Origin of the sequence: Rhizobium sp. RAF56, assembly GCF_052113965.1 — a bacterium.
Taxonomy (GTDB): Bacteria; Pseudomonadota; Alphaproteobacteria; order Rhizobiales; family Rhizobiaceae; genus Rhizobium.
The window spans coordinates 1-110,376 of sequence record NZ_JBFRDU010000012.1 but is presented as its reverse complement, the minus strand read 5'-3'; the positions used below and the strand labels follow the sequence as shown (position 1 = coordinate 110,376).

General features: G+C 61.0%; 116 protein-coding genes (1 of these 116 only partly in view). 65 read left to right on the top strand and 51 right to left on the bottom strand.

Features of this window, described 5'->3' with window-relative positions:
- Both AB4048_RS12455 and AB4048_RS12450 read left to right on the top strand, forming a co-directional pair.
- Window positions 1–438: the 3' portion of an MFS transporter gene (locus AB4048_RS12455; protein WP_442202340.1), read on the top strand. 1,146 nt of this gene lie to the left of the window's left edge; 438 of the gene's 1,584 nt are visible here — the last part of the coding sequence; its start codon lies off the left edge, out of view; it ends in the stop codon at window positions 436–438.
- 9 nt (window positions 439–447) lie between these two features.
- Complete coding sequence (locus AB4048_RS12450; protein WP_442202274.1) at window positions 448–1,515, top strand: HlyD family secretion protein; 1,068 nt, start codon at window positions 448–450, stop codon at window positions 1,513–1,515.
- 68 nt (window positions 1,516–1,583) lie between these two features.
- Here the strand turns inward: AB4048_RS12450 and rplI are convergent, their stop codons facing one another.
- The 4 genes from rplI to rpsF all read right to left on the bottom strand — a co-directional run bounded on the left by rplI (window position 1,584) and on the right by rpsF (window position 4,023).
- Complete coding sequence (gene rplI / locus AB4048_RS12445) at window positions 1,584–2,162, bottom strand: 50S ribosomal protein L9 (RefSeq protein ID WP_442202273.1); 579 nt, start codon at window positions 2,160–2,162, stop codon at window positions 1,584–1,586.
- A gap of 20 nt (window positions 2,163–2,182) precedes the next feature.
- The gene (locus AB4048_RS12440; RefSeq protein ID WP_442202272.1) at window positions 2,183–3,163 is read right to left on the bottom strand and encodes a DUF2232 domain-containing protein; all 981 of its coding nucleotides are present in this window, start codon (window positions 3,161–3,163) and stop codon (window positions 2,183–2,185) included.
- A 145-nt stretch (window positions 3,164–3,308) separates the two neighbouring features.
- Complete coding sequence (gene rpsR, locus AB4048_RS12435; RefSeq protein ID WP_442202271.1) at window positions 3,309–3,557, bottom strand: 30S ribosomal protein S18; 249 nt, start codon at window positions 3,555–3,557, stop codon at window positions 3,309–3,311.
- A 13-nt stretch (window positions 3,558–3,570) separates the two neighbouring features.
- On the bottom strand, window positions 3,571–4,023 hold the full coding sequence (rpsF, locus tag AB4048_RS12430) for a 30S ribosomal protein S6 (protein WP_442202270.1): 453 nt from the start codon (window positions 4,021–4,023) through the stop codon (window positions 3,571–3,573).
- 351 nt (window positions 4,024–4,374) lie between these two features.
- Here rpsF and AB4048_RS12425 point away from each other — a divergent pair, with 351 nt between their 5' ends.
- Genes AB4048_RS12425 through AB4048_RS12415 form a run of 3 tightly spaced genes read left to right on the top strand, consistent with a single transcriptional unit; the run spans window position 4,375 to window position 5,570 of the window.
- The gene (locus AB4048_RS12425) at window positions 4,375–4,626 is read left to right on the top strand and encodes a plasmid stabilization protein (RefSeq protein WP_442202269.1); all 252 of its coding nucleotides are present in this window, start codon (window positions 4,375–4,377) and stop codon (window positions 4,624–4,626) included.
- Window positions 4,623–5,036, top strand: coding sequence for a type II toxin-antitoxin system VapC family toxin (locus tag AB4048_RS12420; protein WP_442202268.1), 414 nt, complete (start codon window positions 4,623–4,625; stop codon window positions 5,034–5,036). The genes AB4048_RS12425 and AB4048_RS12420 overlap by 4 nt, the downstream gene beginning before the upstream one ends.
- 51 nt (window positions 5,037–5,087) lie before the next feature.
- Entirely contained in the window at window positions 5,088–5,570 is a 483-nt protein-coding gene (locus AB4048_RS12415; RefSeq protein WP_442202267.1) for an anthrone oxygenase family protein, read from the top strand.
- Window positions 5,571–5,630: 60 nt separating this feature from the next.
- Here the strand turns inward: AB4048_RS12415 and AB4048_RS12410 are convergent, their stop codons facing one another.
- Window positions 5,631–6,674 (bottom strand): aldo/keto reductase, encoded by a 1,044-nt coding sequence (locus tag AB4048_RS12410; RefSeq protein WP_442202266.1) that lies wholly within the window; start codon window positions 6,672–6,674, stop codon window positions 5,631–5,633.
- A 194-nt stretch (window positions 6,675–6,868) separates the two neighbouring features.
- Between AB4048_RS12410 and fabD the strand changes: the two genes are divergently transcribed.
- The 7 genes from fabD to gmk all read left to right on the top strand — a co-directional run bounded on the left by fabD (window position 6,869) and on the right by gmk (window position 13,471).
- The gene (gene fabD / locus AB4048_RS12405) at window positions 6,869–7,813 is read left to right on the top strand and encodes an ACP S-malonyltransferase (protein WP_442202265.1); all 945 of its coding nucleotides are present in this window, start codon (window positions 6,869–6,871) and stop codon (window positions 7,811–7,813) included.
- A gap of 83 nt (window positions 7,814–7,896) precedes the next feature.
- Window positions 7,897–8,634 carry a 3-oxoacyl-[acyl-carrier-protein] reductase gene (gene fabG, locus AB4048_RS12400; protein WP_442202264.1) on the top strand — a complete coding sequence of 246 codons (738 nt, stop codon included), beginning with the start codon at window positions 7,897–7,899 and terminating at the stop codon, window positions 8,632–8,634.
- A gap of 292 nt (window positions 8,635–8,926) precedes the next feature.
- On the top strand, window positions 8,927–9,163 hold the full coding sequence (locus AB4048_RS12395; protein ID WP_003502080.1) for an acyl carrier protein: 237 nt from the start codon (window positions 8,927–8,929) through the stop codon (window positions 9,161–9,163).
- A 126-nt stretch (window positions 9,164–9,289) separates the two neighbouring features.
- On the top strand, window positions 9,290–10,552 hold the full coding sequence (fabF, locus tag AB4048_RS12390) for a beta-ketoacyl-ACP synthase II (protein WP_442202263.1): 1,263 nt from the start codon (window positions 9,290–9,292) through the stop codon (window positions 10,550–10,552).
- Window positions 10,553–10,665: 113 nt separating this feature from the next.
- Window positions 10,666–11,898, top strand: coding sequence for an endolytic transglycosylase MltG (gene mltG / locus AB4048_RS12385; protein WP_442202262.1), 1,233 nt, complete (start codon window positions 10,666–10,668; stop codon window positions 11,896–11,898).
- Between the two features lie 19 nt (window positions 11,899–11,917).
- Entirely contained in the window at window positions 11,918–12,805 is an 888-nt protein-coding gene (locus tag AB4048_RS12380) for a YicC/YloC family endoribonuclease (protein WP_442202261.1), read from the top strand.
- Window positions 12,806–12,808: 3 nt separating this feature from the next.
- The gene (gene gmk, locus AB4048_RS12375) at window positions 12,809–13,471 is read left to right on the top strand and encodes a guanylate kinase (protein WP_442202260.1); all 663 of its coding nucleotides are present in this window, start codon (window positions 12,809–12,811) and stop codon (window positions 13,469–13,471) included.
- 9 nt (window positions 13,472–13,480) lie between these two features.
- On the opposite strand, the gene rsmA is transcribed toward gmk, so the two are convergent.
- From rsmA to AB4048_RS12340, 7 genes are all read right to left on the bottom strand, one after another.
- Entirely contained in the window at window positions 13,481–14,308 is an 828-nt protein-coding gene (rsmA, locus tag AB4048_RS12370; RefSeq protein ID WP_442202259.1) for a 16S rRNA (adenine(1518)-N(6)/adenine(1519)-N(6))-dimethyltransferase RsmA, read from the bottom strand.
- Window positions 14,308–15,333 carry a 4-hydroxythreonine-4-phosphate dehydrogenase PdxA gene (gene pdxA / locus AB4048_RS12365; protein ID WP_442202258.1) on the bottom strand — a complete coding sequence of 342 codons (1,026 nt, stop codon included), beginning with the start codon at window positions 15,331–15,333 and terminating at the stop codon, window positions 14,308–14,310. The genes rsmA and pdxA overlap by 1 nt, the downstream gene beginning before the upstream one ends.
- Before the next feature lie 9 nt (window positions 15,334–15,342).
- Window positions 15,343–16,275 carry a peptidylprolyl isomerase gene (locus AB4048_RS12360; RefSeq protein WP_442202257.1) on the bottom strand — a complete coding sequence of 311 codons (933 nt, stop codon included), beginning with the start codon at window positions 16,273–16,275 and terminating at the stop codon, window positions 15,343–15,345.
- 170 nt (window positions 16,276–16,445) lie between these two features.
- The gene (locus AB4048_RS12355; RefSeq protein WP_442202256.1) at window positions 16,446–18,818 is read right to left on the bottom strand and encodes an LPS-assembly protein LptD; all 2,373 of its coding nucleotides are present in this window, start codon (window positions 18,816–18,818) and stop codon (window positions 16,446–16,448) included.
- The gene (gene lptG / locus AB4048_RS12350) at window positions 18,818–19,903 is read right to left on the bottom strand and encodes an LPS export ABC transporter permease LptG (protein ID WP_442202255.1); all 1,086 of its coding nucleotides are present in this window, start codon (window positions 19,901–19,903) and stop codon (window positions 18,818–18,820) included. The genes AB4048_RS12355 and lptG overlap by 1 nt, the downstream gene beginning before the upstream one ends.
- Complete coding sequence (gene lptF / locus AB4048_RS12345; protein WP_442202254.1) at window positions 19,900–21,078, bottom strand: LPS export ABC transporter permease LptF; 1,179 nt, start codon at window positions 21,076–21,078, stop codon at window positions 19,900–19,902. Before lptF ends, lptG begins: the two co-directional genes overlap by 4 nt.
- Before the next feature lie 107 nt (window positions 21,079–21,185).
- Window positions 21,186–21,887, bottom strand: coding sequence for a phosphatase PAP2 family protein (locus tag AB4048_RS12340; protein ID WP_442202339.1), 702 nt, complete (start codon window positions 21,885–21,887; stop codon window positions 21,186–21,188).
- 289 nt (window positions 21,888–22,176) lie between these two features.
- Between AB4048_RS12340 and AB4048_RS12335 the strand changes: the two genes are divergently transcribed.
- Together AB4048_RS12335 and AB4048_RS12330 are read left to right on the top strand one after the other, a co-directional pair.
- The gene (locus AB4048_RS12335) at window positions 22,177–23,667 is read left to right on the top strand and encodes a leucyl aminopeptidase (protein ID WP_442202253.1); all 1,491 of its coding nucleotides are present in this window, start codon (window positions 22,177–22,179) and stop codon (window positions 23,665–23,667) included.
- A gap of 23 nt (window positions 23,668–23,690) precedes the next feature.
- Window positions 23,691–24,140 (top strand): DNA polymerase III subunit chi, encoded by a 450-nt coding sequence (locus tag AB4048_RS12330; protein ID WP_442202252.1) that lies wholly within the window; start codon window positions 23,691–23,693, stop codon window positions 24,138–24,140.
- A gap of 124 nt (window positions 24,141–24,264) precedes the next feature.
- Here AB4048_RS12330 and AB4048_RS12325 read toward each other — a convergent pair whose 3' ends face one another.
- The 4 genes from AB4048_RS12325 to AB4048_RS12310 all read right to left on the bottom strand — a co-directional run bounded on the left by AB4048_RS12325 (window position 24,265) and on the right by AB4048_RS12310 (window position 29,115).
- Window positions 24,265–25,188 carry a Gfo/Idh/MocA family protein gene (locus AB4048_RS12325; RefSeq protein ID WP_442202251.1) on the bottom strand — a complete coding sequence of 308 codons (924 nt, stop codon included), beginning with the start codon at window positions 25,186–25,188 and terminating at the stop codon, window positions 24,265–24,267.
- 229 nt (window positions 25,189–25,417) lie between these two features.
- On the bottom strand, window positions 25,418–27,307 hold the full coding sequence (locus tag AB4048_RS12320) for an ABC-F family ATP-binding cassette domain-containing protein (protein ID WP_442202250.1): 1,890 nt from the start codon (window positions 27,305–27,307) through the stop codon (window positions 25,418–25,420).
- Window positions 27,308–27,395: 88 nt separating this feature from the next.
- Window positions 27,396–28,418 carry a GGDEF domain-containing protein gene (locus AB4048_RS12315; RefSeq protein ID WP_442202249.1) on the bottom strand — a complete coding sequence of 341 codons (1,023 nt, stop codon included), beginning with the start codon at window positions 28,416–28,418 and terminating at the stop codon, window positions 27,396–27,398.
- A 187-nt stretch (window positions 28,419–28,605) separates the two neighbouring features.
- Window positions 28,606–29,115 carry a DinB family protein gene (locus AB4048_RS12310; protein ID WP_442202248.1) on the bottom strand — a complete coding sequence of 170 codons (510 nt, stop codon included), beginning with the start codon at window positions 29,113–29,115 and terminating at the stop codon, window positions 28,606–28,608.
- A gap of 180 nt (window positions 29,116–29,295) precedes the next feature.
- Here AB4048_RS12310 and ndk point away from each other — a divergent pair, with 180 nt between their 5' ends.
- Entirely contained in the window at window positions 29,296–29,718 is a 423-nt protein-coding gene (gene ndk / locus AB4048_RS12305) for a nucleoside-diphosphate kinase (RefSeq protein WP_442202247.1), read from the top strand.
- A 79-nt stretch (window positions 29,719–29,797) separates the two neighbouring features.
- Here ndk and AB4048_RS12300 read toward each other — a convergent pair whose 3' ends face one another.
- Together AB4048_RS12300 and AB4048_RS12295 are read right to left on the bottom strand one after the other, a co-directional pair.
- Window positions 29,798–30,313 (bottom strand): hypothetical protein, encoded by a 516-nt coding sequence (locus tag AB4048_RS12300; RefSeq protein ID WP_442202246.1) that lies wholly within the window; start codon window positions 30,311–30,313, stop codon window positions 29,798–29,800.
- The gene (locus AB4048_RS12295) at window positions 30,310–30,864 is read right to left on the bottom strand and encodes a CGNR zinc finger domain-containing protein (protein WP_442202245.1); all 555 of its coding nucleotides are present in this window, start codon (window positions 30,862–30,864) and stop codon (window positions 30,310–30,312) included. The genes AB4048_RS12300 and AB4048_RS12295 overlap by 4 nt, the downstream gene beginning before the upstream one ends.
- 65 nt (window positions 30,865–30,929) lie before the next feature.
- On the opposite strand from AB4048_RS12295, the gene AB4048_RS12290 reads away from it, so the two are divergent.
- Entirely contained in the window at window positions 30,930–31,826 is an 897-nt protein-coding gene (locus AB4048_RS12290; protein ID WP_442202244.1) for a branched-chain amino acid ABC transporter permease, read from the top strand.
- Here AB4048_RS12290 and AB4048_RS12285 read toward each other — a convergent pair.
- From AB4048_RS12285 to AB4048_RS12265, 5 genes are all read right to left on the bottom strand, one after another.
- Window positions 31,816–32,310 carry a molybdenum cofactor biosynthesis protein MoaE gene (locus tag AB4048_RS12285; RefSeq protein WP_442202243.1) on the bottom strand — a complete coding sequence of 165 codons (495 nt, stop codon included), beginning with the start codon at window positions 32,308–32,310 and terminating at the stop codon, window positions 31,816–31,818. The genes AB4048_RS12290 and AB4048_RS12285 overlap by 11 nt on opposite strands.
- Window positions 32,311–32,359: 49 nt before the next feature.
- A complete protein-coding gene (gene moaD, locus AB4048_RS12280; protein ID WP_442202242.1) occupies window positions 32,360–32,614 on the bottom strand; it encodes a molybdopterin converting factor subunit 1 in 255 nt (84 codons plus the stop codon).
- Complete coding sequence (pgsA, locus tag AB4048_RS12275) at window positions 32,614–33,201, bottom strand: CDP-diacylglycerol--glycerol-3-phosphate 3-phosphatidyltransferase (protein WP_442202241.1); 588 nt, start codon at window positions 33,199–33,201, stop codon at window positions 32,614–32,616. The genes moaD and pgsA overlap by 1 nt, the downstream gene beginning before the upstream one ends.
- A 162-nt stretch (window positions 33,202–33,363) precedes the next feature.
- On the bottom strand, window positions 33,364–35,409 hold the full coding sequence (uvrC, locus tag AB4048_RS12270) for an excinuclease ABC subunit UvrC (protein WP_442202240.1): 2,046 nt from the start codon (window positions 35,407–35,409) through the stop codon (window positions 33,364–33,366).
- Window positions 35,406–36,173 carry an SDR family oxidoreductase gene (locus AB4048_RS12265; RefSeq protein ID WP_442202239.1) on the bottom strand — a complete coding sequence of 256 codons (768 nt, stop codon included), beginning with the start codon at window positions 36,171–36,173 and terminating at the stop codon, window positions 35,406–35,408. Before AB4048_RS12265 ends, uvrC begins: the two co-directional genes overlap by 4 nt.
- 352 nt (window positions 36,174–36,525) lie before the next feature.
- On the opposite strand from AB4048_RS12265, the gene AB4048_RS12260 reads away from it, so the two are divergent.
- Window positions 36,526–37,164 (top strand): outer membrane protein, encoded by a 639-nt coding sequence (locus AB4048_RS12260; RefSeq protein ID WP_442202238.1) that lies wholly within the window; start codon window positions 36,526–36,528, stop codon window positions 37,162–37,164.
- A 90-nt stretch (window positions 37,165–37,254) separates the two neighbouring features.
- Here AB4048_RS12260 and AB4048_RS12255 read toward each other — a convergent pair whose 3' ends face one another.
- Both AB4048_RS12255 and AB4048_RS12250 read right to left on the bottom strand, forming a co-directional pair.
- Window positions 37,255–37,851 (bottom strand): glutathione S-transferase, encoded by a 597-nt coding sequence (locus tag AB4048_RS12255; RefSeq protein ID WP_442202237.1) that lies wholly within the window; start codon window positions 37,849–37,851, stop codon window positions 37,255–37,257.
- Between the two features lie 44 nt (window positions 37,852–37,895).
- Window positions 37,896–38,747, bottom strand: a complete 852-nt coding sequence (locus tag AB4048_RS12250) for a 23S rRNA (adenine(2030)-N(6))-methyltransferase RlmJ (protein ID WP_442202236.1) — start codon at window positions 38,745–38,747, stop codon at window positions 37,896–37,898.
- Window positions 38,748–38,830: 83 nt separating this feature from the next.
- Between AB4048_RS12250 and AB4048_RS12245 the strand changes: the two genes are divergently transcribed.
- The 3 genes from AB4048_RS12245 to AB4048_RS12235 all read left to right on the top strand — a co-directional run bounded on the left by AB4048_RS12245 (window position 38,831) and on the right by AB4048_RS12235 (window position 42,884).
- Window positions 38,831–40,966: a molybdopterin oxidoreductase family protein gene (locus tag AB4048_RS12245; protein ID WP_442202338.1), complete on the top strand. Its 2,136-nt coding sequence runs from the start codon at window positions 38,831–38,833 to the stop codon at window positions 40,964–40,966.
- On the top strand, window positions 40,963–41,559 hold the full coding sequence (locus AB4048_RS12240; protein WP_442202235.1) for an NUDIX domain-containing protein: 597 nt from the start codon (window positions 40,963–40,965) through the stop codon (window positions 41,557–41,559). The genes AB4048_RS12245 and AB4048_RS12240 overlap by 4 nt, the downstream gene beginning before the upstream one ends.
- A 155-nt stretch (window positions 41,560–41,714) precedes the next feature.
- The gene (locus AB4048_RS12235) at window positions 41,715–42,884 is read left to right on the top strand and encodes an alpha-D-ribose 1-methylphosphonate 5-triphosphate diphosphatase (RefSeq protein WP_442202234.1); all 1,170 of its coding nucleotides are present in this window, start codon (window positions 41,715–41,717) and stop codon (window positions 42,882–42,884) included.
- A gap of 51 nt (window positions 42,885–42,935) precedes the next feature.
- On the opposite strand, the gene purN is transcribed toward AB4048_RS12235, so the two are convergent.
- Both purN and purM read right to left on the bottom strand, forming a co-directional pair.
- Window positions 42,936–43,601 (bottom strand): phosphoribosylglycinamide formyltransferase, encoded by a 666-nt coding sequence (purN, locus tag AB4048_RS12230; RefSeq protein ID WP_442202233.1) that lies wholly within the window; start codon window positions 43,599–43,601, stop codon window positions 42,936–42,938.
- Window positions 43,598–44,671, bottom strand: a complete 1,074-nt coding sequence (purM, locus tag AB4048_RS12225; protein WP_442202232.1) for a phosphoribosylformylglycinamidine cyclo-ligase — start codon at window positions 44,669–44,671, stop codon at window positions 43,598–43,600. Before purM ends, purN begins: the two co-directional genes overlap by 4 nt.
- A gap of 341 nt (window positions 44,672–45,012) precedes the next feature.
- Here purM and AB4048_RS12220 point away from each other — a divergent pair, with 341 nt between their 5' ends.
- From AB4048_RS12220 to ppx, 5 genes are all read left to right on the top strand, one after another.
- The gene (locus AB4048_RS12220; protein ID WP_442202231.1) at window positions 45,013–45,747 is read left to right on the top strand and encodes a DNA helicase; all 735 of its coding nucleotides are present in this window, start codon (window positions 45,013–45,015) and stop codon (window positions 45,745–45,747) included.
- A gap of 121 nt (window positions 45,748–45,868) precedes the next feature.
- The gene (locus tag AB4048_RS12215; RefSeq protein ID WP_442202230.1) at window positions 45,869–46,999 is read left to right on the top strand and encodes an AI-2E family transporter; all 1,131 of its coding nucleotides are present in this window, start codon (window positions 45,869–45,871) and stop codon (window positions 46,997–46,999) included.
- A 1-nt stretch (window position 47,000) separates the two neighbouring features.
- Window positions 47,001–47,714, top strand: coding sequence for a DnaA regulatory inactivator HdaA (hdaA, locus tag AB4048_RS12210; RefSeq protein WP_442202229.1), 714 nt, complete (start codon window positions 47,001–47,003; stop codon window positions 47,712–47,714).
- A gap of 66 nt (window positions 47,715–47,780) precedes the next feature.
- The gene (locus tag AB4048_RS12205; RefSeq protein ID WP_442202228.1) at window positions 47,781–49,976 is read left to right on the top strand and encodes an RNA degradosome polyphosphate kinase; all 2,196 of its coding nucleotides are present in this window, start codon (window positions 47,781–47,783) and stop codon (window positions 49,974–49,976) included.
- A 10-nt stretch (window positions 49,977–49,986) separates the two neighbouring features.
- The gene (gene ppx / locus AB4048_RS12200; protein ID WP_442202227.1) at window positions 49,987–51,504 is read left to right on the top strand and encodes an exopolyphosphatase; all 1,518 of its coding nucleotides are present in this window, start codon (window positions 49,987–49,989) and stop codon (window positions 51,502–51,504) included.
- 355 nt (window positions 51,505–51,859) lie between these two features.
- Here the strand turns inward: ppx and AB4048_RS12195 are convergent, their stop codons facing one another.
- The 6 genes from AB4048_RS12195 to AB4048_RS12170 form a co-directional block, all read right to left on the bottom strand.
- On the bottom strand, window positions 51,860–53,218 hold the full coding sequence (locus tag AB4048_RS12195; protein ID WP_442202226.1) for an esterase-like activity of phytase family protein: 1,359 nt from the start codon (window positions 53,216–53,218) through the stop codon (window positions 51,860–51,862).
- A gap of 102 nt (window positions 53,219–53,320) precedes the next feature.
- Window positions 53,321–54,379 carry an adenylate/guanylate cyclase domain-containing protein gene (locus AB4048_RS12190; RefSeq protein WP_442202225.1) on the bottom strand — a complete coding sequence of 353 codons (1,059 nt, stop codon included), beginning with the start codon at window positions 54,377–54,379 and terminating at the stop codon, window positions 53,321–53,323.
- A 100-nt stretch (window positions 54,380–54,479) separates the two neighbouring features.
- Window positions 54,480–55,631: a ribonuclease D gene (gene rnd / locus AB4048_RS12185; RefSeq protein WP_442202224.1), complete on the bottom strand. Its 1,152-nt coding sequence runs from the start codon at window positions 55,629–55,631 to the stop codon at window positions 54,480–54,482.
- An 84-nt stretch (window positions 55,632–55,715) separates the two neighbouring features.
- Window positions 55,716–57,110 carry a multicopper oxidase family protein gene (locus AB4048_RS12180; protein ID WP_442202223.1) on the bottom strand — a complete coding sequence of 465 codons (1,395 nt, stop codon included), beginning with the start codon at window positions 57,108–57,110 and terminating at the stop codon, window positions 55,716–55,718.
- Window positions 57,111–57,203: 93 nt separating this feature from the next.
- On the bottom strand, window positions 57,204–58,442 hold the full coding sequence (locus AB4048_RS12175; RefSeq protein WP_442202222.1) for an MFS transporter: 1,239 nt from the start codon (window positions 58,440–58,442) through the stop codon (window positions 57,204–57,206).
- Between the two features lie 315 nt (window positions 58,443–58,757).
- On the bottom strand, window positions 58,758–60,428 hold the full coding sequence (locus AB4048_RS12170) for an arylsulfatase (protein WP_442202221.1): 1,671 nt from the start codon (window positions 60,426–60,428) through the stop codon (window positions 58,758–58,760).
- A gap of 305 nt (window positions 60,429–60,733) precedes the next feature.
- Here AB4048_RS12170 and aspS point away from each other — a divergent pair, with 305 nt between their 5' ends.
- Entirely contained in the window at window positions 60,734–62,524 is a 1,791-nt protein-coding gene (gene aspS / locus AB4048_RS12165; protein WP_442202220.1) for an aspartate--tRNA ligase, read from the top strand.
- A 408-nt stretch (window positions 62,525–62,932) separates the two neighbouring features.
- Window positions 62,933–64,156, top strand: coding sequence for an adenylate/guanylate cyclase domain-containing protein (locus tag AB4048_RS12160; RefSeq protein ID WP_442202219.1), 1,224 nt, complete (start codon window positions 62,933–62,935; stop codon window positions 64,154–64,156).
- 60 nt (window positions 64,157–64,216) lie between these two features.
- Here AB4048_RS12160 and groL read toward each other — a convergent pair whose 3' ends face one another.
- A complete protein-coding gene (groL, locus tag AB4048_RS12155) occupies window positions 64,217–65,842 on the bottom strand; it encodes a chaperonin GroEL (protein ID WP_442202218.1) in 1,626 nt (541 codons plus the stop codon).
- A 213-nt stretch (window positions 65,843–66,055) separates the two neighbouring features.
- A complete protein-coding gene (locus AB4048_RS12150; RefSeq protein WP_442202217.1) occupies window positions 66,056–67,246 on the bottom strand; it encodes a hypothetical protein in 1,191 nt (396 codons plus the stop codon).
- 232 nt (window positions 67,247–67,478) lie between these two features.
- On the opposite strand from AB4048_RS12150, the gene parC reads away from it, so the two are divergent.
- Window positions 67,479–69,734: a DNA topoisomerase IV subunit A gene (gene parC, locus AB4048_RS12145; protein WP_442202216.1), complete on the top strand. Its 2,256-nt coding sequence runs from the start codon at window positions 67,479–67,481 to the stop codon at window positions 69,732–69,734.
- A gap of 33 nt (window positions 69,735–69,767) precedes the next feature.
- Here the strand turns inward: parC and AB4048_RS12140 are convergent, their stop codons facing one another.
- The 6 genes from AB4048_RS12140 to hemB all read right to left on the bottom strand — a co-directional run bounded on the left by AB4048_RS12140 (window position 69,768) and on the right by hemB (window position 73,847).
- Complete coding sequence (locus tag AB4048_RS12140; protein ID WP_442202215.1) at window positions 69,768–70,169, bottom strand: type II toxin-antitoxin system death-on-curing family toxin; 402 nt, start codon at window positions 70,167–70,169, stop codon at window positions 69,768–69,770.
- Entirely contained in the window at window positions 70,166–70,387 is a 222-nt protein-coding gene (locus AB4048_RS12135; RefSeq protein WP_442202214.1) for an AbrB/MazE/SpoVT family DNA-binding domain-containing protein, read from the bottom strand. The genes AB4048_RS12140 and AB4048_RS12135 overlap by 4 nt, the downstream gene beginning before the upstream one ends.
- Window positions 70,388–70,448: 61 nt before the next feature.
- A complete protein-coding gene (locus tag AB4048_RS12130) occupies window positions 70,449–71,336 on the bottom strand; it encodes a DMT family transporter (RefSeq protein WP_442202213.1) in 888 nt (295 codons plus the stop codon).
- Between the two features lie 10 nt (window positions 71,337–71,346).
- Window positions 71,347–72,111, bottom strand: a complete 765-nt coding sequence (locus tag AB4048_RS12125; RefSeq protein ID WP_442202212.1) for an arginyltransferase — start codon at window positions 72,109–72,111, stop codon at window positions 71,347–71,349.
- Window positions 72,112–72,290: 179 nt separating this feature from the next.
- The gene (locus AB4048_RS12120) at window positions 72,291–72,749 is read right to left on the bottom strand and encodes an RDD family protein (RefSeq protein WP_442202211.1); all 459 of its coding nucleotides are present in this window, start codon (window positions 72,747–72,749) and stop codon (window positions 72,291–72,293) included.
- Between the two features lie 81 nt (window positions 72,750–72,830).
- Entirely contained in the window at window positions 72,831–73,847 is a 1,017-nt protein-coding gene (hemB, locus tag AB4048_RS12115; RefSeq protein ID WP_442202210.1) for a porphobilinogen synthase, read from the bottom strand.
- 177 nt (window positions 73,848–74,024) lie between these two features.
- Here hemB and AB4048_RS12110 point away from each other — a divergent pair, with 177 nt between their 5' ends.
- The 7 genes from AB4048_RS12110 (at window position 74,025) to AB4048_RS12080 (ending at window position 80,707) form a co-directional block, all read left to right on the top strand.
- Window positions 74,025–74,462: a DUF6163 family protein gene (locus AB4048_RS12110; protein ID WP_442202209.1), complete on the top strand. Its 438-nt coding sequence runs from the start codon at window positions 74,025–74,027 to the stop codon at window positions 74,460–74,462.
- 130 nt (window positions 74,463–74,592) lie between these two features.
- On the top strand, window positions 74,593–75,108 hold the full coding sequence (gene ldtR / locus AB4048_RS12105) for a transcriptional regulator LdtR (RefSeq protein ID WP_442202208.1): 516 nt from the start codon (window positions 74,593–74,595) through the stop codon (window positions 75,106–75,108).
- A gap of 540 nt (window positions 75,109–75,648) precedes the next feature.
- The gene (locus AB4048_RS12100; protein ID WP_442202207.1) at window positions 75,649–76,953 is read left to right on the top strand and encodes a L,D-transpeptidase family protein; all 1,305 of its coding nucleotides are present in this window, start codon (window positions 75,649–75,651) and stop codon (window positions 76,951–76,953) included.
- A 165-nt stretch (window positions 76,954–77,118) separates the two neighbouring features.
- A complete protein-coding gene (gene glyA, locus AB4048_RS12095; RefSeq protein ID WP_442202206.1) occupies window positions 77,119–78,417 on the top strand; it encodes a serine hydroxymethyltransferase in 1,299 nt (432 codons plus the stop codon).
- A 9-nt stretch (window positions 78,418–78,426) separates the two neighbouring features.
- Entirely contained in the window at window positions 78,427–78,903 is a 477-nt protein-coding gene (gene nrdR / locus AB4048_RS12090; RefSeq protein ID WP_442202205.1) for a transcriptional regulator NrdR, read from the top strand.
- A gap of 2 nt (window positions 78,904–78,905) precedes the next feature.
- Complete coding sequence (gene ribD / locus AB4048_RS12085; RefSeq protein WP_442202204.1) at window positions 78,906–80,087, top strand: bifunctional diaminohydroxyphosphoribosylaminopyrimidine deaminase/5-amino-6-(5-phosphoribosylamino)uracil reductase RibD; 1,182 nt, start codon at window positions 78,906–78,908, stop codon at window positions 80,085–80,087.
- A complete protein-coding gene (locus tag AB4048_RS12080; RefSeq protein WP_442202203.1) occupies window positions 80,087–80,707 on the top strand; it encodes a riboflavin synthase in 621 nt (206 codons plus the stop codon). The genes ribD and AB4048_RS12080 overlap by 1 nt, the downstream gene beginning before the upstream one ends.
- Here the strand turns inward: AB4048_RS12080 and AB4048_RS12075 are convergent.
- From AB4048_RS12075 to AB4048_RS12065, 3 genes are read right to left on the bottom strand one after another with little or no spacing between them, the layout of a single operon-like run.
- Window positions 80,670–81,206 carry a GNAT family N-acetyltransferase gene (locus AB4048_RS12075; protein WP_442202202.1) on the bottom strand — a complete coding sequence of 179 codons (537 nt, stop codon included), beginning with the start codon at window positions 81,204–81,206 and terminating at the stop codon, window positions 80,670–80,672. The two genes, AB4048_RS12080 and AB4048_RS12075, sit on opposite strands and share 38 nt — an antisense overlap.
- Before the next feature lie 8 nt (window positions 81,207–81,214).
- The gene (locus AB4048_RS12070; RefSeq protein WP_442202201.1) at window positions 81,215–81,538 is read right to left on the bottom strand and encodes a Fis family transcriptional regulator; all 324 of its coding nucleotides are present in this window, start codon (window positions 81,536–81,538) and stop codon (window positions 81,215–81,217) included.
- On the bottom strand, window positions 81,535–81,933 hold the full coding sequence (locus AB4048_RS12065) for a type II toxin-antitoxin system RelE/ParE family toxin (protein WP_442202200.1): 399 nt from the start codon (window positions 81,931–81,933) through the stop codon (window positions 81,535–81,537). Before AB4048_RS12065 ends, AB4048_RS12070 begins: the two co-directional genes overlap by 4 nt.
- A 302-nt stretch (window positions 81,934–82,235) precedes the next feature.
- Here AB4048_RS12065 and ribH point away from each other — a divergent pair, with 302 nt between their 5' ends.
- From ribH to AB4048_RS12050, 3 genes are all read left to right on the top strand, one after another.
- Entirely contained in the window at window positions 82,236–82,691 is a 456-nt protein-coding gene (ribH, locus tag AB4048_RS12060) for a 6,7-dimethyl-8-ribityllumazine synthase (RefSeq protein WP_442202199.1), read from the top strand.
- 3 nt (window positions 82,692–82,694) lie between these two features.
- A complete protein-coding gene (gene nusB / locus AB4048_RS12055; protein ID WP_442202198.1) occupies window positions 82,695–83,177 on the top strand; it encodes a transcription antitermination factor NusB in 483 nt (160 codons plus the stop codon).
- Window positions 83,178–83,465: 288 nt separating this feature from the next.
- Window positions 83,466–85,601, top strand: a complete 2,136-nt coding sequence (locus AB4048_RS12050; protein ID WP_442202197.1) for a sodium-translocating pyrophosphatase — start codon at window positions 83,466–83,468, stop codon at window positions 85,599–85,601.
- Window positions 85,602–85,705: 104 nt separating this feature from the next.
- Here AB4048_RS12050 and AB4048_RS12045 read toward each other — a convergent pair whose 3' ends face one another.
- Window positions 85,706–86,215 (bottom strand): outer membrane protein assembly factor BamE, encoded by a 510-nt coding sequence (locus AB4048_RS12045; protein ID WP_442202196.1) that lies wholly within the window; start codon window positions 86,213–86,215, stop codon window positions 85,706–85,708.
- A 216-nt stretch (window positions 86,216–86,431) separates the two neighbouring features.
- On the opposite strand from AB4048_RS12045, the gene AB4048_RS12040 reads away from it, so the two are divergent.
- The 6 genes from AB4048_RS12040 to AB4048_RS12015 all read left to right on the top strand — a co-directional run bounded on the left by AB4048_RS12040 (window position 86,432) and on the right by AB4048_RS12015 (window position 90,945).
- Complete coding sequence (locus AB4048_RS12040; RefSeq protein WP_442202195.1) at window positions 86,432–87,028, top strand: ubiquinol-cytochrome C chaperone family protein; 597 nt, start codon at window positions 86,432–86,434, stop codon at window positions 87,026–87,028.
- A gap of 56 nt (window positions 87,029–87,084) precedes the next feature.
- A complete protein-coding gene (locus AB4048_RS12035) occupies window positions 87,085–87,642 on the top strand; it encodes a YceD family protein (protein ID WP_442202194.1) in 558 nt (185 codons plus the stop codon).
- A 102-nt stretch (window positions 87,643–87,744) separates the two neighbouring features.
- The gene (gene plsX, locus AB4048_RS12030; RefSeq protein ID WP_442202193.1) at window positions 87,745–88,791 is read left to right on the top strand and encodes a phosphate acyltransferase PlsX; all 1,047 of its coding nucleotides are present in this window, start codon (window positions 87,745–87,747) and stop codon (window positions 88,789–88,791) included.
- 19 nt (window positions 88,792–88,810) lie between these two features.
- A complete protein-coding gene (locus AB4048_RS12025; RefSeq protein ID WP_442202192.1) occupies window positions 88,811–89,782 on the top strand; it encodes a beta-ketoacyl-ACP synthase III in 972 nt (323 codons plus the stop codon).
- Between the two features lie 111 nt (window positions 89,783–89,893).
- Complete coding sequence (locus AB4048_RS12020) at window positions 89,894–90,232, top strand: integration host factor subunit alpha (RefSeq protein ID WP_442202191.1); 339 nt, start codon at window positions 89,894–89,896, stop codon at window positions 90,230–90,232.
- A gap of 179 nt (window positions 90,233–90,411) precedes the next feature.
- Window positions 90,412–90,945, top strand: coding sequence for a MerR family transcriptional regulator (locus AB4048_RS12015; RefSeq protein WP_442202190.1), 534 nt, complete (start codon window positions 90,412–90,414; stop codon window positions 90,943–90,945).
- On the opposite strand, the gene AB4048_RS12010 is transcribed toward AB4048_RS12015, so the two are convergent.
- Window positions 90,933–91,313, bottom strand: a complete 381-nt coding sequence (locus tag AB4048_RS12010; protein WP_442202189.1) for a response regulator — start codon at window positions 91,311–91,313, stop codon at window positions 90,933–90,935. The genes AB4048_RS12015 and AB4048_RS12010 overlap by 13 nt on opposite strands.
- Window positions 91,314–91,514: 201 nt before the next feature.
- On the opposite strand from AB4048_RS12010, the gene AB4048_RS12005 reads away from it, so the two are divergent.
- Entirely contained in the window at window positions 91,515–91,877 is a 363-nt protein-coding gene (locus AB4048_RS12005) for a hypothetical protein (protein WP_442202188.1), read from the top strand.
- Between the two features lie 53 nt (window positions 91,878–91,930).
- Here the strand turns inward: AB4048_RS12005 and AB4048_RS12000 are convergent, their stop codons facing one another.
- The 3 genes from AB4048_RS12000 to ftsZ all read right to left on the bottom strand — a co-directional run bounded on the left by AB4048_RS12000 (window position 91,931) and on the right by ftsZ (window position 93,678).
- Window positions 91,931–92,170 (bottom strand): hypothetical protein, encoded by a 240-nt coding sequence (locus AB4048_RS12000; protein WP_442202337.1) that lies wholly within the window; start codon window positions 92,168–92,170, stop codon window positions 91,931–91,933.
- 104 nt (window positions 92,171–92,274) lie between these two features.
- Window positions 92,275–92,490, bottom strand: a complete 216-nt coding sequence (locus AB4048_RS11995) for a hypothetical protein (protein WP_442202187.1) — start codon at window positions 92,488–92,490, stop codon at window positions 92,275–92,277.
- 165 nt (window positions 92,491–92,655) lie between these two features.
- Window positions 92,656–93,678 carry a cell division protein FtsZ gene (ftsZ, locus tag AB4048_RS11990; RefSeq protein WP_442202186.1) on the bottom strand — a complete coding sequence of 341 codons (1,023 nt, stop codon included), beginning with the start codon at window positions 93,676–93,678 and terminating at the stop codon, window positions 92,656–92,658.
- A gap of 1,033 nt (window positions 93,679–94,711) precedes the next feature.
- Here ftsZ and AB4048_RS11985 point away from each other — a divergent pair.
- The 4 genes from AB4048_RS11985 to AB4048_RS11970 all read left to right on the top strand — a co-directional run bounded on the left by AB4048_RS11985 (window position 94,712) and on the right by AB4048_RS11970 (window position 96,843).
- Window positions 94,712–95,953, top strand: a complete 1,242-nt coding sequence (locus AB4048_RS11985) for a tyrosine-type recombinase/integrase (protein ID WP_442202185.1) — start codon at window positions 94,712–94,714, stop codon at window positions 95,951–95,953.
- The gene (locus AB4048_RS11980) at window positions 95,950–96,213 is read left to right on the top strand and encodes a hypothetical protein (protein WP_442202184.1); all 264 of its coding nucleotides are present in this window, start codon (window positions 95,950–95,952) and stop codon (window positions 96,211–96,213) included. Before AB4048_RS11985 ends, AB4048_RS11980 begins: the two co-directional genes overlap by 4 nt.
- A gap of 70 nt (window positions 96,214–96,283) precedes the next feature.
- Window positions 96,284–96,532 carry a helix-turn-helix transcriptional regulator gene (locus AB4048_RS11975; RefSeq protein WP_442202183.1) on the top strand — a complete coding sequence of 83 codons (249 nt, stop codon included), beginning with the start codon at window positions 96,284–96,286 and terminating at the stop codon, window positions 96,530–96,532.
- Entirely contained in the window at window positions 96,529–96,843 is a 315-nt protein-coding gene (locus tag AB4048_RS11970; protein ID WP_442202182.1) for a hypothetical protein, read from the top strand. The genes AB4048_RS11975 and AB4048_RS11970 overlap by 4 nt, the downstream gene beginning before the upstream one ends.
- Window positions 96,844–97,101: 258 nt before the next feature.
- Here AB4048_RS11970 and AB4048_RS11965 read toward each other — a convergent pair whose 3' ends face one another.
- On the bottom strand, window positions 97,102–97,548 hold the full coding sequence (locus AB4048_RS11965; protein WP_442202181.1) for a hypothetical protein: 447 nt from the start codon (window positions 97,546–97,548) through the stop codon (window positions 97,102–97,104).
- A 1,093-nt stretch (window positions 97,549–98,641) separates the two neighbouring features.
- Between AB4048_RS11965 and AB4048_RS11960 the strand changes: the two genes are divergently transcribed.
- From AB4048_RS11960 to AB4048_RS11890, 15 genes are all read left to right on the top strand, one after another.
- Window positions 98,642–99,013 (top strand): hypothetical protein, encoded by a 372-nt coding sequence (locus tag AB4048_RS11960; RefSeq protein ID WP_442202180.1) that lies wholly within the window; start codon window positions 98,642–98,644, stop codon window positions 99,011–99,013.
- 174 nt (window positions 99,014–99,187) lie between these two features.
- Window positions 99,188–100,564, top strand: coding sequence for a hypothetical protein (locus AB4048_RS11955; RefSeq protein ID WP_442202179.1), 1,377 nt, complete (start codon window positions 99,188–99,190; stop codon window positions 100,562–100,564).
- Entirely contained in the window at window positions 100,561–102,531 is a 1,971-nt protein-coding gene (locus AB4048_RS11950; RefSeq protein ID WP_442202178.1) for a primase-helicase family protein, read from the top strand. The genes AB4048_RS11955 and AB4048_RS11950 overlap by 4 nt, the downstream gene beginning before the upstream one ends.
- A gap of 81 nt (window positions 102,532–102,612) precedes the next feature.
- Window positions 102,613–103,290, top strand: coding sequence for a hypothetical protein (locus AB4048_RS11945; RefSeq protein WP_442202177.1), 678 nt, complete (start codon window positions 102,613–102,615; stop codon window positions 103,288–103,290).
- Window positions 103,287–103,742 carry a hypothetical protein gene (locus tag AB4048_RS11940; RefSeq protein WP_442202176.1) on the top strand — a complete coding sequence of 152 codons (456 nt, stop codon included), beginning with the start codon at window positions 103,287–103,289 and terminating at the stop codon, window positions 103,740–103,742. Before AB4048_RS11945 ends, AB4048_RS11940 begins: the two co-directional genes overlap by 4 nt.
- Window positions 103,739–104,104, top strand: coding sequence for a hypothetical protein (locus AB4048_RS11935; protein WP_442202175.1), 366 nt, complete (start codon window positions 103,739–103,741; stop codon window positions 104,102–104,104). Before AB4048_RS11940 ends, AB4048_RS11935 begins: the two co-directional genes overlap by 4 nt.
- The gene (locus tag AB4048_RS11930; RefSeq protein ID WP_442202174.1) at window positions 104,101–104,361 is read left to right on the top strand and encodes a hypothetical protein; all 261 of its coding nucleotides are present in this window, start codon (window positions 104,101–104,103) and stop codon (window positions 104,359–104,361) included. The genes AB4048_RS11935 and AB4048_RS11930 overlap by 4 nt, the downstream gene beginning before the upstream one ends.
- Before the next feature lie 150 nt (window positions 104,362–104,511).
- A complete protein-coding gene (locus AB4048_RS11925; RefSeq protein WP_442202173.1) occupies window positions 104,512–105,057 on the top strand; it encodes a hypothetical protein in 546 nt (181 codons plus the stop codon).
- Window positions 105,058–105,114: 57 nt separating this feature from the next.
- Window positions 105,115–105,915 carry a hypothetical protein gene (locus AB4048_RS11920; protein ID WP_442202172.1) on the top strand — a complete coding sequence of 267 codons (801 nt, stop codon included), beginning with the start codon at window positions 105,115–105,117 and terminating at the stop codon, window positions 105,913–105,915.
- A gap of 111 nt (window positions 105,916–106,026) precedes the next feature.
- Entirely contained in the window at window positions 106,027–106,992 is a 966-nt protein-coding gene (locus AB4048_RS11915; RefSeq protein ID WP_442202171.1) for a hypothetical protein, read from the top strand.
- 16 nt (window positions 106,993–107,008) lie between these two features.
- Window positions 107,009–107,161 carry a hypothetical protein gene (locus tag AB4048_RS11910; protein ID WP_442202170.1) on the top strand — a complete coding sequence of 51 codons (153 nt, stop codon included), beginning with the start codon at window positions 107,009–107,011 and terminating at the stop codon, window positions 107,159–107,161.
- Window positions 107,158–107,796, top strand: a complete 639-nt coding sequence (locus tag AB4048_RS11905) for a hypothetical protein (RefSeq protein ID WP_442202169.1) — start codon at window positions 107,158–107,160, stop codon at window positions 107,794–107,796. The genes AB4048_RS11910 and AB4048_RS11905 overlap by 4 nt, the downstream gene beginning before the upstream one ends.
- Before the next feature lie 30 nt (window positions 107,797–107,826).
- On the top strand, window positions 107,827–108,162 hold the full coding sequence (locus AB4048_RS11900) for a thermonuclease family protein (protein WP_442202336.1): 336 nt from the start codon (window positions 107,827–107,829) through the stop codon (window positions 108,160–108,162).
- A 37-nt stretch (window positions 108,163–108,199) separates the two neighbouring features.
- Window positions 108,200–108,484 (top strand): hypothetical protein, encoded by a 285-nt coding sequence (locus AB4048_RS11895; protein ID WP_442202168.1) that lies wholly within the window; start codon window positions 108,200–108,202, stop codon window positions 108,482–108,484.
- Between the two features lie 128 nt (window positions 108,485–108,612).
- Window positions 108,613–109,104, top strand: a complete 492-nt coding sequence (locus tag AB4048_RS11890) for an ATP-dependent Clp protease proteolytic subunit (RefSeq protein ID WP_442202167.1) — start codon at window positions 108,613–108,615, stop codon at window positions 109,102–109,104.
- Between the two features lie 34 nt (window positions 109,105–109,138).
- On the opposite strand, the gene AB4048_RS11885 is transcribed toward AB4048_RS11890, so the two are convergent.
- Window positions 109,139–109,648: a hypothetical protein gene (locus AB4048_RS11885; protein ID WP_442202166.1), complete on the bottom strand. Its 510-nt coding sequence runs from the start codon at window positions 109,646–109,648 to the stop codon at window positions 109,139–109,141.
- Between the two features lie 213 nt (window positions 109,649–109,861).
- Between AB4048_RS11885 and AB4048_RS11880 the strand changes: the two genes are divergently transcribed.
- The gene (locus tag AB4048_RS11880; RefSeq protein WP_442202165.1) at window positions 109,862–110,191 is read left to right on the top strand and encodes a hypothetical protein; all 330 of its coding nucleotides are present in this window, start codon (window positions 109,862–109,864) and stop codon (window positions 110,189–110,191) included.
- The last annotated feature ends 185 nt before the right edge of the window (window positions 110,192–110,376 follow it).

Genomic DNA, 110,376 nt, shown 5'->3' with positions numbered 1-110,376 from the left:
AAGGCGGCGTCCGCCAAGGGGCCGCACTACCTCGTCACCTTTTTCGTGATCTTCCTCTTTACCCAGAGCATCGGCGGACTGATGGGCTCGGCCTTCTTCGGCACGCTGATCATCATCCGCGAAAAATTCCATTCGGCCGCCCTCGTCGAACACGTCCTGCTGACGGATCCCGCCGTGGCGCAGCGCGTGACCCAGTTCGCGGCAACCTATGGCAAGGTGATCGGCGACAGCGCGATCCTGAAGGCGGAGGGGCTGGCGCTGCTCGGCGCCAGGATCACGCGCGAGGCCAACGCGCTTGCCTATGGCGACGCATTCTTTGTCGCCGGCGTTATCGCGCTGCTGGCGCTGGCAGGGCAGACGCTGCATCTCGTCGTCATTGCGTTAAAGTCTCACCTTTCCATCCACGCGGCTGCCGTGGCCCCAACCCTTAAGGAATGAATTCGCTCCATGTCGAGGCTCACTCGTTCCCCGATCGAAATCATCGCGATCATCGCCGGCATCGCTGGTGTCATGCTGGTGCTCTATGCCTGGCGTCTGCCGCCTTTTAGAACCTCCGTCGAAACCACCGAGGATGCCTATGTGCAAGGCTATGTGACGATGCTCAGCCCACAGGTGAGCGGCTATGTGACGCAAGTGCTCGTGAAGGATTACCAGGAGGTGATGACGGGGCAGGTGCTGGTTCGGATCGATGATCGAACCTACACGCAGCGCCTGGCGCAGGCGCAGGCCAGTCTCGCCGCGCAACGGGCCGCGCTTGCCAATTCGCACCAGCAGGAAGCGGCCGCCGAGGCCGGTATCGCCTCCAGCCAGGCGCAGATCGACAGCGCAGAAGCTGCGCTCAAGCACGCGCAACTCAACTGGGACCGCGTCAGCGAACTGGTGAAGAAGGGCGTCTCGACGGCGGCGGATTCGGAAGCCGCGCAAGCCACGCTTGACCAGGCAAAAGCCGCCGTCAATCAGGCGCAGGCAGCGCTCGAGGTTTCCCGGCAGAACCTGCAGACGATCGTGGTCAACCGCGGCTCGCTGGAGGCTGCCGTCAGCGGGGCGGAGGCAGCGGTCAAACTCGCCGAGATCGATCTGCAGTACGCGACGATCACCGCTCCTGCCGACGGACGCGTCGGCGTGGTAGGCGTGCGCGTCGGGCAATATGTGACGCCCGGTTCGCAACTGCTGGCCGTCGTCCCGCGAGACGTCTGGGTGATTGCAAACTTCAAGGAAACCCAACTCGACGGCATGAAGGTGGGGCAGCCCGTTTCGATCACGGTGGATGCGTTTTCGCACCAGCGCTTGTCCGGCCATATCGAAAGCTTCTCGCCGGCCGCCGGCTCCGAATTCGCCGTTATCAAGCCCGATAACGCCACCGGCAACTTCACCAAGATCGCCCAGCGCGTCGGTGTGCGCATAGCCTTCGACGAAGGCCAGCCGCTAACGGCTGCGTTGACGCCGGGGCTTTCCGTGGTGGTGTCGGTGGACAAAAGCTCCCAGCCGCGGCTTGCCGCCGCGCTCGGCGGCTGACGGCGGACAAAGAAAAAGCCCAGGCCTTGCGGCCCGGGCTCATCATGTCCGGCAGAAGCCAGAAGCGATCAAGCTTCGTCTTCGTCCTGATGGTCGGCTTCCGGATCGAAGAAATCTTCCGGACGCAGTGCATCTTCGTCAATGCCGTAGATGGCGTCGGCGGAGGTGAGGGTTTCGCCCTTAGTCTGGCGCTCGGCTTCTTCGGCCGAACGGGCAACGTTGAGTTCGACCGAGATTTCGACTTCGGCGTGAAGCGCGATGACGACCTTGTGCATGCCGATGGCCTTGATCGGCGTGTTCAGGTGAACCTGGTTGCGGCCGACGTTGAAGCCTTCGGCTGCCAGGATTTCGGCGACGTCGCGGGCTGCGACCGAGCCGTAAAGCTGACCGGTCTCGCCGGCCGAACGTACGACGGTGAAGGACTTGCCGTCGAGCACGTCGGCAACCTTCTGCGCTTCGCTCTTGCGCTCGAGGTTACGGGCTTCGAGCGTCGAGCGCTCGGCTTCGAAACGGGTACGGTTTGCGGCGTTGGCGCGCAGCGCCTTGCCGAGCGGCAGCAGGTAGTTACGAGCAAAGCCGTCGCGGACCTTGACCACTTCGCCCATCTGGCCGAGCTTGGAAATACGTTCCAGAAGAATGACTTGCATCTTCGTCTTCCTTTCTTGTCTTAAAGTTTCGTGTTGGGGTTATCAGAGGCATTCGCATCCTTGTGCGGGGTAAGCGCGATCGCTTTGCGCGTGTCGGACAAGCCGAGGACAAGGATGAACAGGGCTGGCAGGACCATGGTCGCCGCCAGGTAGCAGAGGATCAGCGCCGGCATGCGCCACTCCTTGCCCCGCGTGCGAAAGTGCAGCGAGGCAAATCCGGCGACGAGGAAGCCGGCACCGAAAGCGCCGAGCACCGTTGCGCCGATCAGGGCAGGAATGCCGCCTAGAAAGCAGGCGACGAGACCGGCCAGGAATGCGAAGATCGCATTTCGGTTCATCCGCAGCGCCGACGGCATGTCTTCGCGGGGACGATGGTTGCGCCCGGACGCCGTGACAATACGGGTCGCCAGATAGTAGGCGGCAAACAGCATAACCACCCAGAGCGCCGCCTGCATTGCCGGAAGCAACAGCACCACCAGCGACTTCGTCTGCACGGTCGCCGCAGGATCGGGCACGAAGGTCGGCTCCTGCTGCTTGAGCGCCGTGATCAGCGCTTCGACCATGCGGTCCGTCAGGTCAGGGCCGTAGCCGATCATGACGCCGACGGCGATGACCGCGACGGTCACAAGCGCGCAAAGCTGCAGCAGTATATCCGAAAGCGGATACCAGGCGACGAGGTTGTCCGGCCCGCCGAGCTCCGAGGCCGGGCGGCCGAGATTGGCGAGGTGGCTGAGCCAGCCCGCCGGCGCCAGCGTCACCAGCGTCATGATGAGCGCGAAGGAGGGCGACACCGCGACGGCGCCGAGCACGAAGGCGGTAACGACCGCGACGATCGCGGCCATAATGCCCCAGCCGAGGCCGGCAATCAGGATCGGAAGCGCCGAGGCGGCGTAAAGTACGGCGCTGAAAGACGGCTGCGCGTTCGCACCCAGCACCAGCAGGGTAGCGGTCACGCCGGCAAGCCCGCCGGTCAGCAGCAATCTCGAATTCGGTCGTTTCACGGCGCTGTCCTGCTTGTTCAAGCAGTTAGAGGAGCTTTGGGATTAAAATCCGCAAGGACCTCAACATGGGGTTTAGGGTTTCCGATCCGCGCCCATCGCGAAAGGGAGACATCCCCCGGTCCGGGACCGGGGGATGTGCATTCGATTACGATACGACGTAGGGCAGCAGGCCGAGGAAGCGGGCGCGCTTGATCGCCTGGGCGAGTTCGCGCTGCTTCTTCTGGGAAACGGCCGTGATGCGGGACGGAACGATCTTGCCGCGCTCGGAAATGTAGCGCTGCAGGAGGCGAACGTCCTTGTAGTCGATCCGCGGTGCGTTTGCGCCCGAGAAGGGGCAGGTCTTGCGGCGGCGATGGAACGGACGGCGGACCGGTGCGGAAGAAACTTCAGACATTTCTCAAATCTCCTTATGCACGGTCTTCGCGCGGACGGCGCGGACGGTCATCACGGTCGCCACGGTCCGGGCGCGGGCCACGGTCGCCGAAGTCGCGGCGCGGGCCGCGGTCGTCGCCATCGCGGCGCGGACGGTCGTCGCGGTCGCGCTTCTGCATCATGGCAGACGGGCCTTCCTCGTGCTTCTCGACGGCGATCGTCATGTAGCGCAGGACGTCTTCGTTGATGCGCATCTGACGTTCCATTTCCTGGACGGCAGCTGCCGGTGCATCGATGTCCATCAGGGCGTAGTGTGCCTTGCGGTTCTTGCTGATGCGGTAGGTGAGGGACTTGAGGCCCCAGTTCTCGATACGCCCGACTTTGCCGCCGTTTGCTTCGATCACGCCCTTGTACTGTTCTACGAGGGCGTCGACCTGCTGCGCGGAAACATCCTGCCGGGCAAGGAATACATGTTCGTAAAGAGCCATGATAGCTTGCCTTTCTTGCGTTGGTCTGAAACCCGGTTCCGGCGGCTAAGCCTCAACGACTGCTCCTGTAAGGGGATGCCCCAAGCAAGAAAAGCGTTTATCCGAGACGGTCGAGAGCGGAGACACGGGAGGCTGGAACGCTTCCGTTCCGAACGATCTCCAACAAAGGAAACCGGCCCTCCGTTCAGCCACCAGCCAGGAGACCGGGTTTGCGAACACGGCGGCTTATACGGATTTCTGACGGAAACGCAAGGGCGCGGGTAAGTTTATTGCTCGCGCCATCTTGCCATCAGGTGCCATCTTGATGGCTTGTCGATCGTGTCCTATGTTTGGTAGTGAAAGGAGAAGGCCATGGCTGAACCACAACTTTCCGTCCGCAGTGCCAAGGCGCGCGACCTTGCTCATCGGCTTGCACGGCGGGAAAAGCGCTCGATTGCCGATATCGTGGAGCGCGCACTCGCTCTCTATGAAATTAAGGAAACAGGCAGTGAGCCGGCCACAGCGTTTTATGCGCGCTTAGCGGCCGGCGATGACGACGAAGATATCGATCTTGAGGCCACGATCAAGCAGAACCGCACTCCGCACAAAGGTGTTGATCTTTGATCTTTCTCGATACGAACGTCATTTCCGAAACGATGCGCAAGGCGCCTGATCCGAGCGTCGTGGCGTGGCTTACGCAGCATGACGCAGAGATTGCCTTGCCCACCGTAACCATCGCGGAAATTGCTTTTGGCATTCAAAGAGTGCCAAAAGAGCGGCGCGCGGCGCGGCTCGAGCGTGGGCTCGCCGACTGGAGGCGGCGTTTTGCTGGGCGCATCTTCGGCCTTACAGATGAGGCAGCCCTAGCCTATGGCGATATCATGGGACACGCTGCGCGTCGTGGCACGACTATGTCTGCGCAAGACGGAATGATCGCCGCGATCGCCCAAGTGAACGGCGGAAAGCTGGCGACACGCAATCTTGCTGACTTTCGCGAGACAGGACTTGATCTGATATCCCCCTGGGAATTTTGATCAGTCTCGCCGGAATGCCAGATAGCGGACCCAGCACGCCTGGAGGACAGGATGGCAGGCGTTTCTTTCATCGGAATTCTTCTTGGCCTTGCGGCCCTCGGCAGCGCGCTCATCGCCGGCGTCTTCTTTGCCTTTTCCACCTTCGTTACGGTGGCGCTTTCGAGGATCGCGCCGGCGAGCGGCATCGCGGCGATGCAGTCGATCAACGTTGTGATCCTGCGCTCGGCCTTCATGCCGATCTTCATTGGAATGGCGTTGGTTTCGCTGGTGCTTGCCTTCGCCACGCTCAGGGATTGGCAGGGCGCACGCAGCATTTATGTGCTCGCGGGAGCCACCTTCTATCTGCTGGCCGTTTTCCTGGAAACGATCGTTTTCAATGTGCCGCTGAACGATAAGCTTGCAGCCTTCGACGCGAATTCCGCCGATGGTGCCGCCTTCTGGCCGAGCTATGTCAGGGAGTGGACCAACTGGAACCATGTGCGGACGGCCGCATCGCTGCTGGCCGCCTGCGCTTTCGTCAAGGCTATGATCTGACCGCCGAGAAGCAGGGTTGCCGACCAGCCTTTTGGCAGGGCTGGTCGCTGCTTCGCTCCATTACATCGGCAGCGGATACAGCCGATGCACCTTCTCGATATCGGTGAGCGCCTCTGCCGACAGTTCGACGTTGGCGGCGGCGATATCGGTTTCGAGCTGCCCCTTCGTCGTCGCGCCGATGATGACGGAGGTCATGAAAGGCTTCGTCAGGCAATAGGCGAGCGCCATCTTGGCGGGATCGATCCGATGTTTGGCGGCGACGTCGAGGTAGGCCTTGACCGCAGGCTCCTGCAGCGGCTGGCGACGACCGCCGAGATCGCTGTTGAAGACGGCCCGCGAGCCGGCCGGCACGTTGCCGTCGACGTACTTGCCGGTCAGAAGGCCGGCGGCAAGCGGCGAATAGGCAAGCAGCCCGACATCTTCGTGGTGCGAGAGTTCGGCCATGTCCAGATCGAAATGCCGGTAGAGCAGATTGTATTCGTTCTGCACGGTGGCAATGCGCGGCAGGCCCTTTGCCTCGGCGAGCGACAAGAACTTCTGCGTGCCCCAGGTCGTCTCGTTGGAGAGGCCGATCGCCCGGATCTTGCCGGCTTTGACCAGTTCGCCCGCCGTCTCCAGAATTTCGGCGATACCCGCCACGGCCCGTTCGCGGTCCTGGGTAAAGGCGTTGTAGTTCCAGTTCTGACGGAAATGGAAGTGGCCGCGGCTCGGCCAGTGGAGCTGGTAGAGGTCCACATAGTCGGTCTTCAACCGCTTCAGGCTTCCGTCGAGAGCCAGACGCATGCTGGCGGCGTCGGGGCCCTGGCCGTTGCGGATGTAGTTGCGGCCGGGACCGGCGACCTTGGTGGCGAGCACGATATCCTTGCGCTTGCCGGTCGTCTCCAGCCAGTTGCCGATATATTCTTCAGTCCGTCCATAGGTTTCGGCCGAGAGCGGCGTCGTCGGATAGAGTTCCGCCGTGTCGAAGAAATTGACGCCCTTTTCGACGGCGTAATGCATCTGGTCGTGCGCTTCCGCCTCGCTGTTTTGCGAGCCCCAGGTCATCGTTCCCAGGCAGATTTCGGAAACGGAAATGTCGGTGCGGCCTAAGCGATTGTACTTCATGGAAAACCTTGAATCTTGCCAAAACTGGCATTGTCGGAGTGTCGCGTAAATTCAGGCAAGAATTGCGCAAGCGCAACAGGAAATTGGGCGGGTCTCGCGTATGCAAAAAGCCCGGCCTAACCGGCCTTGCGTATTGACTCCGCAAGAAAGAATGTCAATTGGGGAGCAAACCGGACCCGAAGGAAGAATATAGAATGACGATCGCGTTCACATTTCCCGGCCAGGGCAGTCAGACCGTCGGCATGGGCAAGGATCTCGCCGACAATTTCGCGGAAGCGCGCGCCGTGTTCGACGAAGTCGACGACGCCCTCGGCGAGAAGCTGTCCGACATCATATTCAACGGGCCTGAGGACAAGCTGACGCTGACGGCGAATGCCCAGCCCGCCCTGATGGCCGTTTCGGTGGCCGTCATGCGCGTGCTTTCAGCGCGCGGGCTCGACCTGAAGTCCAAGGTTTCCTATGTCGCGGGTCATTCGCTCGGCGAATATTCGGCGCTTTGCGCGGCCGGCACCTTCTCGCTTGCCGACACCGCGCGGCTGTTGCGCATCCGTGGCAACGCCATGCAGGCCGCGGTTCCCGTCGGCGTCGGCGCGATGGCGGCGATCATCGGCCTCGAGCATGCGGACGTCGCGCAGATCTGCGAGGAGGCGTCCGCCGCCGGTGCCTGTCAGATCGCCAACGACAATGGGGGCGGGCAATTGGTCATTTCCGGCGAGAAGACCGCCGTCGAGAAGGCCGCGGCGCTGGCAACGGATAAGGGGGCCAAGCGCGCCATCATGCTTCCCGTTTCCGCGCCCTTCCATTCGAGCCTGATGGCGCCGGCCGCCGAGGCGATGCGCGCAGCACTTGCCGGCGTCCAGAAGCAAAATCCCGTCGTACCGCTGATCGCCAACGTACGTGCGGCACCGGTGAACGATGCTGGCGAGATCGCAAATCTGCTGGTCGAGCAGGTGACCGGGCAGGTGCGCTGGCGCGAAACCGTCGAATGGTTCGCCGCCAACGGCGTGACGACGCTTTATGAGATCGGCGCCGGCAAGGTGTTGACGGGGCTCGCCCGCCGCATCGACAAGTCCGTGACCGGCATCGCGGTGAACACGCCCGCCGACATCGACGCCGCCGTGGCCGGCCTCCTCGGCTGATCCGGATTTTTGACTTAACACGCATCTATATCCTAAAACCGCATCGCAAGTGTTTGGGATGCGCTCAAGGAAGGGGAACCCACATGTTTGATCTGACCGGCCGCAAGGCCCTGGTAACCGGCGCATCCGGCGGCATCGGCGAGGAGATCGCGCGGCTTCTGCATAGCCAAGGCGCCATCGTCGGCCTGCACGGCACGCGCGTGGAAAAGCTGGAGGCGCTTGCCGCCGATCTTGGCCAACGCACCAGGATCTTCCCCGCCAACCTTTCGGACCGCGACGAGGTGAAGGCGCTGGGACAGAAGGCCGAGGCGGAACTCGAGGGTGTGGATATCCTCGTCAACAACGCCGGCATCACCAAGGACGGCCTGTTCGTGCGCATGAGCGACGAGGACTGGGACAATGTCATCGAAGTGAACCTGACGGCGACGTTCCGCCTGACGCGCGAACTGACGCATCCGATGATGCGCCGCCGCTATGGCCGCATCATCAACATCACCTCGGTCGTCGGCGTCACCGGCAACCCCGGGCAGGCGAACTATTGCGCCTCGAAAGCCGGCATGGTCGGGTTTACGAAGTCGCTGGCCCAGGAGATCGCGACGCGCAACGTCACGGTCAACTGCGTGGCGCCCGGCTTCATCGAGTCGGCCATGACCGGCAAGCTGAACGACAAGCAGAAGGACGCCATCATGGGCGCGATCCCGATGCGGCGCATGGGCAGCGGCGCGGAAGTCGCCTCGGCGGTCGCTTACCTGGCGTCCACGGAAGCGGGCTACATGACCGGCCAGACGCTGCACGTCAACGGCGGCATGGCAATGATCTGAAATGGCAATTGGTGATTGGGAGGATTTTTCCGCCCAATAGCATGTTGAGCAACCTGTGGGGCACGATTTTCTGGCTTTGCGACGGACTTAAACCGTGTTAAGCGGGCCATGACTGTGAACAGTCGTCCCGAATATGCAGACGGGCCGCGCCGGTTTTCGACGGCCGGGGCCATATCTCAATGCCGGGTTGAACGAGTTTGCCAGCGACGCTGAGACTGAAGCGTTGCAGGCTGAAACAGGGTAGGGATGTCATGAGGCATTCCGATCAGGACAGAAGGTCGAGGAAACCGACATGAGCGATATCGCAGAACGCGTGAAGAAAATTGTTATTGATCACTTGGGCGTCGACGCCGACAAGGTTGTTGAAGGCGCCAGCTTCATCGACGACCTCGGCGCGGACTCGCTCGACACCGTCGAACTGGTCATGGCGTTCGAAGAGGAATTCGGCGTTGAAATTCCTGATGACGCTGCCGATTCCATCCTCACGGTTGGCGACGCTGTAAAGTTCATTGAGAAGGCTCAGGCCTAATCAACTGATCTTTTTTAAGGGCGGGCTCTCGGAGTCCGCCTTTTTTCGTCCGGCCGTGCCGGCGCTTTGATCCGCTGACGAAAAACACCAAGAACAAGACTGAGAATTAGACGGGGGTTTTGGGCCATGAGACGTGTCGTCATCACGGGGACGGGCATGGTATCGCCTTTGGGCTGCGGTACCGAGGTTTCCTGGTCACGATTGGTTGCGGGGCATAACGGCGCTCGTCTGGTCACGGAATTCGAGGTCGAGGACCTTCCCGCAAAGATCGCCTGCCGGGTTCCAGTTGGTGACGGCACGGACGGCACCTTCAACGTTGACGATTGGATGGAGCCCAAGGAGCAGCGCAAGGTCGATCCCTTCATCATATTCGGGATGGCTGCCGCCGACATGGCGCTCGCCGATGCGGGCTGGCATCCGCAGACGGATGAGGACCAGATCGCGACCGGCGTGATGATCGGCTCGGGCATCGGCGGTCTCGAAGGCATCGTCGAAGCGGGCTACACGCTGCGCGACAAGGGTCCCCGCCGCATCTCGCCCTTCTTCATTCCCGGTCGCCTCATCAACCTCGTCTCCGGCCAGGTGTCGATCCGCCACAAGCTGCGCGGTCCGAACCACGCGGTTGTGACCGCCTGTTCGACCGGCGCGCATGCGATCGGCGATGCCGCGCGGTTCATCGCGCTCGGCGACGCCGACGTCATGGTGGCCGGCGGTGCCGAAGCGCCCGTTTGCCGCATTTCGCTGGCGGGTTTCGCCGCCTGCAAGGCGCTGTCGACCCGGCACAACGACGATCCGCAGAAGGCGTCCCGGCCCTATGACCGCGACCGCGACGGTTTCGTCATGGGCGAGGGCGCGGGTATCGTCGTTCTGGAAGAACTGGAACACGCCAAGGCGCGTGGCGCCAAGATTTATGCCGAGGTTGTCGGCTATGGTCTTTCCGGCGACGCATACCACATCACCGCGCCGTCCGAGGACGGTGAAGGGGCGCTGCGCTGCATGCACTCGGCGCTGAAGCGCGCGGGTCTGACGCCGGCCGACATCGACTACGTCAACGCGCACGGAACCTCGACCATGGCCGATACGATCGAGCTTGGCGCGGTCGAGCGGCTGGTCGGCGATGCGGCTTCCAGGATCTCCATGTCGTCCACGAAGTCTGCGACCGGCCACCTGCTCGGTGCCGCCGGCGCCATCGAGGCGATCTTCGCCGTACTCGCGATCCGCGACAACATCGCACCGCCGACGCTCAATCTCGACAACCCCGAGCGTGATACCGCTATCGATCTTGTTCCCCACAAGGCTCGCAAGCGGGAGATAAACGTGGCACTCTCCAACTCGTTCGGATTCGGCGGCACGAATGCGTCGCTCGTCCTGCGCCGGTATGTGGCTTAACGACAGGCTCCAATCGATCGGAAGCGCAGGCTGCGTGGCTGCTCGCGCCGGTCCCTGAACCTGTTTTTGCCGCAATGCTTAGTCAAAGAGCAGGCAACGACAAAAAGAAGGGATTGCTTGTGGACGAGACGACGGAGAACAGCGATTTGCCGAATGGCCGGGAGGGCCAGAAGGGGCCGATCATTCCGAAATCGGCCAACGAGGCGCTGCGTCCGGAGCGGGTGCCGGAACCGCCGCGCCGCTCCCGCAAGGCCCGCAGCCAGCTCGTCATTTTTCTGAACTTCCTGATGACGCTCGTGATCTTCGTTTTCGCGATCGCGATCCTCGGCACCTACTATGCCATCTCGCTCTACCAGCAGCCGGGACCGCTGACGACGAACACGAATTTCGTCGTGCGCAGCGGTGCGGGCCTCACCGACATTGCCACCAAGCTCTATGCCAACAACATCATCGTCGATGCACGCGTCTTCCGCTATCTGACGGCGACGCATCTTGGTGCGGACGAGACGCTCAAAGCCGGCGAATACGAGATCAAGGCCGGCGCCTCGATGCGCGACATCATGGAATTGCTGAAGTCCGGCAAATCGATCCTCTATTCCGTTTCCATGCCGGAGGGGCTGACTGTTCGGCAGATGTTCGACAAATTGCAGGCCGACACCATTCTTGAAGGCGATCTGCCGTCCGCGCTGCCCGCCGAAGGCGCCCTGCGGCCGGACACCTACAAGTTCTCGCGCGGCACCAAGCGCTCCGAAATCGTCGAGCAGATGCAGGCGGCGCAGGACAAGCTAGTCGACCAGATCTGGGAAAAGCGCGATCCCGGCTTGCCGATATCGAGCAAGCAGGATTTCGTGATCCTGGCCTCGATCGTGGAAAGAGAGACAGGCGTACCGGACGAGCGCGCCCACGTGGCCTCCGTCTTCCTCAATCGTCTCGGCAAGGGGATGCGACTGCAGTCGGATCCGACGGTAATATACGGTCTCTTCGGCGGCGAGGGAAAACCGGCCGACCGGCCGATCTACCAGTCTGACCTGAAGAAAGAGACCGTCTACAATACCTACATCATCAAGGGCCTGCCGCCGACGCCGATAGCCAATCCGGGCAAGGATGCGCTGGAGGCGGTTGCCAATCCCTGGAAGAGCCAGGATCTCTACTTCGTTGCCGACGGCTCGGGCGGACATGTCTTCGCCGCCACGTTGGAAGATCACAACGCCAATGTGAAGCGCTGGCGCAAGATCGTGGCCGAGAAGGGCCAGGATTCCAGCAGCATTGCCGTCGACGGCCAACCGGAGGACGGCGGCGGCGCGGGCGCTGGCACCAGCGTCCAGCCGAAAAAGAAGACGAATTGATCGTGGTTTGGAGGCTTGAATGGCATTGCAGTCCATGACCGGTTTCGCCCGGCGCGAAGGAACGAGCGGGCGTTATCGTTGGGCATGGGAGTTGCGCTCGGTGAACGGCAAGGGCCTGGATGTCAGGTTGCGCCTTCCGCCCGGTTCCGAGCGCCTTGAAGCGGACATACGCCGGCTTATCGTCGATCGTTTTTCCCGCGGCAATTTGCAGGCCAGCCTCTCGATCAATGCCGAGGAAAACCGTTTCGAGGCAACCCTCAATCAGGATGCGCTTGCTGCCGTGCTGGCGATGCGCGACCAGCTTGCCGGCGTCATCGATCCGGCACCGCTGAAGCTCGACACGCTGCTGGCGATCCGCGGCATCATCGAATTTCGCGAGGCGGAAGAGGGGGAGGATGCGGTTGCGGCGCGCGATGTCGAAGTGATGACGGGACTGGAGGCAGCACTTGCCGATCTGCGCACCATGCGCGGCCAGGAAGGCAAGGCGCTCGGCCAGATATTGCTCGGCCATGTCGCGACCATCGAGACCCTGACAACGGCCGTCGAGCACGACCCGTCGCGTTCGCTCACGGAAATCGCAGCGCGGCTTCAGGCGCAGGTAGCACTTCTGACGGAGGGCGGCTCGGGGCTTGATCGCGACAGGCTCCACGCCGAAGCGGCGTTGCTGGCGACCAAGGCGGACTTGCGCGAGGAGATCGATCGTCTGAAGGGCCATGTCGCGGCCGCGCGCGAACTGCTCGCCAAGGGCGGCCCGGTCGGACGAAAGCTCGATTTTCTTGCACAGGAATTTAACCGCGAATCGAATACAATCTGCTCGAAGTCTAATGCAGCGGCCGTCACGGCAGCGGGCATCGAATTGAAGGTCGTGATCGACCAGTTCCGCGAGCAAGTGCAGAATTTGGAGTAAGGCATGAAACCGGCGGCATCTTCGCCCATCCCAATCGTCAGGCGCGGGCTCATGCTCGTCCTTTCCTCCCCGTCGGGCGCGGGAAAGTCGACGATCGCGCGTACGCTACTCGAGACGGACAAGCACATCGGTCTTTCCGTCAGCGTCACCACGCGCCAGCGCCGCCCCAGCGAAATCGAGGGCGTTCACTACCATTTCATCAGCATTCGCGAGTTCGAGCGCCTGCGCGATTCCGAGGCCCTGCTGGAGTGGGCCGAGGTGCACGGGAATTTCTACGGCACCCCGCGTGAACCGGTCGAGGCAGCGATGGCCGAAGGCCGGGATATGCTCTTCGACATCGACTGGCAGGGTGCGCAGCAGCTGCAGGAAAAGATGGCGGCCGATGTCGTCTCGATCTTCGTGCTGCCACCGACCATGACCGAACTGCAGTCGCGTCTGCATCGGCGCGCCGAGGATTCCGAAGAGGTTATCGCGACGCGCCTTGCCAATTCGCGTTCCGAGATCGCCCATTGGCGGGAATACGACTATGTGATCGTCAACGACGATCTGAACATCGCCTTCGATTCCGTGCAGTCGATCGTAAAAGCCGAGCGCCTCCGCCGCGACCGCCGTCACGGCATGTTCGATTTCGTTCGTGGCCTTCTCGAGGAAACGCCGAAGCTTTGAGCTTCTAATCTAAAGACAGTTCGCCAGTCGGCAGAATTCATCGACGGAAAGCGTTTCCGCGCGCCGCGTGGGATCGATCCCGGCCTTGGCAAGCAGAGCCTCGCCGCCGAGCGGCTTCAAGCTCTGGCGGAGCATCTTGCGGCGCTGGCCGAAGGCCGCCTCGGTCACCCGTTCCAGCTTGCCCACGGCGCAAGGGATGGGGTTTTCCTTTGGCGTCAGGTGCACCACGGTCGAGGTTACCTTCGGCGGCGGCGTGAAGGCTTGCGGCGAAATGTCGAACGCCATGTACGCCTGGGTTCGCCAGCCGCAAAGGACACCAAGCCGGCCGTAGTGGTCATCGGCCTCGTCCGCGACGATGCGCAATCCCACTTCCTTCTGGAACATCAGCGTCAGCGATTGCCAGAAGGGCGGCCATGCCTTCGGCAGGAGCCAGTTGACCAGCAGCTGCGTGCCGACATTGTAAGGCAAGTTGGCGATGACGCGCACGGGACCGTCGACCGGCAGCGTTTCGAAATCCACCTTCAGCGCGTCGCCTTCGATAACTTCCAGGCGGCCGGGATAATGGGCCGCGATTTCGGCAAGCGCCGGCAGGCAGCGGCTGTCGCGTTCGACCGCAATCACTTTCTTCGCCCCGAGCGCCAGAATGGCCCGCGTCAGCCCGCCGGGCCCCGGGCCTACTTCGAAGACGGTAACCCCTTCCAAAGGTCCGGCGGTTCTCGCCACCTTTTGCGTCAGGTTGAGGTCGAGAAGAAAATTCTGGCCGAGTGCCTTGCGCGCATCGAGCCCGTGACGCTGGATTACCTCTCGAAGCGGCGGCAGACCGTCAAGCGCTGCCATCAGTTTGCGCTTCCGGCGGTCCGGGCAAGCTCGGCCGCCAATTTGAGCGCGGCGACGAGGCTCGCGTCGCTCGCAATCCCCTTGCCCGCAATCCCGAAGGCGGTGCCGTGGTCGGGCGATGTGCGGATGAAGGGGAGGCCGAGCGTCACGTTGACGCTGTCATCAAAGCCCAAGGCCTTCGCGGGGATCAGCGCTTGGTCGTGATACATGCAGATCGCGACATCATAGCGCTTGCGGGCATCGTCGTGGAACATGGTGTCTGCGGGAAGGGGGCCGATCGCGTCGATGCCTTCGGCGCGCAAGCGCTGGATCGCCGGCTCGATAATGTCCACTTCCTCGCGTCCCATGGCGCCGGACTCGCCAGCGTGCGGGTTGAGGCCCGAGACGGCGAGACGCGGGCGGGTAATGCCGAAACGGACCTTCAGATCGTGCGCGGCTATTCTGCAAGTCTCTTCCAAGAGCTCGGCGGTCAGCGCACCGGGGACGTCTTTCAGCGGAATATGGATGGTTACCGGGATCGCGCGGAGCTTGGGGCCGGCAAGCATCATCACCGGCGTGACGGTCTTCCCCGTCGCGCGCGCCGCCAGGTCGGCCAGGAACTCGGTATGGCCGGGAAAGCCGAAGCCTGCTTCGTAAAGCACGGACTTGGCGATAGGATTGGTGACGACCGCGAGCGTATCGCCCCTGAGACTCAGATCGACCGCCTTTTCGATTGCGCCGATCGTCGCTTTTGCCGTCGCCACATGCGGCTTACCCGGCTCGACATCCACGCCGATCGCGATAGGCAGCACGGGAAGCGCCTCGGCGAATATCCCGCAGGCTTCCGAAGGTGCTGCCTCGCGCAGCACCACCTCAAGATTAAGCACCCGGGCCCGTGCCTCAAGCACGTTGGGATCGCCGATGAAGAGGAAGGGCGGCAGGCCGGTTTTCCGACGGTTAACCCATGCCGTCAGGGCAATATCGGGTCCGATCCCCGCAGGATCGCCCTGCGACAGCGCCAAAGGCCGGGTGAGGAGCGCGGACATCTGCTTAAATCAACGGTTGAGAATCTGCGCCTTGGAGCGCAGCTCGTCGACATACTTCTTGTCGTTGGCGTTGACCTTTTGGTCGCCCTTTCCGAGATCCTCGGCGCGGAACACGGCTTCGGCCGCGACATCGTCGTTTACCTGACGCTGCGAGCAGATGGCCACGTATTCGACGCCACGATCTGTGACGTGCGTTGCCGTCGTGTTGCCCGTCGCCTTTTCGATCAGCGGCTTCCAGTCCTCCGGCAACTCCGGCGCCAGCACGCGGCCGAGATCGCGGACCGAAACGTCATGCATGGTGGCGGCAAAGGCCTTTGCCTGTTCGCAGCCGGGGAACTTGGCGCGCGAGGCTTCCGCTTCCGCCTGGCGCTTGCCGGTGATCGCACCCTTCTTGGCAGCTGGAATGACGAAGATCATCTGCTTCAGGACATACTCGGTCGTAACCGGCTTTTCCTTGTTTTCGAGTCGCGCAATCAGCTCGTCGTTGCTCATCTTGCCGCTTGAACCGTAACGGGCATTGACGACGCGGGGCCAGCTCATCGACACGGCGATATAGGACTTGAAGTGATCGGCGGTAACGCCGGCCTTGCTGAGGATTTCGGTCAGCTGCGGGACCGTCATCTTGTTGCTCGTGGCAAAACGCGCGAAGGAAGCATCGACATCCTCGGTGCTGACCGACATGCGCAAGCGGGATATCTCCTGGCGCTTCAGCGTCTCGTCGATCAGCTGCTCACGGGCCATCGTGCTCAAGTCGCCCTTCTGGTGCTGCAGACGCAGAAAGTTGACGCGCTTGGCGATGTCGTCGTTGGTGATCGCCACACTGTTGACGACGACCTTGACCTCGCTAGCAAAAGCGGCGCTGCCAAGCGGAGCGGCGACGGCGGCCAAGGTCAAGCTCGTCCCGAGCAGCAGGGCGCACATCGGCTTCATTGCGGAAAACATAATAACCCTTCCCAAGGTCTCTGATTGCGCGGCTTCGCATCCAGTTGCGGCGCGCCAAGATGGCGAGTGTCTATGCCATACGTCTACATCAAGCCTGGGGAATTGCACAATCCTTGCGGCGAAACAATGACACCGCCAAGCGCGATCAGAGATGTGATCGCGCTTGACGTTTAGAAGGTGGATTCGGCGACGTTGCCCAGATTGATGTCGCCAAGCGTACGGAAGGTGATGCGGGCCCCGATCGACCAATCGCTTGCCGATGCGCTGACCGTGTCCTTCTTCGACAGATACGCGATGCTGAAGATCGTGCACTCGTCTTCATAAGACAGGCCGATGCCTTGGCGCGTAACTTCACTGCTGTTGAGGTCATAGGCAACCGTTCCGAAGACGGACCAGTATTCCTTGAACTTGACCTGCGCCCGGGTCTGGATTTCGTCGTTGTCGGTTATGAAGCCGTATTGCGGCTGCGCCGCGATGTGGGTGTAGATCAGCGACGCTTGGAAAATGTCGTTGCTGAAGCCCACCGCCGTGTCGCCGCGACGGTAGTCCAGGTCCTTCTCGTCCAGCCGATAGGAGGTGGCAAGCGAGATGCCCTGCGGCGTGTTGATGCCGAACATGCCGACGTAGTCGGAAGTCGATGTCTCAAGGCCCGAATCGGCGCCCGCGCCGACCAGGTCTGGCGTCGAGTACGAATTGAGCCCTGCGACCTGGTAGGATTGGCCGAAAATGCTCTGCAGTTTGTAGCCATTGTCGAAATCGCCGGTATAGCGGATGCCGAGGTTGGCGCGCGTGCCGCCCTCCACACGGTCGAAGCCGGAGAACTTGTCGCGATTGAACAGATTCATCGCGTCGAAGACGAAGCTCTGCGCGTCTTCGTTCGGAAGCTGGCCGGCCAACTCCTCGTTGTTACGGGCATAGATCTGAGCGATCGGCTCAAAGACGTGGGTGCTGTTGTCGGTGGAAACGAGAATGGGGTACTTCGCCTCAAGGCCCGCGGTTAGCAAGCCGCGGCCCGCCAAGTTCCCGTCCTCGAAGCCGCCGTCATAGGTATTGTAGGGCGGCGCCAAGCTGGTGGGGGAGTCCATGCTGAGGCCGAAGACGTCGCCGCGCGCCGCCACCAGCGGTGTGAGCACGAGGCCCTGGTCGGAGGTGAACGTCCGCTGCCACTGCAATTCGGTGCTCAGGCGCGTATCGGTTCCGGGAAGGCCGAGGAAGCGGTCGTTGAGGTTCGAGTCGCCGAGGTTCAGCGTGTTGTCGAGTACATCAGCGTTATCACGCGAAAGGTTGGTAAAATTCACCGTTGCCGAAAGCTCGCCGCCGGCCACGGACTTCGGATCCACGTAGTGGTAGTCCAGGGCCGGATAGACGATCGGCTGCTGCTTTTCGGTGAAGCTGGTCGTCGTCGCGTCCTGCACGTCGAAATAGAAGGCGCGCATGTCGAAGTAGTTGCGCTTGCCGATCCCCGTCAAATACGCCTGGTTGACGTGCGTGCTCTCCTTGAGGCCTTTCAGGTTATAGGTGCGAGCGAAATTGTTGTCGCTTTGGAGCATCGCGTCCCAGCCAAAGGCCCAGCGCGGGTTGATCCTGAAGTCGCCCTTCGAGGCGACAAGACCGCGCGCGCTGTGTTCGGCGTCGCTTGTGCCGGCATCAAAGGTACTTGGGCTTGCCTGATCGATCCCGGCAACGCGAAGGATGTGCGTACCGTTCTCCAGCCGCTGGCGGAATTCGCCTTCAAGCAGCAAACCTTGCGTCGTATAGCCGGTCGCCGTCAGCGTAGCGTCCATGCTAGGCGATATGACGTAATAGTAGGGGATCGAGGCGCCGAACCCGAGATTTTCCGCCGCACTGAAGGTCGGGAAGAGGAAGCCGGATTTCCGCTTTACGGTGTTGTCGGGCACTTCGATCCACGGCAGATAGGCGATCGGGTGACCGAAGAGCTCGAAACGCGCATGCTCAAGGCGGACGGTATGCGTCTCTCCGTTCTGAACGACGCGCTTGGCCTTGACCTGCCAGAGCGGCGCGCGGCCTCCCTCGGAGCAGGGCAGGCAGGCGGTGTAAACACCTTTGGTCAGAATCATCTGCGTGCCGCCGACGCGTTCGCCCTTTTCGGCGGCAAGGCGCGTGTTGTCTGGCATCTCGATGCGAAGCGCGTTGACGAAACCGTCCTTGAAGTTGTCGGTTATATCCATCTTGTCGCCATACATCCGATTTCCGTCGGGCGTGACCAACTCGATGTTACCGATGGCCATCATGCGGCCGGTCTTCTGGTTATACTCAACGCGCTGGGCGACCATCTTGTAGCCGCCGTAATAGATCTGCACGGCACCGCTGACGGTGACGATCTGCGAATCGCGGTTATAGGTCAGATCGTTGGCAGAGAGAATCAGCTTCGAATCCGCCGGTACCTTGACCTCGGTCACTGTCTTGGGCGCACTTTGGGCGTAAACCACGCCCGCGCTGCCCGTCATGCACAAACTCACAGCCGCGCCAATAAGCAGAGCAGCCGTCAGTCTCCTGGTATGTTTGCGGTTGGCTGCCGCCACTAGCCGTCCTCCTGATGAAGCAGCATCGTCGCCCCGAGAGCCAGCGCGACGATCACGGGTATCCATGTCGCCACGAATGGGGGGACAACGCCACTGCTTCCGAATGCCTTAACAAGCACGGTGACCACATAAAGCACGAAGCCTGACACTATTCCACCCAGAATCACGGAGCGCGATTGGTTGAATCTACTGAATTTTAGGGACACGGTTGCCGCAATGAGGGTCATTGCCACCAGAAGGAAGGGTTGCGACAACAGGAAGTGAAACTGCGTCTCTAGAGCCTTGGTGGAAATACCGAAGGATCGAGCGATCGCGATTCGTTTAGAAAGATCATAAAAAGCAATGGTTTCAGGCTGCGTCAGGCGTTCGGCGACGAAATCCTGTTTCAGGTTCGTACGAACCTGTACCGAATCCTTATGCTCGGGGATTTCGCCTGGCCGGCGCTCGACGACCGCGTTAAGAAGCCAGTAACCATTCTCCAACTTTGCCGTCGCCGCATCCTGCCTCAGGATGATGTCGCCGTGTGAATCAAAGTGGATAAACACGGGGTTCGCCAGCGTCATTCCGTTGTCGAGCACGGTGTTGGCGCCGATGATGACGTCGTCCCTCCCGCTGATCTGTCGAAGCCACGGGATCGACAGCGTCTTGCGATAGGAGGGATCGCCGCGAAGATCCGCCTCGATGCTCTGCGCCTGCCGCTGGCCCCACGCCGCTATCGGATTGAGCACCAGCATCGTCATAAGCCCGACGAAAAGCGCGCCGAGAACGAAGGGCGCCATGAATTGCCAGACCGATATCCCGGCCGCGCGCGCAATCACCAGTTCATAGCGACGGTTCAGGCCGATCAGCGTCGTCATGCCGACGAAGAGCGCAATGAACGGCACCGTCTGCTGCAGGATGAGCGGCAGTCGAACCGCGGTCATCGTCAGTCCGAGCGAGACCGTATAACCCGGCAGCCCACCGAGCCGGCTTGCTGTCTCGCTGAAGTCGACGAGAAACACGATCGAGATCACGCCCAGGAAAAACCAGAAGGTCGTGACGAGGTAACGGACGAGGAAATAGCGGCCGAGTGTCTTGAAAATCATGCCGAACCTCCCGGCGATCGCCGCACGGCCGCCGATATCCGATCCTGTACGCCAAGCCACAGGTTGGTGAGGCGATTGCGCAACGGGAGCGACAGGTTGCTCCTCTTCGAACGCCTGAGGAGAATGATCGCGATCAGGGCGGCGGCGACATTGATGCCGTAGAGGACGGCGACGAACGACGGATTGTTTTCGATCTGATTGGCGGCATAGAAATCCGCCCATCTGAGAGCGAATGCCAGGGTCAACGCCGTTACCATGGGATGCAGGCGCCCCTCGCGGTGGGAGCGGGCGTCACCGGCGATGACCAACGAAAATAGCGCGAAGATGGCGGGCAGCGCCCAATCCGTCAGGCGCCGGTGCAGTTCGGCGCGATAGGTCCCGGGCTTCGCGCTGAAGTCCTGATCGCTGGCGTCGGGATTGAGCAGGAAGCCGAGGCCTCGGTCGCTGGCGCGCAACGTCGCCTGTCCGCGGTTTTGCGTGAGATCGGAAAGGTCGAAGGAATAGGAATCGAATTTGATCACCGAGACGTTGCCGTCAGGTGTCTTGCGATGCACCTCGCCGTCCTTCATCAGCAGCGAGGTGCCGCTCGGATCCACGGCGCCTTCCTTGGCGTAATAGATGAGATCGAAGGCGGGGTCGCGCGAATCGGCGACGAACAGGCCCTTCAGAACGCGACCGGACAAGCGCTGCGAGATCTGCACGTAGAGGCCGTCTTCGATGCGCCGGAAGTTCTTCTCCTCGATGACCGTGGACAAGAGGTCGGCATAGGCGGCCGCCACCATCTGGCGTGCGGCAACCTTGGCTTTCGGCTCGACCATGTTGTCGACGAAGAAGGAAAAAATGCTGATCACGACGGCGAGCAGCATGATCGGGCGGATGATGATGCTGCGATTGGCTCCGGCGGCTTCGATGACCGTCAGCTCCGAGTCGTTGTTCATTGCGGTCAGCGACTGCGTGATGCCGATCACCAGCGCGAAGGGAAGTACGATCGGAATGATGCTCGGCAAGATCAACGTCGCGAGCTTGGCGAACGATCCGATCGACTGGCCGCTATCGGTGACGAGATTGATGCGCTGAAGCACCTGCGTAGTCCAGATGATCGCAAGCACCGGCAGCAAAGCAACCAGGAACATCAGCCCGACGCGTCGAACGATATATGTCTCGAATAGCTTCATTCCGGCCCTTGAACGCAATTCGCCGCCACCCTCAGCCGCGACGAAGATTCTCTCTCATCTACGCCCTTTGGATTTCTTTAGCGACAACTCACAGGCAAAAAAAACGGCTACGCGCCTGAAAATTTTCGGCAGTGTGTCGTTTGGGATAGCGCCAGAAGCGCCGAGAATATGATGAGCGACGAGAGCCAGCCGAGAACGACGTCGGAGAGGTAGTGACCGCCGAAGGCAACGCGAAGCGCCGGCGTGAGGATCGCAACCGCCATGATCGGCAGCGCAAGTGCCGATCGTGCCGGCTGGGGAATGATGAAAATCAAGCAGAAGAGCCAGCCCGCAGACGCCGCCTCGCCGGAGACGAACGAACAGTTTCTTACGCACTCTCCGACGAAAGACCCAGCATGGACGAAATCAAGGCTGCCGCCGAACAGATTCGTCTGCCGGGGGCGAGGGCGATGGGCGAAGGTCTTCAGCCAGAAATTGACGAGGAGACCAGGACCCAGGATCAATGTGCCGAGCGCGACCTTGAGATTGCGGACGCGGATAGGCTGAAAGCTTGCGCCGTGTTCGCGCAAGCTGATCGCGAGCATCCAGACGAGCATGGCGGCGGCGGCATAAGGCAACAGTAAAAAAGTCTCGCGCAGCAGGCGGAAGCCCTGTTCGACGGAGTAGGGAAAATGTCCGCAGGTGTAGTCAGCCGCTTGCCCCAACAGGCAAGGGCCGCGCGAAAAGAACAATTCGGCGACGGTGATGTCGATCTGAGGAAAGACGCGGAAAGCCGCAAGCAGCAGCCACCACAGGCAGAACAGCACCACGAATACGTCCCCCGCGTTCTGGGAGGAAAGGCGAGGCGGAAATCGTTGCGCGACGCCTGATTTTTCAACATCTGTAGTCAAGGAGTTAGCTCTAAGCGCTTAGACAGTTATGACGCAAATGAACCACACGATGCGTCTTTGTCCAGTTCTACAGGAGGGAAATGACGCTGATTTGAAGATCGGCCCCCGGCGTTTTTCCGGAAAACGTTTCCCGAAGCTTGTTTTCACCCTAAAAACCTGAATGATCGAAGGTCAGCTAGCCTTACATTATTGCAGCCCCGGAGTAGAAATGTCAGTGAAATTCGAGATTTCCTTTGCCAAATCCGTCAGCCTGAGCGGCGGTATCGCCATTGTCCTCAAAGACAAGAAAGGCGAGGTGCCGGCAGGGGCTGCGATTGTCGATCCGGCAGGCATCCTTTCCAAGGCATCCGGCATCGTACGTTTCACGGGCAAGGCCCTGAGTGTCCTCGACGTCGTTGCGCCACAGGGCTCGCCGGCTGAACGGATCTTCGTGATCGGCACCGGCAAGGCCTCGGAAATCGAGGCGCATGACTGGCTGAAGTTCGGCGGCAGCGCGGCTGCTCGCATCAAGAATGTCGAAAACGTTTCGATCTTCATCGACATGCCGGAGGTCGCGGTGAGCGCCAAGGCGGCTGCGGATTTCGCGCTGGGCATGCTGATGCGCGCCTACAGTTTCGACACCTACAAGACGAAGAAGAACGAGGACGAGCCGAGTTCGAAAGCACCGGTCAAGGTGACGATCGTGACGGAGGACGCCGCAGGCGCGAAGAAGCTCTTTGCGATTTCCGAAGCGGTTGCCTCGGGCGTCAATCTCGCCCGCGAACTCGTCAACGAGCCGCCGAACGTACTTGGACCGGTGGAGTTCGCCGCGAAAGCCAAAGAGCTCGAAAAGCTCGGCGTCGAGGTCGAAATCCTCACCGAGCGTGACATGCGCAAGCTCGGCATGGGCGCGCTGCTCGGCGTGGCTCAGGGCTCTGTCCGGCCGCCGCGCCTCGCCGTGATGCAGTGGAAGGGCGGCAAGGCCAAGGACAAGCCGGTCGCATTCGTCGGCAAGGGCGTCGTCTTCGATACCGGCGGGATTTCCATCAAGCCTGCGGCCGGCATGGAAGACATGAAGGGCGACATGGGCGGCGCGGCGGCCGTTACCGGCCTGATGCACGTGCTTGCCGCGCGCAAGGCCAAGGTCAATGCGGTCGGCGTGATCGGGCTGGTCGAGAACATGCCCGACGGCAATGCGCAGCGGCCGGGCGACATCGTCACCTCCATGTCGGGGCAGACGATCGAGATCATCAATACCGACGCGGAAGGTCGCCTCGTGCTCGGCGATGCGCTTTGGTACACCAACGATCGCTTCAAGCCGCAGTTTATGGTCAATCTGGCGACGCTGACCGGCGCGATCGTCGTCTCTCTCGGCGGGCTGCATGCCGGACTGTTTTCAAACGACGACGCGCTTGCCGAACGACTGACGGCTGCGGGGCTTGCGACCAACGAGCGTCTGTGGCGGATGCCGATGGGCAAGGACTACGACAAGCTGATCGACAGCAAGTTCGCGGACATGAAGAACACCGGTGGCCGCAATGGCGGCTCGATCACCGCCGCTCAGTTCCTGAAGCGCTTCGTGCAGGACACGCCCTGGGCGCACCTCGACATTGCCGGCACGGCGATGGGGTCCGCCCAGGACGAGATCAACCAGTCCTGGGGCTCGGGCTTCGGCGTGCGCCTGCTCGACGAGCTTGTGCGCGCAAACTACGAATCCTGACCGGCAGGCGGGGTGGACGCGGCATGACGGAGGTTCTCTTCTACCATCTGACCGAATCAAAGCTGGAAGATGCCCTGCCGCCGCTGCTCGACAAGAGTGTCGAGCGCGGCTGGCGGGTCGCCGTGCAAACGCGCGACGCTGAGCGCCGCGACATGCTCGACGCCCATCTCTGGACCTTCCGCGAAGAAAGCTTTTTGCCCCACGGCACCGACGAGGGCGAAATGGCGGATCGCCAGCCGGTCCTGCTGACGGTGTCCGAGGCAAATCTCAACGCCGCCACCGTGCGCTTCATCATCGACGGTGCCGAGGCGGCGTCGGTCGATGGTTACGAGCGCGTCGTCTTCATGTTCGACGGCTATGATGACGCGGAAGTCGAAAAAGCCCGTGCGGAGTGGAAAAAGCTGAAGGGCGAGGGGCACAGCCTCACCTATTGGCAGCAGACCGAGACAGGGCGCTGGGAGAAGAAAGCCTGAGGCGCTCGGCGTCCTTGCCCTCATACGGCTTTTCCTCGACCAAGGAGCGAGGCAAGTTTCCTCTCCCCGCTTGAGGGGAGAGGTTTAAGCAGGAATCACCTCGAGATCTCAGTCCCGACGTCACCTAGTCGTAAAACGCATCCACGAACTTGTGTTTGCCGAGCATGAAGGCGTCCGCGACGTGCCGCAGCGGCGCGAGGTCGACGTCGGATGTGCCGGCTTTGACGATTTCGGCGAAGCGACGATAGAGCTGCGGATATTCCTGCTCCGGCTCGGCGAACTTCAGCTCGCCGTTTACCGAGAGTTTAGCTCCGCCTTCGGAGAGAACCATCTGGCCGGCGGCGGTCTCGGCGATGATGTCCCAGCTCTGCTTGCCGGTCTGGCGCCAGTCGAATTCGGCGTGGACGGGAAGGCCGCCCGCGCTGGTAAAGCGAAGATCGGCGGCAATGGGCGCTTCACGGTTTTGCGGGAATTCGAGCGTCGCGCCGGTCAAGAACAGCGATGGCAGGATGTGGGTGACAATGGAAAGCGCGTTGATGCCGGGATCGAAGACGCCGAGACCGCCCGCTTGCCAGATCCATGCCTGGTTCGGATGCCAGTGACGGACGTCCTCCTTCCAGACGACATGCACGCTGTTTACGGTCGTAGCGGCAAGAAAGGCTTTGGCGGCCTCGACGGCCGGCGCGTAACGCGAATGCCAGCTGGCAAAGAGCGACAGGCCGTTTGCTTTCGCGAGCGCTTCGAGATCGGCGACCTCGCTCAGCGTCGCGCCGGGCGGCTTCTCCAGAAAGACGTGCTTGCCGGCGACAAGCGCCTTGTGGGCCGCCTCATAGCGGTACTGCGGCGGCATGCAGAGCGATACGGCGTCGATCTCCGGAACGGCGGCGAGCATCGCCTCGATCGACGTGTAGCTCGGGGTGCCGTCCACCGTGCCGTGACGGCTTGCCGTGGCGATAAGTTGGAAGTCCGGATTCTTCGCGATCGATGGCAGGTGCTGATCGCGAACGATCTTGCCGACGCCGACGATGGCGAGCTTGATAGGGGTCATGGGAATGCTCGCGTTGGTTCTCGTTGAAAAAGTATGATTATTCAGGCGCTGACTTCTATCAGATACCGAAAGCGGGATGCAAGGCAACCGGTTCAGCGATCATAGACGGAACGGTCCTGACTGTCGTGTTCCCTGGACCGGGGCCGACAAGCTGGGGGGCTGCTTCAAGCCTTAGCGATTGCCGCGGCGGCCGTCTATGCAGGTCGCCACGGGTGCGGTGCCGAAGGATTTATTCTGCCATTCCGCTTTCATATTCCGACGAGAGCTCCAGCCATTGCTCCTCGGCTGCCGCAAGCTTGGCGGCGGCGTCTGAGCGCTGCTTGGCCTTGTCGGCTGCCTTTGCCGGTGATTTCGCGTAGAGCGTCGGGTCCGCAAGTTCCACATCAAGAACCTGAATCTGTTTCTCCAGCTTGCCGGTCAAGGATTCGATTTCATTGATCTTCTTCTTCAGCGGGGCGAGCGAGGCGCGCCGTTCGGCGTTGAGCTTGCGCTGGTCGGCCTTGGAAACAGAATCGTCGTTGCCGTTCGCTTTGCTCTTATCGTCCTTTGCCTTCGGGCTGGAAACGATGAGGGAGCGGTAGTCCTCAAGATCGCCGTCGAAGGTGGCGACGGTCCCGTCTCTCACCAGCCACAGCCGATCGACGGTCGCTTCGATCAGATGGCGGTCGTGCGAAATCAGGATCACCGCGCCGGAATAGTCGTTGAGAGCCCGGATGAGCGCGTTGCGGCTATCGATATCGAGATGGTTGGTCGGTTCGTCGAGGATGAGCAGATTGGGTGCGTCGAAGGCGGCAAGGCCCATCAGCAACCGGGCCTTCTCGCCGCCGGAGAGATCCTTGACGAGAGTATCCATCTTCTCTGTCGCAAGGCCCATCTGCGCGACGCGCGCGCGCACCTTCGCCTCGGGCGCGTCGGCCATGCGACGGCGTACGTGTTCCACAGCCGTCTGCGTCGGTACGAGGTCGTCGAGCTGGTGTTGGGCAAAGAAGCCGATCTTCAGATTGGGCGCGAGTTTGACGTCGCCGCCGTCTGCGTCGAGGCGTCCCGAAATGAACTTGGCGAAAGTGGACTTGCCGTTGCCGTTGGAGCCGAGCAGCGCGATGCGGTCGTCGGCGTCGATCCGCAGGTTGAGGCGCTTCAGGATAGGTTTGCCTGGCTCGTAGCCGACCGCACCGCCGGAGACGGCGACGATCGGAGAGGCGGCCTGCTTCTCCGGCTCGGGGAAGCTGAAGCCCATGACATGGTCTTCGATCACGGCCGAGACCGTCCCCATGCGCTCCAGCGCCTTGATGCGCGATTGCGCCTGGCGCGCCTTCGAGGCCTTGGCCTTGAAGCGGTCGATGAAGCTCTGCAAATGTTTGCGCGCCGCGTCGTTCTTGGCCTTCGCCTTCATCTGCAGCTCGTCGGCCTCTGCCTTCTGGCGCTCGAACTGGTCGTAGGAGCCGCGATAGAAGGTGAGCTTCTTCTGGTCGAGATGGACGATCGCGTTGACGGCGGTATTCAACAGATCGCGGTCGTGGGAGATGATGATGACCGTGTGCGGATAGCGGCGGATATAGTCCTCCAGCCACAGCGTGCCCTCGAGGTCGAGATAGTTGGTCGGCTCGTCGAGCAGCAGCAGATCGGGTTCGGAGAAGAGCACCGCGGCGAGCGCCACGCGCATGCGCCAGCCACCGGAAAAGGAGGAGGCTGGACGCGCCTGCGCCTCGTGATCGAAGCCGAGGCCGGCAAGAATGCTCGCCGCCCGCGCTTCGGCCGAATGCGCGCCGATGTCGGCAAGCCGCGTCTGGATGTCGGCGATGCGGTGGGGATCGGTTGCCGTCTCTGCCTCGGCGATGAGGGCGGCCCGCTCCTTGTCGGCCTTGAGCACAATCTCGATCAGTGGCTCCTCGGTGCCGGGCGCCTCCTGCGCGACCTGTCCTATGCGGGCGTTTTTCGGGATGGAGACCGCCCCGCTCTCGGCGCCCATATCGCCGGTAATGATACGAAAGAGCGTCGATTTGCCGGCGCCGTTCTTGCCAACGAGGCCGGCTTTGGTGCCGGCGGGCAGCGTCACGCTGGCGGTGTCGATGAGGAGACGGCCGGCAATACGGGCGGAAAGGTCGGATATCGAGATCATGCGCCGGTTTTTACCGAACTCGCCGATGAAGGCAAGGCCGAACGGGCAGACGCGTTACTATAGAGGCGCGGGCGCGACGTTTCCGCGTTCAGCTCGCCCGGGCGTAGATCTGCACAGGCTGGCGGCGGTTGCTCTGCGCGGTGGCAAGTGCCGACTGCGCACTGGCGAGAAGCTGCGCCGGCGAGGAGGCGTCGCTGCAAAGGGCGATACCGACTGATATGGTGACGCGGCCGGGGTCGGACTTGTCAGACGTGCTGTAGACCATCGTTCCCTCGACGGAGGCTCTGAGGCGCACCGCAATGGTGCGGGCGACGTCCAGGCCGACGTTGCTGAAGACGAAGCCAAAGTCGTCGTTGCTCATCCGGGCCACGAAGTCGTCTTTCTTGATCGTCTTGCGGAAGAGGGCGCCGAGCTTTTTCAAGAGCAGATTTGCCGGCTGCGGTCCGTATTTGCTGTTGAAGGCCCGGAAGTCGTCGATATCGACGAGAATGAGCGCGGTGCCGGGGGATTCGGCGCCTTCGTAGAGTTCCGTCAGGCGGTTGATAAGCGCGATCTGGTTGGGCAGGCCAGTGATCCGGTCGGTAGCCGCTGCCGTTCTGGCGGCGTTGGCATCCCTTTCCAGCGTCTCCAGCTTTTCCATCTCGTTGCGGAGCTTCTCGGTGAGCTCGGTTTCGTAGAGCATCAGATTGGTGAGCGATGCGTTGAGGAAGTCCATCTCGGCGGTAAAATTCGCGAAGCTCTGCGCGTGATCCCCTGAGACGGAATGCGTCACCGTTTGGACGGTTCGCGCGAAACTCTGCTTTTTCTTCAGACTTTCCGCCAGTTGTTCGGCGACGTCGCGCAGCATGCGAACCGCATCGGCCTGCGATTTCTCCGCGACCAGTCCGCAGTGGCTGACCAGATGATACTTCAAGCCGATGTCGTCGAGCATGGCTTGGCTCGGGTTGGGGCCTAGTGCCGCGATCTCCGCGCCGATACTGCGATTGTGGCCGAAGAGGGCCTCGTGGAACAGTTGGTAGTTGCGCGGAAGACCGGTCACTTTGAGCTTGGTCATGTGGAGACCGACCTTGCGCAAATCGGCCGACGCGCCGTGTGCCTGTGCTTCCATCATACGCAAAATCCTCCAAATCCGGGGTGGGCCTCCTTGTGGGTAGGCCGCCTCGTTCGAGAAAACTTGTGCAGAATGCGAGTTAAAACCGTCTAAATTAGAGGCGGTTAACTTCCGAACCTCGCCTCAATTCGTCTGATGAGGTTAACGTGAAGTTGCATAAGCGATCGCTGTTTCTCGTACGTCATGCTCAGGCCCAGCGCGTACCGTCCTCCCGCAGGAAATAGATGAGGTCGAGAGCCAGCGAGGGTTTGCCGAGCGCGGTCAACGTCATATGGCACTGGCCGCGATGATGGGTCTGGTGGTTGAAGAAATGGGCAAGTGCCGGCGCCAGCGATTGACTGACGACCACGGGCTTCGATACCGGGACGTAGGTGAGCATGCCGGCGAGCCTTTCCTCATCCAGCCCGTCGCACCACGCGATGATCCCTAGGTCCTCTGCCTGGCGCGCGGCCTCCAGTTCCGGCAGTTCGTCGAAGAGGATGGCATTGAGCACCTTTGGTGGTTGTCCTTCGCCGCTGAAACGATGCATCCACACGCGGTCGGCGATGAGGAGATGGTTGAGCGTCTGGTGCAGCGAGCCGAAGAAGGCGCCCATATCCTGCCGATATTCCGCGTCGGTCAGTTCCCTTGCCGCCGCATAGAGCTTGCCGTTGGCCCAGCGATTGTAGTCGGCGAACATTCTGAAGTGTTTGAGCATCCCTGTCTCCATAAGCGCATGGCACGGTGGTGTTTTCGAAAAAGGTTATCCCGTCAGGGTACAGACAGGAAGCCGCGCGCATTGCGACAGCGGCGTGAAATTGGCGCGTGCCCCTTGTTTTCGGGCCTTGGGGCGGGTAAAGACCGCCCACTTTTCCACAAGAACCAAAGGATCCGCACCATGGCGATTGAACGCACCTTTTCGATGATCAAGCCGGACGCAACGAAGCGCAACCTGACGGGTGCCATCACCAAGATACTAGAAGATGCCGGCCTTCGCGTCGTCGCCTCCAAGCGCGTCTGGATGAGCCAGCGCGAAGCCGAAGGCTTCTACGCCGTTCACAAGGAGCGTCCTTTCTTCGGCGAACTGGTTGAGACCATGACCTCCGGCCCGACCGTCGTTCAGGTTCTGGAAGGCGAGAACGCCATCCTCAAGAACCGCGAAGTCATGGGCGCCACCAATCCTGCGAATGCCGACGAAGGTACGATCCGCAAGGTGCATGCTCTCTCCATCGGCGAAAACTCCGTCCACGGCTCCGACGCTCCCGAGACCGCAGCCGTCGAGATCGCCTACTGGTTCTCCTCGACGGAAATCGTCGGCTGAATCATTCTCTCGGCTTTTCGCTCGAAGCACTTGAACACATTGAAAAAGCCGGGCTCGTCCCGGCTTTTTTGCTGCCGCATCAAGCCGAGGGGCAGACATGCTCCGGAGAGAAATCTGGTTTGTCCTTGTCCTTGAAGATATCGGGGTTCTCCGTGTAGAACGGGCCGACCACCAGAGGCTCCGCCGCCAGGACCGCGGACTGGTCCACATCCGATTTGACCTCGGTCTTCATGCTCTGGATCGTCTTGCCGCCGGCATCTTCGAGCCGTACCGCGACTGCGTAAGGCCGGTCCTTGCGCACGCAATGAAGCCCGGGAGTTTCCAGCGAAATCTTGTCCCACAGAGGGAAAATCATTTCCCTGACTACTATCGGATCGCCGCCCATCGGATTTTCGAATTCGGCGATCGCAACCGTGCCCTCCGGGATCGGCGCTGTCTTGCGTAGCGTGATGAGGAAGCTCGCATGGGAGACGCGGTAGTTGAAAACGACAAGCCGCCCGCTCAGCTCCGTCGGCTTGTCCTCGGCCTGCCGCTGGCAGGCGCTGAGCGCCAACAGCGCGCTCATTGCGAGGATCGTGATCCTGAACGCCGTCATGGTGCGTTCCTCTCTTTTCTCTTTTGATAGTGGCGCGTCGCCTTGGCCCGGTTGCCGCAGACGGCCATGTCGCACCAGGTGCGGCTTCGGTTCTTGCTGCGGTCGACGAAGAGCCAGCCGCAATTGTTGCAGATTTTCGTGCGCTCCGGGTCGGGCGTGGCGATGAGCCTCAGCGTCGAGTGAACCGTTGCGACGTCCAGACTATCGGGCGAGCCCGCCCGTCGCAGCGTCTGCGACAGCGCGTCGAGCAGGTTGGCAAGCAGCCCGCAGGTATCCACGCCAAGAACGCGCGCGCGGAAATAGCCGTCGATCGCTTCGCGGAGCTCTCTGAACGCCGTCCTGTTTTCCGGCAGCACCGGTTTGAGGTCTTCGCCAAAGAGCATGCGTTCCGCGCAAAAGTTTGCGGCCGCCTTGGGAAAACTGTCCATCTGGCCGGTCGTCTCGAAACGATCGACCCGGCGCGCATCGTCGTGACGAAGCACGACGCTGTTGGCGACATCGAAGGCCAAGGCGCCGCCTGAGAAGCGATGGGGTGTCCACGAAAAGCTCATGGAGAAAATATAACTGGTAAAAGCGTTTTTGCCAGTTATTATTTCAGTCGCCGTCGGAGCTTTTCATGGCCTATCTTTTGCAACAACTGGCGAATGCCGTTCCGCTTGCGGCGCTCTATGCGGCGCTCGCTTTTGGCTATTCGATCGGTTTCGGCGTCACGCGCCGGGCTGACATCACCTATGGCGCACTCTTTGCTTTCTCCGGGCAGATGCTCCTGCTGTTCACCGATTTCGGTTACTCGCGCCTGTTCCTGATCCTGCCGGCAGCGCTACTGCTTGGCGCCGCTGTTTCCTTGGCCTATGCGCTTGGCGCCGGCCTCCTCATCGGACGCGGCATCATGATGCCGCTTGCCCGAAAATCACCGAACACGGTAATCGTCGCAGCGCTCGGGATGACGATCATTCTCGGGGAGACCGCACGGCTCGCGGCAAACAGCCGCGATCTCTGGCTGCCGCCGCTGCTCAACAATGCCATCGTCTTCTGGAGCGACGGCAGCTTCCAGGTGACGCTCACCCTCATCCAGCTGATCAACGTCGCGGCGATGTCAGCGATCGTGCTTGCCGGCCACCTGGTGCTGACGCGCACGCCGTGGGGGCGTATCTGGCGAGCGGTTACGGACGATGCGTTGGCAGCGGAACTCTGCGGCACGAGTGCTGCGCGCGTCTTTCTCGTCGCCTATTGTGTTTCGGCGCTGGTGGCGACCGTCTGCGGCATCCTGTCGACGGCCTACTACGGCACGATGGATTTTGGCGCCGGTCTGCTGTTTGGGCTGAAGGTGCTGATGATTGCCGCCGTCGGCGGCTATTTCGATCCGTTGCGCTCGGCGCTCGGCGCCGCCGCCGTGGGCCTTTTCCAGACGCTGTGGGACGCCTATGGCCCTTTCGTCTGGCGCGATCTGGTGATTTTCTCGCTGCTCGTCTTCCTGCTAGTGGTCAGCCGCCGCGAGCGGGTCATCCCCTAGGCTTGCCTGCAGTCCATTTTTCCAGCGTCCACTTTTCCAGTGCCTTGTCGTCGTTGTCCTTGGCCGCGACCCAGTCGCCCGCCCTGCCATCGACCGTATGCTCCTTCTTCCAGAAAGGGGCGCCGGTTTTCAGGTAGTCCATGACGAAGCTCGCGCCATCGAAGGCGGCTTGCCTATGTGTGGCGGCGGCGACCACGAGGACGATGTTCTCGCCGGGGGAAATGCGGCCGTAGCGGTGAATGACGGTGAGGCCGCAAAGGGCGAAACGGTCAATCGCCTGCCGCGCAAAGCGGGTCATCTCTGCCTCGGCCATGCCCGGATAGTGTTCGAGCTCCAGGGCTTCGAGCCTGCCGCCTTCGTCGCGGCAAAGTCCCGTGAAGGTCACCACCGCGCCGATCTCGGGGCGACCATCGGTGAGCTTGCGCGCCTCCGCCTGTGGATCGAAATCCTCGCGTTGCACGCGGATAGTGGGGAGGGGGCTCATGGGGCGCTCTCATCTCCACGGATCGCGCCCTGCGCCGAGCGCATCACGATCATCCCCCCGTCATCGGCGGGAACAGGCCGATCTCGCGGGCTCCGGCAATCGCTTCGTCATGCTCGATATGCTCCATGTCGACGGCAACGCGGATCGCTTCGGGGAATTGAAGCGCGGCCTCATACTCTTCGCCCAAGGTCTTCAAATGATTGATGAGATCGCGGGCCGTCTTCACCGAAGGCGGGAGAACGATCTCCTCCTCGCCCTTGCCGATGCGCTCGCGCACCCATGCGAAATAGACAAGCCGCGTCATCACTCCTCGTCCACCACATGCTTCAGCCCGGCGCGGAAATAGTCATAGCCGGTGTAGATCGTCAGCAGCGCCGCGACCCAGAGCAAGAGTATACCAAGAGCGGTCGTATAGGGAAAAATCTCGTCTCCGGCCGGCCCCGCCAGCAGGAAGGCGATCGCGACCATCTGGGCTGTCGTCTTCCACTTGGCGATCCGCGTCACCGGCACGCTGACTTTGAGCGCGGCGAGATATTCGCGCAGGCCCGAAACCAGGATTTCGCGGCACAGGATGATGATCGCCGCCCAAAGCGACCAGCCGGCGATCGTTTGATCCGCCGCCGCCAGAAGCAGGATCGCCGAGACCAGCAGCTTGTCGGCGATCGGGTCGAGCATGCGGCCGATATTCGAGGTCTGGTTCCAGATGCGCGCAAGATAGCCGTCAAGGAAATCGGTGAGGGAGGCGATGACGAAAATCCACAGCGCCACCCAACGGGCGGTGTTGGTGATCGCGAGTTTTCCCTCGAGGAAAAAGCAGAGCACGATCAGCGGCACGGCCAGAATGCGGCCATAGGTGAGCAGGTTGGGGATACTGTATGCGCGCGAAGCCATGGAAATCGTTTCGTAGCAGTTTCAAGGAGCTACAGCGTCCGTTGCGCGTCATGAACGGCGCGCGGCGCTGCAGAGTTCGTAGATGAGGTGTTCAAGGCGGAGGCGTCAACATCGTTTGCGCTTTTTTCACTGCCATTGCGTGGAATTTGCGACAGGCCGATGTTATTTCGCGCCGTCCTCGTGGAAATGATTGTAGACCTGACGCGCCACGGCCTCCGAGATGCCGCCGACGGCCATGAGGTCGGACAGGGCGGCGCGCGACACCGCCTTCGCGGTGCCGAAATGCTGCAGCAGCGCCCGCTTGCGCGAAGGGCCGATGCCGCCGATCTCGTCGAGGGGATTCCTGACCATCTCCTTCTTCCGCCGCGCGCGGTGCGAGCCGATCGCGAAGCGATGCGCCTCGTCGCGCAGCCGCTGCACGAAGTAAAGCACCGGATCGCGGGGCGGCAGCGTGAAGCTTTCGCGGCCGGGCGGGAAGAAACGCTCGCGCCCGGCATCGCGATCGACGCCCTTGGCAACGCCGATGGCGATGACGCTGTCGGTGATTCCCAACTCTTCCAGAATGGCGCGCACAGCTGTCATCTGCCCCTGTCCGCCGTCGATGAGAATGACGTCCGGCCAGCTGGGGAAGGGCAGGTCGGCAGCGTCAGCGGGGTTGACCTCGCTTCCGGCCTGGCTGCGGTCCGGCTTCCCTTCTTCCTTGAGCAGCCTCGAAAAGCGCCGCGTCATCACCTCGCGCATCATGCCGAAATCGTCGCCGGGCGTGATGTCGGTCGATTTGATATTGAACTTGCGATACTGGCCTTTGACGAAGCCTTCCGGCCCGGCGACCACCATGCCGCCGACCGCATTGGTGCCCATGATATGCGAGTTGTCGTAGATCTCGATGCGCGTCGGCACGTAGGCCAGCTTGAAGGTTTCCTTGAAGCCGCCGAGCAGGCGCGACTGGGAGGCCGTTTCGGCAAGCTTGCGGCCATGCGCCTCGCGTGCGTTGGCGACGACGTGATCGACGAGATCGCGTTTCTCGCCGCGCTGCGGCACGAGGATCGAGACCTTGTGGCCTGCCTTTTCGCTGAGTGCGGCGGCGAGCAGCTCGATTTCCTCGACCGTTTCCGCAAGCAGGATCTGCCGCGGCACCGGCTTGTCGTCATAAAACTGCGCCAGAAAGGCGTTCAGCACTTCGGCGCTGGAAAGCTGCGGATCGGCCTTCGGGAAATAGGCGCGGTTGCCCCAGTTCTGGCCGGTGCGGAAGAAGAACACCTGGATGCAGGAAATGCCGCCCTCGTGGTGGATCGCGAAGACGTCGGCTTCTTCGACACCGGCCGGATTGATGCCCTGGTGGCTCTGCACGTGCGAAAGCGCCGCAAGCCGGTCGCGGTAGACCGCGGCGCGCTCGAAATCGAGGTCCTGCGCCGCCGCGTTCATGGCCGTTGCCATATGCGCCTTGACGTTCTGGCTCTTGCCGGAGAGGAAATCCTTCGCCTCTTCTACAAGCTCGGCATAGCCTTCGTCGCTGATCTCGTGCGTGCAGGGGCCGGAACAGCGCTTGATCTGGTAGAGCAGGCACGGCCGCGTGCGCGTCTCGAAGACGCTGTCGGTGCAACTGCGGATCAGGAACGCGCGCTGCAGCGAATTGATGGTGCGCCCGACCGCGCCCGCGGAGGCGAATGGGCCGAAATAGTCCCCCTTGCGGGCGCGGGCGCCGCGATGCTTGAAGATCGCGGGCGCGCGATGATCCCCGGTGAGGAGGATATAGGGGAAGGACTTGTCGTCGCGCAGCAGCACGTTGAAGCGTGGCCGCAAGCGCTTGATAAGGTTCGCTTCCAGAAGGAGCGCCTCGGTCTCCGTGCGCGTCGTCACGAACTCCATGTTCGCCGTCTGGCGCACCATCTGGGCGATGCGATTGGAATGCACGCGGCCAAGCGCGTAGTTGCCCACACGCTTCTTCAAGCTGCGCGCCTTGCCGACGTAGAGCACGTCGCCGGCCTCGTTGAACATCCGGTAGACACCGGGCGCGTTCGGCAGCCGCTTGACGAATTCGGCGATTAGCTCGGCGCCTTTCAGCCCGCTTTCGTTTTTCCCACCTTCGTTCCAGTCGACGCTTGCAACGGGAAGGGGGGCGGCATCGCCTTCCACCTCGATGTCGTCTTCGATCTCGTCCGATTCGTCATAGAGAACGCCGCCATCAGGCAGCTTTCGTCCATTCATTCCATGCTCTCCGCCAAGTCAGGCGTTTCCCAGGCCAGATGCTGGCCGCCGTCGAGGGCTATCATTTGGCCCGTGATCGAGGGAGTGTCAAAAAGAAAGCGGATCGTTCGGCCGAATTCGCCAAGCCCTGGTCCGGCCCTCAGGATAAGCCCTTCGATTTGCGTTTGAAAGTCATCCATCGTCTGGCGCGTGCTCGGCATCGTTGGCCCAGGGCCGATCGCATTCACCCGGATCGCCGGGGCAAAGGTCTGCGCGAGCGTCTGCGTCGCCATCCAGAGCGCCGCTTTCGAAAGTGTGTAGGAATAGAAGCGCGGCGTCGGCGACCAGACGCGCTGGTCGACGATGTTGACGATCAGGCCCGGCACGTCCGCCGGCAGTTGTCGCGCGAAGTCCGCCGCCAGGATGGACGGTGCCCGGACATGCACTGCGAAATGCGCGTCGAAGGCGGCGGCGTCGAACTCACGCGCCGAATCTTCCTCAAAAACGGACGCGTTGTTGATGAGGAGATCGATCGGACCGAGGAGGGAATTTGTCCTGCCGACCAGTTCTGCCGTCGCTTTCTGATCTTGAAGGTCGGCCTGCAGCGCGACCGCCTCTCTGCCGCGGCTCCGCAATGTTGCCGCAAATGCCTCGGCTTCTTCGACCGAACGATTGGCGTGGATTGCGACCGCGAAGCCGTTGTCCGCCAAATCCTCCGCGATTGCCCGGCCTATTCTTCTCGATGCACCGGTAATTAGCGCCGTACGCAGTTTTCCGTCACCCAAGGTATCGCCTTCTCACCATTTTCTGCCAATTGCACATATATAAGACATGAATAGTCCATCTGGAAAGGGTATTGGTGCTCGCTTCTCGGCCTCTTCCTGCAAGATATAACTTCGGAAGTATTTAAATAGCCTGAGAGTATACTCAATTTAATATTTAGTTATGGTTAATGAAATCTCTGTTGCTGCAAAGCAACATCGAATTTCAGCCATATGCCTGCCACAATAATTTCTTATTTTGGCTCTTCCATTTCCTCATTTGCACTCCAAATTCCCTCTCGATCCGAAGGGATATGTGGAATTGCTCGTCTTGTTCGAAAAAAAATAATCGAGACGGGCCTGAAAGGAGAAGAGTATGCGTAATAATGTTATTATTGCCCTGATGACTTCGGCAGTCGCGTTTGGCGGCTTCACTGCAGCTCATGCGGCCGACGCCGTCGAGCAGATCCCCCAGGCTCCGGTCGCGCAGGAAGTTGCTGCTCCGGTCAACAACTGGGCAGGTTTCTACCTCGGTGGCGCTGGCGACTGGAACGCTGGCAAGTTCACGCACGGTGGTGGCAACTCCTATGATTGGGGTGGCCAGCTCTACACCGGCTACAACTGGCAGAGCGGCAACATCGTTTACGGTATCGAAGGCGATGTCGGCTACTCCGGCGCTGACAGCCATACGGACAATGTCACGACCAAGTACGACACCAATGGCTCGGTTCGCGGCCGCCTCGGCTACGACCTGAACCCCTTCCTGCTGTACGGCACCGCTGGTATCGCCGGTGGTCGCCTGAAGGCTGAAGACGGAACGTCCTCCGACAGCAAGACGGCTGTCGGCTACACGGTCGGTGCAGGTGCCGAAATGTTCGTGACCAACAACGTCACGGCCCGCCTCGAGTACCGCTTCACGGACTACGACAAGAAGAACTTCGACCTCGACTCCGGCAACGTGTCTCGCGGTTTCGACGAGAACAGCGTTAAGCTCGGTATCGGCGTCAAGTTCTAAGACTTGTTCGCAAGCACATGAGAAAAGCCGGGTTCGTCCCGGCTTTTTTCGTTTCGCGCCAATAGCTGCGCGCCTTCGGGCGGCCGGGTGTCAGCCGTGCGGCTTCAGCGACGCATAGTCTGGGAACGTCTCCTCGAAGCGCTCGATCCAGGCAACGAGGTTGCCACGGTCTTCTTCCCATTGTCCGGCGAAACGCAGCTGCAGGTAGCCGATCATCGCGGCAACGGCGAAGTGGCTGCCGTTGAGCTTCTTGCCGATTTTCGGCGGTGCGGTTTCCAGGCGGTCGAGCACCCTCACGACCTTGCTCCACTGCCGGTCGATCCAGGGCTGGTGCTGCTTGTCCTCGGGATGGAAGCGGCGCTCGTAGACGATCGCCAGGAGGCTGTCGCAGGTGCCGTCACAAAGCGCTTCCAGCACCTCGGCATGAACGCGTTTCTCCTCCTTGGCGGGATAGAGCTTGCTTCCTTCGAGGCGGCCGAAATAATGCATGATGGCGCGGCTATCGAAGATCGCCAGACCGTCATCGGCGATCAGGGTCGGGATTTTGCCGAGCGGATTGTTGTCCGTGAGGATCGCCGGCCCGGCATTGGTGTCAACGCGGATTTCCTTGATGTCGAGGCCCAGATGGCGGGCGGCCATCCGTACCTTGCTGGAGAAGGGAGAGGCCGGCGCGCAGAGCAGCTTCATCGGATTGCCTTTTTCAGTGAGGATGGGCGGGAAGGAGCGGCGGATCAGGCTTCGCCGCGCAGCCAGAAAGCGCGATGCGACGCGAAGCGATCCTGGGTAAGGATGTCCTTCAGCGCCGGCAGCAGTGCATGAAGCTCATCCTTCAGCGTGAAGGGAGGGTTGACGACGATGAGGCCCGAACCGGTCAGCCCTGTCTCGTGGCGGTCGCTTTTGACGGTCAGTTCGGCGCAAAGCATCTTCGGGATTTCCAAAGCCTGCAGGCCTTCGTGAAATGCCCTGATCGGTGCGTCCTTCTTCAGCGGATACCACAGGCAGTAGGTGCCGCCAGGGAAACGCCGCCAGGCCTTCTCAAGCCCGTCGATCAGTCGGTCATACTCGCCCTCTTCCTCGAAGGGCGGATCGACCAGCACGATGCCCCGCTTTTCCTTCGGCGGCAGATGCGCGCCAAGCGCCAGCCAGCCGTCGAGTTCCGTTACCCGCACATGGTGGTCGCCTTCGAAAACGCGGTGCAGCCGGACGAAGTCCTCGGGATGAAGCTCCATGGCCGAGAGACGGTCCTGCGGGCGAAAGAGCATGCGCGAGAGCTTTGGCGAGCCGGGATAGAGGCGAATGCCGCCTTCGGGATTGAGCTCGCGGACGGCCGAAAGATACGGTTCCAGCAGGTTTGCCACCTGCGGCTCAAGCTTCGCCTCGATGACGCGGCCGATGCCGTCGCGCCATTCGCCGGTCTTCTGGGCCTCCTCGGACGACAGGTCGTAGAGACCGATGCCGGCGTGCGTGTCGAGAACGCGAAAGGCCTTGTCCTTGTTCTGCATATAGCGGACGAGGCGGGCGAGCACCGCATGTTTCAAAACGTCGGCGAAATTGCCCGCGTGGTAGATGTGCCGATAGTTCATCGTCGGTGACGTCCGCGTGAAATGTTGCGTTGGGGCGGTCTTCAGGGCTTTTGGCTGGCCTCGGCTTGAAATATACGGATATGATGAACATTGCGACCCCTATTCATACCGCCGATCCTTCGAAGCCGAAGATTGGCCACACCGCCTGCCCGCACGACTGTCCGTCCACCTGCGCACTTGAGATTGATCTGACCGAAGACGGCCGGATCGGCCGGGTGCGCGGTGCTCGCGACCATTCGTATACGGCCGGCGTCATCTGCGCCAAGGTCGCCCGCTATGCGGAGCGGCTCTATCATCCCGAGCGCCTCATGAAGCCTTTGCGACGCGTCGGCGCGAAGGGCGAGGGGCGCTGGCAGGAGATTTCCTGGGACGCCGCCCTCGACGAGGTCGCGGAGGCTTTCCTCAGAGCCGAGGCGAAGGACGGCAGCGAGGCGGTTTGGCCGTATTTCTACGCCGGCACCATGGGCTGGGTGCAGCGCGATTCGATTAACCGACTGCGCCACGCCAAGCGCTATTCCGGCTTCTTCGATTCGATCTGCACCAATCCCGCCTGGACCGGCTTCACCGCCGCGACCGGAGCGTTGCGCGGCCCCGATCCGCGCGAGATGGGCCGCTCCGATTGCGTGGTGATCTGGGGTACGAACGCGGTGACGACGCAGGTCAACGTGATGACCCACGCGATCCGCGCGCGCAAGGAACGCGGTGCCAAGATCGTTGCGATCGACATCTACGACAATCCGACGATGAAGCAGGCCGACATGGCACTGATCGTCAAGCCGGGCACGGATGCGGCGCTCGCCTGCGCCGTCATGCACGTCGCCTTCCGCGACGGCTATGCGGATCGCGCCTATATGGCGAAATATGCCGACGATCCGGCCGGCCTTGAGGCACATCTCAAAACCCGAACGCCGGAATGGGCGGCGTCGATCACGGGCCTTTCGGTCGCGGAAATCGAGGATTTCGCAAAACTCGTCGGCACGACGAAGAGGAGCTACTTCCGTCTCGGCTACGGCTTTACGCGTCAGCGCAACGGCGCGGTCGCCATGCACGCCGCCGCATCCGTGGCATCCGTGCTCGGCTCGTGGCAGCATGAGGGCGGCGGCGCTTTCCATTCCAACTCCAGCATTTTCCGTATGGACAATTCGGAACTCACCGGGCGCCCGATGGTCGACGGCGATATCCGCGTGCTCGATCAGTCGCAGATCGGCCGGGTGCTGACGGGCGATGCCGTCTCGCTGCGGGGGCGTGGCCCGGTCACCGCGCTTTTGATCCAGAACACCAATCCGATGAACATAGCGCCGGAACAGCGCCTGGTCAGGCGTGGCTTTGTTCGCAGCGATCTTTTCGTCGCGGTGCACGAGCAGTTCATGACCGAGACTGCCGCGGTTGCCGACATCGTGCTGCCGGCGACGATGTTCGTCGAGCACAACGATATCTACAGGGCCGGCGGCCAGAGCCATATTCTGCTTGGCCCCAAGCTCGTCGAGCCGCCGCCGACCGTTCGCAGCAATCTCTTCGTCATCGAGGAACTCGCCAAGCGCCTCGGCGTTGCCGACCGGCCCGGCTTCGGCTTTTCCGACCGAGAGATGGTCGATCGCATCCTCGCCGCGAGTGGTTTGCCCGACTTCGATCATTTCCTCGAACACAAATGGTACGATCGGCAGCCCGACTTCGACGAGGCGCATTTCCTGAACGGCTTCGCCCACCCGGACGGCAAGTTTCGCTTCCGCGCCGATTGGACCAACCAGCCGGCACCGAACCGCCCTCCGGCCTCGGTCGGCCTGCTCGGACCGCACGCGGAATTGCCGCCCTTTCCAGACCAGGTGAACGTCATCGAAATGGCCGACCCGGAGCATCCGTTCAGGCTTGCCACCTCGCCGGCGCGAAACTTCCTCAACTCGACCTTTTCGGAGACGAAGACCTCACGCCAGAAGGAAGGCCGCCCCGAATTGATAATCAATCCTCGGGATGCCGAAGGTTTAGGTATCGCGGCGGACGATCTCGTACGGATCGGCAACGCCCGCGGCGACCTGCGCATCCATGCTCGCGTCACCGACGAGGTGAAATCCGGCGTTCTGATCGCCGAGGGCCTGTGGCCGAACAAGGCACATGTCGACGGCGAGGGGATCAATGTGCTGACCGGCGCAGATCCGATCGCGCCTTATGGCGGGGCTGCGGTGCACGACAACAAGGTCTGGCTTCGGAAGGACGGCGCATGACGGATACCGGCAAGGCGAAGGTCGTGATCGTCGGCGAGAAAACGCTGTCGGACGAATGGGGGCGGCTGAGCAGCTACACGCTCGACTATACCGACAGGTCAGGAGAGACGCACCGACTTAAGCGCGAGGTCTATCACCGCACGCTGGCCGCCTGCATTCTTCTTTACGATCCGCAGCGAGACGCCGTCATCCTGGTGCGCCAGTTCCGTCTGCCGGCCTATCTCGGCGGCCAGGGCGGTTGGCTGATCGAGGTGCCCGCCGGACTTCTCGACGGTGAAGAGCCCGAGGAAGCGATCCGGCGCGAGGCGATGGAGGAGACTGGCTATCGCGTCGCCCACGTGCGCCCGCTCTTCAAGGCTTTCATGTCGCCCGGTTGCGTGACGGAGCAATTGCATTTCTTCGCCGCGACCGTCGATAGCGCCGACCGCGTCTCGGAAGGCGGTGGCGTCGATCACGAGCACGAAGATATCGAAGTCCTCGACCTGCCGCTTGCTGACGCCGTGGGCATGATCGAGACCGGCGAAATCTGCGACGCCAAGACGATCATGCTGCTGCAATGGGCGATGCTGAATAGGGAACTCCTGCGCGTCTGACGATTCGCAGCAGCGCCGGTTTTATCAGCGAATGGCAGTCAGCGTCGGTCTCAGGCATCCGCCTGCCGGTAGAACGCTAACGTTGCCCTTCACACTCGTGTCACGATTCCGCGTTAGCGCTGCCGCGCATCGCTCATCCCGTCAGGAGGAAGCCCATGTGGCTCAGTAATTTTACCCTCGTTCTTCCAAGTGAAGTCATCGAGGGCGCGTCGGTTCGCGTCGAGGACGGGATGATTGCGGAGATCCGGCCGGGCACGGTTTCTTTCTCGACCTTCGACGGCGGCGGACGGCTGTTGATGCCGGGTTTTGTAGATCTGCATGGCGACATGATCGAGCGCGAGATCGCGCCGCGGCCGAATGCGACGATGCCGATTGATTTCGGCATTCACGAACTCGACAAGAAGCTCGCAGCCGCCGGCGTGACAACGGCCTTTGCGGCGATCTCCTTTGCCACCGAGAGCGTCTACGGCCACGTCCGTTCGCTGGAAACCACCTCTGCCGTGATAAAAGGCATCAACCGACTGCGCGACCGTCTGCTCGTCGATCATCGCGTGCACGCCCGCTACGAGATCACCAATCTCGGCGCCGCCCCGGCGTTGGAAGCGCTCATCGCGAGCGGCAGCGTTGACATGGTGTCGCTGACGGACCACACGCCCGGCCAGGGACAGTACAACAACATCGAGGCCTATATCCTCAGCATGTCCGAGCGGCGCGCGATCTCGCGCGAAGCCGCTGCCGAGGCCGTCGCCCGGCGGATCGCCGAGCGCGACAATCCCGATGTCGGCATCAAGCTTCGCGATATCGTCGGCCAGTCGCGCAGACGCGGACTGTCGCTCGCTTCCCACGATGACGACAGTGCCGAGAGGGTCGCGGAAATGCATGACCTCGGTGTGACGATGAGCGAGTTTCCGGTGACGCTGGCCGCCGCGGCGGAAGCGCGCCGCCGTGGGCTCTGGACGCTGATGGGCGCCCCGAATGCGCTGCGCGGCCAATCCATGTCGGGCAATCTGAGCGCGCTCGATGCCGCCCGCGCCGGCCTGCTCACCACCATCGCCGCTGATTATCATCCTGCCGCCTTTCTGCTGGGCATCTTCAAGATCGCCGATGCGATCGGCGGCAATCTGGCCGCCGCGGTCGCCATGGCGACACGCGATGCGGCCCGCGCGGCGGGGCTGACGGACCGCGGCGAGATCGCGATCGGCCAGCGCGCCGATTTGGTGGCGGTGGAGACGGGCGAAGTGCCGCGCATTCGCGCAAGCTTCCGCGGTGGTCGCGTCGTCTATAGCGACGGTACGCTGCATCCGCTGAGAGCGCTCGCGGCCTGAAAACGCTCCGAGTTCGAAACCCCTCTTCACAGGGGAGGGGCTTAAAGCGTGTCAGCCGATCAGGGAAATGAGCGTGCCGTGGTCGCCATGGGCGGCGCCGTCGCCTGCAGACACGGCCTTGCCGTCCTTCATCGCCACACGGCCTTCCGCAAAGAGTTTCAGGGCCTGGGGATAGAGTTGGTGCTCGATGGTGAGCACGCGCGCGGCAAGTGTCTCGGGGTCGTCGCCGGCAAGCACAGGCACGGCTGCCTGACCGATAACAGGGCCTTCGTCCATGCCCTCGGTGACGAAATGTACCGTGCAGCCGGCGATCCGCATGCCGGCGTCTATGGCGCGTTGGTGGGTGTGGAGGCCCGGAAAGAGCGGCAGCAGCGACGGATGGATATTGATGATCCGGCCTTCGTAGCGCTGGATGAAGGCAGCGGTCAGCAGCCGCATATAGCCGGCAAGGCAGATGATATCAGGCGAAAGCGCGTCCAGGGCATCGAAAATCGCCGCCTCGTGCGCTTCCTTGCTGGCATAGGCTTTGCGCACAAAGGAGAAGGTCGCAATGCCCTCGGCCGCCGCCTTTTCGAGACCGCCCGCATCCGCCCTGTCGGAGATGACGCCGACGATTTCGGCTGGATAGTCTTTAGACTTCGCGGCCTTCACCAGCGCCATCATGTTGGAGCCGCCGCCGGAAATGAAGACGGCGACGCGTTTGCGCGCCGAACTCATATCGCAAGCGTACCCTTGTAGACCGTGCCGCGCGCACCTTCGGTGCGGGTGACCATGCGGCCAAGCGTGACCACGGTTTCGCCTTCGGCTTCAAGCGCCTTGGTGACCGACTGGACGTCAGCGGCCGCAACGACGGCGATCATCCCGACGCCGCAGTTGAAGGTGCGCAGCATTTCCTTTGCCTCGACGCCGCCCGTCTTCGCCAGCCACAAGAACACCGGCGGGACCTTCACCGCGGCAAGATCGATCTCGGCGGCAAGATGCTTCGGCAGCACGCGCGGAATGTTTTCCGGAAAGCCGCCGCCGGTGATGTGGGCGAGCGCCTTGATCGCACCGGTCTCGCGGATGGCCTTGAGCAGCGGCTTCACATAGATCCGCGTCGGCGTCAGCAGCGCTTCGCCGAGCGTCTTGCCTTCGGCGAATGGCGCCGGCGCATCCCAGGCGAGGTCCGAGAGCGAAACGATCTTGCGCACCAACGAAAATCCGTTGGAATGCACGCCGGAGGACGCAAGGCCAAGAATGACGTCGCCTTCCGCGACATCGCCGGAAGGCAGAAGCTTGCCGCGCTCGGCAGCACCCACCGCAAACCCGGCCAGATCGTAGTCGCCATCGGAATACATGCCGGGCATCTCGGCGGTCTCGCCGCCGATCAGTGCGCAGCCCGCTTCGCGGCAGCCGGCCGCGATGCCGCCGACGATCGCGGCACCCTGATCGGGATCGAGTTTGCCGGTCGCGAAATAGTCGAGGAAGAACAGCGGCTCCGCACCCTGCACGACGAGGTCGTTGACGCACATGGCAACGAGATCGATGCCGACCGTGTCGTGATAGTCCGCGTCGATGGCGATCTTGAGCTTCGTGCCGACGCCGTCGTTGGCGGCGACGAGCACCGGATCGGTGAAGCCCGCGGCCTTCAGGTCGAAAAGGCCGCCGAAGCCGCCGATCTCGCCGTCCGCACCTGGACGGCGCGTCGAACGGACAGCCGGCTTGATCTTCTCGACGAGCAGGTTGCCGGCATCGATATCGACGCCCGCGTCGCTATAGGTCAGACCGTTTTTTCCAGACTGGCTCATGCTGATCTCCGATGGCTGCCACACGCCAATGTACCGGCGTAACATTCGGGTCGCAATTGCATGACAAGCCCCAATATGCAAGGCGTTGCAGGATGAGCCCCACATTTTCTCCGCACATGGGGTTCCCTAAACCCGTGGTCCCATCGGGTGGTTGCCAAACGAAATCGCAAATTCGTATCCGGCGGTTGGCGCATACGATATTATCTGATTCTGGCAGTGCCCATGCCTCCCCCCTCCATTGGGAAAGCATCGTTCATGCGGGGCTTCTAGCGATTGAACCGACTGTTCGGGCGCAATGCATAAGGAGGGATTGCGGTAACGGCTCGCAATGGGAGGTTTTGGTGAAACTGTCTGCACCTGTCTATCGCTTGAAGCGAAACGCAAAACTGTTGGCTCGGAAGGAAGACATTCCTTTGCACGAAGCGCTTGATCGCGTCGCGGTCGGGGAAGGTTTCAGCAGTTGGAGTTTGCTTGCCGCCAAGTCAGCCGAGAGTGGCCCCGCCGGCATGTTGGTCGATCAATTGATGTGCGGCGAGTTGCTGCTGCTCGGCGCACGCCCAGGCCAGGGCAAGACTTTGCTCGGTCTTGAGCTGGTTGTGGAAGCCATGAAACGTGGTGATCGCGGTCTTTTCTTCACGCTCGAATACACCGAAAAGGACGTCGCGGACCGTTTCCGCGCTCTCGGGGTCGACCGGGAGCATTTCGGTGAACGGTTTGAACTGGACAGTTCCGACGCGATCAATGCCGCGCATATCATTGGCAGATTGGCCACGGCGCCCCGTGGAACCTTGGTCGTGATCGACTATCTGCAACTCCTCGATCAGAGACGCGACAACCCGGCGCTGAGCATTCAGGTTCGCGCGCTGAAGGCATTTACCCGGGAGCGGGGATTGATCATGGTTTTCCTCTCCCAGATAGATCGTTCATACGATCCGGCGAGCAAGGCGTTCCCCGATCTTTCGGATGTCCGCTTGCCGAACCCGCTTGATTTGACCTTGTTCGACAAGACCTGCTTCCTCAACAACGGAAAAGTGCGGTTCGGAGTCGCAGGCTGGCGTCAAGTAGCCGGGGGATGAAACCGCCTGTGGGAGGAGGTGTCGGCGCATAGGCGGTGGCGACAAACGATCTTGACCATGCTTGTGGCGCCATCCTATGTGCTAGCGCAACGGGCTTCAGGCCAGACAGTCGGGGAAAGCGATGGAACATCACGTCAGCGGCGCGGGCCTCAAGCGTCAGATCGTGTTCTGGCTTGTGGTGCTTGCGCTTTTCATCACCTTCCTGTTCCTTTTCAGCTCGATCCTGCTGCCGTTCCTGATGGGTATGGCGATTGCCTATTTTCTGGATCCCATAGCTGACCGGCTGGAGCGGCTGGGGCTCAGCCGCCTGATGGCGACGGTGGTTATCCTGGTTTCCTTCGTCGTCGTTTTCGCGCTGACCTTGATGATCGTCATCCCCATCATCATTAGCCAGTTCAATGATTTCGTGCAGCATGTGCCGGCCTACGTGCAGCAGCTGCAGGACTTCGCCAACCATGCGCAGACCACGATGCTGCCGAAGTGGGTGCGCAACAATGTGGGCTCGCTCAAGGACAATTTCTCCAACATCATGTCCGAGGGGCTCGGCTTCGTCGTCGGCCTCTTCGCGCAGATCTGGAGCTCGGGCAAGGCGCTGGTCAACATCGTCTCGCTGCTGATCGTAACGCCCGTTGTCGCCTTCTATATCCTGCTCGACTGGGACCGTATGATCGCCAAGGTCGACGGCTGGATCCCGCGCGACCACGTGGCGACGGTCAGGGAGATCGCGGCCGAGATCGATCTCGCGATTGCAGGCTTCATCCGCGGGCAGGGCTCGCTCTGCATCATTCTCGGGGTCTATTACGGTGTCGGCCTTTCGCTGGTGGGCCTGAACTTCGGCCTGCTGATCGGCTTTTTCGCCGGCATGATCAGCTTTATTCCTTACGTCGGCTCGCTGGTGGGCCTGGTGCTTGCGGTCGGCGTCGCGTTGGTACAGTTCTGGCCGGATTATCTGTGGGTGGGGCTGGTCCTCGTCGTCTTTTTCACCGGCCAGTTCCTCGAGGGCAACGTGTTGCAGCCGAAGCTGGTCGGGTCGAGCGTCGGGCTTCACCCGGTCTGGCTGATGTTTGCGCTGTTCGCCTTTGGCGCGATGTTCGGTTTCGTCGGCCTGCTGGTCGCGGTGCCCGCCGCTGCCGTCTGCGGCGTCCTTGTCCGCTTCGCGCTTTCGCGGTACCTTCACAGCGACCTCTATTACGGACGGACGTCTGCCGGCACTGTCCGCAAGCCGAAGGCCCGCAGCAATCCCGAGACATGAAATGAATGACGACAAGAAGGCTGGCGGATCGCGAAAGAGCGCCGAACAGCTGCCGCTGGCTTTTACCCATGACGCTGCGACCGGCCGTGAAGATCTGCTCGTTTCCGATCCGCTGAGCGCGGCGGTGGCGATCGTCGATTCCTGGCCGAACTGGCCGTCGCCTGTAGTCGTCCTTGCCGGCCCCATCGGCTCGGGCAAGACGCATCTGGCAGGCATCTGGCAGGCACGCAGCGGCGCGGTGCCTATCCACCCGCGCGCCGGATCAGGCGCCGCACTGACGGCGGCTGCCGATCCCGTGGTGTTCGAGGACGCGGACCGCCGCGGCTTCGACGACACGGAGCTGTTTCACGTCATCAACAGCGTTCGCGAGAACGGCACCGGTCTTCTGATCACCAGCCGCCTGTGGCCGATGTCGTGGCCGGTGGAGCTGCCGGACCTTCGCTCGCGCCTGCGCGCGGCGACCGTGGTGGAGATCGGCGAGCCGGACGAAGAACTGCTGTCACAGGTCATCGTTAAGCTCTTCGCCGATCGGCAGCTCTTCATTGACGACAAGCTGGTGCTCTACATCGTCAACCGCATGGAGCGTTCGCTCAATGCCGCCCAGACGATCGTCGAGCGGCTGGATCGGCTGGCGCTCGCACGCGGCACCCGCATCACGCGGACGCTTGCCGCTGAAGTATTGAATGAATTGGGAAATTCCGATCTGATGGACTGACTGTCACAGTTCTGTCGCGAAACTGTTATAGTTGCAGGGCAAGAAAAATGGGGCAGGTGTGCAAGCATGGATTCGGCAGTCACGGAACAGCAGGAAGATAACCAGGCGGCTGCCGAGGCGCGGGTCAACGACCTCCTTTCCAGTCCCGACCGGTTCATAAACCGCGAGTTCTCCTGGCTGCAGTTCAACCGTCGTGTTCTCGAGGAAACGCTGAACACCGATCACCCGCTTCTGGAGCGCGTTCGCTTCCTGTCGATTTCGGCCGACAATCTCGATGAGTTCTTCATGGTCCGCGTCGCCGGCCTGGAAGGTCAGATCCGGCAAAATATCGTGGTGCGCAGCCCGGACGGCAAGACGCCCGCCGAGCAGCTCGACGACATACTGCGCGAGATCGATAACCTTCAGATGGAGCAGCAGGCATCGCTCGCTGTTCTGCAGCAGTATCTCGCCAAGGAGGATATCCTGATCGTGCGGCCGGCCGCACTGTCAGAAGCGGACCGGAAATGGCTCGCAGTCGAATTCGACCAGGCGATCTTCCCGGTGTTGACGCCGCTGTCGATCGATCCGGCGCATCCGTTCCCGTTCATCCCCAACCTCGGTTTCTCTATAGCGCTGCAGCTGGTCAGCAAGCACGGCCGTGACCCGATGACGGCACTGCTGCGCCTGCCGCCGGCGCTCGATCGTTTCGTGCGTCTTCCCGATGCCGGCAACGTCATTCGCTACATCACGCTGGAAGACGTGGTGAACATCTTCATCCACCGGCTCTATCCCGGCTATCAGATGGAGGAATCCGGAACCTTCCGCATCATCCGTGACAGCGACATCGAGGTCGAGGAAGAAGCCGAAGATCTGGTGCGCTTCTTCGAGACCGCGCTGAAGCGCCGGCGCCGCGGTTCGGTGATCCGCATCGAGACCGATTCCGAAATGCCGGCCTCGCTGCGCCACTTCGTCGTTACCGCGCTGAATATTCCGGAGAACCGCGTGGCCGTTCTCCCGGGGCTGCTTGCGCTCAACACGCTTTCGGAGATCACCAAGGCGCCACGCGAGGACCTTCGGTTTCAGCCCTATAATGCGCGATTTCCCGAACGCGTCCGCGAGCATGCCGGCGACTGCCTCGCCGCCATCCGCGAAAAGGACATGGTGGTCCACCATCCCTACGAATCTTTCGACGTGGTGGTGCAGTTCCTGCTCCAGGCTGCGCGCGATCCTGACGTTCTGGCGATAAAGCAAACGCTCTACCGCACCTCCAACGACAGCCCGATCGTCCGCGCCCTCATCGATGCGGCGGAGGCGGGCAAATCCGTAACCGCGCTGGTCGAACTCAAGGCACGCTTCGACGAGGAGGCCAACATCCGCTGGGCGCGCGATCTGGAACGGGCGGGGGTGCAGGTCGTCTTCGGCTTCATCGAACTCAAGACCCATGCGAAGATGTCGCTGGTCGTCCGCCGCGAGGAAGGCAAGCTGCGCACCTATTGCCATCTCGGCACCGGCAACTATCACCCCGTCACGGCCAAGATATACACCGACCTTTCCTTCTTCACCTGCGACCCGACGATCGCCCACGACATGGCGAACATCTTCAACTTCATCACCGGCTACGGCGAGCCTGAGGAAGAGATGAATATCGCGGTGTCGCCCCATACGCTGAGGCCGCGTATCCTGAAGCATATCGCAGGCGAGATCGAGCATGCCCGCAGCGGCAAGCCGGCCGCGATTTGGATGAAGATGAATTCGCTGGTCGATCCGGAGATCATCGACGCGCTCTACCGGGCAAGCCACGCCGGCGTTGAAATTGACCTGGTAATCCGTGGCATCTGCTGCCTGCGTCCTCAGGTTCCCGGCCTTTCCGACAATATTCGCGTCAAGTCGATCGTCGGCCGCTTCCTGGAACACAGCCGCATCTTCTGCTTCGGCAACGGCCAAGGTCTGCCGTCGGAAAAGGCGCTCGTCTATCTCGGTTCGGCCGACATGATGCCGCGCAATCTCGATCGCCGCGTCGAAACGCTTGTTCCGCTCACCAATCCGACCGTGCATCGGCAAGTTCTTTCACAGATCATGCTGGGCAATCTGATTGACAACCAGCAAAGCTACGAGATATTGCCCGACGGTACCTCCCGGCGCATGGAAGTGCGCAAGGGCGGTGAGCCGTTTAACGCGCAGCAGTATTTCATGACCAATCCAAGCCTTTCGGGGCGGGGCGGGGCCGTGAAGTCCAGTGCGCCAAAACTGATCGCCGGCTTGTTGTCGGGCCGCAAAAAATAGCTGAGACTGCATGGTTGAGTCAGAAGCCCAGGGACGCCTTCCTGGCATTCATCCGGTATCCGTCGTGGACATCGGTTCCAACTCCGTTCGCCTCGTTGTCTATGAGGGTCTCTCCCGGTCACCAACCATCCTCTTTAACGAGAAGGTGCTGTGCGGTCTTGGCAAGGGGATAGCGCTGAGCGGACGCATGGACGACGATAGCGTACAGCGCGCGCTTGCGTCGCTGCATCGCTTTAAGGCGCTTTCGGATCAAGCCCGTGCCAAGACGATGTATGTGCTCGCCACCGCCGCCGCGCGCGAGGCCAGCAACGGCGCCGACTTCATCCGCCAGGCCGAAACGATCCTTCAGCGCAAGGTCCGTGTGCTCTCCGGCGAGGAGGAGGCGCGATATTCGGCGCTCGGCATCATCAGCGGCTTCTTCGATCCCGACGGCATTGCCGGCGACCTCGGCGGCGGTTCGCTGGAACTGATCGATATCAAGGGCCACGAGATCGGCCCAGGCATAACGCTGCCGCTTGGCGGCCTGAGGCTCGCCGAATATGCCGGCGGGTCGCTTTCAAAGGCTGCGGCTTTTGCAAAGAAATACGTCAAGACGGCGAAAGTCCTCGCCAAGGGCGAAGGGCGTACCTTCTACGCGGTCGGCGGCACCTGGCGAAACATCGCCAAGCTGCACATGGAGATGCGCGGCTATCCGCTCCACATGATGCAGGGTTACGTCGTGCCGCTCGACGAGATGCTGCGCTTCCTGGAGCAGATTTCCGCCAAGGACTCGAAAGAGCCGGCGTTCCAGATCATATCCAAGCACCGCCGCGCACTTCTGCCCTTCGGCGCGATCGCCATGAAGGAAGTGCTGAGCGCCATGAAGCCGGCGACGGTGACTTTTTCCGCGCAAGGGGTTCGCGAAGGCTACCTCTATTCGATGCTTTCCGATGGCGAGCGCGATCGCGACCCGCTGCTCGCGGCCGCCGACGAACTGGCGATCCTTCGAGCCCGCTCGCCGGAGCATGCCCGCGAACTTGCCGAGTGGACGGGGCGGATGATGCCTTTCTTCGGCGTGACCGAGACGGACGAGGAGAGCCGCTACCGCCAGGCCGCCTGCCTGCTCGCCGATATCAGCTGGCGCGCGCATCCGGACTACCGAGGTCTGCAAGCGCTGAACGTGATCGCGCATTCGTCATTCGTCGGCATCACCCATGCCGGCCGCGCCTTCATCGCGCTTACCAACTACTATCGCTTCGAGGGCCTTAACGACGATGGCGCGACCGGCCCGCTCGCCACCATCGCCACGCAGCAGTATCTCGACCGGGCAAAGCTGCTCGGGGGGTTGCTGCGCGTCGTATACCTGTTCTCGGCCTCCATGCCGGGCGTTGTGCGCAACCTGACCTTCCGGCAATCCTCAAGCCCGGATTTCGAGATCGAATTCGTCGTGCCCCATGCGTATCGCGACTTTGCCGGGGAGCGCCTCGAGGGCCGGCTGCAACAGCTTGCGAAGCTGACCAACCGTCGGCTCACCTTCCGCTTCGAGTAGCACTGTCAATCCACCGTCTCCCCGGACTTGATCCGGGGTCCAGCGCGCAAGTCCTTGCGCAAAAAGGGTCTTTCGCACCGCCGACGCGGCGCGGCTGGATACCGGCTCAAGGCCGGTATGACGGAGTATCGCAAAAGAAAAGGCCGGATGGACGTTCACCATCCGGCCTTGTAGTTCGCTGACAACGTCGTATGGCTTTTCACGGCGACACCCCAATCCACCGTCTCCCCGGACTTGATCCGGGGTCCAGCGCGCAAGTCCTTGCGCAAAAAGGGTCTTTCGCCCCGCCGACGGCGGCGTTGCTGGATACCGGCTCAAGGCCGGTATGACGGAGTATCGCAAAAAGACGACTTTCTCATTTGGCGTTCAGAAACGCTCCGACTTCGAGCAGGCTGAACTCGTTGTCGTCTGCCTTGTCGACGGCGCGGCCGGCGGAGAAGGGCAGGTTGTTGTCGTTGCCTATGATGATGTGGGTGGCGTCGACACGGTCGACGTTTTCGATCGTGACGAACGGCATGTCGTAATAGCCCTTGCCGCTGCCGGCACGCTTCTTGTTGTCGGGATCTTCGATGTGCAGCAGATCGATGTAGCCGATCTTGCGCACCGCCTTGCCGGCATTGGCGTCGTTGAACTCGATCTTGTAGACGCGCTTCAGCTCGGCCGGCGCTTCGAAGCAATCCGGCTTCGGCTGCTTCGGATCGGCGCAGGCCTTGTCCTTCGTGCCGGCGCCGTTGTCGCGCTCGATGACGAGGGCGGTCGTTTCGTCCAGCATGTTGAAGTCGCCGATGGAAACACCCTTGTCGGCGAAGGGGTAGAGCCAGCTGCGGCCCGTCCAGTTCTTCGAGGCGACATCGAATTCGGCAATGCGGATCGCGGTGTGGCCGTCCACGCTTTCCATCTGCCCGTCGTCCTTGTACAGCGGACCTTCGAGCAGGCCATAAAGCTTCGAGCCGTCCTTCGACATCGCAAGGCCCTCGAAGCCGCCCGAGCGCTTCAGGTTGAATGCTGGCATCTTCTGGGTCGGATTGCCCGGCAGTTGCAGCAGCGCATTATCCGGCGACAGCACCGGCTTGCCGTCGATGACGGTCGAAAGGACATCGGTCAACCGGCCTTCGGTGTCGAATTTCAGGATGTAAGGGCCGAATTCATCGCCGATCCAGAAGCCGTCGGCGACGGGCTGGACGGATTCGATGTCGAAATCGGCGCCGGTCAAATAGCGCTTGTCGCTGCCTTCCATGACGATGGGGAAGGGGGCTTTTTTGTCCGGGTCGCTGAGGAAAAGGTTCTTGAGGATTTCGACCTTGCCGTTGTCCCAGTCGAACTTCACCTGGTGCAGGAAGAGCATGGCGTCGCTGGAATTGGCCTTGGAGCCGAAGCCGTTGTCGGTGAGCGTCCAGAAGGTGCCGCCTGGCATCGCCTTGATGCCTGAGAATCCCTGAACCGCCTGGCCGTCGAAGGGCAGCTTCAGGTCGGTGACGCGGGCGCCATCCTTGCCGGGCACGGTTGCGAGCGCTTCAGTGCGCTTGCGATCCGGCGTCGTGAACTTGCCGGCATGCTTCAGAAATTCCGCCGCATCCTCGGGCGGGGACGCCATCGTGTTCGCGGGCAGGATAGCCTGCGAGGCAAGTTTTGCTGGAAATGCCTGTTCATCGGCAAAAGCCGATGCTGCGGCGAAAACAAAGAGTGCGGTCGAAGCAAGGAGTAGCCGTTTCATCTGAATGACCCCAGCGTGAAGGATTATAAGGCAGCCTTCGCTTAGAGGCGGGGGATGTCGGCCAAGCGACGATTGGATGAAGCTTCAGTGACGCCATGTGCATCAGGCGCGGCGATTGGCGACCAATCTGAGCGGAGCCCTTGCCCGGATGCGGCTGAGCGCCATGACGCCGAGCTTTTGCCCACGACCTTTCAGCGCGTGCTCGCCGAGATCGTCGGCGACGATGTCCTCGGGAAGCGTCAGCCGGCTTGCGAGATCGCTGGAGATCAACACCTGTCGCTCCAGCGTCTTGGACAGCGCCTCCAGCCGCGCCGTCGTGTTCACCGTGTCCCCGAAATAGGTGATCTTGTGATGATCGACGCCGATTTCAGCGGTGATGATGTCGCCGCCGTGCAGGGCTGCGCGCAGCCGGGGCACATGGCCGTAGGACGCCTGCCAATTTGCGGCGTTGGCGTCGATGTCGGCGAGAATGTCGAAGATGCAGCGCACGCAGCGGGCGTCCTTGACGCCGCGCGCCAGCGGCCAGGTAATGATCGCCGCATCGCCGACATAGTCGTCTATCGCGCCTTTGTGCCGCCGCACGGGTTCGGCGAAAGCGCTGAACAGCGACCCTAGAAGCTGCTGGGCGCGCAGGTCGCCGAATTCCTCGGCAAAGGAGGTTGAACCGGCAAGGTCGATAAACAGGAAGACGCGCTCCTCGCGTACCGGATTGCGGTAGCGGCTCGTGAGAAGGCTGAGAAAGATGTCGCGGCCGAGCAGTTCGCGCACCCTCAGCACGAAAACCACGATCGCCGACATCGCGATCGCATAGAGGAAGACGTCCGCCGGCAACAGCGTCACCTCTTTCCAACTGCCCCGCAATAGTCCCAGCCACTTGAGAAGGCTGCCGGCGGCGGCAAAGCCCGCGCCGATGAATGCGAAGTCCATCACCAGCGCGAAGAGGAGAAAGGCAAGAGTGGGAAGGCCGTGCATCCATTTGTGGAGGCGAGGCGAGATCAGGCCGCGCTCGAAGGCCAGGAGCGGCAGGCCGCAAAAAAGCGCGAAGACCGCGCCCACATAGGCGGGGTTTCCGGTCGAAAAAAAGACATTGTAGAGAACGCCGCTCGCCGCGATGAAAATCGCGATCAAGATCCAGTTCAGCACCGAGGGCAATCTGGCCATGCCGTCAATCCGCTTGGGTTCAGCAGGCCTATTCTTGCCCTCGTGCGACGCCCGTCAAGGGCCCGACGCAAACTGCGTCTCGACGCGAAGCTGACGAAGCTTAGCCTGGAAGCGTGACGGCCTCGACCTTCTTGCCGACAAAACGCAGCGCCACCTGGCCATTGATCAGCTGCAGCGCGGTTTCGCCGAAGAGATCTCGCCGCCAGCCGTGCAGGGCGGCAACATCGGCCTTGTCGCCCTCGGCTGCGATCTTGTCGATGTCTTCGCTGTTGGCTATGACCTTGGGGGCGACGCCGTGCTTCTCGGCGATGAGCTTCAGCAGCACCTTGAGGAGCTCGGCCGCGGCCGCGGTACCTTCCGGCGCCTGCGTATGGCGCGGCACATGCGGCATATCCGCCTTCGGCAACGCCAGGGCCTCGTTCACGGCATCGATGACGGCGGCGCCTGAAGCGGAGCGTTCCCAACCCTTGGGAATCGTGCGGAGCCGGCTCAACGCCTCGCCATCCTTGGGCTGCTGCTGGGCGATCTCATAAATAGCATCATCTTTCAGCACACGGGCACGCGGCACATTGCGGTTGCGCGCCTCGCGCTCGCGCCAGGCCGCGACATATTTCAACACCGCGAGCTCCTGCGGTTTGCGCAGTCGCATCTTCAGCCGTTGCCAAGCGTCGTCGGGATGGATTTCGTAGGTTTCGCGGGCTTCGAGGATCGCCATTTCCTCGGCCAGCCAGGAGGCGCGGCCTTCGCGCTCCAGCTGCGCCTTGAGATGGAGATAGACGTCGCGCAGGTGCGTCACGTCGGCAAGCGCGTAGTCGTGCTGCTTTTCCGAGAGCGGCCGGCGGCTCCAGTCGGTGAAGCGGGAGGTCTTGTCGATCTGAACGTTCTTGATGCGGCTGACGAGCTGGTCGTAGGAAACGCTATCGCCGAAGCCGCAGACCATGGCGGCCACCTGCGTGTCGAAAATCGGATGCGGCACCAGATTGCCGCGATTGACGATGATTTCGATGTCCTGCCGGGCGGCGTGGAAAACCTTGAGCACCGAGGTGTCGGCCATCAGCTCGAAGAACGGCTTAAGATCAATGCCCTTGGCAAGAGGATCGACAACCACCTCCGTCGTCGGGCTCGCCATTTGAATGAGGCAGAGTACCGGCCAGAAGGTAGTTTCGCGCAAAAACTCGGTATCGATCGTAATGAATTCTGACTTGGCCAGCTCGTTGCAGGCCGCCTCCAATTCGGCGGTTGTTTCGATCATGTCAACACATTCGTCGGATATTAGTTCGTCAACCTTCCTTCCTCTTTCGCCCGAATATGTCAATACGATCAAAGGAACGAATGGTTATGCGACACGCAAATAACTCGTCATGCCCGTCTTTTGATGTTCGATGATGTGGCAATGCAGCACCCAGTCGCCCGGATTGTCGGCGACAAGCCCGAGCTGCACCTTTTCGTTCGGCTCGATGAGATAGGTGTCGGATATGAGCGGCAGTACGGTGCGCGTCGAGGAGGAGAGCACCACAAAACTCATTCCGTGCAGGTGGATGGGGTGCAGGTGCGGCGTCAGGTTCTCCATGTCGATCACATAGCTCTTGCCAAGTTTGAGCTCGGCGAGCGGCGCCATCGGGTCCGGTTGGTCGCCGCCCCAGGTCACCTTGTTGATCGCCCAGAAGCTATAGCCGAGAGAGCCGCAGACGCTGTCGTGAACGGGGGCGTTCTCGGCTGTTGCGCTCAGCGTCAGCGGGATGTGCTGGGCTGATCCGACATCGACTTTCGCGACGGGATTGGTCTCCAGCGGCCCGAGATCGCCGATCGCCCGCTTCAGCGACGTGCCGACGGCGCGAAATGTCGCGAGCGTCTTCGGAGTGGTGCCGCGAACGTCGGAAAGCGTGACGACCGCCCCCTCGCTGTCAGGCATGCGCACGGCAAGCTCCAGGCGCTGGCCGGGACCGAGGGTCAGCACGTCCAGCGCAAAACGGCTCGGCACCGGATTGCCGTCGATTGCGATAACCGCCGCCTCGCCGCCATCCAGCTTGAAGGTATGGACGCGGGTGACGTCGGTGATTGCGATCCTCACGCGCAGGAGCCCGCCTGCCGGCGCGTCGTATTGCGGCTGTTGTTTCCAGTTGGTTGTCCTGACGGTGCCATATGTGCCCGCCTTGGCGGCGTCGCGTGGGCGAAACTGGTCGATGAACTGCCCGTCGCCGCCGAGCCGCCAGTCACGCAGGTTGAGAACCACCTCCGCATCGAAGGCAGGATCGTTGGGGTTTTCGACGACGATGACGCCCGTCAGCCCGTGTCCCATTTGCGTGAGCGTGTTGCAGTGCGGGTGATACCAGAAGGTGCCTGCATCCGGCGGTGTGAAGGCATAGTCGAATTTGTCGCCGGTATAGACGTAGGGTTGAGTGAGGAAAGGCACGCCGTCCATGCGGTTCGGAATTCTCAAGCCGTGCCAATGGACGGTCGTCGGGTCGTCGATGCCGTTGACGAGGCGGGCCGCGAAGGCTTCGCCCTTTCTCATGCGCACGACAGGCGGCATCCCCTCGCTGCCATAGCTGAGGACGTCTTTTGTCACGCCAGCATCCGTCAGACCTGCTTTTATCTTGGCCGTCTTGAGGATCAGCGGCTCGGTCGCCGCCTTGGCGGTGCCGAAACGTCCGGCAAGTCCGATCCCCGCGCCATAGGCTGCCGCGACCGCTGAGGCTTTGATAAGGTTACGGCGGGTGAGGGCGGGCATCGAGGCTTCTCCGGAGGCAAGGAATTCGCCTCTTTTAAAGTTGAGCGTCGGTTTCAGCAATATGGCTGCTGAAGACCGACTGCCGCACCCCCGCTACCGCTCGTCCTGTTCCGAAGGAGGAGTGGCAAGCTTGTTGAAGAAGGTGGATGTGCGCAGCAGGTTGCGGAACCGCATCCGGCGTTGGGCCGTGGGTACCCCTTCGCGCACCGTCATGCGCTGCAGCGTGTAGAGCATGAACACGAAGAGCACGACGGCCATATAGGCAAAGAGCACGCGCGGTCCGAAGATATCCAGCATGAAGGAAGCGAAGAGCGGGCCGACGATGGCGCCGATCGACCAGAAGAACAGCGTGCCGGCCGACACCAGCGCGTGCTGGCCGGGGGCGGCGTGGTCGTTCGCATGGGCCGAACAGAGCGAGTAGAGCGGCATGCAGAATGCGCCGAAGAGGAATATGCCGGCGAAGTTGCGCCATTCGTTGCTACCGGCGATGAACGTCAGGAACAGGCAGGCGGCGAGCGATCCGAGCGCCGAGATGAGAATGATCAGCCGCCGGTCGAGCCGGTCGGAATAGGCACCGAGCGGATACTGCAGCACGATGCCGGCAAAGATGCCGACGCTCATGAAGGTGGCGATTTCGGTGACGGATAAGCCGATGCCATCTGCATAGACGGGACCGAGCGAGCGAAACACCGAGTTGGTCAGGCCAACAACGATGCAGCCGATCGTCGCCAGCGGCGATACGTTCCAGAGCGTGCGGATGTCGAAGCGGATGGCCTCGGGTATACCGGGGCTCGAGCGGTCGGTGAGTGAAATCGGTACGAGAGAAAGAGTCAAAGCCATTGAAATAACGGCGAAAAGCTGGAAGCCATCGATGCCGACCGTCGGAATCAGATATTGCGCGAGCGTCACCGAGCCGAGATCGACGAAGCGATAGATGGAGAGCGTGCGCGCGCGCGTCGCGTTGGTTACCCGCGCGTTCAACCAGCTCTCGACGACCGCGAACAGACCGGCGAAGCAGAGACCCTGCAGCAGCCGCATGGCGAACCAGAACCAGGGCTGGATCAGGAGCACCATGGCGATCGATGCCGCCGACGCGATTGCCGCGAGTGCCGAGAAGGTGCGGATGTGCCCGATGGAGCGGATGATGCGGGTGACATACATGCAGCCGATCGCAAAGCCGATGTTGTAGCCGGTACCGACCAGACCGATCGTCGATGCCGAAAAACCTTCCTGCAGCGCGCGCAGCGATATGAAGGTGGACTGCAAGCCGTTGCCGCCGATCAGGATGCCGGCGGTGGCAAGCAGGGGAATGAGCGGGCGGATCTGGGACATGCGGGCGGGACTTCCGGATATGGCACGGCGTCGAGTCGGTAGCCATCCCTATGTAGCGGCGCTGGACACGAGAAGACAGTGCAAATTCCGGCCGAAACTCGTTCGTTCTGGCGAGAATGCCTCGTTGTAAGCGAAAGCGAATGGCCAAAACCGCCGTTTTCGGTCGGGGGAAGGCAATTGCGCTTTCGTCACGGCTTGATGCAACGCGGGCCGGTCTTGACAGATCGGCCCGATGCGAGGGTTTGGCAAGCCCAGCCGCCCGGTGGCCGGACGCGACGCTGTCAACCAGCGCCCCGCCTATTCGACCAGCATCGCCTACTGCGGCGATAGGGTTTCCAACTCCTTCAATCTCTGCAGAGCGGCCTGCTGACGCAACATGCCGTAGCCTATGTTGCTGGCGTTGAGGGTGCTGCCCTCCTGATGAGGGAATTGGTCGAAGTCTGCGAAGAAGTCCTTGATCTTCCCCTGGATCGGCACGAGCAGCCACATATTGCGGGCAAGGAATTCAATCGCACCGCCTCCCTCCTCGAGACCTCGCTCGTAGGGATCCATTCGCAAATTCGCGATGAGCGCCCAGGCGGGCGTTTCACGTACGCCGGTTGCGATATTGCCGTGCGCGACCGCGAAGCTCAGCTTCCAGTCGTTCCAGCGGATGGCGTTGAGATTGCCGCCCTGGTCGAAATAGTAGACCACATCGCGCGGCGTTTCCTTGTTCGTGCCTTTTAGGAGATCGGTCAGGTCATAGCCGTCGAGATGAACCTTGAATTCCTTTGTGCCGGACTTGAAGCCCTCCTTCATCTTGCCCTTGACGTCGTCGACTCCAGCGGCGGTGGCGAAAGTAGGCAGCCAGTCCATCAGCGTCACGATGTCGTTGATCTGCGTGCCCGGCTTTACGACTCCCGGCCAGCGGACCATCATCGGAATGCGGAAGCCGCCCTCCCAGGTCGTGCCCTTTTCGCCATGGAATGGCGTCATGGCGCCGTCGGGCCACAGCGCGATTTCGGCGCCGTTGTCCGTGGTGTAGAGCACGATCGTGTCGTCGGCGATGCCGAGATCGTCGAGTTGCTTCAAGAGTTCGCCCACCATGCCGTCATGCTCGACCATGCCGTCGGCATGGATGCCTTTGCCGGTCTTGCCGAGCGATTCTTTCTTCAAGTGGGTGAAGACGTGCATGCGGGTCGAATTGAACCAGACGAAAAACGGCTTGTCGGCCTTGTGCTGCCGATCGATGAAATCCTTGGCGGCGGCAAGAAATTCCTCGTCCACGGTTTCCATGCGCTTGGTGTTGAGCGGGCCAGTGTCCTCGATCTTGCCGTCGGCGAAGGAATGGATGACCCCGCGCGGGCCGAACTTCTTACGGAACTCCGCATCCTTCGGGTAGAAATAACCCTCGGGCTCTTCCTCGGCGTTGAGGTGGTAAAGGTTGCCGAAGAATTCGTCGAAGCCGTGGTTGGTCGGCAGGTGCTGGTCCTGGTCGCCAAGATGGTTCTTGCCGAACTGACCGGTCGCGTAGCCTTGTGCCTTCACAACATCCGCGATGGTGGGCATCCAGTCCTGGATACCGTGCGGGTCGCCGGGCATGCCGATCGTCAGAAGGCCGGTGCGGAACGGCTCCTGCCCGAGGATGAAGGAAGCGCGTCCGGCCGTGCAGCTCTGCTGGCCATAGGAATCGGTGAAGATCGCGCCTTCCGCGGCGATGCGGTCTATGTTGGGGGTGCGGTAGCCCATCAGGCCCATCGTATAGGCGCTGATCTGGGGGACGCCGATATCATCGCCGAAAATGACGAGGATGTTCGGCGGTTTCTTGCCGTTCGCGGCGGGTTGCTGCTGCGCCTGTGCCTTCTCGACATGTGAAGCCGCAGCGATGATCGAGCTGGCGGCAAGAACGCTGCCCCCAAGCAGGATATCGCGCCGACTAACGTTGAGGGGGCCGGCACCCCCGCGTTCTTCTCCAGATCCATTCTTACCGTCGGCTGAGCTCGGCATGACATTCTCCCTTGGTTTGGAATGCTTTGATTGTCCGCAGTCGGAGATAGGGCTTCGAGGATGCTCGACAGGGAGGGGTGGGCCAAGTTGCGTAACAGTTACACGGCGCGGGCGAACGGAAACACGACAAGGCGTTTCCGGGGCGTCTCCGGTTTGGTCACGCAAGCGTTACCTCGTGATGCGCGCCAACCGCCTTCAGCCTTGACAAATCAGGCTGGTCATGCGCTTTTCCGCCCCCATTCGACCATGCGTCCGCGCGCGTGCTTCGACGCTTGCGCGGCTTTTTGCAATTCCGGGATAATACAATGCATCGTTACCGCAGCCACACTTGTGCCGCTCTTCGCAAATCCGACGTCGGATCGACCGTTCGTATCTCCGGCTGGGTTCACCGCGTCCGTGACCACGGCGGCCTGTTGTTCATCGATCTGCGCGATCACTACGGCACCACCCAGATCGTCGCCGACCCGGACTCTCCTGCTTTCAAGCTGGCCGAGACCGTGCGCGGCGAATGGGTCATCCGCGTCGACGGCCTCGTCAAGGCGCGCACCGAAGATACGATCAACAAGGCGATGCCGACCGGCGAGATCGAACTCTACGCGCAGGAAATCGAGGTCCTGTCGGCAGCCAAAGAGCTGCCGCTGCCGGTTTTCGGCGAGCCGGACTATCCGGAAGACGTGCGCCTCAAGTACCGCTTCCTCGACCTGCGCCGCGAGACGCTGCACAAGAACATCATCACCCGCACCAAAGTCATCCGCGACATGCGCAACCGCATGGAAGAGATTGGCTTTACGGAATATTCCACGCCGATCCTCACGGCCTCGTCGCCGGAAGGCGCGCGCGACTTCCTGGTCCCGAGCCGTATCCACCCCGGCACTTTCTTCGCGCTGCCGCAAGCGCCGCAGCAGTATAAGCAGCTTTTGATGGTCGCGGGCTTCGACCGCTACTTCCAGATCGCGCCGTGTTTCCGCGACGAAGACCCGCGCGCAGACCGCCTGCCGGGCGAATTCTACCAGCTCGACCTGGAAATGAGCTTCGTCACGCAGGAAGACGTCTGGAACACGATGGAGCCGGTCATGCGGGGCGTGTTCGAACAGTTTGCGAACGGCAAGCCGGTAACGCAGAGCTTCCCTCGCATTCCTTACGACGAAGCCATCCGCAAGTACGGCTCCGACAAGCCGGATCTGCGCAACCCGATCGTCATGCAGTCCGTGACCGAACATTTCGCCGGCTCCGGTTTCAAGGTCTTCGCGAACATGATCGCGTCGAACCCGAAGGTCGAAGTCTGGGCTATACCGGCCAAGACCGGCGGTAGCCGCGCATTCTGCGACCGCATGAACGCCTGGGCGCAATCGACCGGCCAGCCTGGCCTCGGTTACATCTTCTGGCGCAAGGAGGGCGACAAGCTCGAAGGCGCCGGCCCGCTTGCCAAGAACATTGGCGAGGAGCGCACCGACGCGATCCGCACCCAGCTCGGTCTCGACGACGGCGACGCCTGCTTCTTCGTCGCCGGCGACCCGGCAAAGTTCTACAAGTTCGCCGGCGAAGCCCGCACCCGCGCCGGCGAGGAGCTGAACCTCGTCGACCGCGACCGCTTCGAACTGTGCTGGATCGTCGATTTCCCGTTCTTCGAATGGAGCGAGGAAGAAAAGAAGATCGACTTCGCCCACAACCCGTTCTCGATGCCGCAGGGCGGCCTCGACGCGCTGGAAAACCAGGATCCGCTGACGATCAAGGCCTTCCAGTACGACATGGTCTGCAACGGCTTCGAAATCGCCTCCGGCTCGATCCGTAACCAGTCGCCGGAACTGATGGTCAAGGCCTTCGAGAAGGTGGGTCTCAGCCAGGCAGACGTCGAGGAGCGTTTCGGCGGTCTTTATCGCGCGTTCCAGTACGGCGCTCCGCCGCATGGCGGCATGGCGGCGGGCATCGACCGCGTGGTCATGCTTGTTGTGGGCGCCAAGAACCTGCGCGAAATCACGCTGTTCCCGATGAACCAACAGGCTCAGGATCTCCTGATGGGTGCGCCGTCGCCGGCAACCCCGACGCAGCTCAGAGAACTCGCGATCCGGCCAATCCCGCCACAGAAGAAGGACTAAGCTCCCCTTGGGGCGCGCGTAAAAACAAATACATAGAACCCGGCGACCGAAATCGCCGGGTTTTTCGTATCCGCCGTTATGGTCTAATTCGTCACGGCGCCGGACGGCGTCGCTGGCGCCATTTCCTTTTTCGTCCCTTGCAGGAGAGCGGGGGCGGTCCCATGTCTGTTAGTGCTGGGGCATCGCCGCTTGGCAACGGATGCGACGTTGAATAGGTTGTTTCGGCGCCCTTTTTGGTTTCGTCTCGAGATCGTGCCGAGGCGTGTTCCCTAAGCCCCAAGCGGTTTAGGGACGAAACTATACGAAGATCAAACGTGTCCCTATGCCGCTGCGCATTCACATCGGCGCCGTGGCAAAACGTCATCGCGCCAACTCAACGGTGCGGCTGCAATCGTATTGGAGTGTGCCATGCAATCGTCTCCCCGCGCTGCCACCGATCTCGATGCAAAAGAGGACGGCGCTTGGCCGGCGCGCCGACGGGCTATCCTCGATTGGCTGGTGAACGAGACACGGACCGAGCGTTTCATCGACAATATTCTGGTTGAGCTGTGCAAGCGTCTGTCGGCCGAAGGCGTGCCGGTCGCACGCGCCACGCTCCACTTCCGGATCCAGCATCCGCAATGGATGGGTGCGCGCATCCTCTGGAAGACCGGCATGGACGAAGCCGAGATCGACACCATCGAATACGGTGTCGAGGTCACGCCGCAGTTCCAGCACAGCCCGGCGAACGAGGTTTTCAACGGTGCGTCCGAGGTCCGGCAGAACCTGGAGGCGTCAGACGCGGCTTCTTCCAGATACACGCTTTTCGATGAACTGCGTGCCGAAGGGCTGACCGACTATGTCGCCTGGCCGATCGACCATACGCTCGGCAAGCGCCACCTTGTCACCTTCTCCACCGACAGGGTAGGCGGCTTCGAGGATTGGCATATCGCCTGTCTTCGCGACCTTCTGCCGGCGTTGGCGCTGGTCTCCGAAATCAGAATCAAGAACGCCATGGCCAGGACGCTGCTGCGGACCTATGTCGGCCCGCATGCGAGCGAGCAGATCCTCGCGGGTGCGACGACGCGCGGCAGCGGCACGACCGTCAGCGCAGCCATCATGATCTGTGATCTGCGCGACTTCACCGCGCTCTCCGACCTTTGGCCCCGTGACGACGTCATCCGGCTGCTCAACGCTTATTTTGATGCCCTGTGCGAGCCTGTCGAGGCGCATGGCGGCGAGACGCTCAAATTCATGGGCGACGGCCTGCTCGCCATCTTCCCGCTGAGCAATCCGACCGCCTGCGCCGATCTTCTGCAGGCTATTCGCGAGGGCCAGGCGGCGATGGCCGCCCTGAACGAGGAGAACCAAGATAAAGGGCTTCCGGAGCTTCGCTATGGCATCGGCGTCAATATCGGCGATGTCATGTACGGCAACATCGGCTCCCGCCGGCGCCTCGACTTCACGGCGATCGGACCGGTTGTGAACGTCGCGTCCAGGCTCGAGACGCTGACAAAAGAAATCAAGCGCCCCGTGCTGCTGTCGCGCGCGTTCGTCGACAAGGCCGGTTCCCACGCCGAATGCGATCAGCTCGGATCTTTCGCGATCAGAGGATTGGAAGAGCCTATCGAGGTGTTTGCCTTGAGGGACTAGCCGCATCGCCGCTTGCGCGCTCATCTCCCCAGCGCTGGGGAGATGAGCTGTTGCCGCACTTCAGTAATCCATGCCGCCCGGCGGCATCGGCGGCGGCGTTTCCTTCTTCGGCAGGTCGGCAATCATTGCTTCGGTGGTGACGAGCAGACCGGCGATGGAGGCGGCGCCCTGAAGGGCCGCGCGCACGACCTTGGCGGGATCGATGACACCCATGGCAAAAAGGTCCCCGAATTCACCGGTCTGGGCGTTCCAGCCGTGGGCGAGATCGCTGCTCTCGCGCAGCTTGCCGACGATGATGGAGCCTTCCGCTCCGGCATTCTCGGCGATCTGACGAACCGGCGCCTCCGCTGCGCGCCGCACGATATCGACACCGACGCGCTGGTCGGCATTTTCTCCCTTGAGCCCGTCGAGCGCGTCAACCGCACGCAGCAGAGCAAGCCCGCCGCCGGGCAGAATGCCTTCCTCGACGGCTGCGCGCGTCGCGTGCAGCGCATCGTCGACGCGATCCTTCTTTTCCTTGACCTCCACCTCGGTCGATCCGCCGACGCGGATGACGGCAACGCCGCCAGCAAGCTTGGCAACGCGTTCCTGCAGCTTCTCGCGGTCGTAATCGGATGTGGTTTCTTCGATCTGCGCCCGGATCTGGCTCACGCGGCCGCTGATCTCTTCCTTTGAGCCGGCACCGTCGATGATGGTGGTGGTTTCCTTGTCGATGACGATCTTCTTGGCGCGCCCGAGCATCTCTAACGTCACGTTCTCAAGCTTTATCCCCAGATCCTCCGAGACAACCGTGCCGGCCGTGAGGATGGCGATATCTTCAAGCATGGCCTTGCGGCGGTCCCCGAAGCCGGGAGCTTTGACGGCTGCCACCTTCAACCCGCCACGCAGCTTGTTGACGACAAGGGTGGCGAGGGCCTCGCCTTCGACGTCTTCCGAAATGATCAGCAGCGGCTTCGAGGACTGGATTACCGCTTCGAGCGTCGGGATCATCGCCTGCAGGTTCGAGAGCTTCTTCTCGTGGATCAAGATATAGGCGTCCTCCATATCCACCCGCATCTTTTCCTGGTTGGTGACGAAATAGGGGGAGAGGTAGCCGCGGTCGAACTGCATGCCTTCGACGACTTCCAACTCCGTGTCGGCGGTCTTTGCCTCCTCCACGGTGATGACGCCCTCGTTGCCGACCTTCTCCATTGCCTCGGCCAGATAGCGTCCGATGGTGGGATCACCGTTGGCGGAGATCGTGCCGACCTGGGCGATCTCGGCATTGTTGGAGATATTGCGCGCGTTCTTCTTCAATCGTGCGACGAGCGCATCGACCGCAAGGTCGATGCCGCGCTTCAGGTCCATCGGGTTCATGCCGGCGGCAACCGCCTTTGCGCCCTCGCGCACGATCGCCTGCGCGAGCACGGTGGCCGTCGTGGTGCCGTCGCCGGCGGTGTCGCTGGTTCTGGACGCCACCTCCCGCAGCATCTGCGCACCCATGTTCTCGAACTTGTCCGGCAGCTCGATCTCCTTGGCGACGGAGACGCCGTCCTTGGTGATGCGCGGTGCGCCGAAGGATCGTTCGATGACGACGTTGCGCCCCTTGGGCCCGAGCGTCACCCTGACCGCATTCGCCATGATATCGACGCCACGCAGCATGCGTTCCCGCGCGTCGGAACTGAACTTGACGTCCTTGGCTGCCATGATTTCCTCCTTGAGCGATGGGTCTTTGGCAGCACGCGGGCCGCGGAACGCCGGTCCCGGATGCTCGCCTTCGCCACCATGAGCGCTTTGCCGCCCATCCTAACACCGGAAGGGGTGGCCTGCCAGAAGCGGGAGGGCGATGAAAACGACAATGGCCGGATCGAAAGATCCGGCCACCAAGGCGCTGCGTATCTAGGCTAATTGTCGGTCGTTTTAGTCGTTGGCGGAGATCTTCAGACCGACGACCTGGGGCAGCGTAGTCGCGTCACCCATGGCCGCGCCGACGATCATCGGCAGCGGCACCGGCTTTTCCGGCTTGGCACTGATCGTCAGGCTCTTCGGGTCGTCGAGATAGGTGTTGACGGCAGCCGAGATCGCGTTCTGCAGGGCAGGGATGTTCGCCTGGGCGACCATGATCGGCGCCAGGACTTTCAGGGAATCGGCGAGCTGCTTGCCGGACATTCCCTGCTGCGCGCCGGCATAGTCGAGCACGCGCTTGGTGATCGAAGCGTCGTCGAAGCGAATTTCGGCGCCGGCAAAGCTCAGCTGCTGCATCAGGCCGAGCATCGACAGACCCAACGCCTGCTGACCTTCCGACTTGTCGAGATCGCTTGCCGAGGCCTTGATGGCTTCCTGCATCGACTTCTGGAACTGCGGCGTATAGCCGGAGATGTTGAGGGCGAGCTTCAGCTTGCCGACATTGCTGACGTCGATGGCAAATTCGGGAACGTTGATCGTGCCGGGACCGAGATCCCAAGCGCCTTTCACGGTGACGTCGGCATTGACATGCTGGAGGGCGAGCTTTTCGAGTGCTTCCTTCGATTTCGCATCCTCAGCCTTGCTGAGATCGATCTTGACGCCCTTCAGTGCGCCGTCGAAGTCGAAGCCGGATTGATCGTCCCGCAGCGTCATGTTGAGGTTGGAGTCGCTGATCGAGAAGATCTCGGCTCCGTCCTTGACGGCCTTGACCGCACCGGCGTGCGCGGTCTGATAGATCAGCATGCCATCGACGCCGTCGGCCTTCGGGTCGGCGGGCACCCAGACATCGCCGAGGCTCATGTCCTCGGCCGTCAGGGTGACGCCGTCTTCGGTGGTGTTGAAGTTCGGGAAGGCCGCCTCTTCGATGTAGTAGCCGCCGTCATCCTGCTTTTCGACGCCGGTCAGGGTGACATCACCGATCTTCAATGGCTCGCCGTCGCCGTTCGGCTTGAACGTCGCACCTTTGAGGGTCACGGTGGTGTCTGCGATGTCGATGCCCGTAGCGGCAATCGTGCCGCCCTGCTGGCTGTAGGCGGCATTGAGCTTCGTCAGAAGATCGGCGCCGTCCAATGCAAAGGCCGAGCCGGCAAGCGAAAGAAACGCCACGCCCGACAGCATCAGTCGTGTTGTGCGATAGAAAGCCATTGTGAAATTCCTTTTTGACGGCTTGCGAAGGTGCCCGCGTATCGGGCTTGCGAATTGGCTGGGGTTATAGTGTCGCGACTTCTAAATTTCCGTTGAACGGCAAAGCAAATAAAGTCCAAATTAGGACCGCGACCGCCGGGCGGCGTCGTTTTCGTAGACGAGGCGCTCGTCATCCACAATCTGTTTCAGCCGTTTCCTTGCCGGAAGAACTCTTCTCGGCTAGTCAGACATCATGGGACAAAATCTGACCCCGCCTTCCGGCGGAGACGACGACAGCATTCTTCCGGTCGATCTGAAGGCGGCGCTCGAAGAGCGCTACCTGGCATATGCCTTGTCGACGATCATGCACCGCGCCTTGCCGGACGTTCGTGATGGACTGAAGCCGGTTCATCGCCGCATCATCCACGCCATGAGCGAGATGGGGATCAGGTCGAACTCCGCCTTCAAGAAATGCGCCCGTATCGTCGGCGACGTCATCGGTAAGTTCCATCCGCATGGCGACCAATCGGTCTATGATGCGCTGGTGCGCCTGGCGCAGGATTTCTCGCAGCGTTACCCGATCGTCGACGGGCAGGGGAACTTCGGCAACATCGACGGCGACAGCGCCGCCGCCTATCGTTACACCGAAGCGCGCATGACCGAAGTCGCGTCGCTCCTGCTTGAAGGCATCGAGCAGGACGCGGTCGATTTTCGCCCGACCTATAACGAAGAGGACGAAGAGCCGGTCGTCCTGCCGGGCGCCTTCCCGAATCTGCTTGCCAACGGCTCGTCCGGCATCGCCGTCGGCATGGCGACCTCGATTCCGTCGCACAATGCGCATGAGCTTTGCGATGCGGCGCTGCATCTGATCAAGCATCCCGACGCCACCGTCGAAAAACTCGTCGAATTCGTTCCCGGCCCGGACTTTCCGACCGGCGGCATCATCATCGACAGCCGCGAAAGCATCATCGAATGCTACAAGACCGGCCGCGGCGGCTTCCGCACCCGTGCCAAGTGGCAGATCGAGGACCTCGGCCGCGGCGGATATCAGATCATCGTCACGGAAATTCCGTTCCAGGTGCAGAAGTCGCGGCTGATCGAGAAGATCGCCGAGCTGCTTATTGCGCGCAAACTGCCGCTGCTCGAAGACGTCCGCGATGAATCGGCGGAGGACGTTCGCGTCGTTCTGGTTCCGAAGAATCGCACCGTCGATCCGACGATCCTGATGGAGTCGATGTTCAAGCTGACGGAGCTCGAAAGCCGCTTCCCGCTGAACATGAACGTGCTCTCGATGGGCCGCATCCCGAAAGTGATGGCGCTCAACGAGATATTGAAGGAGTGGCTGGATCACTTGCGCGAAGTGCTCGTGCGGCGGTCGCGTTTCCGACTGGCTGCGATCGACAGGCGCCTGGAAATCCTCGGCGGCCTGCTGATCGCCTATCTCAATCTCGACGAGGTGATCCGCATCATCCGCGAGGAGGACGAGCCGAAGCCGGTGATGATGGCGCGCTGGGATCTCACAGAGAACCAGGCCGAGGCGATCCTCAACATGCGGTTGCGCTCGCTGCGCAAGCTCGAGGAATTCGAGATCCGCAAGGAATTCGACGGGCTGACCGCCGAAAAGGCCGACATCGAAGCGTTGCTCGCCTCCGACGACAAGCAATGGCAGACCGTCGCCTGGGAAATCGGCGAGGTGAAGAAGAAGTTTGCCAAGGCGACCGAACTCGGGCGGCGGCGCACGCAATTCGCAGAAGCGCCGGAAGCCGACGAACAGGCGATCCAGCACGCGATGATCGAGAAGGAGCCGGTGACGGTCGTCATCTCCGAGAAAGGCTGGATCCGTGCGCTGAAGGGCCATCTCTCCGACACGTCCGGTCTACAGTTCAAGGAAGGCGACGGACTGAGAGTGGCGTTCCCGGCACAGACGACGGACAGGATCCTGATCGCCACGACGGGCGGCAAGGTATACACGCTCGGCGCCGACAAGCTGCCGGGCGGGCGCGGCCATGGCGAGCCGCTGCGCATAATGGTCGACATGGAAAACGATCAGGACGTGCTGACCGCCTTCGTTCACGAGCCCGCGCGCAAGATGCTGATCGTTTCGACGGCAGGCAATGGCTTCGTCGTTGCCGAAACGGAACTGGTGGCCAATACCCGCAAGGGCAAGCAGATCATGAATGTCGCCATGCCGGACGAGGCAAAGCTCCTTGTGCCGGTGTCCGGCGATCACGTGGCGGTGGTCGGCGAGAACCGCAAGATGGTGGCCTTCCCGCTCGTTCAGGTCCCCGAAATGTCCCGCGGAAAGGGCGTGCGCCTGCAGCGCTACAAGGATGGCGGCGTTTCGGACGTCCGTTGCTTTGCGATCGGCGATGGTCTCACCTGGGTCGATAGCGCAGGCCGTACCTTCACGAAGAACAAGGACGAACTGGTCGAATGGCTGGGCGATCGCGCCGCTGCCGGCCGCAACGTGCCGAAGGGCTTTCCGCGCAGCGGGAAATTTTCGGGGTAAGAATAAGCGCGAGGCTCCGCCGCTGAGCGATCGTTAGCGGGAGTGGGGGACGTTGGGGACGCAGAAATCCCTAAAGAACTGCGCAGCGCCGTCTTCATCAATTTCCCCGGCGGCGACACCGAGGACAAACACCACGATGGAAGCGTTTTCTGCCTCCAGCAGCTGTCCGTTGCGGAGCAGAAACGTAAAGGCCGCCAGATAGCCCGTCCGCTTGTTTCCGTCGAGAAACGGGTGATTGCGAACAATCCCAAAGAGATAAGCGGCAGCCAGCGCGAACAAGTTGTCCTCGCCGTAGGCTGCCTTGTTCAACGGGCGCGCGAGCGCCGCTTCTAGGGCGTTTTCGTCCCTAAGCCCCGGCAGGCCGCCGTGTTCTTTTATTTGTTCGTCGTGGATGATCTCAATGGCTCTGCGCGTCACCCATTTGTATTGGTTCATTTGGCAAGCTCGCGCAGCGCAGCGCGATATTTCTGCATGCCAAGCCGTGCAGCCTCCAGCTGTTCCGCAAGATCAGCTTCTTGGGCCACTAACTCGAAACCGTGCTCGACCTCGCGCAACTCCAAACTGTCGCCGTTCTTCAGGCCAAGTTTCTGAAGAATTTCCTTCGGAATGATCACGCCTTCCGAATTCCCGATCTTGCGAATGACGACGTTCATGGGATGCTCCTACGTAATAACAGAGTTATAACATCAAGCGTCCCTCGATTCAATCGCGGGCTCAGGCGGCGACCGCATTCCTTCGGGCCTTCGCGCGCGCCTGCCAGATGGAATGGACAGCCAGCGCGGCGATCAGCACCAGTCCCCCGAGCAGCGTCATAGCGGTTGGGGTCTCGGCGAAAATCATCCAGACCCAGACCGGCGCGAGGATGGTTTCGAGCAGATAGAACATGCCGACTTCCGGGGCGGAGAGGTAGCGCGGACCGGTTGCGAGGCACCAGAAGGCAAGGGGCATCATGATACCGCCGTTGAGAAGGATCCACACCGGATGGTCTATCGCAAAGCCTGTGGGCAGGACGTGGTATAGGCCGATCGCCGCGGGGACGACCGCGGCCAGAAGCGGCGCGAAGCCCATTTCGCGCTTCGCGGCACGGCCGATGGTGATGGCACCGGCGATCGAGAGCGCCGCGACTGCCGAAAGGATATTCCCGATCAAGTGGCCGCCCGCCATGCCGTCGCTGACGATCAGCCCGACGCCGATGATCATGACCGCCATGGTGACAAGCGTTGAAGGGGATGGCCTTTCCCTCAGGAAGATCCAGGAGAGAAGCGCTGCAAACATCGGATTGAAGGCGAGGATGAAAACGACGTTGGCCGCGGTCGTATAATAGACGGCAGCCAGAAAGCAGATCGTACCGATGCCGTAAAGCAATCCGGCGGGCACACCGGTCCAGCCCGGCAGCCGGGCGCGCAATGAGCCGCCCATGCTCCTGATGACGACGAGGATCAGAACGCTGACGAAAAGCGTCATCAGGCTGCGCACCGCAAGGATAGACCAGACCTCGCCGCTCGACAGACGGATAAGCGGAATGTCCACGGAAAGCGCAAGGCCGCCGACCGACGTCAGCAACAGACCCTTGTGGTGGTCGGAGAGTGCGGAAAATGTCATCGGGAAGGACTTAGTCGTTGATTTCGGCGGCGTCGAATAGCTCCCAGCCGCGCGGAGTGAGATGCTCCTGCGGCTGGAACCGCGTCTTGTAGTCCATTTTCCGCGAACCGCGAACCCAATAGCCGAGATAAACATGCGGCAGACCCAGCGCCTGCGTGCGCTTGATATGATCGAGGATCATGAAGGTGCCGAGCGAGCGGCGGTCGAGCTCGGGATTGAAGTAGGAATAGACCATCGAGAGGCCGTCGCTCATGATGTCGGTAAGGGCTGCTGCAAGCAGCTCGCCCTTCGGCCGCTGCTCCAGCCCGCAGCCTTCCTCGCGCCGGCGGTATTCGATAATGCGCGTGTTCACGTGGGTGTCCTCAACCATGATCGCGTAGTCGAGGACGGTCATGTCAGACATGCCGCCGCGCTGGTGGCGGTCGTCGAGGTAACGCCGGAACAGCGAATATTGCTCGCTTGAGGGCTGTGCGGGGAATTCCGTGGCAATGATATCGGAATTGATGGCCGAAACACGCCGCATCGAGCGGGTCGGCTCGAATTCCTGCGCCAGGATGCGCACGGAAACACAGGCGCGGCATGATTCGCAGGCTGGCCGATAGGCGATGTTCTGCGACCGGCGGAAGCCGCCCTGCGTCAGGATATCGTTCATTTCCGCCGCGCGGGGGCCGACGAGATGGGTGAAAACCTTTCGCTCCAGCTCATTCGACAAATACGGGCAGGCAGCCGGAGCCGTCAGATAAAACTGCGGGGATGGCGTCGTCTGCGTATTCATCTGTGGGAGGTCAACCTTTCACTGGGTGATCCGCTTCCACAAGCATGGCGTAAAGTTTCAAAACGTCAACAGGGATGCGGAGCGTCGGAAAAAACCGATGCCCGGAAGGCTCTTTCACGGCTTCCGGGCATTGTTGTGGCGGTTCTGTACGTAGGCGTCGAGAAGCTTGACGTTGACGTTCACATACGTGCGATGACGGTACCCAAAAGCAGGTCGTGGATCAGCCGGCCTCGGTCGGTAAACAGACCTACGAGCAAGATGAGCGGCGTCAGGAACGAGTTGATGATCCAGAACAGGACGAGGTGGACGATAGCCGTCATGAAATCGAGCGGCCGTCCGTCCGTGCGCATCATCGCGATGCCGAACGCGCGCATGCCGAGCGAGGCCTGGTTCGGGCCGCCAAGCGTCAGGCCGAAATAGAGGCCGGCCACGATCACGAACAGGGCGGGATAAAGAAAGAAGCCGAGCCCGAGCGTTGCGATCGAAATGACGAACAGCACCACTGCCGCAGGGATGCACAGCAGCGCGACGATGAAATAATCGAGTATGAAGGCGAAGATGCGCCGGCTGAGCACACCGCTATAGGCGCGCCAGTCGTCCGGTGCGGCGTAGAGTGGGCTGGGGCGGTCAAGGCTCATCATTTTCTCCTTCGTGAAAACCTGTAAAAAAATATGGTGCGTGCGCGAAGGAATACAAGAAACAGAGGCCGGGATCCCGATCTAGGGGCCCTTGGCGAGCCGCCTTGCGACATCCATCGCGAAGTAGGTGAGGATGCCGTCGCAGCCGGCGCGCTTAAAGGCGAGCAGGGTTTCCAGCATCACCCGTTCCTCGTCGATCCAGCCGTTGGCGCCTGCCGCCTTGATCATCGAATATTCCCCGGAGACCTGATAGGCGAAGGTCGGCAGGCCGAAGGCTTCCTTCATCCGCCAGCAGATGTCGAGATAGGGGAGGCCGGGCTTGACCATTAGCATGTCGGCCCCTTCCTCGACGTCGAGTGCCGCATCGCGGATTGCCTCGGTACCGTTGGCGGGATCGATGTAATAGGTCTTCTTGTCGCCCTTCAAAAGTCCGCCGGTGGAGATCGCCTCGCGATAGGGACCATAGTAGGCCGAGCTGAACTTTGTGGCGTAGCTCATAATGCCGACGCTCTGGTGGCCCGCAGCATCGAGCGCCGCGCGGATCGCGCCGATACGGCCGTCCATCATCTCCGATGGCGCGATGATGTCGGAACCTGCGTCAGCCTGGATGACGGCGGCGCGCGCCACCTGCTCGACGGTTTCGTCGTTGACGATCTCGGTGCCGCGCAGAATGCCGTCATGGCCATGGCTGGTGAAGGGGTCGAGCGCGACGTCGGTAATCAGGCCGATGTTCGGCACCGCCTTCTTGATGGCCGCCGTCACCTGATTGATCAGATTGCTGGCCTCCAGGCTGTTGGAGCCGGTCTCGTCGCGCAGATGCATTTCGATATTGGGGAAGGTGGCAAGCGCCGGGATGCCGAGATCGGCCGCTTCCTTTGCCGCCTCGACCGCCTTGTCCACGCTCAGCCGGTTGACGCCGGGCATTGCCGGGATCGGCTCGACGATGCCCTTGCCCGGGACCAGGAAGATTGGCCAGATCAGGTCGTCCACCGTCAGGCGATTTTCCTGGACGAGGCGGCGCGTCCAGTCGGCCTTCCTGTTGCGCCGCATCCGGCGGTGTCCGGTAATTTCGTCGACGAGGTGGGTCTTATCCTGCATGGCACGGAAATCCTGTTTGTCTGGCCGGTTTGGCTAGGCTTTTTTGTCTGGCCTTCTTTGCAGGCGTGCTTATCATGCCCGCGACGGAAAGAAAAACCGGGCGAAAGGCCGCAGCCGTAAAGGCAAGACGGAGCCGACCTCTGGCATGAACGGGTGGGTGCATTCTATTGTTCGACCATGACAGATGATTCCTCGACCCTGCCGAAGCGCACGCTGGCCGACCTGCTCTTCGTGTTGTTCCTGCGGCTGATCGCCGTCTCCTGCCTGTGGTTCGGGCTGCAGTACTGGGCGATGCTGGTCGGCTATTCCCTTGGCGGCCATGCCAGGTTCGACCTCCTCGACCTGCCCTGGCGCGTGGCGGCCGCAGCCCTTGCCGTGGTGTTTCCGGTCGCAGCGCTCGGGCTATGGCTGACGGTGTCCTGGGGGCCGGTGATCTGGGTATGCGCCGCAGGCGGCCAGATGCTGATGTACGGCGTCTGGCCGGAGATCTTCGGCCGCAACCTGCTGATCCTCCTTCTGCATGCGGGTGTGGCAGTGCTCTATTGCATTTTTCGTGTCGCATTGTTCCTCGAGCAGCGGCGGCAGCGGGAGAGGGTAACGGTCGATTTACCCTGAGACGAAGAGGGCTCGTGGTAAGGCGCTGTTAAGGCTGCGGTTTAAGTAGAATTTTATGGGTATTCGATAGGGTCTCACTCAAGGCGGGAAGAAAACCAACACCGCTAAACGAAACAGTGAGGCAGTTATCATGAACACGAAAATCAAGCCGCAGGGCGTTGCTAGCGCTCGTGATCCGCAGATCGAAGACATCCGCTCCCTCTACATGGAATCCCTCCATCTCGTTGAGCGTCTCCACCGTCGTCTACTCGACGTCATCAAGGACGAGTTCGACCGCCAGGGTCGCAGCGACGTCAACGCCGTCCAGGCGCTGCTCCTCTTCAATATCGGCAACTCCGAACTGACGGCCGGCGAGCTTCGCTCCCGCGGCTACTATCTCGGATCGAACGTTTCCTACAACGTCAAGAAGCTGGTCGACCTCGGCTTCATCAACCATCAGCGCTCACGCATCGACCGCCGCTCGGTCCGCATCAGCCTGACGGAGACTGGCCAGGACATCGCCGAGACCGTCGCCAAGCTCTACGAGCGCCACGTCGCCTCCATCGACAAGGTCGGCGGCATTGGCACCGACGAGTTCACGCAGATGAACAAGGCGCTGCAGCGTCTCGACCGTTTCTGGAACGACCAGATTTTGTATCGCCTGTAATCCCGAAAAGCCCGTTTCCCTGCGGGTTTGTCGAGACCTCCAATACGGTGCGACGGGTGTAGCGAGGCGAGAGAAGACGCCTCGTTGCTTCCGTTTCGACTATGGCAGCAAGTTCCGTTTCCCAACGACACCGAACGCTCGATCAATGTGCGCTTTTTGTCACGCCGGAGACAAGATTGGCGACCGCCCGGCGGCCTTCGGCAATCCGCGATTGACGCGGCTTAGGCAGCGACTACTAACGGCGATCAGGTATTTCTATCGCAATGCACAATGAGTTGTTCGCCGTCGCCGGAAAGGACGCTGGTCCTGGGCTGAGTGACACGAATTGGCCATATTGGTGTGACAGCGGAAGGGTACGGGAACCAGCGTTTTCAGATTCGATCTTTGTGCGTCGCCGCCTCGGTTTTGCAAGATGAAATACGTCGCGACGTCGGCATTTGGACCCAGGTAACGCGCGGCCAGCGGCGCTGCCTGCGCTGTCGATCTGTTTTCGCTTTAAGCTCGCGGAAAATACCGCCGCGGCGTTGATTTGGTAGGAAAATGTCGAAGAAAAACGGAACTGAAGCTCTCTCCCGCCGGTCTTTCCTGCGGTCCGCGGCAACGGTTGGCGCAGCCGCGTTCGCGGCGCCGGCCTTCGCGCAGTCTGCTCTCGATGACCTGATCAACGCACCGCGTCGCGGCAAGTGGGACGACCAGTTCGACGCCAAGGCGGCCTCGCGCACGGCAGCGGCGACGGTTTCAAATACGCCGATCCTCGGTCCGGATTCCGTTCCGAACATGCAGCAGGCGATCGCGCAGTATCAAAATATCCTTGCCAACGGCGGCTGGCCGCAGGTCAATCCCGGCCAGCTGAAACTTCAGCTGGGCGTGACCGATCAGTCCGTCCAGGCACTGCGCCAGCGCCTCGCCATTGCAGGCGATCTGCCGCGCGAAGCGGGCATGTCGCCAGCCTTCGACTCTTACGTCGATGGCGCGGTCAAGCGTTTCCAGGCCCGCCATGGCCTGCCGGCGGATGGCGTGCTCGGCGAATATACGCTGAAGGCGATGAACATTTCTGCCGACGTGCGCCTTCAACAGCTCGATACCAATCTGGTGCGCGTGCAGACATTCCCAGGCGATCTCGGCCGCCGTCACGTCATGGTCAACGTTCCCGCGGCTTATGTCGAGGCGGTCGAAAATGGCAGCGTGGCATCGCGTCATAATGCCGTCGTCGGGCGCATCGAACGGCCGACGCACCTCGTCAATTCCAAGATCTACGAGGTCATCCTCAATCCTTACTGGACCGCGCCGCGCATGATCGTCGAGCAGGACATCGTGCCGCTGATGCGCAAGGATCCGACCTACCTCGCAAGGAGCAACATTCGTCTGATCGACGGCAAGGGCAACGAAGTGGCGCCCGAAACCATCGACTGGAACGCCGAGAAGGCACCGAACCTGATGTTCCGTCAGGATCCGGGCAAGATCAACGCGATGGCCTCCACCAAGATCAACTTCTACAACAAGAACGGCGAGTACATGCACGACACGCCGCAGCAGGGCTTGTTCAACAAGCTCATGCGGTTCGAGTCGTCCGGCTGCGTTCGCGTCCAGAACGTCCGCGACCTGACGAACTGGCTGCTGCGCGAGACGCCCGGCTGGAACCGTCAGCAGATGGAAGCGGTCATCTCCACCCGCGTCAACACGCCGATCAAGCTTGCCGAGGAAGTGCCGGTTTACTTCGTCTACATCTCCGCCTGGGGTGCCGCCGACGGCATCGTGCAGTTCCGCGACGACATCTACCAGATGGACGGCAACGCCCAGCTGGCGCTCGATACGACCGCGACAACGGAACAGCCAGTGCGCTAACAGCACTAAGTAGGCAAAAGACACAAGCCGCTTCCCCCGGGGAGGCGGCTTTTTCGTATCTGCGCGCAGCGATCGTAGTTTGCCTAGCAAATGTCGCTGATCGTATTGCCCTTGAGCGACCGCAAGGCTAATAGCTTCAGGCACCCACGTTCAGGAGCTTTCACCATGACCAATGCTGCGACCGAACCCTTCTTCAATCGCTCTCTTGCCGATACCGATCCGGAAATCTTTGGCGCGATCGGCAAGGAGCTGGGTCGCCAGCGGCATGAGATCGAGCTGATCGCTTCGGAAAACATCGTTTCCCGCGCCGTTCTCGAAGCGCAGGGATCGATCATGACGAACAAATACGCCGAAGGCTATCCGGGCAAGCGCTACTACGGCGGCTGCCAGTACGTGGATATAGCCGAAGAGCTCGCCATCGAGCGCGCCAAGAAGCTGTTCGGCGTCAATTTCGCCAACGTCCAGCCGAATTCCGGCAGCCAGATGAACCAGGCGGTGTTCCTGGCGCTGCTGCAGCCGGGCGATACCTTCATGGGCCTCGATCTCAATTCGGGTGGGCACCTGACGCACGGTTCGCCGGTCAACATGTCCGGCAAGTGGTTCAACGTGGTTTCCTACGGCGTGCGCGAAGGCGACAACCTGCTCGACATGAACGAAGTCGCCCGCAAGGCCGAAGAGACCAAGCCGAAGCTCATCATCGCCGGCGGCACCGCCTATTCGCGTATCTGGGACTGGAAGCGCTTCCGCGAGATTGCCGATTCGGTCGGCGCCTACCTGATGGTCGATATGGCTCACATTGCTGGCCTCGTTGCCGGCGGCCAGCATCCGTCGCCGTTCCCGCATTGCCACGTTGCGACCACCACCACACACAAGTCGCTCCGCGGTCCGCGCGGCGGCGTCATCCTGACGAACGACGAGGATCTGGCAAAGAAGTTCAATTCGGCCGTCTTCCCGGGTCTCCAGGGCGGCCCCTTGATGCACATCATTGCCGCCAAGGCCGTCGCCTTCGGTGAAGCGCTGCAGCCGGAGTTCCAGGACTACGCCGCGCAAGTCGTCAAGAACGCCAGGGCACTTGCCGAAACCCTGATCGCAGGCGGCCTCGACGTCGTCTCCGGCGGTACCGACAACCATCTGATGCTGGTCGACCTGCGCAAGAAGAACGCCACGGGCAAGCGCGCCGAGGCAGCTCTCGGCCGCGCCTACGTCACCTGCAACAAGAATGGCATTCCCTTCGATCCGGAAAAGCCCTTCGTCACCTCAGGCGTCCGCCTCGGCACGCCGGCCGGCACGACGCGCGGCTTCAAGGAGGCCGAGTTCCGCGAAATCGGCAATCTGATCGTAGAAGTGCTCGACGGCCTGAAGGTGGCCAATTCGGATGAAGGCAATGCCGCCGTCGAGGCTGCGGTGCGCGAAAAGGTGATCAAGCTTACCGATCGCTTCCCGATGTACGGCTACATGGGCTAAGGATAGCTCATGCGTTGCCCCTATTGCGGTTCGGAAGAAACCCAGGTCAAGGATTCACGCCCGGCGGAGGATAGCACCTCCATTCGCCGGCGGCGGATCTGTCCCGATTGCGGTGGCCGGTTCACCACGTTCGAGCGCGTGCAGCTGCGTGAGCTAATGGTGATCAAGAAGACCGGCCGGAAGGTGCCCTTCGACCGCGAGAAGCTGGTGCGCTCCTTCGAGATCGCGCTGCGCAAGCGCCCCGTCGACCGCGACCGCATCGAGCGCGCGGTCTCGGGTATCGTGCGCCGGCTGGAAAGCTCCGGCGAGACGGAAATCAGCTCCGAGCAGATCGGCCTGCAGGTGCTGGAGGCCTTGAAGAGCCTGGATGACGTGGCGTTCGTGCGCTACGCCTCCGTCTATCGTGACTTCTCCCATGCGGAAGATTTCGAGCAGGTGATCTCCGAGATCAATGCCAAGATCGCCCGCGATCCGCTGAATCCCTGACGATGCCGGGCCGGGCGGACGACGAGAAGTTCATGGCGGCGGCGATCGAGTTGTCGCGCACCCATCTCGGACAGACCGGCACCAACCCTTCCGTCGGGTGCCTCATCGTCAAGGACGGAGAGGTCGTGGGAAAGGCGGTAACCGCGATTGGCGGCCGGCCGCATGCCGAGACCCAGGCGCTGGCTGAAGCGGGCGACAGGGCCTGCGGCGCGACCGCCTATGTGACGCTCGAGCCCTGTTCCCACTTTGGAAAGACGCCGCCCTGCGCCAACGCGCTGATGGCCGCCGGTGTTGCGCGCGTGGTCGTCAGCGTCACCGATCCGGACGTCAGGGTTTCCGGCCGCGGCTTGGAGATGCTGCGGTCCGCCGGCATCGAGGTTGAGACGGGGCTGATCGAGGACGAGGGCCGGCGGGCGCTCGCCGGCTACCTCATGCGCCAGACGAAGGGTCGGCCCTATGTGACTCTTAAGCTTGCCGTTTCCGCCGACGGCATGATCGGCCGGCTGGGCGAGGGGCAGATCCGCATCACCGGCACCGAGGCCCGCGCCGAAGTACAGAAGCTGCGTGCGGAAAGCGACGCCATCCTGATCGGGATCGGCACTGCGATCGCCGACGATCCGGAATTGACCGTCCGCATTCCCGGTATGGAGGGGCGGTCGCCCATCCGCATCGTCCTCGATCCTTTGCTTGATCTGCCCAAGGACGGCAAGCTTGCCAGCACCGCCCGTCAGGTGCCGGTGATCGTCGTTGCGAGCGAGGCGGTCTCTCCGTTGGTGGCGGACGCGGAGGCGATATCGCCTGAGACGGCGGTGCCCGGCGTACCGCCTTCCGCCGAGGAGGGGGATATCGCGGACCTCGCCGAAACCTCGTCGCGCCGCTCCGCCCTCGAAGCGCAGGGTGTCGAGATCGTCTATTGCAATCCCTATCACCCGGAGATCCTACTGCCGGCGCTTGGCTCGCGCGGCATATCCAGCCTCTTCGTCGAAGGCGGTGCCAAGACCGCGGCGCTTTTCCTCGATGCCGGGCTGGTCGACCGCATCTTGCTGTTTCAGGGGCCGGGCTTGATTGGGGCGGGCGGTATTGAATCGCCGGTAACGAAGACCGATATGCCTCCCGGTTTTTCCCATATCCGCACGCGTCTCTTCGGTGATGACAGCTGCGACGAATTCGAAAGAGGGCTTTGATGTTTACAGGCATTGTCACCGATATCGGCACCGTCGAGAGCGTTTCGCCGTTGAAGGAAGGCATCAGGCTGAAGATTGCGACGCGCTACGACCCGACAACCATCGACATGGGCGCCTCGATCATGCATTCCGGCATCTGCCTAACCGTTACCAGCCTGCCGGAAGAGGGCAGCAACCACCGCTGGTTCGAGGTGGAGGCATGGGAAGAGGCGCTGCGGCTGACGACGGTGGCCAACTGGCAGCCCGGCACGCATATCAACCTTGAGCGCTCGCTGAAGATCGGTGACGAACTCGGCGGCCACATTGTCTCCGGGCATGTCGACGGTAAGGCGGAGATCCTTTCAGTCATGGCGGAAGGCGACGCGACGCGGTTCAGGCTGCGAGCGCCGGCCCATCTTGCCATGTTCGTCGCGCCGAAGGGCTCGATTGCGCTCGATGGCACCTCGCTCACCGTCAACTCGGTCGACGGCACCGATTTCGACGTGCTGTTGATCCGTCACACGCTCGAAGTCACGACCTGGGGCGAACGCAAGGCTGGCGACTTCGTCAATTTCGAAGTCGATACGATGGCCCGTTATGCCGCTAGGCTGGCGCAGTTTCCTGCAGTTCAAGCAGGATGATGTCGGCGTCATGATAGACGGTGCGCGCGAGTTCGCGGAAGCCGAGCTTGTCCGCGACGTTTAGAGACGGCCGATTGTCCGGGGCGATGATGCAGGTCGTGCGTGCGTGTGGAAAATGCGTGCCGGCCCAAGAGAGCAGCGCCCGCATGGCCTCGGTGGCATATCCTCGCCCTTGCGCGCTATGACATAGCGCCCAGCCGGCTTCCATGCTGCCTTCGGGTGAGGGATGCATGTCCCGACGCAGGTCGTGGAATCCGGCTTCCCCGAGGAAACGACCGCTGGACCGCTCTTCGACGACGAGAAACCCGAAGCCGAGAAAGTGCCACACGCCGGCGGTGCGCAACAACCGCGTCCAGCTCTCCTCGCGCGACATCGCCACGCCGCCGATAAAACGGAAGACGCCGGGCTCCCGCCACATGGCGGCATAGGCGTCGAAGTCGCTGATCGTGTGCGGCCTCAGGATTAGCCGTTCGGTCTCGATCGTTGGGATGTCCGTCATGTCGGTGTTCAGGCGGCCACTTCTTGCCGCTCTTCCCTGTCCACAAATTCGATACGAAGGGACTTGCCGAACACGGCCGCCGCCCGGCACAAGGTGTGCATCGAGATGCTGGTGTTCACCGGATCAAGCAAGCGATTCACCTGCGTCCGACTGGTTTTCATCGCATCCGCGAATTCCGTCTTTGACATTCCACGTTCGGCGATATTCCGTTCCATTTGCCAAGCAATAACTTTCTTGATGGCAAGTTCATCAACTTCGTCAAGGATACCTTCTTCCTCTAGGAAGCTCTCAAAGCTCGAGCCGATCGGGCTCTTAATGTTATACTCACTCATTTTTCGCGATCCTTTTTCTTTTTTAGGTGCCGGATTCTATTCTCCGAGTCTCGTTTTCGATCCCGCGCCGTATCGACGTCGACTTTGGGAGGCACCTGGTCTTTCTTTATAATCCCGTGCAAAAGTATCATTCGCGGTCCTTCCATATAGAAGAACACTCTGGCGATCTTGTCCTTGAGGCTGGTTCTCACTTCCCAAAGGCCGTCGCCAAGGCTATCGCAAGTTGGCATCCCCAAAGGCCATCCGTACTCGGTCGTTCGGACATCGGTCGATATCACTTTACGCTCGTCAAATTGCAGGCCTCTAAGCCACTCTCTAACAGGTTCCCTGCCTCCTGGGGTTTGATAAAATTCCGCGAAGATCGTCTTTCCAAGCCGGCTAGCGACATTTTTCATTGTATGACGTACCAAAAATGGTTCACTTGAGCAAGCTTTTCCCATAACAAAGCGATAAAATGCTGTCAGTATGCGGTTGAAAAATTACTCACATACACGCTCTACAATCTAGTGCTGCTGTCCAAATACCATGGGAACGGTCCAACGGCATTTGTTGGTAAGCATCGAGAAATCGCAGCTTCTTCGCTTGCCTGCGGCCCGCGAAAATGCGCCGGCGCGCGAAAAACACTTGCCAAGCGCATTGCCGCGTGATTTGAGCCGCGCATAATGGCGTTCCCGCCCCTCCAATCCGCAGGTGTCGTATGTCCAGCTCCTCCACGCCGCATCTTCTGATCGTCGAAGCTCGGTTCTATGACGATATGGCAGATGCACTTCTCGATGGTGCGAAGGCCGCGCTCGACCAGGCCCGCGCCACCTACGACGTCGTCACCGTTCTCGGCGCGCTCGAAATTCCGGCGGCGATCGCCATGGCGCTCGACGGTGCGGACAATGGCGGAACGCAGTATGATGGTTTCGTAGCTCTCGGCTTGGTGATCCGCGGCGAAACCTACCATTTCGAGATCGTCGCAAACGAATCGTCGCGCGCGCTGATGGATCTTGCCGTCAGCGAGTCGCTTGCCATCGGCAACGGCATATTGACCGTCGAGAACGACGATCAGGCCTGGGTGCGTGCGCGCCGTTCGGACAAGGACAAGGGCGGTTTTGCCGCCCGTGCGGCGCTGGCGATGATCGCGCTGAAGGAAAAGCTGGGTGCATAAGCTATGAGCAATCAGGACATGGAGCGGCCGGCAAAGACCGCAAATCAGCGCGGCGCGGCACGGCTTGCGGCCGTTCAGGCGCTCTATCAAATGGATATCGGCGGCGCCGGCGTGCTGGAAATCGTGGCCGAATACGAGGCCCATCGCCTCGGCCAGGAAATTGACGGCGATACCTATCTGAAGGCGGATGCCTCCTGGTTCCGTTCGATCGTATCGGGCGTGGTGCGCGAGCAGGTTCGTCTCGATCCCCTGATCGGCGCGGCGCTGCAGGACGACTGGGCGCTGTCGCGGCTCGATAGCACTGTCCGCGCGATCCTTCGCGCTGGCACCTTCGAACTTCTGGATCGCAAGGACGTGCCGGTGGCGGTGATCGTTACCGAATATGTCGAAATCGCCCAGGCCTTCTTCGCGGACGACGAGCCCAAGCTCGTCAACGCCGTGCTGGACCGAATCGCCAAGCAGGTTCGCGGCGAGCCCAAGAAGTAGGCGCAGGCGTTGCGCTGCTGCCGTTATCGTTGCCGGCAAGCTGTCGGTGCCGGAAAAAGCGGCAGCTAAAACGCTTTAAATACCAGTCCTTTGCGCTTCTTGATCCATCTGTGAATAAACTTTTAATCCGCGGATTGTTTTGCCCGCGGGCGCTCTTGACGTGGCGAATTCGCCCACGCAATCTCGCCCTGCGCCAAAGCCGGCATCCTTGGAGGGGGATGTCAGCCGGAGGCGCTCGGTGCCGGAGGGGATCTAGTCTCCGGCTATTTGGGGAGAGGAAGAAGCGAAATGACCATTCTTACAGGCGTCATTGCATGCGGGTTGCTCTCGGTGATTTACGCTATATGGGCAACTCGGTCGGTGCTTGCTGCCGATCAGGGCAATGCCCGCATGCAGGAGATCGCCGGCTATATTCGTGAGGGCGCGCAGGCCTATCTGACGCGCCAATACCGGACGATCGCCATCGTTGGCATCGTCGTTTTCATTTTGGTGTGGGTCCTTCTATCGGCTGCGGCCGCTTTCGGCTTTTTGATCGGCGCGGTGCTTTCGGGCGCTGCCGGCTTCATGGGCATGCATGTCTCGGTGCGCGCGAATGTCCGCACCGCTCAGGCGGCCTCGCGCAGCCTTGCCGCCGGACTTGAGATCGCCTTCAAATCGGGCGCCATCACGGGCATGCTCGTGGCCGGTCTCGCGCTGCTCGGCGTATCCATCTACTATGTCGTCCTGACGCAAGTACTTGGCCTTGAGGACGGCTCCCGCGAGGTTATCGATGCACTTGTCGCGCTCGGCTTCGGCGCCTCCCTGATCTCTATTTTCGCCCGCCTCGGCGGCGGCATCTTCACCAAGGGTGCGGACGTCGGCGGCGACCTCGTCGGCAAGGTAGAAGCGGGCATTCCCGAAGACGATCCGCGCAACCCGGCAACGATTGCCGACAACGTCGGGGACAACGTCGGCGATTGTGCAGGCATGGCGGCGGACCTGTTCGAAACCTATGCGGTCTCGGTCGTCGCAACCATGGTGCTTGCCTCGATCTTCTTCGCAGGCACGCCTTCCTTGCATGCGGCCATGGTCTTCCCGCTCGCAATCTGCGGCGTTTGCATCATCACCTCGATCATCGGCACATTCTTCGTCAAGCTCGGCGCCAACGGCTCCATCATGGGTGCGCTTTATAAGGGGCTGATCGCCACCGGCCTGCTTTCGATCGTCGGCCTGGCTATCGCGACGTCGCTCACCGTCGGCTGGGGTTCCATCGGCACAGTTGATGGCGCTGACGTTACCGGTTCCCGTCTGTTCGTTTGCGGCCTGGTGGGCTTGATCGTCACCGCCCTGATCGTTGTGATCACCGAATACTACACCGGCACCGGCAAGCGGCCCGTCGTCTCGATCGCGCAGGCTTCGGTCACCGGGCATGGCACCAACGTCATCCAGGGCCTTGCGGTCTCCCTGGAATCGACGGCGCTTCCGGCAATCGTCATCGTCGGCGGCATCATCGCGACCTATCAGCTTGGCGGCCTCTTCGGCACGGGTATCGCGGTTACCGCCATGCTCGGCATCGCAGGCATGATCGTCGCGCTCGACGCGTTCGGTCCGGTCACCGACAACGCCGGCGGTATCGCCGAAATGTCTCATCTGCCGCCGGAAGTGCGCAAATCGACCGACGCGCTCGATGCCGTCGGCAATACGACGAAGGCGGTCACCAAGGGCTACGCCATCGGTTCGGCCGGTCTCGGTGCACTCGTGCTTTTCGCCGCATACTCCTACGATCTCAAATTCTACGCGGCACACGGCGACAAATTCCCTTACTTCGCCGATGTCGGCCCAATATCCTTCGACCTCTCCAATCCCTATGTCGTCGCCGGCCTTTTGTTCGGTGGCCTCATTCCGTATCTGTTCGGCGGCATCGCTATGACCGCCGTTGGACGCGCGGCGGGTTCGATCGTCGAGGAAGTGCGCCGGCAATTCCGTGAGAAACCCGGCATCATGGCGGGGACGGAACGTCCGGACTACGGCCGCGCCGTCGATCTGCTGACGAAGGCGGCAATCAAGGAAATGATCGTGCCGTCGCTGCTTCCGGTGCTCGCGCCGATCGTCGTCTATTTCGGGGTGCTGCTGATTTCGGGCTCGAAGGCTTCGGCCTTTGCCGCGCTCGGCGCATCGCTGCTGGGCGTCATCATCAACGGCCTCTTCGTGGCGATCTCGATGACCTCGGGGGGCGGCGCCTGGGATAACGCCAAGAAGTCCTTCGAAGACGGTTTTGTCGACAAGGACGGTACCCGCCACCTCAAGGGATCGGAAGCCCACAAGGCTTCCGTGACAGGCGATACCGTCGGCGATCCCTACAAGGACACCGCGGGCCCCGCCGTCAATCCGGCGATCAAGATCACCAACATCGTGGCCTTGCTGTTGCTCGCCGTTCTGGCCTGACACCATCTGAACGCAACGAAAAACCCGCGGAGCATGCGCTTCGCGGGTTTTCTTATGACCGTTAGAACAAAAAGGCTTGGCGCCGCGGCGCGGCGCCTGCCGCCTTACTGGCCCGGATTGAGGTTGTTCAGCATGTTCTTCGCGCCGGTCCCGCCGCTGCCGGAGCCGGAGAGCAGCTGCTGCAGGAAGGTGAGATCCTTGCCGCCCGTCGGCGTCGTGCGCGAGATCGTGTCGAAGACCCTGCCGTCCTTCATCGTGTAGTTGGCGCGCTGCGTGACCACGCCATCCTTGTCGAAATAGATGGCGAGTACGGTCTGGTCGACCAGCTTCGGTTTCATGAAGGCCACCGAGCGGACGCGCTTCTGGGAAATATAGTAGAACACTTCCGCGTCGAACGTCGCCGTCGTCGACGGCGTTCCGAGCGAGAGCAGGACCTGCTCGCGGCTGGAGCCGACGGGGACCAGATCAAGCGATTGCTGGTCGAACACGTAACCGTTGTTCATGATTTCGCTGGTTTGGCAGCTGGAGAGCGCCGCGCTCGCAATAACGAGGGCAATGGCGGCTGTGCCGACGAAATTTCTGTCAGACTTGAAATACCACCGCGTCAACGACATCTCCCTATCAATCATACATCCGGCCGGCCGGCTCGTGTGTGTTTTGCTGTGCACATCATTGTGGCCATTCCGGGATTCCGGCTGTCACAAGATGACTGTTCCGCGCTCTTCTTCACCGATCGCGGCAGTTCGTGACGACGGGTCGGGGCAGTCTTCGAAGCGGGCACAAACGGCATTGCAATTCGCGCCTGCTTCGGTAAACCAGCTTTTGAATTCATGCAACACGGCGGAGCGCAAGTGCGCGCTCGGAATGAGCCAAATCCGGGAATATTCATGGTCTTCGGGCTCTTTCGAACCAGAAATCACAACAGGGTCATCGTCGACAGGCAATACGCGGCGTTGTCGGCGGCGGCGCGCATGCCGGATCTCTATGCGCGGCTCGACGTGCCCGATACGGTCATGGGCCGTTTCGAGATGCTGTCGATCGTGATGATTCTGTTCTTCCGCCGCACGCGCGCTTCCGAAACCAGCGGGCAGGAGCTCGCCCAGGAGATCGTCGACGCGTTTTTCCAGGATATCGACCACTCGATCCGCGAGCTCGGCATCGGCGACAACGGCGTCCCGAAGCGGATGAAGAAGTTTGCCGGCATGTTCTACGGGCGTCTCGAATCCTACGCGGCAGCGATGGATGGAAACGACCGATTGGCGCTCGCAGCCGCCCTCAGGCGAAATATCTATCCCGATCAGGGTGAGGGCGCGCCTTCCATGGAAGGCCTTGCCGAATGGATGGTGGCGGCCGAGCGCCACTTAAGCGGTGTTTCCGAGACTGAGATTGCGACCGGCTCGGCGACATTGCCACAGCCGGAAGTTTAAAAATTTTTCCGCGTACCCGCGCATCGGTTCGGGCGGGTGCGGCAGTGGAGGCACAGATGAAAAAGACCGAGGCCGGCGACCGGCCGTTTTCCTATCCTGTCAAAGTCGGGCATATCTCCGCAAATCCGGTCGATGTGCATCTCGAAGCTGACGATACCGAACTCAAGGGATTGGCAGCGCTATGGAACGTACTCTCGGTGGAGAGCCTGACCGCCGATGTGAAGATTTCCCGTTGGAAACGCGACGGTGTGCGCATGAAGGGTCACGTCCAGGCGAAGATCGTGCAGGCATGCGTGGTAACGCTGGAGCCGGTAGAATCTCTTATCGACGAGGACTTCGAGCAGCTTTTCGTACCGGCGGATTCAAAGCTTGCGCGCGCGCCCTCGATGGATGCCGGTGAGATGATCCTCGATCCGGATGGGCCGGACCTGCCGGAAACCTTTGTCGGCGACACGATCGATGCCGGCGAAGCGGTCACCGAATTTGCAGCGCTTGCTATCGACCCCTATCCGCGCAAGCCGGGCGTGGCCTTCGAGGGCCATCTCGAGGACAGTGGCGAGGACGACAAGAAGCCATCGCCGTTCGCTGCTCTCAAGGACTGGAAGAAGGACTAATGTTCCCGTGGGTTTCGACATAAATCAGTTGTCAGCCAAGGGAAAACCGGTATTTTGGCCCGAATTTCGCCGGGCTGGGCGGAAAAGAAGGATCAGGGACGCGTGATCAAAATCTCTCTTGACCTCATGGGTGGCGACTTCGGGCCGGATGTCGTCATTCCCGGCGCCGCCAAGGCTCTGGAGAGGCATCCCGAATTGATGTTCGTGATGTTCGGGTTGAAGGAACAGTGCGAACCAATTCTTGATAAATACCCGAAACTCAAGGCAAAGTCCGTCTTCCACGACTGCGAGCTCGCCGTCGCCATGGACGAAAAGCCGAGCCAGGCGCTGCGCCGCGGCCGCTACGTGTCGACCATGTGGCGGTCTATCCAGGCGGTCAAAGTGGGCGAGGCCGACGTCGTCGTCTCCGCCGGCAACACCGGCGCGCTGATGGCGATGGCGAAGTTCTGCCTGCGCACGATGGCCAATATCGAACGGCCGGCGATTGCGGCGATCTGGCCGACGCTGAAGGGCGAGAGCATCGTTCTCGACGTCGGCGCGACGATCGGGGCGGACTCGCAGCAGCTCCTCGACTTTGCCCTGATGGGCGGTGCCATGGCGCGCGCGCTGTTCGAAATAGAGCGGCCGAGCATCGGCCTTTTGAATGTCGGTGTCGAAGAGATGAAGGGTCAGGAGGAGGTTAAGGACGCCGGCCGCCTGATCCGCGAGGCCAATATCGAAACGCTCGAATACGCCGGCTTTGTCGAAGGCGATGATATCGGCAAGGGAACGGTCGACGTCGTCGTGACCGAAGGCTTCTCCGGCAATATCGCGCTTAAAACAGCCGAAGGGACCGCCAAGCAGATCTCCACGATGCTGCGGGAGGCCATGTCGCGCACGCTCGTCGCCAGAATCGGCTATATTTTCGCCAAGGGCGCCTTCGCCGTGCTGCGCGAGAAGCTCGATCCGAGCAAGGTCAACGGCGGCGTGTTCCTCGGGCTCAACGGCATCGTCATCAAGAGCCACGGTGGTGCCAATGCCGAAGGTTTCGCTGCCGCCATCGACGTCGGCTACGACATGGTCAAGAACGGCCTGACGCAGAAAATAGAAAATGATTTGAAAAGGTATCATGCCAAGCAGCTGCCCCCGAAGGGGCCCGAAGCGGCATGATCGGCAAGGTGTAATGACTATGATCCGTTCAGTTGTCCGCGGGTTCGGGGCTGCGCTTCCGAAGCGCGTCGTGACCAATTCCGAAATGGAAAAGATCGTCGACACGTCGGACGAATGGATTTTTCAGCGCACCGGCATTCGCCAGCGCCATATCGCAGGCGCCGATGAGACGACGGCCTCGCTCGGCGAACAGGCCGCCCGTGCAGCCCTTGCCAATGCTGGGTTGACGATCGACGACATCGACATGATCGTGGTCGCCACGTCCACGCCCGACAACACCTTTCCCGCCACAGCGGTCAATATCCAGAACCGTCTCGGCATGCATCACGGCTTCGCCTTCGATGTCCAGGCGGTCTGTACCGGCTTCGTCTATGCGGTGACCACAGCCGACGCGTATATTCGCGGGGGACTGGCCAAGCGTGCGCTCGTCATCGGCGCGGAAACCTTCTCGCGGCTGCTCGACTGGACCGACCGCACCACCTGCGTGCTCTTCGGCGACGGCGCTGGCGCGCTGATCCTGGAAGCGACGACGGGGGAGGGCACCAACAGCGATCGCGGCGTGTTGACCGCAAGCCTCCGTTCCGATGGCGCGCACAAAGACAAGCTTTTCGTGGACGGCGGCCCCTCATCGACGGGCACCGTCGGCGTGCTGCGCATGGAAGGACGCGAGGTCTTCAAGTACGCCGTCGGCATGATCACCGATGTCATTCACAGCGCGTTCGACGCGACCGGCACGACGTCAGAGGATCTCGACTGGCTGGTGCCGCACCAGGCGAACCGCCGCATCATCGACGGCTCGGCCAAGAAGCTCGGAATTCCTCCCGAAAAGGTTGTAATCACCGTCGATCAGCACGGCAACACCTCGGCCGCCTCCATCCCCCTTGCGATTGCCGCTGCCGCCGGCGACGGACGCATCAAGAAGGGCGATCTCGTCATGCTGGAGGCCATGGGCGGCGGCTTCACCTGGGGCGCCGTTTTGCTGCGCTGGTAGGCAGGTTTGATCCCCAAATTCCGATTCGAAACAAGAGCTTGACCGTTTGGCGCAAGGGCAATAGTCTTTGACGCGCTTACAAAAATCACCACACAAGATGGGCGGGGAATTATGACGGGGAAGACAGTCACTCGGGCGGACTTGGCGGAGTCGGTGTTCCGGAAGGTCGGCCTTTCCCGCACCGAGTCGGCCGAATTGGTCGAGACGGTCATCGACGAAATCTGCAACGCCATCGTTCGTGGCGAGACAGTCAAGCTCTCGTCCTTCGCGACGTTTCAGGTGCGCGACAAGAATGAACGTATTGGTCGCAATCCGAAGACCGGCGAGGAGGTTCCGATCTCGCCACGCCGCGTCATGACGTTCAAGGCCTCGAACGTCCTGAAGACCCGCATACTTAAGGCCCATACCAGCCGAAAGGCAAAGACCAGGCCGCAGAACCCGGCCGTCTGAGGTCTTCCATGCCGGCAATATTTTCTTCGGCCGCGGACCGGTAGCCGGCACTCTATCCAGCCCATCTCGCTTCTTGGCTGTGCAGCGGCCAAGAGATGACTTGAATTTCTCCCGGCAAACCGTTGAAATATGGCGACTCGCTAAGAGAGAGTCGCCTCTGCGCAGCGTTGGAGTGTACCATGGACAAGAGCCCGGATGCCTTCCGCACCATCAGCGAGGTCGCCGATGACCTCGATCTGCCGCAACACGTCCTGCGTTTCTGGGAAACCCGCTTTCCGCAGATCAAGCCGATGAAGCGCGGCGGCGGCCGCCGCTACTATCGCCCCGACGATGTTGATCTGCTGAAAGGCATCCGGCATCTGCTCTACGATCACGGTTATACGATCAAGGGCGTACAGAAGCTCCTGAAGACCAACGGCAACAAATTCGTGATCGCGGTCGGCCATGGCGACCTTGCAAGCGTAGAGGCGCTCGCCGCCGCGCAGGAGCCGTCCTCCACCGAGCCGCGGGTCGGCAACGCCGAGGAGGATCAGCTCGTCGGCCGTGCCAAGCCGCCGATCAGCCGCCGTTTCTTCAACTTCGTCAGCGGCGACGACGACACGCCCGAGGTATCGATCGGTAAGTCCAGCGTCGGCAAGGAAGATCGCGCGCTGCTGCAGGAGGCGCTCTATGATCTCCTGGAGTGCAAGCGCCTTCTCGATCAGGTGCGCTGAACGGCGACCGCGGGTTCGAGCTTCAGCCCCGCCAAGGCGCTCTGGAGCTGGTGCAGCTGGAAGGGCTTGTTGAGAACACGCCTGCCCGAGGCGGCAATGCCGTCCGGCAGGCTGCCGTAGCCGGTGGCGAAGAAGTATGGCTTCCCCTTTTCATCCAGCATTTTCGCGACCGGCAGCGAACTCTCTCCCGCCAGCGAAACGTCGAGGATGGCAGCGTCGAAAACAAGTTCGCTGGCGAGCGTCAGTGCTTCGTGCAGCCGCGCCGCGGTCCCGGATACTTCGTAAGATAGCTCCGACAGCATGTCCTCCAACAACATGGCGAGCAAAGCGTCGTCTTCGACGATCAATATTTTTCCGTTGATGTCCATTACTGCGTCCCCCTCATAAGCCCTTCAGGGGGCGTATCTGGCGTCGTGAAAGGCATCGTCAAGGTTTTGAGGTTTGAACGGCCCAGAAGAGGGCCTGAGAGCGCAGAGTACCGACGCTGATTCCGACGCCGGACAAGCTGTGGCGCTGCCGCCGCGTTTTCCGCTAAGCTGCAGCAATGAGCCGAGTCGGGAAGGGAAGTTATGCGCCACGTTGAGATCGGGAGACTTTACATTCTTGCGGCAGCGGTGGCGATGCTTACCGGCGCGGCGGGGTCAGACCAGCCGCAATACTTCGTCCGCGCCATCAAGGATGTATCGGAATGCCATGCGCAATATAGCGAATTCGCGCCGGATTGGCGGATGCGCCGGTCCTTCATCGTCAGCAAGGCCGGGGCCGGCGAGCACGTCATCAACTGTCTGCCGGATGGCGTTGCAGAGTATGTCTGCGACCCTTCAAGCGGCAAGTTGACCGCCGCGACCATGCAGGGCGGTTCGCTGAAGGCCTGCAAGACCTTCTATCCCCGCATTCCCTTCACGCTGAAGACCAATCTCCTGCAGAACTGAAGACCAATCTCCTTAGAATTGAAGATCAGCGCAGGCGTCCATCGTCCAGCCGCTCAGTTGTGGGCGGGCTCGTTGACCGCACGGAACGGAAACTTCCGCCCGCATTCGCAGCGAATGATATAGTTCTCCTGATAATTGGAGCCCCGCTGCTCGAAAAACCCTCTCGGCAACAGATCGACCGCAAAGCCCGGATGCTTGCGCGACTTGTGGTCGTCTTCCGATGCTTCGGCAAAGCCGGTGTTGCCGCATTGAGGGCAGGTGATCTTCTTCGAGAATCGGTCGCGCGCGGCCATGGAGAACTCCGGCTGGATCATCGGCCGCTCATATCGAAAAGTCGTGTTGAACGGAAGAGACGCCCGCGATTCCTGCGAACGAACGCACCGGTTCCGCCGCATTTCTACCAGTTGCCGGGGTCCGCGGTATGATCGATGCTCGCAAATTCATCCGCCTTTGCCCGATCCAGCGTTATGCTGGTGGTCGCTTCTGACTCGTCCACTACGGAAAAATTCAGAGGAGTCGCCCTGTTCGTCAGCTCCTGGTACATGAGCAGGGCGGCTTCCTCTGCCGTATCGGCTTCGATTTCTTGTGTGACGATAACGTTGAATTTGGGCATATCCGTTCCCTCGTCTCTTCCGCTACGAATTTAGCATCGGCGCGCAAAAACGTAGGTCTCGGCGTCCAAAATTCTTCGTCCGGAATTTCGTAGAAACAAATAGAGCGGATCGGCCATTCGGGGAAATGCAGATCCGCTCTGACCGTGACAGTCGCAAATTGCAGCCTACTGCAGCGTATGCGCCTGAAATTGCTCCTGAACGCCGGCGCGTGCCGGTTCAGGCAGTCCGCTGGCATCCAATCCGGTCGCCACCACCGAGACGCGGAACCTACCGTCGAGATTGCGATCGAAGATCGCGCCGACGACGATTTCCGCGTCGTCTTGTACCTCGTCGCGAATGCGGCTTGCTGCCTCGTCCACCTCGAAGAGCGTCATATCCGAACCGCCGGAGATCGAGACCAGAACGCCCCTGGCGCCCTTCATCGAGATGTCGTCCAACAATGGGTTTGCGATGGCCGCCTCCGCCGCTCTCAGCGCTCGGTTTTCGCCCTCGGCTTCGCCCGTCCCCATCATCGCCCGACCCATGCCGCGCATGACCGATTTCACGTCGGCGAAATCAAGGTTGATCAAGCCCTCCTTCACAATGAGATCGGTGATGCAGCCGACGCCGGAATAGAGCACGCGATCAGCGGTCATGAAGGCATCGGCGAATGTGGTCTTGGCATCGGCTATGCGAAACAGGTTCTGGTTGGGAATGACGATGACCGTATCAGCCGCCTGCCGGAGCGCCTCGATGCCGAAATCCGCCGTCTTCATGCGGCGATTGCCCTCGAAGGTAAATGGTTTCGTGACGACGCCGACGGTCAGGATGCCGGCTGAACGAGCCGCTTGAGCGATCACGGGTGCAGCCCCGGTCCCTGTTCCCCCGCCCATGCCGGCGGTGACGAAGCACATATGCGAACCGCGAAGATGATCCATGATCTCATCGATCGACTCTTCGGCAGCCGCGCGGCCAACCTCCGGCAGCGATCCCGCGCCGAGACCTTCCGTTACATGCGCCCCGAGTTGGATGCGACGCGAGGCCTTCGAAGTCGCAAGGACCTGGGCATCCGTGTTCGCCGCCACGAAGTCGACGCCCGCCAGGTTTTCGGCGATCATGTTATTGATCGCGTTACCGCCACCGCCGCCGACGCCAACCACTGTGATATGCGGCCGCAGTCCTGAAATGCCGCTCTTGGCGTCCGTCATGACCCTTTTCCTTTCCTACATCCCGATCGCGTTATTGTCGCTTTAAACAGCGATTCGCGCACTAGGCTAAGAGTGCAACAAGGCGCGGACAGGGCGAAGCAGTTTATGCGCTAGCCGGCGCTGCAGCCTGGCAATATCGCACTGCGCCTTGACGGGATCCAATGCGGCTGGTCACGTATCTCATTTGAGCGTTGGAGAACTTTTGATGGCTGACGACATCGTTATTTCGCGGTCGGCCGTGGGCATTTCGAAGGGCCGGGTGAACCCTATCCGTCATCGGCAACCGAGCGGCAGCCAACGCGATCCGTCGGCCGCCGCTCCCTCCGAGCGTCCGCCGCCACGCGCTCAAGAAGGTAGGCGACCATACTCCTTGCTTCTCTCAATCGGAATCCATCGATTGAAATCGCGACCCTCCGCCAGGGAATTGTCGTTCGCTCGTCGTCCACGAAAAGGGGACAAGGGGGAAAAGACAGGGATGTAGCGGTAGTTGCCCTGTGGATACCATGTGCAGAAGCGGTGGAGAGCTTGTGGACACGAATGAGGTCACCCGCCCGTTGCTGGACAGGATTTCGGCTCGCCATGTGCGCGATCAGGAAGCATCCGTTTTTCCCTGACGGTCAGGCAAAGGCCGCGGCCGTAAACGCCGCCGATCGGGCGACCAGAGGCGCCACGAGACGTCGGTTCCTGCGCGGATCGACGATCGCCGGATCCACCGCGGCATACCATGGCTTGCGCCATCATCACTATTCCGATGGAAAGGAAGATATCTGGGGATATCAAGGAGATAAATGGTCGGGGCGACTGGATTCGAACCAGCGACCCCTTGACCCCCAGTCAAGTGCGCTACCCATGAAGCGCTGTTTCTCCTGATGCCAAATGATGCTTCCCAAGGCTTCGTATGATGCCGCATGATGCCACGTAATGACCATTGATGCAGGGGCAAAAGCGTGGTAGCGCTTTTGTGTGCAGACATCAGGGGGCGGTCTCCTGACATCATGCGGTATCGACAACTATCATCAATGGTGCTTCCCATATGCTTACCAGAAACAATGTCGTCCATTTGCCGGGTACGGCAAATACCCGTGTTGTCTCGTCGCCGAAGTCAGCCTCGAAGAACGCGATTTCGCTGACGAAAACGATCGTCAAAAAGCTCGAATTACCACCCGGAAAAGACGACATCGTCTTCTGGGACAACTCGCTTGCGGGTTTCGGCCTGCGCATCCGAAAAGGTGGAAAACGCGTTTTCGTCGCGCAGTTTCGCGATGAGGCCGGGGCAACTCGACGAGTGACGATCGGCAGCACCGACGTGCTCGAAGCCGATGAAGCACGCGCCCAGGCGAAGAAGCTCCTGGGTGGTGTTGCGATCGGCAACGATCCTGCCAAGGCGAAGAAGGAAGCTCGCCTGGCCGTGAAGTTCGGCGAAATGCTCGACAAATACCTTGCGCATGCCAAGGACAAGCAGGAAGCATCGACGCTCGAAGCGACCACGAGGAATCTTCGAACGCATTCGAAGGGATTCCACACGACTGCGCTGCGCGAAATCGGCCGCATCGACATCGCCGAGCTGCACGGAAAAATCACCAAGAAGAACGGTCCGGTGCAGGCAAACCGCGTTCTCGCATCACTAAGCGGCTATTTCGCCTTTTTAGTCGCCCGAGGGCAGGTGGAGACCAATCCGGTCAACGGCGTTCCGAAGAATGTCGAGAAAGGCCGCGAACGCGTGCTCACCGACGACGAGCTCCGCGCGATCTGGAAGGGCACCGAAAGCGGCAGCGATTACGACAGAATCATCCGGGTGTTGCTGCTGACCGGTCTCCGCCGATCGGAAGTCGGCTCGATGCGCTGGGAAGAGGTTGCTGGCGATCTCTGGACGATCCCTGGCGAGCGCATGAAGAACGGCCTGGCGCACGAGGTGGCACTCACAGAAAGCGCGCTGGCGGCCTTGCCTGAGGCGCAGGACAAGGGTTTCGTCTTCGGCAAGGAAATGATCGGCGAGCGCCGTGGCTATTCAGGCTGGTCGCGATCGAAAGGGCGTCTCGACGGGCGACTGAAGATCGCGGATTGGGGTCTGCATGACTTCCGTCGGACGATGTCGACCAAGCTTCACGACGCAGGTGTCGAGCCGCACATCGTCGAGGCGTTGCTCGCGCATATCTCGGGGCACAAGGGCGGCGTCGCCGGAACCTACAACAAGGCTGCTTACAGGACGCAAAAACGGGCAGCGCTGACGCTCTGGGCCGGCATGATCGACGCGATCATCAAGGCTGGCCCATGATGGAAAAGCTAGCAACCAAGGAACTCATGGAGGCTGTTCTCGGGTGGTTCGACGCCCAATCGCAGTCGAAGCGGCAACGAGGGCGGCCGGCGCACGGATTCACCCAAGCGGCTAAACATATGGGCTGCGTGATGGAAATCATGAGGCGCGACGGCGTTTGCAAGACCAAGGCTGTCGCGACCTATGCCGAGATGGAAAAGCTGACGCAGGACCATGTCTGGGCGGCAATTCGCCTTTATCAAAAAACCGTCGGCGAGTGATTTTATCTCAGTAGAGCGGCTGAAATTTCGTGATTATTAGTGATGTCGCCTGAACAGTGGGAGACATCACATGAGTGCAGAAGACATTGAACTAGCAGTTCTAAATGAAGCGCAGGCGGCGAAGCATATCGGCGTTTCCAAGCCAACGTTGCAGCGAATGCGCGTGCGGGGTGAAGGTCCGAAGGTCGTGCATCTTTCGAAGCGGCGTATTGGCTACCGACGCGCGGAGTTGGACGACTGGCTGGAACGGCCACAACGCCTCGGACTGGTGATGGAGCAAAGGCGCAAGAAAGACGACAAGGCGGAGGCGGGCGAATGACCGCAAAGCTTATCATCGGCGCCGCCGTCGCTGCGATCGTCGTTTGGAACATGATTGGCAGCTCGACACCGGTCCGATCGGAACAGGACGACGCGATCACGGAAGCGATTCTCAAGACCATGCCACTCGAACCGAAGAGCTGCCTGCTGATGGGCCTCGACGCGAAGGACATCGCCTGCAGAATCGTGCAGGCTTCGGTCGAACGTGATCTTTGCGACGAGGCGGTTGAGGAATATCAATCAGATCGTCGATACGATCTCGAAGGCTATCGCCCCCAACGCTGCATGCGGTATGGATATAAATTCCAATGACTTCCCGCAGGGAAGTCATGTTCTGTGTCGGAAGCTCCGACACAAATATAACGCAGGTTGTGGAGTTGGTTAGGCAACAACTATCAACAGGAGGCCCGTACAGCGCGTTTTGTGCTCGCGCAGTGTCCAGTACCGGCTAAGGGGCGAAAACGCGCCCTTGGGCTAGCCTGTGTCGAGACGAGGGCTTTTCGATCTGAGCAAACTGGAATGAATTTTAAGTGGGCCTTTCGGCCTACTTAAATTTGGCCGAGGAGTTCATCACCTGGGCTGGGGATCGACCCGCTGTCCTTCGAGGATCGTAGCGTCATCGTCTTCGAGATCGCCCTCGATCGTGCTGCCTGACCAGGATTGCGAAATCGTCGGGCCGGCTTGAACGGAGATTCCGAGAAGCGCTTTCGCAGCGTTCTGCCGATCGGCATGATCGCCGGAAAGAATTCCGTCGAGTTTTTCGTGCAGCTGATTGATGTTCAGCACGAGATTGAGGGCGGGGGCCTCAGCGATGTTGCCACCCATTTTTGCCCGCAGCTCTGTCGTCCGGACGAGAACGCCCGACAACGCGGCGAGGGCAGGGAAAAGACCGTCGTCTAATGCAGCGTCGGCCGCGACTTCGAGACGATCCGAGGCGCGCTTGACGTCCGAGGCGATCGACGCGGCGCCGAAATAACTGCTCGGGTCGATTTCGTCATTCAGGATCGCCTTAGTCAATCGGTTTTCGGCTTTACGCTGTTTCTCGGCATCGCTGAGTTTTCGGACGGCGCGAATTTTTTGATCGACGTGATTCAGCTTGTGCCCTCGGAACTGCATGTAAGAGATCGAGCTAGTCTCAGCTGGGAAGTTCTTCCGTGCCCAATCGCGAACGGCGGTGATCTGCTCGCCCCTTGCAAACATTTCGTCGACGCATTTGAGGACCGTGATCGGCAAGCTGCAAACGGCGCACGAATTGCCATTGAAGATCCCTCGACCCGGCTTGCGGGCGGCAGGTTCTATCGTGATGGGGCGCTTTCTTGGCATCCGTGGAGGATACCTGCGCCAGCGCACGGCCGCAAGAACGACGGCAAGGATGACTTTTCCAAGGGCGCTACGAGTTGTATTGTCGTTTGGGAATCTGATCGACATGGACACGGATTCCTCAGCCGACCACCATCGTGGAGCAGGCAAAGGCGCAAGAAAGACATCGTGGAGTAGGGGGTGGCAACACGAACAGCTGGAAATGTCAGCCCCACTGACATGTTTTTATTCCTTGTTCCAATCGGGAAGCCGGCGCAGCCCATCTGCAATGCCTTTGGCACAGATATCAAGCTGAAAAATATCTGTAGCATGATGTGTACAGCAAAAAACCTTTCAATTTCATGTAGTTGCACAGATATCACAGATAACACACATATATATATATACATGTATACGTACGTACATACGCATACGCATACGCGGTACGTCTATTTTAAATATATGGGAGAATTTGAACGCGATCTGTATATGCCAAAATCACTCGCAACACATTGATTTTAAAATAAGAACAGAAACACGCTTTTTTTGGCGTTTTTGACGCACCAATTTCCAGTTGCCAAATTTCGGCAGAGCAACCTACAAAGCCGCGACCGCCTCGAAACCAATCCTATAAGCAACGTCAGCCAATTTTTCAAACTCTATTGTGTTACGCCAGATAATCCCTCCTGATATCTAGAGATATCGAAAGATACCGAAATATAAAATACTGAATTTGCTGAATAAATTTCTTGACCTTGCCGACAATACTGTCTTACCCTTGCCGAATAACAACAACAATAAGGAGGGGGCAATGCCGGAACCCAGCGTAAACGTCCTGAAGAATCTCGACGCGCTGAAAACCAAGCGCGATTACGCGTTGCTGATGCACACGCGTCGCGTCATCACCATTTCCGCTGCCGGAATATCACTGCTTGAGCGTGAAGGCGCCCTGCAGTTGGACTATGTCTCTATCGGTCGGAAGCTGTTCATTTTCGACAGTCCTGAGAACCAGGAGCGCATGGCGGCGATCCAGAAGAAGCGCGAAGCCCGCATGGCGGCACCAGCCTGGATCGTTGTTGCTGACCCGGAGGGGTATGTCGCCAGCGAAATGGAGTTGCCGCGACGGGGTCCCGGCCGCCCGCGCAAGAATCCGCCGCTCTACAGCGACGACGCATTTCCCTGAGGCTAAGACGGCGACACCGCCGGCATTGACGTTGCCGACGGTGTTGAACTGCATATTCGTTTCGCGCTGGACCACTTTGGTCGCCCTATAGATACCACGCTTGGCGGCCCAATATCCAGCCCCTGTCAATCGCAAGCGCCCCAACATGTTGTGGCGTCATGGCTGGTCTGTGTCATGAACATCCGCCTCGATAGTGTTCTGCCGCCTGAGCTTGCCGCAAGCCGCGCTGCCGCGATGGCTATGGGCACCATCACGCCCGTGCTTGCCGGCTCGGCAGGAGACATCGGCTGGCCTGTTGCGGGGGTGCAAACCCATCAGTTCGCTGGGCCATCGCTGAACTATGCGCAGTTCATGCGGTTCGCGGAGGTGCTGCTGGGGGCGTCGTGCCTCTCGACCTACGTCGATGCGCAGTTCTGGTCGGACGACAAGGTGGCGCTGGCGAAAGCGAACGAGCGCCAGCTGCAGAGACGCAAGGATGATCCATCGTTCCGGCAGGGACGGAAGCCGACGTTCGATCCGAACTCGCGCGGGCCGAAACGCTCGCGCATGACGCCGGACGAGGTGTGGATGCACGCTTGCCTCGCCAACCGTGCTCCAACCGCCGCGGCGATCGGCATAAGGGTGAACGAAAGCGACGGGCAGGGGGCGCTCGATTTCAATTTCGTCCGCCCGCGCGCCATCTTCGTCGACTGCGATAGCGCCAAGGCGCGCGGCAAATTCATCGCCTTTATCCGTCGCACCGAGCTTGTGCCGACGATGGCAATACAGTCATCGACCGGCGAAAAAGCGCACTTCTATTTCGTGCTCTCCGAATCTTCGCGCGCAAGCACGAGTTGGGAGGACTGGTCGGCGATGCAGGAAGCGATCGCCGCCGAGTGCGGCTCGGACGCGTCGCTCTCCGATCGTGGGCAGGTGATGCGCTGGCCAGGGACGCTGAATTTCAAAGATCCGCAGAATCCGCTGCCGGTGAAGCTGCTGTTTTCAGACGGGCCGCTCTGGGATTTCGCCGATCTCGTCAAGCGCAGCGGGCTGAAACTGAAGCCGAAAGCCAAGTCGAAATCCAAGGCTCGCGATCCAACGCTTCGCGGCGCCGTCAGTGGCGAGCCCGCACAACTATCATCAAAAATGGCAGCGGCGATGAAGGCACGGTTCGCTGCCGGCAAGATGCTGAACGGAAATTTCATCGAAAACGTCAGTGATGGCATCGACGTTCGAGCTGCAGCAGACGTCTGCCCGGCGCTCGAGGAAACGTTCCGCACCGCCGGGGCGTCGCACAATCAATCTCTGTGGTTCGCCATGCTCGGTTTCGCGGTGTTCGATGCAGACCCGCTAGCGTGTGCGGTCGCCATGTCGTCGGGCTATCCCGGAAACACCTTGGCCGACACCCAGGCGATGCTGCAGCGGAAGCTGGACGACAAGCAGGCGCGCGATATGGGCTATCCGAAGTGCCAGTTCATCGCCCAGCAGCACCCGGCCTGCCGCACCTGCTTCTACCGCAACAGCACGACTTCGGCGCTCAGCATCCATAACCTTACGCGGAGGACGTCATGAGCGAGAAACCGCCGACCGGCGTTTACCCAATGGATCAAGCCATGCAGTTGATCAACAACGATGTGCGGCTGGTCTATGACGGCACCAATGCAACCACCCTAGCGCTGGTCACGGACAGCAACGATCTGATTTTCATGAAGACGGATCAGATGAAGACCCATTTCTGCTCGTTGTTCTGCATCGACATCGATCTCAAAACTAGGCCGGCGTTTCCGGTGTGGCTGGCACGGGAGCAGAAATCGCCAGTCAAAATTATATTCGCCAACCGCGCTGCCGGGCCAGACGAGTTCAACTTGTTTTCCGGTTTCGCGATCTCGGTCGCGAAAGGGTGGAGTTTGGCGAAGCCCTGGCTGCGGCACGTCTTTAAGGCCATTTGCGGCGGCAACCGGCATGAGTTCCGCTACTTCATGAAATGGATGGCGCATGCGGTGCAGCATCCGGATGTAAATCCGGAGACTTGGCCGATACTGATTTCGCGTTTTCACGGCACTGGCAAGTCGATGATCTACGATCTGATGGAGCTGATTTTCGGTTCGAAACACGTTGGTATCGTCAACAAACCAGTTGAACTCTACAAAGATTTTAATGACCACACCAAACTATGGCTGTTTGTCATGGTCGATGACGCGGGTCGTGGCAAGGCTGACGACGCTTCCACTGTCAGGTCTGGCATGACGTCAAGCACCCGACCAATAGAGGGCAAGTTCAAGCCCAAAGTCAGAATTCCGAATGTCATTCACGCCATGCCAACGAGCAACTCTGAAAGCGCGATGATGTTCGGGCCGGGCGAACGGCGGCTTGTGCTTTTCAACGTTCTCGATGATTACGCGGGCGACTTCGATTACTTCGGTAAGATCAAAGCCGATCTTACCGCTGGTGGTGCCGCGCAGCTGTTTCGAATTTTCATGGGCATCGATCTCAACGGTTGGCACCCGCGCCAGATTCCGAACCAGGCAAGCAAGCTGCTCGACAGCCAAATTGAGGCGGCAAACAACGTCATTCAGTACCTTCAGGACTCCTGCGAGGCGGGCGGGTTTCTCACGAATATTAATGGCATTCTCACCCCCCTCGGTGGTCCGATTGGCTTCGATGCCGATAACCCCATCAGCCTCATGCATTCGTGCTACGTGGCTTGGGCAAAGCTGGTCGGGAAGCGGCCAGTGTCGTCAAACAAAATGTCGCGCGTACTGGCCGAAGTGCTGGACAAGGGCGAGTTCTATAAGGCGCAAATTCCGCAGTCGGTGGGGGCCAAATTCGCTCGCGGCTGGTACATCCCGCCGGTCGATGAGTTCGAGCTGCACCTTGCTGCTGCCTTCGATATCCGCGCCAAGCGCGAACTGCCGAAGAACATTGCAGCGCTGCGCGCAGCCAAGGCCCAGCAACAAGCTGCCGCCCAGCAACAAGCTGGCGCCAAGCCTCAGTCCGCCAAGCCGGCGCCGAATGGTCACGATACCCTGCCACCGGGGAAGGAGCACCTTATTCGGTTCGCCGGAAAGCTCGCCGCTGATCTGATCGCGGCATGGCCCAAGGGCAAGGGCAAAAAGAGAGAAAATTTGGGTATACCCATCGCGCTCGATAAACTCGTGGCTGATGCAGGCGTCAATCCGAAAACGAATTTGGCGAAGGCAGTCAAGGCTATCATTGATGATGCTCGCCGGCTTTATCCTGAAGCCCCGGAAAAGCTGTTGCCGCGGGCGATCGCAGGGTTTTCCGGCTGCGTCCACGATCAAAGAGTTCTGTTGGCTTTACCAGATTGGTCTGTTGCCCTTTGGGATCGCAGCTCATTGAAAACTTTTAAATTTAACGATCCAGTCAGTTTCCATGAAATGCCAGTTGGTATCCTGCCGCTGAAAGACCTGTCGCTATTCTCCACAGTGGCTAATGAGATGCTGGGCAGCCCTGACCCTACGCCAGGCAGACCGTACGCCGCGCATGGAATGGATGCGGGAGGGCCGTATGCAAACTGAACAGCTACATTGTGATGGTGTCGCTACCGGAAAGCTCAGGACACTGATCGCAGACCAAGCGCAGATGTGGGAGGTCGTTGCATGAACGTCCATTCCCCCAAAGGCTACGACAAACTGCCGGGAAACAAGGCATTCAGCATCGATCCCTATATCGCCGCCAGTTTGATCGAGCTGTTGCGCTACTTCAATCTGCGACCGGAAAAGATGCTCATGTGGGAGTGCTGCGCTGGCCGGGGCGATCTCATGGAAGACCTGCAACAGTACGGCATGCGGATCTACGGCTCCGATATCGAGGACCACCCCGGCCGCATTCCACATCTTCCCATCCGCACTGGCATCAACGTTCATGATCAGACCTTCGTGCCGGACGAGGTCAATATCGTGGGCACGAACCCGCCCTTCAGCAATCCGCTTTGCGAACGGCTGATCGCGCATGTGTTGGAGATCGCGTTAAGGCAATGGGTGGCGATGTTCCTGCCGTATGCGTGGCCGGCAGCGAAAAGCGATTTCAGGCAAGAGAAGATTCTTGGCGGCGGACGCTGGCACGCATATGCGCGGCTCGGGCGTCGGGTCGATCTCGTCGAGCCCGATGCTGACGGCTTTCAAGATGGCAGCGGCATGACCGATCACACATGGCTGCTGTTTCGTCCTGCTGACATGCCGTTCGCCGATGCCCGGCTCGTTCGTCTTGAGCCCCAGGTCAAGCATACGAAGATCAGGCCGGAAAAGAAAAACAAGAAAACGAAGGAGCAAACATGAGCGCGGAATTAGAGCCAGGCGCCCAGGAGCCTAGGCTGACGCTGAAAATGCCGACACCGGAACTGCGCAATACGCCGTGCGCTGCTGTCGTGCTTAGTGCATTGACCGGCAAGCCGTGGACCCAAGTTGTCGAGGAGCTGAAGCGCGGCAAAGCGATCACCCGAGGCGGCGCCGTCAGGGCGTGGGAGGTAATGCTCTATGGCATATTCAACAACCTGTTGATCAACCCGATCGATAATCACGGTTACAAGACGCTAGGTGCGTGGCTATGCGACCACGATTATGAAAGCGAGGACATCTACCTGCTGACCGTGCGCCGTCACATCTACGCGGTGCAGGGCGGCATGTGGGTCGGTCACACCTCCAAGGGTCTCGAACCGATCGACTATAAGTATTGGGATAGCCGCGTCCGCCTCATCAACGTCTTTACTGTCGAGGAGAGCCGGTCATGAGCGCGGAACTAGAGCCAGGCGCGATGGGACGACTAGCCGTCCTGATCGGCGAAGTGCGGTCGTTGCGGGCGGGTGCGGCAGAACTATCATCAGGGGCCGATCGCCTCGCCGCCGAGGTCGCCTCGGTCCGCGATCTGCAAATTCAAACGCTCGGATTCCTTCAGGAAATGATGGCCCTTTTCTCCGCACCACTGACACCGGTAGTCAATGAAGAGTCGGCCTACGAGCCCGATGCAGGGCCGGCAGGCGAGGGCGCCAGCGAGATTTCGGACGGTGCCCCGGTCGATGATCCCGAGCCCGAAGAACGCGTGCCAGCGGCCGCCCCTGCGGTCGCCGTAAAGCCCAGGAGGAGGGCGAAATGACTTCCCTTCGTTGGAAGCTGAAAAAGATTTTCCGATCGGGACCGAAGCCGTCGACGGTGTTTGCCGAACCATCGTTTCCGAAACCGATCACCAACGCCGAACTGCGCGAAAGGGTCGACCGCTACGTCGCGGTTTCCGCTCGCTACGTCTGCTCCGGTCTTTCGCCGAGCTGCTGTCAGGTCATGGCATTCGGCCAGTTGAACGCGACCTGCGATGCGTGCGGCACCAAATTCGTAAAGGGAGGGCGATGGGCATGACCGCGCGCGAGACCAAAAACGCCTCAACCTATTGAAATCGCCCAGTCTTCTTAGATGGAAGTCGGTTGACTTCCATCCACCTCAACCCATTGAAAATGCCAGCCTTCTCAAATGGAACACTGAAACATCAACGCGATTGGAGTGGAAACGATGACCGCAACGAGCCTGATCGAAAGTGAATTCAGTCCGCGCGAGCGCGCAGAACTCTGGGCGGCAAACACCCGCCTTGGCGGCCTTTACAGCGCCAGGCCGCTGGATGATTGGCTGGCGTTCGTGCCGCAGGTTCGGCTGATCCATCGCGCGGCTCAGAATGCAGTTGGGGCCGACAGCTCGAAGGAGCGCTATGACGATTTCCTCCGCGGCTATCTCAAAGAATTGATGCCGAACTTCAACGACGGCGACGATGCGCGCGAAGAGTTCAATCACCTCGTCTGGTTCGGAGAGGATGCCGACCGGCTGTCGATCCTCGCGCGTTACCGCGCACGCTTGTGCCCATCGCAGCATGTGAACCTGGCAACGCCGAGAGCGGCGCGCAAGGCCGTGCAACAGGTCCTCGATGCTTATGAAGCCGAGGATCGGGCGCGCAAGCGTGCGGCTAAGGAGGCGGCGCGCGAAGCCGTCCGCAAAGCCGAGGATAAGGCGCAAAAGCGCACAGCCAAATACGCCTCCCGGTCGGGGAAGCCGAAAGCTTTATGACTTCCCTCAGGGAACTCATAAGTTTGCGACTGTGACTTCCCTGAGGGAACTCAAAGAATGACAAAGAGGAAGAGTACGATCACTAAAAAGAAGAACGGGGCTAAGGCAGTTACAGCTGCCAAAGCCCCTGCCATCCCAACTCGAAAGGACCGAGTAGAAATGTCTGTGCAGGAACTTATTGAAATTGAATTCACGCCACAAGAGCGTGAGGAAATGCAGGAAGCCAACAAGCGGCTCGGCCGCATCTACCGCGGCAAGCATCTCGACGACTGGCTCAAATTTGTGCCGCAGCTCGCCAGGTTGAGGGAAGCCGCCCAGCATGCGGCGAAGAGCAATCGACCGAAAGGCCCAGCCTATAACGAGTTCCTGCGAGGATTTCTCAGGGCGCTCCTTCCCAATTTCCTCGACGGTGAGGTTGTTCGCGAAGAGGCCGGCCACCTAGCGTGGCTCGGTGAAGAAGCCGAGCGAATGGCTATCCTGCAGGAATACCGCGCCACTCTGACAGCCTCGCAACATGCAAAGCTTGCGTCACCGAAGGGCGCGCGCAATGCGGTGCTACGTATCATCGCCGCGCGGGAAGCCGAAGAGCGGGCGAAGAAGCTTGGCGCCAAGGAAGACAATAATGAACTCGGAGAGGCGATCGCCGCGCAACGCGACGAGGACGAACCGCCGATCAGTGAGAAGCAGTTTCTCGCCGCCTTCGACAAGCGGCCGGTCGGGCAGATGGCCGTTGTTCTTCTTGGTCATAGCCTAGACCGAGCAAAGGACTTGGCCGATGCGATCATCGCTGAGCTGAGGGCCGCACGCCGTGATGCCAAAGAAGCAGAGCGGCTCGCGAAGGCGAGAGCCGCGGAATGATTTCCACATTCTCAAAGGGAGACCGCCGATGAGCAGGTGAACCAGCGGTGCCGACACCTCTTGCACAGGTGCCGACAACTACACGTCGAAAACCAGTCAAGGAATCACAACATGCATCCCCATGATGCTCGCGCAGTCGCGCGGGGCAAGAGAGTATTCCGATCGCAGCGGGAGCGAAAACGCGGCTTCACCGTGAACCGCAAGCTGCTCGCCACCGCAATCCTGGTCGAGGGCTCCGTAATCGGAGCAAGCCTTTTCGCCTCGGTCGTCTTTGCCAATCGTTACGGCATGGAGATCGGAGCGACCCAGATCGCCGGGCTCACATGGCTGATACCGCTGGCGCAGCGCGGGTCGGTGTGGTGGCTGATGACGGTCGCCGGCGCTGTCGCAGCAGTCGCCGAACTTGTCCGACTGCCGCTGGTCTACGCGTTTCGAACCCACCCCTCGATATGGATGCGGACCGGCGCATTCGTCGGCGTGCTGCTCTGCTGCAGCCTGACTGTCAAGGCGGTCGCCGTCGTCACCGAGCAATCCTACGCGCAGCGTCTGCACGAGGTGAACAAAGCCGACGACGTAATGACGGAATCACACGGCCGGCTCGAGAAGGCGATGGCTGAGCGCGCCGCCGCCGACGCCGCCGTGGCGCCGTTGACAGACTCTCTCCAGCGTCTCGACGCCCAGATCGAGGCCACGAACAAAACCATTCAGGGAACCGGTGCGCCGCCTCCGGATCGAAAAGTCGTCCGGTCGGTGCCGTCGAAATGCTGGGACAAGCTGCGCACGCGTAGCTGGGCATGCAGCAAGACCGTTACGACTTTCGTTCCGGTCGAGTGGCAAGGCCGTCCACTGGTAACGCAGCTCGCCCAGCGCAACACCGAGCGTGACCGACTAACGGCGGAGCGCACCGACAAGGCTAAGGCCGTCGCCGCCGCTGACATCGAGATCGCCGGGATACGCAACGACGTCGTCGCCGCCGAGACTGCACGCCGCGTTGCCGTTGACCGATCGCAAATTCACAGTTTCGCCGGCATGTTTCTCGGGACATCGCCGAACGAAATCACCGACGCCCAGGTCTAGGTTTTTGAGAATCTTCGTGCTGATCCCGTCGGTGATGGTGGCAGTCGCCTCGTCGCTTCTGGCGATGGCTGCTTATCGAAACTTCCCTGCTCCGAAAGAACCTCAAACCATCATCCTGCAGCTTCCCAACAGCATGGATGACACAGTCGTCGAGGGGATATCGAAATGATAAAGCACGTCAATCTCACCGACCCCGCCGATCTGAAAGTCGTGAACGGCTGGATCTTCGAAAGCCGCATTCGCATGGTCAAGGCGATGCTGCTCGGCTCCGCTGCCGTGATTCTCGCAACCGGTCTCGGCATCGCCGCCGTGCTCTGGGCGACCCGCCCAGGGCCTGATCCAGAGGCGCTAGGAGAGGCGTTCAAGGCGGCGCTGGGATCACTGCCACCTTTGCCCGTGACCGGCTCTGTGGCCCTCGCTGATGGCGCTCAGGTGGCGTTGCAGGATGGGGGCGAGGTATCGCTCGCCGATGGGGGCGAGGTGTCTCTGAAGGCCAGCAGCATTCCGACGATGCCGCAGATCCCGCCGGTCACGGCGCAACAGAAATCCGATGCGATCAAGCGCCAGGTGACGGTTTTCACCTCCGCACCGTTCGGTGACGGTGAGGTGGTCACCGGCTGGAAATTCGCGGCCGGCGACGCCAAGAAGCCGGGACAGCAATACTGCTATTTTTCCCGCGACATTCCCGGCAAGCCGAGCGAGCGCGTCGATATCGCGGTCGACGGCATCCGTTCCCCCGTCGCTGCCAATCTGATGCCGAACGCCGATTCCGCGATCGAGAAATGCGTCTGGTGGCAAGGATGAGAACATCGTTCACCGCGATGCTGACCACCGCTGCCATCGCCCTGCTCGCCGCTGGGGTCTACCGAATTCCATTCTCAGGCTCTTCAGGGGGTCGATGCGCCGGAGTTGAACACCGCCGCAGGACAACGCGGCAAGGTTCTCATGCAGTCGATCGTCGCCGGTCGCACGGTGACATGCTGGCCCGATGGCAGCAAATCTTACGAGCGCACGGTCGCTAGCTGCTACGTCGATGGTCGGGATATCGGCGCCGAAATCATCAAGCGAGGTGGCGCTTCCGACTGCCCTCATTTCTCGGGCGGGCGGTATGCCGATCTTGAGGTGAACCGCACCCTGCCGCATGCTCGCTATTGCGGGGTAAGGCCATGATCCTCAACGAAGAACTTTTGAGAGAGGGAGGAGTGAAATGAAAGCACCCGAATATGACCGCGCTGCCGCTGTCGATACGCTTCGGAATTCGCTGCGGCAGCTCTACGGCATCGATCGCGCCATTAGCGCGTTCATCACCGCCGAGCGCCATCAGGTCGTAAAGTCCGGCATTTCGACACCGCCGGAAGTGCGCGAAGTTTTGCGCGAGTTGGAGCGGTTGAGCGACAAGACAGCACCGCATCGGATCGGGCTGGACTTCATATTGCGCCACCTCAACGATGTCGCGTCGCCCCTACCCGCCGAAGAGGAGTCTGGCGAATGATCTCGACCTGTCCACTTATGTTCGCGGGAACAGCGGCGAACAAACATAAGCCAAACGGCGATCGTCTACGCCTTTTGGTCATTGCCGCGGTGGCAGGCGGACTACTATCAGCAACGCCGGCGCGGGCCATGGATATGAGCTACCGCGGCGATCGCGCCGATCCGCGACGCACCATCGCGATGCGCGGCTCGATCGTGCCTGGCGATGCTGAACGGCTTCGGGCCATGGTGAAGGATCTTCCGAGCGGCAAGAAGCTGATCGGCTTTTCGATCGTCAGCGATGGCGGCGACGTTCAGACGGCGATGGAACTCATGGACGTTTTCGACGAAGTCAAAGTTCCAGTCATGATCATGGGATGGTGCGCCTCGGCATGCGGCTATATCGCGGCCGACGCGGCAGCACACGGGCACCTGTATCTCGCCCGTGAGGCGGATGTCCGCGTCCACCGCGATGCCGATGACAGCGGCAAGGACGACCCCGCTGACAGCGCCGCCGTGGCGCAGGTCTTGCGGGAAAGAGGCGTGCCAGCCTCGATCGCATCGAAGATCGTCTCGACGCCATCGGCCAAGCTCGCCTCGATCACTGCGGATCTGATCGAAATGGGTGCCCAAATCGACTAGATTGGAGGATGGAACTCTGACGCGGAGCCAGCCTCTATTGTCCAATCGTAATGAGCGAGACGAGTTCAGGGAAACAAGCTCGGAGCGCCAACGACAAAACCCATCCACCGACGGGTGGGATGAGGATAAATGCGGCTTGGCCAAGCGATCTAGCGAATGTGCTATGTGTCTCCACTTTATTCGCCTCTTCGTGAAACGCCGCCAACACCTCCTCCTCGATTTTTTTGTGCACTCCAGTCCAGTCTATGGACCCATGTTGAGGCTTCGCCGCCATTTGATCGAGAGCGTAGGCGACTGATGCCCGAGAGCGTTCGATGAGTGCACGGATCTTCGCCTGCACGGCGTCTCCATTAGTTTGGCTCGAACATTCAGTTTGAACGACCATCATCATGGCTAATACAAATAATATTTGAAGGTAGAGCGGAATGGGAGCCAAAAAGGCGTAAGTGCAGGCTGTGGCGAAGACCGTGAAAACGCCCGCGAAACAAATCGTATTGTCCCGCAGTACACGTTTTTCGACGATCATTGTTTCTTTAAAAAGCATTGTTCCCCCCGAAACTTATATTCAATGCCGTCAGGTAGTTCCTGTTGTTACCACTCTTGACTGAGTCTCGGGGATACGGGCTACACAATTTTTTGGGTAACACGCGCCTCCTACTTGACTTGTAACGCAACGCAGAACATTTAGGGAACAGACGTTGCGGCCGTCTCCCCGAAATCAGGGCAGGAAGAACCTTCTAGTAGAAGGCGAAAAGCTATGGAAACGAGACCGCTTGCGTTGCGCGATATCACTGAACCCAGCATCACCATGGACTGCCGCAAATGTGGCCGCCACGGCGAGCTGAATGTCAAAAGGCTGCGCCAGCGTTATGGCTCCGACTTGCTGATCGCGGTCCTGGTCGAGATTGCGTCAAGGGACTGCAAATTTCGAGAACGCGGCCAGACGGACCGCTGTGGGGCTTACTGCGGCCAGCTGGAGGCGATGAAGGCGACATCGGATAACGGCGGCAATGCCTATGCCAAGGCGAAGGACGGCGAGTGGCCATGTCCGCGACCCGTGATCGCAATCGGCCCAAAGCCGAAATGACTGATTGCATCGCAAAAAATGATAATTTTTTCAGCAGCCAGATCCTTGCCAAGCACGCCGGCAAACAAAAAGCCCGGCTTTCGCCGGGCCTTTCGCGTCTAACAATGTCAGATCTGACTTATTAGAAGCTACGCTCGAAGCGCAGGATACCAGCAACCTGGTCCTTGTTGACCGAGTCCCAGTTG

Coding starts and splice junctions, on each gene's coding strand:
- AB4048_RS12195 (WP_442202226.1), bottom strand. CDS start 53,218: ATGAAACGGCTACTCCTTGCTTCGACCGCACTCTTTGTTTTCGCCGCA.
- pgsA (WP_442202241.1), bottom strand. CDS start 33,201: ATGGCTTCGCGCGCATACAGTATCCCCAACCTGCTCACCTATGGCCGC.
- AB4048_RS12070 (WP_442202201.1), bottom strand. CDS start 81,538: ATGAGTGAGTATAACATTAAGAGCCCGATCGGCTCGAGCTTTGAGAGC.
- AB4048_RS11920 (WP_442202172.1), top strand. CDS start 105,115: ATGACAAAGAGGAAGAGTACGATCACTAAAAAGAAGAACGGGGCTAAG.
- AB4048_RS12335 (WP_442202253.1), top strand. CDS start 22,177: ATGTCAGTGAAATTCGAGATTTCCTTTGCCAAATCCGTCAGCCTGAGC.
- AB4048_RS12380 (WP_442202261.1), top strand. CDS start 11,918: ATGGCATTGCAGTCCATGACCGGTTTCGCCCGGCGCGAAGGAACGAGC.
- AB4048_RS11980 (WP_442202184.1), top strand. CDS start 95,950: ATGATGGAAAAGCTAGCAACCAAGGAACTCATGGAGGCTGTTCTCGGG.
- AB4048_RS12140 (WP_442202215.1), bottom strand. CDS start 70,169: ATGAACCAATACAAATGGGTGACGCGCAGAGCCATTGAGATCATCCAC.
- AB4048_RS12190 (WP_442202225.1), bottom strand. CDS start 54,379: ATGGCCAGATTGCCCTCGGTGCTGAACTGGATCTTGATCGCGATTTTC.
- AB4048_RS12010 (WP_442202189.1), bottom strand. CDS start 91,313: ATGGACATCAACGGAAAAATATTGATCGTCGAAGACGACGCTTTGCTC.
- lptG (WP_442202255.1), bottom strand. CDS start 19,903: ATGATTTTCAAGACACTCGGCCGCTATTTCCTCGTCCGTTACCTCGTC.
- pdxA (WP_442202258.1), bottom strand. CDS start 15,333: ATGTCCGCGCTCCTCACCCGGCCTTTGGCGCTGTCGCAGGGCGATCCT.
- AB4048_RS11935 (WP_442202175.1), top strand. CDS start 103,739: ATGAGCGCGGAACTAGAGCCAGGCGCGATGGGACGACTAGCCGTCCTG.
- AB4048_RS11880 (WP_442202165.1), top strand. CDS start 109,862: ATGGAAACGAGACCGCTTGCGTTGCGCGATATCACTGAACCCAGCATC.
- fabG (WP_442202264.1), top strand. CDS start 7,897: ATGTTTGATCTGACCGGCCGCAAGGCCCTGGTAACCGGCGCATCCGGC.
- parC (WP_442202216.1), top strand. CDS start 67,479: ATGGGACAAAATCTGACCCCGCCTTCCGGCGGAGACGACGACAGCATT.
- AB4048_RS11975 (WP_442202183.1), top strand. CDS start 96,284: ATGAGTGCAGAAGACATTGAACTAGCAGTTCTAAATGAAGCGCAGGCG.
- moaD (WP_442202242.1), bottom strand. CDS start 32,614: ATGACGCGGCTTGTCTATTTCGCATGGGTGCGCGAGCGCATCGGCAAG.
- AB4048_RS12120 (WP_442202211.1), bottom strand. CDS start 72,749: ATGAGCCTTGACCGCCCCAGCCCACTCTACGCCGCACCGGACGACTGG.
- AB4048_RS12180 (WP_442202223.1), bottom strand. CDS start 57,110: ATGCCCGCCCTCACCCGCCGTAACCTTATCAAAGCCTCAGCGGTCGCG.
- AB4048_RS12290 (WP_442202244.1), top strand. CDS start 30,930: ATGGCCTATCTTTTGCAACAACTGGCGAATGCCGTTCCGCTTGCGGCG.
- AB4048_RS12300 (WP_442202246.1), bottom strand. CDS start 30,313: ATGACGGCGTTCAGGATCACGATCCTCGCAATGAGCGCGCTGTTGGCG.
- hemB (WP_442202210.1), bottom strand. CDS start 73,847: ATGCAGGATAAGACCCACCTCGTCGACGAAATTACCGGACACCGCCGG.
- AB4048_RS12320 (WP_442202250.1), bottom strand. CDS start 27,307: ATGATCTCGATATCCGACCTTTCCGCCCGTATTGCCGGCCGTCTCCTC.
- AB4048_RS12020 (WP_442202191.1), top strand. CDS start 89,894: ATGACGGGGAAGACAGTCACTCGGGCGGACTTGGCGGAGTCGGTGTTC.
- AB4048_RS12045 (WP_442202196.1), bottom strand. CDS start 86,215: ATGTCGTTGACGCGGTGGTATTTCAAGTCTGACAGAAATTTCGTCGGC.
- lptF (WP_442202254.1), bottom strand. CDS start 21,078: ATGAAGCTATTCGAGACATATATCGTTCGACGCGTCGGGCTGATGTTC.
- AB4048_RS12255 (WP_442202237.1), bottom strand. CDS start 37,851: ATGAAGCTGCTCTGCGCGCCGGCCTCTCCCTTCTCCAGCAAGGTACGG.
- ppx (WP_442202227.1), top strand. CDS start 49,987: ATGGTTGAGTCAGAAGCCCAGGGACGCCTTCCTGGCATTCATCCGGTA.
- rpsF (WP_442202270.1), bottom strand. CDS start 4,023: ATGGCTCTTTACGAACATGTATTCCTTGCCCGGCAGGATGTTTCCGCG.
- fabD (WP_442202265.1), top strand. CDS start 6,869: ATGACGATCGCGTTCACATTTCCCGGCCAGGGCAGTCAGACCGTCGGC.
- ftsZ (WP_442202186.1), bottom strand. CDS start 93,678: ATGACGGACGCCAAGAGCGGCATTTCAGGACTGCGGCCGCATATCACA.
- AB4048_RS12285 (WP_442202243.1), bottom strand. CDS start 32,310: ATGAGCCCCCTCCCCACTATCCGCGTGCAACGCGAGGATTTCGATCCA.
- rnd (WP_442202224.1), bottom strand. CDS start 55,631: ATGATCGAAACAACCGCCGAATTGGAGGCGGCCTGCAACGAGCTGGCC.
- AB4048_RS12040 (WP_442202195.1), top strand. CDS start 86,432: ATGCAACACGGCGGAGCGCAAGTGCGCGCTCGGAATGAGCCAAATCCG.
- hdaA (WP_442202229.1), top strand. CDS start 47,001: ATGAATGACGACAAGAAGGCTGGCGGATCGCGAAAGAGCGCCGAACAG.
- AB4048_RS12080 (WP_442202203.1), top strand. CDS start 80,087: ATGTTTACAGGCATTGTCACCGATATCGGCACCGTCGAGAGCGTTTCG.
- glyA (WP_442202206.1), top strand. CDS start 77,119: ATGACCAATGCTGCGACCGAACCCTTCTTCAATCGCTCTCTTGCCGAT.
- fabF (WP_442202263.1), top strand. CDS start 9,290: ATGAGACGTGTCGTCATCACGGGGACGGGCATGGTATCGCCTTTGGGC.
- AB4048_RS12035 (WP_442202194.1), top strand. CDS start 87,085: ATGAAAAAGACCGAGGCCGGCGACCGGCCGTTTTCCTATCCTGTCAAA.
- groL (WP_442202218.1), bottom strand. CDS start 65,842: ATGGCAGCCAAGGACGTCAAGTTCAGTTCCGACGCGCGGGAACGCATG.
- AB4048_RS12175 (WP_442202222.1), bottom strand. CDS start 58,442: ATGTCCCAGATCCGCCCGCTCATTCCCCTGCTTGCCACCGCCGGCATC.
- AB4048_RS12065 (WP_442202200.1), bottom strand. CDS start 81,933: ATGAAAAATGTCGCTAGCCGGCTTGGAAAGACGATCTTCGCGGAATTT.
- AB4048_RS12100 (WP_442202207.1), top strand. CDS start 75,649: ATGTCGAAGAAAAACGGAACTGAAGCTCTCTCCCGCCGGTCTTTCCTG.
- AB4048_RS12000 (WP_442202337.1), bottom strand. CDS start 92,170: ATGGCCGCGCGCGACCGATTCTCGAAGAAGATCACCTGCCCTCAATGC.
- AB4048_RS11945 (WP_442202177.1), top strand. CDS start 102,613: ATGAACGTCCATTCCCCCAAAGGCTACGACAAACTGCCGGGAAACAAG.
- AB4048_RS12130 (WP_442202213.1), bottom strand. CDS start 71,336: ATGACATTTTCCGCACTCTCCGACCACCACAAGGGTCTGTTGCTGACG.
- AB4048_RS12160 (WP_442202219.1), top strand. CDS start 62,933: ATGCAATCGTCTCCCCGCGCTGCCACCGATCTCGATGCAAAAGAGGAC.
- AB4048_RS12215 (WP_442202230.1), top strand. CDS start 45,869: ATGGAACATCACGTCAGCGGCGCGGGCCTCAAGCGTCAGATCGTGTTC.
- purN (WP_442202233.1), bottom strand. CDS start 43,601: ATGAGTTCGGCGCGCAAACGCGTCGCCGTCTTCATTTCCGGCGGCGGC.
- AB4048_RS11985 (WP_442202185.1), top strand. CDS start 94,712: ATGCTTACCAGAAACAATGTCGTCCATTTGCCGGGTACGGCAAATACC.
- AB4048_RS11885 (WP_442202166.1), bottom strand. CDS start 109,648: ATGCTTTTTAAAGAAACAATGATCGTCGAAAAACGTGTACTGCGGGAC.
- AB4048_RS12425 (WP_442202269.1), top strand. CDS start 4,375: ATGGCTGAACCACAACTTTCCGTCCGCAGTGCCAAGGCGCGCGACCTT.
- AB4048_RS11955 (WP_442202179.1), top strand. CDS start 99,188: ATGAACATCCGCCTCGATAGTGTTCTGCCGCCTGAGCTTGCCGCAAGC.
- AB4048_RS12360 (WP_442202257.1), bottom strand. CDS start 16,275: ATGTTTTCCGCAATGAAGCCGATGTGCGCCCTGCTGCTCGGGACGAGC.
- AB4048_RS11890 (WP_442202167.1), top strand. CDS start 108,613: ATGGATATGAGCTACCGCGGCGATCGCGCCGATCCGCGACGCACCATC.
- AB4048_RS12315 (WP_442202249.1), bottom strand. CDS start 28,418: ATGATGGAAGCACAGGCACACGGCGCGTCGGCCGATTTGCGCAAGGTC.
- AB4048_RS12110 (WP_442202209.1), top strand. CDS start 74,025: ATGACAGATGATTCCTCGACCCTGCCGAAGCGCACGCTGGCCGACCTG.
- AB4048_RS12205 (WP_442202228.1), top strand. CDS start 47,781: ATGGATTCGGCAGTCACGGAACAGCAGGAAGATAACCAGGCGGCTGCC.
- AB4048_RS12325 (WP_442202251.1), bottom strand. CDS start 25,188: ATGACCCCTATCAAGCTCGCCATCGTCGGCGTCGGCAAGATCGTTCGC.
- AB4048_RS12245 (WP_442202338.1), top strand. CDS start 38,831: ATGAACATTGCGACCCCTATTCATACCGCCGATCCTTCGAAGCCGAAG.
- rplI (WP_442202273.1), bottom strand. CDS start 2,162: ATGCAAGTCATTCTTCTGGAACGTATTTCCAAGCTCGGCCAGATGGGC.
- AB4048_RS11995 (WP_442202187.1), bottom strand. CDS start 92,490: ATGCCCAAATTCAACGTTATCGTCACACAAGAAATCGAAGCCGATACG.
- gmk (WP_442202260.1), top strand. CDS start 12,809: ATGAAACCGGCGGCATCTTCGCCCATCCCAATCGTCAGGCGCGGGCTC.
- AB4048_RS12170 (WP_442202221.1), bottom strand. CDS start 60,428: ATGCCGAGCTCAGCCGACGGTAAGAATGGATCTGGAGAAGAACGCGGG.
- aspS (WP_442202220.1), top strand. CDS start 60,734: ATGCATCGTTACCGCAGCCACACTTGTGCCGCTCTTCGCAAATCCGAC.
- AB4048_RS11930 (WP_442202174.1), top strand. CDS start 104,101: ATGACTTCCCTTCGTTGGAAGCTGAAAAAGATTTTCCGATCGGGACCG.
- AB4048_RS11960 (WP_442202180.1), top strand. CDS start 98,642: ATGCCGGAACCCAGCGTAAACGTCCTGAAGAATCTCGACGCGCTGAAA.
- AB4048_RS12250 (WP_442202236.1), bottom strand. CDS start 38,747: ATGAACTATCGGCACATCTACCACGCGGGCAATTTCGCCGACGTTTTG.
- AB4048_RS11940 (WP_442202176.1), top strand. CDS start 103,287: ATGAGCGCGGAATTAGAGCCAGGCGCCCAGGAGCCTAGGCTGACGCTG.
- AB4048_RS12135 (WP_442202214.1), bottom strand. CDS start 70,387: ATGAACGTCGTCATTCGCAAGATCGGGAATTCGGAAGGCGTGATCATT.
- AB4048_RS12330 (WP_442202252.1), top strand. CDS start 23,691: ATGACGGAGGTTCTCTTCTACCATCTGACCGAATCAAAGCTGGAAGAT.
- AB4048_RS11915 (WP_442202171.1), top strand. CDS start 106,027: ATGCATCCCCATGATGCTCGCGCAGTCGCGCGGGGCAAGAGAGTATTC.
- AB4048_RS12410 (WP_442202266.1), bottom strand. CDS start 6,674: ATGAAGTACAATCGCTTAGGCCGCACCGACATTTCCGTTTCCGAAATC.
- AB4048_RS12150 (WP_442202217.1), bottom strand. CDS start 67,246: ATGGCTTTCTATCGCACAACACGACTGATGCTGTCGGGCGTGGCGTTT.
- AB4048_RS11970 (WP_442202182.1), top strand. CDS start 96,529: ATGACCGCAAAGCTTATCATCGGCGCCGCCGTCGCTGCGATCGTCGTT.
- AB4048_RS12295 (WP_442202245.1), bottom strand. CDS start 30,864: ATGAGCTTTTCGTGGACACCCCATCGCTTCTCAGGCGGCGCCTTGGCC.
- nrdR (WP_442202205.1), top strand. CDS start 78,427: ATGCGTTGCCCCTATTGCGGTTCGGAAGAAACCCAGGTCAAGGATTCA.
- AB4048_RS11895 (WP_442202168.1), top strand. CDS start 108,200: ATGAAAGCACCCGAATATGACCGCGCTGCCGCTGTCGATACGCTTCGG.
- ribH (WP_442202199.1), top strand. CDS start 82,236: ATGTCCAGCTCCTCCACGCCGCATCTTCTGATCGTCGAAGCTCGGTTC.
- AB4048_RS12415 (WP_442202267.1), top strand. CDS start 5,088: ATGGCAGGCGTTTCTTTCATCGGAATTCTTCTTGGCCTTGCGGCCCTC.
- rsmA (WP_442202259.1), bottom strand. CDS start 14,308: ATGGCAGCGCTTGACGGTCTGCCGCCGCTTCGAGAGGTAATCCAGCGT.
- AB4048_RS12005 (WP_442202188.1), top strand. CDS start 91,515: ATGCGCCACGTTGAGATCGGGAGACTTTACATTCTTGCGGCAGCGGTG.
- AB4048_RS12235 (WP_442202234.1), top strand. CDS start 41,715: ATGTGGCTCAGTAATTTTACCCTCGTTCTTCCAAGTGAAGTCATCGAG.
- AB4048_RS12125 (WP_442202212.1), bottom strand. CDS start 72,111: ATGAATACGCAGACGACGCCATCCCCGCAGTTTTATCTGACGGCTCCG.
- AB4048_RS11925 (WP_442202173.1), top strand. CDS start 104,512: ATGACCGCAACGAGCCTGATCGAAAGTGAATTCAGTCCGCGCGAGCGC.
- AB4048_RS12050 (WP_442202197.1), top strand. CDS start 83,466: ATGACCATTCTTACAGGCGTCATTGCATGCGGGTTGCTCTCGGTGATT.
- AB4048_RS12395 (WP_003502080.1), top strand. CDS start 8,927: ATGAGCGATATCGCAGAACGCGTGAAGAAAATTGTTATTGATCACTTG.
- AB4048_RS11950 (WP_442202178.1), top strand. CDS start 100,561: ATGAGCGAGAAACCGCCGACCGGCGTTTACCCAATGGATCAAGCCATG.
- uvrC (WP_442202240.1), bottom strand. CDS start 35,409: ATGAATGGACGAAAGCTGCCTGATGGCGGCGTTCTCTATGACGAATCG.
- AB4048_RS12015 (WP_442202190.1), top strand. CDS start 90,412: ATGGACAAGAGCCCGGATGCCTTCCGCACCATCAGCGAGGTCGCCGAT.
- ldtR (WP_442202208.1), top strand. CDS start 74,593: ATGAACACGAAAATCAAGCCGCAGGGCGTTGCTAGCGCTCGTGATCCG.
- ribD (WP_442202204.1), top strand. CDS start 78,906: ATGCCGGGCCGGGCGGACGACGAGAAGTTCATGGCGGCGGCGATCGAG.
- purM (WP_442202232.1), bottom strand. CDS start 44,671: ATGAGCCAGTCTGGAAAAAACGGTCTGACCTATAGCGACGCGGGCGTC.
- rpsR (WP_442202271.1), bottom strand. CDS start 3,557: ATGTCTGAAGTTTCTTCCGCACCGGTCCGCCGTCCGTTCCATCGCCGC.
- ndk (WP_442202247.1), top strand. CDS start 29,296: ATGGCGATTGAACGCACCTTTTCGATGATCAAGCCGGACGCAACGAAG.
- AB4048_RS12025 (WP_442202192.1), top strand. CDS start 88,811: ATGATCCGTTCAGTTGTCCGCGGGTTCGGGGCTGCGCTTCCGAAGCGC.
- AB4048_RS12075 (WP_442202202.1), bottom strand. CDS start 81,206: ATGACGGACATCCCAACGATCGAGACCGAACGGCTAATCCTGAGGCCG.
- AB4048_RS11905 (WP_442202169.1), top strand. CDS start 107,158: ATGATAAAGCACGTCAATCTCACCGACCCCGCCGATCTGAAAGTCGTG.
- AB4048_RS12260 (WP_442202238.1), top strand. CDS start 36,526: ATGCGTAATAATGTTATTATTGCCCTGATGACTTCGGCAGTCGCGTTT.
- AB4048_RS12240 (WP_442202235.1), top strand. CDS start 40,963: ATGACGGATACCGGCAAGGCGAAGGTCGTGATCGTCGGCGAGAAAACG.
- AB4048_RS12310 (WP_442202248.1), bottom strand. CDS start 29,115: ATGCTCAAACACTTCAGAATGTTCGCCGACTACAATCGCTGGGCCAAC.
- AB4048_RS12450 (WP_442202274.1), top strand. CDS start 448: ATGTCGAGGCTCACTCGTTCCCCGATCGAAATCATCGCGATCATCGCC.
- nusB (WP_442202198.1), top strand. CDS start 82,695: ATGAGCAATCAGGACATGGAGCGGCCGGCAAAGACCGCAAATCAGCGC.